We start from the raw sequence: 114,280 nt of genomic DNA on the forward strand, positions 1-114,280 counted from the left end.
GCAGCGCTTTCCTCATCCTGCTGCTCCTGCTGTGGATCACCACCCGCTTCAACCGCGACCGCTGAGACACGACGTGTTCACCGACGGGCAGTCCGGCATAGCGGGGCGCTCCGGGCATCCGCCGGCCGGGGCCCCGGGACCGGGCCGGTAGGGTCTGCACGCATGGGAGAGCAGGACATGCCTACCGGCCCGTCGAACCCTGGCAAGCGCCGCCTCGGTGTCATGGGCGGGACGTTCGATCCGATCCACCACGGACACCTCGTGGCGGCCAGTGAGGTCGCCGCGCAGTTCCGCCTGGACGAGGTCGTGTTCGTCCCGACCGGCCAGCCGTGGCAGAAGTCGCACCGCAGTGTCTCCCCGGCCGAGGACCGCTACCTGATGACGGTCATCGCGACCGCCGAGAACCCGCAGTTCTCGGTGAGCCGTATCGACATCGACCGCGGCGGCCCCACGTACACCGTGGACACCCTGCGCGACCTCCGGGCCCTCAACCCCGAGAGCGACCTGTTCTTCATCACCGGCGCCGACGCCCTGGGCCAGATCCTGACCTGGCGGGACAGCGAGGAACTGTTCTCCCTCTCGCACTTCATCGGCGTCACCCGGCCGGGACACAACCTCACGGACCCCGGTCTGCCCGAAGGCGGTGTCTCGCTCGTCGAGGTGCCCGCGCTCGCCATCTCCTCCACAGACTGCCGTGCGAGAGTCGCCAAGGGCGACCCCGTCTGGTATCTGGTGCCGGACGGAGTCGTGCGCTACATCGACAAGCGCGAGCTGTACCGCGGCGAGTGAGCCGAGAGGGGTACCGGTGAACGACCGATACGACGCGGGGTACGGGGGCGACCAGTACGAGCTCGTCGGCTACGACGAGTTCGGGCAGCCCGTCTACCGACAGGTCCCGGCACAGCAGGTGCCGCAGCAGTCCTACGACCCCTACGGTCAGCAGGGTCAGCAGGTTCCCCAGCAGGGTCAGCAGGTTCCCCAGCAGGGGCAGCAGTCCCAAGGGCAGCAGGGGTACGGCTACGACGCCTACGCCACGGGCGGCCAGCAGCAGACGCCTGCCTACGACCCGTACGACACCGGCCGTCAGCCGCCCACGCCCGCGTACGACCCGTACGACACCGGCCGGCAGGCTCCCGTCGGCTACGACCCCTACGGCACGGCGACGCAGGCCCCGTACGACCCCTACGGGCAGACCGCCACCAGCGGACAGCAGCCCCGGGTCGAACAGCCCCGCGCCGCCGAGCAGACCGCCTACATCCCGCAGCAGGGCGGTCCGGTCGAGACCGGGGCGGAGGCCGAGGCCGAAACCGGCGTCGACGCCGACGGACGCCCCGGTGCGGCGACGGCCGGGCGCGGCGCGTCCGCAGCCCCCGGACAGCCCCAACGGGACTACGGGACCGAGCAGTTCGCGTTCGTGGAGGAGCCCGACGGCGACTCCGAGGACGTCATCGACTGGCTGAACTTCACCGAGAACCGCACCGAGCGCCGCGAGGAGGCCAAGCGCCGCGCCCGCGGCCGACTCGTCGCCCTCGCCGTGGTCCTGGCGCTGGTCGCGGCAGGCGGAGTGGGCTACCTCTGGTACGCCGGGAAACTGCCCGGCCTGTCGTCGTCATCGGACTCCGGCACCGGCACCACGACCGCCACCGCGGCGCAGAAGCGTGACGTGGTCGTCGTCCACCTGCACAACACCACCGGCGGCGGCACCTCCACGGTGCTGCTCGTCGACAACACCACCACCAAGCAGGCCGCCACGGTCCTGCTGCCCAACTCCCTCGTCGTCACGGACGAGGACGGCACCACGACGACCCTCGCCAAGTCCGTCGACGACGACGGCTCGGCCGGTACGCGCGACGCGCTGGACACCGTCCTCGGCACCGACATCGAGGGCACCTGGCGGCTCGACACGCCCTACCTCCAGAACCTCGTCGACCTCGTCGGCAACATCGACGTCGACACCGACGCCACCGTGCCCGACCCGGCCGCCAAGAAGGGCGGGGCGCCCCTCGTCAACAAGGGCGAGAAGCAGACCCTCAGCGGCAAGGCGGCCGTCGCCTACGCCACCTACCGCGCCCCGGGCGAGGCCCAGAACGCCCAGCTGGAGCGGTTCGGCCAGGTCATGCAGGGAGTGCTGCGCAAGGTGTCGTCCGACGCGCAGGGCGCCACCGTCACCGTCCAGACCCTGGCGCAGATCCTCGATCCCTCGCTGACCGACAAGGACCTCGGCACCTTCCTGGCCAAGCTCGCGGACCTCGCCAAGGGCGGCGACTACAAGACCGCGCTGCTGCCCGTGCAGACCGACGGCACCCTCAACGCGGAGGCCAGCGCGAGCGTCGTCAAGGACGTCCTCGGTGGCGCCGCGAAGAGCCCCGACAAGGACGCGGCCATCAGCGTCTCCGTCCAGAACGCCAGCGGCACCAAGGCCAACACCGAGGACGCGCGCGTGGTGCTCCTGAACGGCGGTTTCACCTTCTCGGAGGCCGGCACCCCGTCGGACACGAAGGCCACCTCCCAGGTGCTCTACGCGGACGCAGCCGGCAAGGAGAACGCCACCGAGGTCGCCAAGACCCTGGGACTCGACGCCGACGCGGTGAAGAAGGGCACGGTCTCCGCGAACGCCGACGTCGCGGTCGTCCTGGGCGAGGACTACCAGCCCTCGGCAGCCGGGTCGGCCGACTGAGAGCGCGCGTGGGGCCGGACCGCAGCGGCCCCGCGCGGGTGATCCCTGCATCACGTGGGGTGCCGTCGGCGGACCGTGAGACCCTTGGGGACAAGTGTCCGCCGACGGAAAGCCACGTAGTGACCGCCACCGACCGCTCCATCGAGCTCATCCAGACCGCCGCCCAGGCGGCTGCCGACAAGCTCGCGCACGACATCATCGCGTACGACGTCAGCGACGTGCTGTCGATCACGGACGCCTTCCTGCTGGCCTCCGCGCCCAACGACCGCCAGGTCAAGTCGATCGTCGACGAGATCGAGGAGCGCCTCAACAAGGAGCTCGGCGCCAAGCCGGTACGCCGTGAGGGCGACCGCGACGCCCGCTGGATTCTGCTCGACTACGTCGACATCGGCGTCCACGTCCAGCACAGCGAGGAGCGCGTCTTCTACGCTCTGGAGCGGCTCTGGAAGGACTGCCCCGAGCTGGACCTGCCCGCCGACGCCAAGGCGACCCGCGGCAAGGCCCAGGAGCACGCCAAGCTGCAGGCCGCCGAGGCCGAGGAGGACGACACCGCCGGGTTCGGGGAGCTGCGGTGAGTGCTGCCGCGGAGACCGCCGCCGACCGCAAGCCGGGCCGTGGCCGCCGGATCATCCTGTGGCGGCACGGCCAGACCGCCTGGAACGTGGAGCGCCGCTTCCAGGGCACGACGGACGTGGAGCTGACGGAGACCGGCGTGGCCCAGGCCCGCCGCGCCGCCCGGCTGCTCGCCTCCCTCCAGCCCGACGCGATCGTCTCCTCGGACCTGTCGCGGGCCGCGAACACGGCCGCCGAGCTCGTCGCCCTCACCGGCCTCGAGGTCACCCACGACGAGGCGCTGCGTGAGACGTACGCGGGCCTCTGGCAGGGGCTGACGCACGACGAGATCATCGCCGGCCACGGCGACGAGTACGCCGCGTGGAAGCGCGGTGAGCCGGTCCGTCGGGGCGGCGGCGAACTGGAGTCGGAGGTCGCCGACCGTGCCGCTCCCGTGGTGCTGCGGCACGCCGAGAAGCTGCCCGAGGACGGCACGCTCGTCGTGGTCAGTCACGGCGGCACCATCCGCACCACCATCGGCCGACTCCTCGGCCTGGACGCCCACCACTGGGAGGCCCTCGGCGGTCTCTCTAACTGCTGCTGGTCCGTCCTCGGCGAGGGCGCGCGGGGCTGGCGCCTGCTCGAGCACAACGCCGGCACCCTGCCCGAGCCGGTGCTCGGCGACGACGACTGACCGCCGTGCGGCCGCCGGGACCCGGATTTCACTTTCCGGCAGGTCGCAGGCTAAAGTTCTTCTTGTTCGCCCGCCGAGCGGGAAGAACGCGAGGGGCTATAGCTCAGTTGGTAGAGCGCCTGCATGGCATGCAGGAGGTCAGGAGTTCAATTCTCCTTAGCTCCACGGATCACCTGGTCTGTCGGTCGACACTCTGTTGAGTTGTCAAAGATCGGTAGTGACCGGTTGAGATCTGTTCACGAAGATCCCGTCCCCTCAGGGGGCGGGATTTTTCGTTGCTCCGCTCCGCAGCATGGCCGCGCGGCGCTCCGTCTCCTCGTCGTTGGGCGTGTACACGACGATCCGGCACTCCGGCATTCCGTTGATCGACAGGGACATCGACGTCATCCGCAGCTCGCCCACCGCCTCGTGCCGGAAGACCTTCACACGGCGGCCGGGCTCCGCCACGTCACCCGATTCCCACAGCCGTGTGAACAGCGGGCTCGCCTGCGACAGCCGGCGTATGAAGTCCTCCCAGCCGGGTTCACCGGCGTGCAGCCCGTAGGACGCCCGCAGGGTCGCCACCATCACCGGCAGCTCCTTGTCCCGGAACAGCAGCGGGCAGTCCTGCTCCCGGACCGTGAACAGCCGCCACAGCGCGTTCCTCGGCCCCGGCGCACAGTCCTCCACCGGCGTGATGAACAGGTCGTGGTAGACGGCGTTGGTGGCCAGGATGTCGTAGCGCGAGTTGTAGACCACCGCCGGTCGGGGTGCCAGGGCGTCGATGATGCCCTGGATCTCCGGGCCCACGCTCTGCACCAGGGCTTCCGGCACGTACGCGTAGGGCACTTCCGCCAGGTGGTACAGATGCTCCCGCTCCGGCGGATCGAGCCGCAGGGTGCGCGCCACGGCGTCCAGGACCTGCGCGGAGGCGTTGATCGGCCGGCCCTGCTCCAACCAGGTGTACCAGGTCACGCCCACGCCCGAGAGCTGTGCGACCTCCTCGCGCCGCAGTCCCGGAGTGCGGCGCCGCAGCCCGGGTGGCATCCCGACGTCACCCGGTGTCACCCGGGCCCGCCGGCTGCGCAGGAACGCGGCCAGCTCGGGTCGGCGTCGATGCGACGACCCCGGCGCGGGCCTGGGCGCCGGGCCCCGCTTCGTCTCCGTGCCTGTTCGCGTCACCGTCGTCACGTCCACCGTCGTCACGTCCCCCATGGTCGCTCCCCCGTCCGTCCCCTGCCAGGTGCCGTCAGTACCAGCATCAGCGGGCTCTCGGCACCCGTACCGGATCCTCGTCACGCTCGACGGCATGACGACGACACCCCGGACGGGCCCGGTCCCCGCGCCCCTTCCACCCGCTTCAAGTCCTGTTGCCAGTAAAGACCCTGGCACTGACAATCGGCCTCGGCGGCTGCTGGCGGTCGTGCTCGCAGCCCAGTTCATGGCACTGCTCGACGTCTTCATCGTGAACGTCGCGGCCCCCACGATCGGTTCCGACCTGAACGCCTCCGGCGCGGACCTCCAGCTGGTCGTCGCCGGATACGCCATCACGTACTCGGTGCTGCTGATCACCGGCGCACGCCTCGGCGACCGGTTCGGGCACGGCCGGGTCCACCTCGTCGGGCTCGCTCTCTTCACGACCGCCTCGCTGGCCTGCGGGCTGGCTCAGGGCAGTACCGAACTGATCGTGTTCCGGCTGGTGCAGGGGGCCGGGTCGGCGGTGATGATCCCGCAGGTGCTCAGCCTGATCCAGCGCACGTTCACCGGCGAGGCCCGGGTGCGGGCGCTGGGCGTCTACGCGGCGGTCCTCGCCGTCGGCGCGGCGGCCGGGCAGGTGGTGGGCGGTGTCCTGGTCGCCGCCGATCTGCTGGGCACCGGTTGGCGTCCGGTGTTCCTCGTGAACGTGCCGGTGGGTCTGGTCCTGCTGGTCGCCGGCAGGCGCGTCCTGCCCCGGGGTGGGGGAGTGGGACGCGCGGCGGCGGGCGCGGGGGCGCGGGAAGGAGCGCGCGGAATGGACTGGCCCGGCCTCGTGCTTCTGGGCGCCGCCGTGTCACTGATCACGGTGCCGCTGGTGCTCGGACAGGAAGCGGACTGGCCGCTGTGGTCCTGGGTGTCGCTGGCCGTCGGCGTCCTCACGCTGGTGCTGTTCCGTGGCTACGAGGCCCGGCTCGCCCGGCGGGGCGGCGCCCCACTGATCGCGCCCAGTGTGCTGCGTCACCCCGGGATGGGTCTCGCCGTCCTGCGCGTGCTGGCCGTCATGGCGGTCAACGGGGGCTTCCTGTTCGTGCTGACCCTGCACGTCCAGGGCGGCCTCGGCTACAGCGCGCTGCGCGCCGGCCTCACCTTCGCGCCGACCGCGGTGGTCTTCGGGCTGGTCGGACTGACCTGGCGCAGGTGGCCCGCGTCCTGGCAACGGTCCCTGGCCCCGGCCGGGTTCACGCTCACCGCGCTGTCCGTGCTGGGGGTGGGGCTGGCCTTCCGGGGCGGTGACCACGGCGGTGCCTGGCTGTACGCGGCGTACGCCGGCGTGGGTGTCGGGCTCGCCCTCGCCTTCAGTCCGACGCTCACCGGGGCGCTGGCGGCGGTGCGGCCGGAGGACGCGGCGGACGCCAGCGGACTGCTCGCCACGGTCACCCAGCTCGGGCAGCTGATCGGTGTCGCGGCCTTCGGCACACTGTTCTTCGAGCGACTTGAGTCACTTGGGGCCCCAGAGGCGTATACCTCTTCGGAAGCGCTTCTCACATGCATGTTCGCGCTCGCTACGACGGCTGCCCTGGGTGCCGTGTCCGGACTGGTACTGAGGCGTCGCTGACCGTATTGGCCCGGGCGTGGCAGAATCAAACGGCCGGAAGGGAGCGCGGCCCGACGGGAGGGAGTAGCGATGCCTGCGAGCATCCTCGGAGAGGTCGGTGACCTCTCCGACGCGGTGGTGACACCGGACAAGGCCACCCGGCTCAGCTGCCCCTCCTGTGGTTCCGGTCATGTGGCCCAGGTTCTTGGTGACAACGGCGGGATTTCCTACGTGTGCACGGCCTGCGGCCACAGCTGGAGCTGATCGATGGGTGCACACAGGCGGAAGTGCGACTGGTGCGGCAGCGGCACCCCGATCGTCCGTGACATGGAACCGGTCAACCCCGACTACCAGTACTGGTGCGAGGAATGCGCGCGGGCGCTGATCATAAAAGGCGACCCGATCGAGACGTACCGTGAGCTGGAGGGGGAGCCGATCTACGGGCGGCTCCTGGAGGAGCACTGCACGCTCAAGCGGTTCTACTCGTTCGTCACCGCTTGACCCGCATACCGGTTGAAACCGGACAGGGTGGAAACGATTTGGTGGTCCACGGTTCGGGCCGGTAATGTTGGCGTCGCCGCCGGGGAAACCGGGCGACACGGTCGGTACGCGGCTTCGCCGCTTGGCCGCGAGGGGCTATAGCTCAGTTGGTAGAGCGCCTGCATGGCATGCAGGAGGTCAGGAGTTCAATTCTCCTTAGCTCCACAGCAGATCCCGCCGGATCGGATGCGATCCGGCGGGATCTTTTGCGTTCGGAGGGCGTTCCGGCATTCCCCTTCGGACATTCCGTCAGACCGACGCTTCGGGGCCGCCTCTTCCGAGGCGGCCCCTTGCCGTCTGTCGTCTGCCCGATGTCCTCTGTCGCCTGTTTGTCCGTCGTCCGTTGTAGGCCGGCGCTCAGCGGCCGAGGGCGCGGCGGCCGCGGCCCTGGGAGAGGACCGGGAGGTTACGGGCGGGCGCCTGCGCTCGCGTGTCCTCCTCGACGCGCAGGGCGAGGGCCGGGCAGCGGCGTACCGCGCGCAGCGCCTTCGCCTCCGCGTTCTGCGGCACCTTCGCCTGTGCCACCGTCGGGAAGCCGTCGGCGCCCAGCTGGAAGACCTCCGGGAGGATGTCGGCGCACAGGCCGTGCCCACGGCACAGCGTCCAGTCGACGAAGATCTTCTGACGGCTCGAGCCGCTGTCCTCCGGCGGGTTGCCGCTCGTGATGGCCGCCGGGGCCATGCCGGCCTCGAAGAGCGGCAGAACGCCCTCCACGGGGCGTCCGCACCCGTTGCCGAGGACATGCGCGGCCAGGTCGTCGGTGAACGCCTTGATGGTCGACTCCAGGAACATCGCGGAGCCGTCGGGGTGCGAGCACGCACCGCGCCGCTTGACGTTCTTGGCGACCTGCTTGAGCGCCTCCAGGGCGGCCGGGCCGCCGCCGTTGATGATGTCCTCCATGCCGCGCGCGGCGGCCGGCAGACCGAGATAGCAGGGACCGCACTGTCCCGCGCTCTCGTCGGCCAGCCACTGGGCCACGCGCAGCGACTCGCCCAGCGGGCAGGTGTCCTGGCTGATCGGCAGGATCGCTCCGGCGCCGAGCGCCCCGCCCACCGCGTCGAGGGAGTTGCGGGAGACGATCGCCTCGTTGACCGTCGCGGCGTCGATCCACTTGCCGTGGTAGCCGCCGGTCAGCACGCCCTGGGGCACCGGCGGGGCACCGGCGAGCTGAAGGACGTAGCGCAGCGGGACGCCCGTGGGCACCTCGATCACCATCGGACGGGCGACCGCGCCGGAGACCGTCAGCAGGACGGTGCCCGGCTCGTCGTACAGGCCGGTGTTGCCGTAGCGCTCCGGGCCGATGCGAGCGGCGATGGCCAGCTGGGCGAACGTCTCGGCGTTGGAGAGCAGGGTCGGCGCGCCGCCGACGCCGTTCTGCGAGGCGCTGACCTTGCGGCCGGGCGGGATCGGCGGACCGCCGTCGATGGAGCGGATCAGTGACGCGGCGGCGCCGGTGACCATGCGGATCGGGTTGCGTTGGACGAAGGCCTTCAGCGCCGATCTACGGCCGTTGCTGAGGCCGCGCTCGGCGAGCGCGGCCTCCATGGAGCGCTGGGTCGATTCGCGGGTGACCCCCACCACGAGCGTGCGGGCACCCAGCGCCTCCGCGACCAGCAGCGCGCCGTCCAGGATGAGGTGCGGGGCACGGTTGATGAGCACCGTGTCCTTGCGGCAGGCCGGTTCGTCCTCGCTGCCGTTGACGACGACGACCGGCCGTACGCCGCGCTTGATCGCCGCCTCGGCGACCGAGCGCAGCTTCCTGTGGAAGGGGAAGCCCGCGCCGCCGCGGCCCTTCAGGTTGATGTTCTCGGAGAGCTTTGCGAGTGCCTCTCCGCCCAGGGGTTCGAGCGGCCCGTGCACCTTCAGGTGCATGGGTAGGTCAAGTCTTTCGACAAGGTCGAAGCCCGACGTGAGCTGTGGAAGCCCGACCACGCGGACTTCTGGGACGTCGGGCAGGGCCTCGTTCACCTATAGCCTCCGGAAGGCGTGTTCCAAGGTTCGCCCGAACCCGGTGCGTCGAACGACGAGCCAGGTGATGGTTCATTGGCGGGACCGCTGTTGTACGTGTCGTTCTGGTTGTACGTCCCGAAAGGGGGGTTCGTCTCACCGGTGTCGTACACGTCACGTCCGCCGTACCCGGCGGTGCCCGAATTGTCGTAGACCGGGATGCTGAATCCCGTGTCCTGGAGCGGGTCGTAGGCCGACGGGGGCGCCTCGCCGACCGGCGGCGGGGACGGGACCGGCCAGCTGCCCGAGGTGCTGCCGCCGTTGTCGACCCGTGGGATGGCCTCGGTGGCCTGGATGTCGAACGGCAGGTTCATCCGCGCCGTCTGGTCGGCCGCGTAGGGCTGCTGCTGGCCGCGTTGCGGTGTGTTGACGGCGCGATAGGCGGCAGCGAAGCCGTTCGCGGGCTCCGGGGCGGCGGGCGCGGGCGTGTCGTACAGCGGCGACGACGGCGGGGACATCCGGGTGGAGCTCATCGTGTCGGTCAGCGGCGAGCGGCCCGAGCGGCCTTCGTAGCCGGGCAGTGCGGACGATCCGGTTTCCCCCACACGCGCGCGTGACGCGTCCAGGCCGTCCATGGCGGAGCGGTCCTGTGTGCCCAGGATCGCGGCGATCCGGTCGGCGACCTTGCGCTTGAACGGGCGCGGGGCGGAACGCAGGGCGAGGGCGGCCATGACGCCGGCCAGGCACAGCTCGTACGAGACCATGAAGAACGGCTTGGCCGCGCGCCCAGCGAACAGACCGTGGATCAGGGCCGCGCACAGCCCCGGGTAGGCCAGCATGTGCATGGCGCGCCAGCGGGCGGCCACCTCGGCGGGCGCGGCGAAGCGGTTGCGCAGCGCGCCGGTGATACCGACGAAGATCATGAGCAGGGCGGCCAGGGAGCCGAGGCCGATGAGTCCGGCACTGCCCTTGATGCCCAGGCTGAACGGGATCAGCGCCGCGATCAGGACCGTGTGCTGGAGCACCAGCTTGACGGAGATGTGCACGACGAGGAACGCGATGGAGCCCACGGCGGTCACCCGGTGGATGGCCTGCGCGACGATCCGCTGACGCGTGTTGAGGATGAGCCGGTCCTGGGCGACGAGACCCCAGATGACCGAGCAGGTGAGGCATACCAGTGACAGCACGCCCGCACCGAAGTTGAGGAACGCCTGGAACTGGTCGCCGCCGACCAGCACGACCACGGGTATGAGGACCAGGACGACAGCCGTCGCCACCCCGTAGGCCGACCGGCCGGGCTTGGGGAGCGAGCTGTTACTAGAACGAGGGTTCATGGGGGCAACTCCGAGCAGTTTCGGGAAAGCGGTCCCGCTGCCGAACTCTAAGTGGCTCCATACCGATGGGTACGAGGTTTGAGTTATTGCGCTGTTATCAAACGACAATGTGACTGTTGTGATGTCCCTTAGCTGCTGTTACGCGAAGTAACCCTTGACCTTGATTCAGTTCCGGCCTCGCCATTCTGGTCGCACCAACGTTGTCGCGACCATGCATACGTACGAACGGCGCGGCTTGCTCAAGGCCTGCGGTACCCTAACGCCATGTGTGCTGTACGCCTTCTGCTTAGTGGGCCGCGCTGATCAGTCCCGACCGCCGGTGAACGGACGGTTCGGAATCGGCGCGGCGTCCCCTCCTGTGCGAGGGGATTTTTCGTTTCCTGGACGACAACCCGCTGGCAGAGACGATCGATGGAGCTTTGAGGACCATGAGCGAGACGAACCCCGCTGCCGCCGCCGCACCGGCGGAGGCCGCGCCGCACCGCTACACGGCAGCCATGGCCGCCGAGATCGAGGCACGCTGGCAGGACTTCTGGGACGCCGAGGGTACGTACGCCGCGCCGAACCCGAAGGGCGACCTGGCCGGTGACCCCGAGCTGGTGGCCCGGCCCAAGAAGTTCATCATGGACATGTTCCCGTATCCCTCCGGTGCGGGCCTGCACGTCGGTCACCCACTGGGCTACATCGCGACCGACGTCTTCGCACGCTTCCAGCGCATGACCGGCCACAACGTCCTGCACACCCTGGGCTTCGACGCCTTCGGCCTGCCCGCCGAGCAGCACGCCGTGCAGACGGGCGAGCACCCTCGGATCACCACCGAAGCGGCGATCACCAACATGACGTCCCAGCTGCGCCGGCTGGGTCTGGGTCACGACAAGCGCCGGTCCTTCGCCACGATCGACCCGGACTACTACAAGTGGACCCAGTGGATCTTCCTGCAGATCTTCAACTCCTGGTACGACGGCGAGGCGGACAAGGCCCGCCCGATCGCCGAACTGGTCGCCCAGTTCGAGTCCGGTGAGCGCGGTGTACCGGGCCACACACGCGCGTGGAACGAGCTGACCGCCACCGAGCGTGCCGACGTCCTGAGCGAGTACCGCCTGGCCTACGCCTCCGACGCCCCGGTCAACTGGTGCCCCGGGCTGGGCACCGTGCTGGCCAACGAGGAGGTCACCGCCGACGGCCGTTCCGAGCGCGGCAACTTCCCCGTCTTCAAGGCCAAGCTGCGCCAGTGGAACATGCGCATCACCGCTTACGCGGACCGCCTGCTGGACGACCTGGACGCCCTGGACTGGCCCGAGGCCATCAAGCTGCAGCAGCGCAACTGGATCGGCCGCTCCGAGGGCGCCCGCGTCGACTTCCCCGTGGACGGCGAGCGCATCACGGTCTTCACCACGCGCCCGGACACCCTGTTCGGCGCGACCTACATGGTCCTGGCGCCCGAGCACCCGCTGGTCGACAAGTTCACCCCGGACGCCTGGCCCGAGGGCACGCACGACGTCTGGACCGGCGGCCACGCGAACCCGGCCGAGGCCGTCGCCGCGTACCGGGCGCAGGCCGCGTCGAAGTCCGACGTCGAGCGCCAGGCCGAGGCCAAGGACAAGACCGGCGTCTTCACCGGCGTGTACGCCACCAACCCGGTCAACGGCGAGCAGGTCCCCGTCTTCATCGCCGACTACGTGCTGATGGGCTACGGCACCGGCGCGATCATGGCCGTCCCGGCGGGCGACCAGCGCGACTTCGAGTTCGCGCGCGCCTTCGAGCTGCCGATCCACTGCATCGTCGAGCCGACCGACGGCCGGGGCACCGACACGTCGACCTGGGAGAACGCCTTCGGGTCGTACGACGCGAAGATCATCAACTCCTCGAACGACGACATCTCGCTGGACGGTCTGGGTGTCGTCGACGCCAAGGCCCGCATCACCGAGTGGCTGGCCCGCAAGGGCATCGGCGAGGGCACCGTCAACTTCCGCCTGCGCGACTGGCTGTTCAGCCGCCAGCGCTACTGGGGCGAGCCCTTCCCGATCGTCTACGACGAGGACGGCATCGCCCACTCGCTGCCCGAGTCGATGCTGCCCCTGGAACTGCCCGAGGTCGAGGACTACTCGCCCCGCACCTTCGAACCGGACGACGCGAACACCTCCCCGGAGACGCCGCTGTCGCGCAACGAGGACTGGGTGAACGTCACCCTGGACCTGGGCGACGGCAACGGTCCGCGCAGGTACCGCCGCGAGACCAACACCATGCCCAACTGGGCCGGTTCCTGCTGGTACGAGCTGCGCTACCTGGACCCGCACAACGGCGAGAAGCTGGTCGACCCGGAGATCGAGCAGTACTGGATGGGCCCCCGCGAGGGTCAGCCGCACGGCGGTGTCGACCTGTACGTCGGTGGCGCCGAGCACGCCGTGCTGCACCTGCTGTACGCGCGCTTCTGGTCCAAGGTCCTGTTCGACCTGGGACACGTCTCCTCCGCGGAGCCGTTCCACAAGCTGTTCAACCAGGGCATGATCCAGGCCTACGTCTACCGCGACAGCCGCGGCTTCCCGGTGCCGGCCGCCGAGGTGGAGGAGCGCGACGACGCGTACTTCTACCAGGGCGAGAAGGTCAGCCGCCTGCTGGGCAAGATGGGCAAGTCCCTGAAGAACGCGGTCACGCCGGACGAGATCTGCGTCGAGTACGGCGCGGACACCCTGCGCCTGTACGAGATGGCGATGGGCCCGCTGGACGTGTCGCGGCCGTGGGACACGCGCGCGGTGGTGGGCCAGTACCGCCTGCTGCAGCGGCTGTGGCGCAACGTCGTCGACGAGGCCACCGGCGAACTGAGCGTCGTCGAGGCCGAGCCCGACGAGGACACTCTGCGAGCCCTGCACAAGGCGATCGACGGCGTGCGCCAGGACCTGGAGGGCCTGCGCTTCAACACCGCCATCGCCAAGATCACCGAGCTGAACAACCACCTGACCAAGGCGGGCGGCGCGGTGCCGCGTTCCGTCGCCGAGGCGCTGGTGCTGCTGGTCGCCCCGCTGGCCCCGCACATCGCCGAGGAGCTGTGGCGCCGGCTGGGCCACACCGACTCGGTCGTCCACCGGGACCTGCCGGTCGCCGACCCGGCGTACGTCGTGGACGAGAGCGTGACCTGCGTCGTGCAGATCAAGGGCAAGGTCAAGGCGCGCCTGGAAGTGTCCCCGGCGATCTCCGACGAGGAGCTGGAGAAGGTGGCGCTGGCCGACGAGGGCGTCGTGAAGGCGCTGGGCGGGGCCGGTATCCGCAAGGTCATCGTGCGGGCGCCGAAGCTGGTGAACATCGTTCCGGCGTGAGGTCGTGCGCCTGACCGGGCTGTGCGCCTGACCGGGCTGTACGCACGGCCGGGCCGGGTGTCGCGGGCCGGTGGGTGCGCCTCCGGGTAGTCCCCTACGGGCAGGTTCGGGGTTCTTCTGGAACTCCGAGCCTGCCCGTCTCGTTTACCGTTTGAAGTGCGGCGTGCCCTGTGCGGCGCCGGATGTGTCGTGGCAGGCCGGAGGAGGAGCTCGTGGAAGCAGTGATCGCAGTAGTCGCCCTGCTCTTCGTGCTCTTTGTGGTGCTCGGCGCCTACGCCACGGTGAAGGTGATCGGAGCCGCCAAGCGGGGCGTCGACCGCACCATCGACCAGGCCCGGCGCACGGTCGAGGACCACACTCTGCGGGCCAAGTCCTTCGCGCAGGTCGGACCGGCCGGCGAGATCGCCCAGCTGAGGCTCAAGCTGCGCATGTCCATGCGGGCCACCCAGGACGCGCTGCACGCGGGCGTCACCGAGGACGAGTCCCTCAAGGAGTCCCTCGCCCTGTTCCACAGGCTCAGCGCGCACGGACACGAACTGGACAACGAGCTCAAGCGCCTGGAATCCGAACCGGACCGGGCGACGCTCGCCGCGCGGCTGCCCTCACTGCGGGAGCGCACCGAGCGCGTCGCGGGATCGGCGGACTCGCTGCGCTGGGCGGCCCGCGACCGGGCCCGCCGCTTCGCGGACGACGACCTCGACTCCCTCAGCGCCCAGATCGACGTCGAGGCCGGTGCTCTTCGCCACTGGACCACGTCAGACTCCTCCGCGCAGACGCCGCCGCCCCCGTGGCCCGAGGCTCCGGCCGCCGACAGCGCGGCGGAAGGACAGACCTGGCCGGAGACACCCGGCGCACGCACCGCGCAGGAGCCGACCCGGCCCGCCATCACCCCACCGGGACCGCGCCCCACCTACCCGTGGCAGAAGAAGCCGCGCCCCGAGAGCACCACCTGAGTACGGGGCCGGATTCCTGCCCTCCGGGGCCCGGTTCGTCAGGTGACGGGGTCCTGGATCAGGTGCCGTCAGGCGTGGTACCGGATTCGGTCAAGGGCGGTCCAGCTGCGAGGGGCCGGGCTGCCGCACGGGGGCTACGGCAGGTAACCTCCAGGTCATGTCCCGCCATGTCGCGATCGTCACGGATTCAACGGCCTACCTGCCGCAGCGGACGATGGAGCGTCACGGCATCACCTCGGTGCCCCTGACCGTCGTCCTCGGCGACCAGGCTCTCGAAGAGGGCAACGAGATCTCCACCCGTTCCCTCGCCCAGGCCTTGCAGAAGCGACGTTCCGTCACCACCTCGCGTCCCAGCCCCCAGCTCTTCGCCGAGACGTATCGCAGGATCGCCGATTCCGGTGCCACCGGAATCGTCTCACTGCACCTCTCCGCCGAACTGTCCGGCACCTACGACGCGGCGGTGGTCGCGGCGCGTGAGGCGCCGGTACCGGTACGGGTGGTGGACACCGGCATGGTCGCGATGGCGCTCGGCTTCTGCGCGCTCGCGGCGGCCGAGGTCGCCGAGGCGGGCGGCACGGTCGACGAGGCGGTCACCGCGGCGGAGAAACGGGCCGCCGGCACCTCCGCCTATTTCTACGTCGACACCCTGGAGTATCTGCGCCGTGGCGGCCGGATCGGCGCCGCCCAGGCCCTGTTGGGCTCCGCGCTCGCGGTGAAGCCGCTGCTGCAGCTGAGCGGGGGCCGCATCGACCTCCTGGAGAAGGTACGGACGGCGTCGAAGGCGATCGCCCGGCTGGAGGAGCTCGGGGCGGAGCGGGCGGGCAGCGGGTCGGTCGACATCGCCGTGCACCATCTCGCCGCTCCCGACCGGGCGTCCGCGCTCGCCGACCGTCTGCGGTCCCGAGTGCCCGGACTCGCCGACCTGCATGTGAGCGAGGTCGGCGCGGTGATCGGGGCGCACACCGGGCCGGGGCTGCTGGGCGTCGTGGTCTCGCCGCGCTGACGGATCGGCTCACTCGTGTGAGTGGTGGAGTTATCCACAACTGGGCGTTCATCCCCGGAAATTGAGCATGATCATCGCGGTGCGGCGAAGTGTCCGATCCTCGTCGCATGGCACTTCGATCACGTCCACGCAGCCCGAACGCGACCAGCGGCCCCGGCCGGAGCCCCGGCTCCGACGGCCGTTCCCACCGTCTCCGTCCCCCCGGCGGCGGCCGGACCGGACCCCGGCACGCCTCGGCGGAGGAGATCCGCCGCCGGGCGAAGGCGCTCTTCGCCGAACGGCCCCGGGAACAAGGAGAGATGGGGATGGGGCCGCCGGGCGGGGGCGGTGGAGATGATGGGGATGGTGGGGGTGCTGTCCCGGTTGGTGCGTCGGGTGCGTCGGGTGCGCTGGAGTCGGCGGGTGGGGCAGTGGCGGGGGCCGGGGTGCGGGTTGCCCCGGGTGTTCTGAAGAGGTCGAGTGCGCCGCAGGGAGGGGTGCCCGATGGTGAGGGCGCGCAGCCCGGCGATGCCGACACCGACATCAACAGCGACATCAACAGCGACAGCAACAGCGACATCAACAGCGACATCGACGGCGATGAGATGCGTAAGGGGCGTGCTCCTCGTGTCGTCGGGCCCTGGCAGGAGCGGGCGGGGCTTGCTCTGCGGGAGCGGATGCCGGTGTGGCTGCTGGCGCGCTGCGGACTGGAGCGCAGGAGTGTGCTCGCGCTCTCGGTGCTGCTCGTCGTCGCCGCCGCCTTCGCCGTGCAGCACTTCTGGGTCGGCCGGGCGCAGCCGGTGCGGGCACCGGAGGTGGTGCGAGCCGCCGCTCCCTACGAGGCGGGAGAGCCGAACTCGGCGGCTGGGCCCGCCCCTTCCGCAGGCCCCCCGGGTGTCGGCAGCACAGTCGGGGCCGAGATCGTGGTGGACGTCAGCGGCAAGGTGAGGAAGCCCGGCATCCACCGCCTTCCGGCCGGTTCGCGGGTGGTCGACGCACTGGGCGCGGCCGGTGGTGTGCGACCGGGCACCGACACCGACGGTCTCAACCGCGCGCGATTTCTCGTGGACGGGGAGCAGGTCGTCGTCGGCGCCCCCGCCCCGCAGACAGGATCCGCCGGGACGGGTGCGGGATCGGCGGTGGCCGGCTCCACCGGTGCCGGCACGGGTGCGGGGCCCCCGGCGCCCGTCTCCCTCAACACGGCCACCGCGGAGCAGTTCGACACGCTGCCGGGCGTCGGACCCGTGCTGGCGCAGCACATCATCGACTACCGGGCGCAGCACGGCGGATTCCGATCGGTGGACGAACTGCGCGAGGTCAACGGCATCGGCGAGCGACGCTTCGCCGACCTGCGGAATCTCGTGCGGCCATGAGGCGCCCAGACACCGAGGCCGTCGGTGCTCGGGCCGGACCCGGCTCCGCCGCCCGCCGCGCCGTGCACGCGGCCTCCGGGAAACGGCTGGGCGACGCCCATCCGCGTCAGGAAGGGCCCGCGGATCTACGGCTCGTACCACCCGCGCTGGCGGCCTGGGCGACGGCGGCGCTGACGTTGGACGCGTCTTTGGGGGTGGTGGGTGGCGTCGTGGCCGGCTGTCTCCTGGCCGCCGGTGCCCTTCTGATCGTGAGCCGGCGTGCGGCGGGGCGTGGTGCGGGTCCCACGGCAGGTCCCGTCGCGGGGCCTGTTGCCGGGAGGCGCGTGTGGCCTCGGGTCACCGTCGCCGCCTCGTTGCTCTGCGTGGGCGCGGCGGCGGCGTCGGCCGGGCTGCACGGGGCCGATCTGCGCCGGGGGCCGGTGCCGGAGTTGGCGCGGGAGTACGCAACCGTCACCGCCGAGGTCGAGATCACCTCGGACCCACGACTCACTCGGCCCCGGGTCAGAGGGGACCACGTGACCCCGGACTCCGTCCTGATCAACGCCGAGGTGCGCAGCGTCGAGAGGACGACGCGGACGGCCGTGGCGACACGGGCCCCGGTGCTGGTGGTGGTGGACGTCGGTTCGCGCTGGGGCGAGGGCGGGGCACGGGCGGCGCGCCCCGAGACCGGCGAGACGCCGGGCCGTTCGATGCCCGGCGGCGTGATGCCCGGCGGTCTGGCCCCTGGCGGTCCGGCCCCCGGTGGTCCGGCGTCTGGTGGTCCGGCGCCCGGCCTTCATGAGCCTGGGCGTCAAGGGTACGGCGGGGTTCCCGAAGAGGCTGCCGGTCGGCCTGGGGCCGGCGGTGTGCGGGGATCCGGGATGCGGTCCGGGGCATGGTCCGGGGCGAGGCCCGGGGTTTCGTGGCTGGGGCTGTTGCCGTCCACACGGGTGCGGGTCACCGGGCGGCTGGTGCCCGCGCTGGCCGGCGGGGACCGGTTCGCGGCCGTGCTGCGGGTGCGGGGCCGGGCGGTGCCGTCGGTCGTGGGGGAACCTTCGGGCGTGCAGCGGTTGGCCGGACGGCTGCGGGCGGGGCTGCGGGCGGCCACCGACGGGCTCCCGGCGGACGCGAGGGCACTGCTGCCGGGGCTGGTCGTCGGAGACACCTCGCGGATCACGCCCGAACTGGACGAGGCGTTCAAGGCGACGGATCTGGCCCACACCCTCGCCGTTTCCGGGAGCAACCTCACGGTCATCCTCGCGCTGCTCCTGGGCCCGCCCGGGCTGGCCCAGCACGTCGAGCGGCGCGGTCTGGCACCTCGACTCGGCGTCCCGCTCCGGGGCACCGCGCTGCTCGGCGGAGCGCTGACCCTCGGCTTCGTGGTGGTGTGCCGGCCCGACCCGAGCGTGCTGCGCGCCGCGGCCTGTGGAGCGATCGTGCTGCTCGCGCTGGCGACCGGCCGCCGTCGCTCCCTGATCCCCGCGCTGGCGACGGCGGTGCTGCTGCTGGTGCTGTACGACCCGTGGCTGGCCCGGAGTTACGGGTTCCTGCTGTCCGTTCTGGCCACCGGGGCCCTGTTGACGCTGGCGCCACGCTGGAGTGCCGCGCTGCGGCGGCGCCGGGTGCCCCCGAGGCTCGCTGAGGCGTTGGCGGCCGCGGGAGCCGCGCAGGCGCTGTGCGCACCGGTCGTGGCGGTGCTGTCGGCGCGGGTGAGTCTGGTGGCGGTCCCCTGCAATCTCCTGGTGGAGTTCGCGGTCGCCCCGGCGACGGTACTGGGCTTCGCGGTGCTGGCGGCGGCACCCGTGGCGATGCCGGTGGCCGAGGCGCTGGCGTGGTGCGCGAGGTGGCCGGCCGGGTGGATCGCGGGTGTGGCGCGGACCGGGGCGGCGCTGCCCGGCGGGGGAGTGGACTGGCCGGGGAGCTGGGGCGGGGCGTTGCTGCTCGCCCTGGTCACGGGCGGGGTGGTGCTGGTCGGGCGGCGGCTGTCGCGGCACCCGTGGCTGTGCGCGGTCTGCGGGGTGTTGCTGCTGCTCGTGATGGTGCGACCGCCGCCGCTGACCAGGGTGCTCACGGGCTGGCCGCCACCGGGCTGGCGGCTCGCGATGTGCGACGTGGGACAGGGTGACGCGACCGTCCTGGCGGCGGGCGCGGGCGCCGGCGTGGTGGTGGACACCGGGCCGGACCCGGCACTGGTCGACCGGTGTCTGAGCAAGCTCGGGATCACCCGGGTGCCGCTCGTCGTGCTGACCCACTTCCACGCGGACCACGTGGCCGGGCTGCCGGGGGTGCTGCGGGGCCGGGAGGTGGGGGCGATCGAGACGACGGGGTTCGAGGAGCCCGTGGACCAGGTGGAGTTCGTACGGAGGGAGGCGGAGGCGAGGGATGTGCCGGTGGTGCGGGCCGCGGCCGGGGAGCGGCGGCGGGTCGGTGCTCTCGACTGGGAGGTGCTCTGGCCGCCACCGCACCCGGCGCCGCGCCCGGACGGGCCGAACGACGCGAGCGTGACGTTGCTCGTGCGGGCGGCCGGGCTGCGGATGCTGCTGCTCGGCGACCTCGAACCCCCGGCCCAGCAGGCGTTGTTGCGATCGCCGGCGGCACCGCTGGTGCGTGGCGTGGACGTGCTCAAGGTGGCCCATCACGGCTCGGCCTACCAGGACCCCGAGCTCATACGCGCCGTGGCGCCACGGCTGGCGTTGATCTCGTGCGGCGCGGACAACCGGTACGGGCATCCCGCGCCCAGCACGGTCGCGGCGCTGCGCGCGGGAGGCGCGGCGGTGCTGCGGACGGACCGGGACGGGGCGCTGGCGGTCGCCCCCGGCAGGGACCTGGAGCTGCGGGTGGCGCGGGACTGAGAGGGCGGAGAGCCTCTCGGCCCGACGGCTGGGCCGACCGCCCGAGGCGCCCGCTTGGGGCCCTGCCCCGGGGGCGGGGTGACCGGTTGGGGCCCTGGCCGGGGGCGCGGGGGCACCGGTTGGGGCACCGTCCGGGATGACCGGTTGAGGCCTGCCAGGGCACCGTCTGGGCACTGCCTGCGCACTGTCCCCCTTTCTGGACACCGCCTGCGCACTGTTTCCTGAGGGTGTCGGAAAATGGTGCGGTGAGTGATGTGAGACATGTGCTGGTGCTGCCCGATCGCGATGCCGCGGAGGAGGTGGCGCAGGCGCTCGGGGACCGGTTCGGGGTGCGCGAGGAGCCGAGGGTCGTCCGGGACGCGTTGGCGGGGGAGGACGACGCGGAGGACGCGCAGTGGCTCGTCCTGCTGCGGGACGAGGAGGAACGCCTCGACGCGGCGGCGCTAGAAGAGTTCGCGGGGGAGTGGGAGGGCTGGCGGGAGGAGCCGTGACCGTGATCCGTCGGTGGGGGTCGGGTTGTCAGTGGCGCGTGGGATGCTTTCGGTGATGGCCAGGAAGACTGCGAATGACGATCCTCTCGCCCCGGTGACGCTTGCCGTGGGCCAGGAGGACCTCCTGCTCGACCGTGCCGTGCAGGAGGTGGTGGCCGCCGCCAGGGCCTCCGACGCCGACACGGACGTGCGCGACCTGACCCCGGACCAGGTGCAGCCCGGCACACTCGCCGAGCTGACCAGCCCCTCGCTCTTCGCGGAACGCAAGGTCGTGGTGGTACGCAACGCGCACGACCTGTCCGCCGACACGGTCAAGGACGTCAAGGCGTATCTGGGGTCGCCCGCCGAGGAGATCACGCTGGTGCTGCTGCACGCCGGCGGGGTCAAGGGCAAGGGGCTGCTGGACGCCGCGCGCAAGGCGGGGGCGCGGGAGGTGGCCTGCCCGAAGATGACCAAGCCGGCGGACCGGCTGGCCTTCGTGCGGCAGGAGTTCCGGGTCACCGGGCGGTCGGCGACGCCCGAGGCGTGCCAGTCGCTCGTCGACGCCATCGGCAGCGATCTGCGGGAGCTGGCCTCGGCCGTGTCCCAGCTGGTCGCCGATGTCGAGGGGACCATCGACGAGGCCGTCGTCGGGCGGTACTACACCGGGCGGGCCGAGGCGTCGAGCTTCACCGTCGCCGACCGGGCGGTGGAGGGGCGGGCCGCCGAGGCGCTGGAGGCGCTGCGCTGGTCGCTGGCGACCGGGGTCGCGCCGGTGCTGATCACCAGTGCGCTGGCCCAGGGAGTGCGGGCCATCGGCAAGTTGTCCTCGGCGCGGGGTGGCCGGCCGGCCGATCTCGCGCGGGAGCTGGGCATGCCGCCCTGGAAGATCGACCGGGTACGCCAGCAGATGAGGGGCTGGACGCCGGACGGAGTGGCCGCCGCGCTGCGGGCCGTCGCCGAGGCGGACGCGGGAGTGAAGGGCGGCGGTGACGACCCCGAGTACGCCCTCGAGAAGGCCGTCGTGGCGGTCGCGCGGGCGGCGCGGTCCGGGGGACGCGGGTAGCCGTACCTCCCGGGTGCCGCTGGGGTGATCCAGTAGCCGTCCCCTTGCAGGGGAGGAGAATCGGGGGTACAGCCGCACATCGCCCGCGCATGGGAAAGGTGGCGATCGACATGGCTGAACACCCGCACGCAGCACTCGTTCGCAAGGGATACGAGGCCTTCACCCGCGGAGACATGGATACCCTGCGCGGGATGATGACGGGGGACTGTACGCACCACGTGCCCGGTTCCCACATGCTCTCCGGGGACTTCAAGGGCCTCGACGCGGTCATGGACATGTACGGCAGGCTGTTCTCGGAGACGGGCGGATCGTTGCGCGTCGACCTGCGCACCGTCCTCGTCGACGGCCGTGGGCACGCCGTATCCCTGCACCGGATCACCGCCGACCGCAAAGGCAAGCACATGGACGACAACGGGGGCATCGTCTTCCGGATCGTCGGTGACAAGATCAGCGATCTCGACGAGTGCGTCGAGGACATCGACACGAGCAACGACTTCTGGTCCTGACGGCCCTGCCGGTGCCGTTTTCCCCATTGGACCCATCGGCCCCGTCGTGACCATCGGCCCCGTCGTGACCGTCGGCCCTCTGTCACCTCTGATGGTCCCGGCGGCCGGCCTCTGCGAAGGGAGCACCCCTGGGGGGCAGGGGCCGGGACCATGCCGAAGGCCCCCGCACCCGCCCTGGGGAAGGGCGGGCCGCGGGGGCCTTCGGTTCAAGCTTCAAGCTGTTGGATCGCGCCCGCGTGGCGAACGCAGGCCGTGCGCGATCCGTAGGGTGCCGGTCGGGGGCGGATGAGAGAGGGCCCGCCCGGGTCCTTCCGGCGATCAGATCTGAGGGATTCAGCCCTTGAGGGTCTCGACCTTGGAAGCAAGCGCCGACTTCTTGTTGGCGGCCTGGTTCTTGTGGATGACGCCCTTCGAGACGGCCTTGTCGAGCTGACGCGCGGCAGCGCGCTGGTACTCGGTGGCCTTCTCGACGTCACCCGCGGCAGCAGCCTCACGGGCCTTGCGGATCGCGGTCTTCAGGGAGGACTTGACGGCCTTGTTGCGCAGCCGAGCCTTCTCGTTGGTCTTGATCCGCTTGATCTGGGACTTGATGTTCGCCACGAATGAGCCTTTTCAGGTTCAGGCACGGGCCCGTACGGGTCCCGTACCGATGAGTTTCCGAGATGCCTCGAAGTTCCCCGAGAAGTGTTGTCCGGGAAGTTCTCCGAGGAGACGTGCCTCGTGCTGAGAGGGCAAGAGACACAGCTGCCCAGACTACCAGTGGCTCCCCGAGTGGCCCAAACCGGTCCCCGGTCGCCACCCGTGGGACCATGGAGCCTACGTATCGATCCGACCCGAGGCACAAGGCGCCTCAAGAGACAGGACCCTGCGTGCCCGCGACCCCTAACAATGTGCCCGAGCCGAGCCGTACCGACCCGGCTCTGATCCGCAATTTCTGCATCATCGCGCACATCGACCACGGCAAGTCCACGCTCGCCGACCGCATGCTCCAGCTGACCGGAGTCGTCGATCAGCGCCAGATGCGTGCTCAGTACCTCGACCGCATGGACATCGAGCGCGAGCGCGGCATCACGATCAAGTCCCAGGCGGTCCGACTGCCCTGGGCCCCGACCGAGGACCCGGGCAAGACCCACATCCTCAACATGATCGACACCCCCGGGCACGTGGACTTCACGTATGAGGTGTCCCGGTCGCTGGCCGCCTGTGAGGGGACCGTCCTCCTGGTCGACGCCGCCCAGGGCATCGAGGCCCAGACTCTCGCCAACCTCTACCTGGCGATGGAGAACGACCTCAAGATCATCCCCGTACTGAACAAGATCGACCTGCCGGCCGCCCAGCCCGAGAAGTTCTCCGAGGAGCTCGCCAACCTCATCGGCTGCGACCCCGCGGACGTGCTCAGGGTCTCCGCCAAGACCGGTCTGGGCGTCGAGGCACTGCTGGACCGGGTCGTCGCCGAGGTCCCCGCGCCGGTCGGCGTCCAGGACGCCCCCGCGCGCGCCATGATCTTCGACTCGGTGTACGACTCCTACCGCGGTGTCGTGACGTACGTGCGTGTCATCGACGGTCAGCTCAACAAGCGTGAGCGGATCCGCATGATGTCCACCGGCGCGACGCACGAGCTGCTGGAGATCGGCGTCTCGGCCCCCGAGATGAAGTCGGCCGACGGCCTGGGTGTCGGTGAGGTCGGATATCTGATCACCGGTGTGAAGGACGTCCGCCAGTCCAAGGTCGGTGACACGATCACCACCCTGCACAAGGGGGCCACCGAGGCGCTCGGCGGTTACAAGGACCCGAAGCCGATGGTCTTCTCGGGTCTGTACCCGCTGGACGGCTCCGACTACCCCGAGCTGCGCGACGCCCTCGACAAGCTCCAGCTCAACGATGCCGCGCTGGTGTACGAGCCGGAGACGTCCGCCGCCCTCGGCTTCGGTTTCCGCGTCGGCTTCCTGGGCCTGCTGCACCTCGACGTGATCCGCGAGCGGCTGGAGCGCGAGTTCGGGCTCGACCTGATCGCCACCGCGCCGAACGTGGTCTACCGCGTCGTCATGGAGGACGGGTCCGAGCACACCGTCACCAACCCGAGCGAGTTCCCCGAGGGGAAGATCGACGACGTCTACGAGCCCGTCGTACGCGCCACGATCCTCGCGCCCTCCGAGTTCATCGGCTCGATCATGGAGCTGTGCCAGACCCGGCGCGGCACCCTGCTCGGCATGGACTACCTCTCCGAGGACCGGGTCGAGATCCGCTATACGCTCCCGCTCGCGGAGATCGTCTTCGACTTCTTCGACCAGCTGAAGTCCAAGACGCGCGGCTACGCCTCGCTGGACTACGAGCCCACCGGCGAGCAGGCTTCCAGCCTGGTCAAGGTCGACATCCTGCTGCACGGCGACAAGGTGGACGCCTTCTCGGCGGTCACGCACAAGGACGCGGCGTACGCGTACGGCGTACGGCTCGTCGCCAAGCTGCGCGAGCTGATCCCGCGGCAGGCCTTCGAGGTGCCCATCCAGGCGGCCATCGGCTCCAGGGTCATCGCCCGCGAGACCATCCGCGCCATCCGCAAGGACGTCCTCGCCAAGTGCTACGGCGGTGACATCTCCCGTAAGCGGAAGCTGCTGGAGAAGCAGAAGGAAGGCAAGAAGCGGATGAAGATGGTGGGTTCCGTGGAGGTTCCGCAGGAGGCGTTCATCGCCGTCCTGAGCAGTGACGACAACCCGGGATCGGGCAAGGGCAAGAAATAGCCACGTATCCACGCAGGTTTTCAGGGCCCGTCGCGCGACAGCGCGGCGGGCCTTGTGGCTGTATTCAGGAGAAAGTGACTGCCCGGAGCCCCTTACGTGCTGGCCAGTCGCCCTCTACTCTGATCCCTGCTCGGTAGTTACTCGTGAGTTAAACAACAGCCGCCGTCAACAACCGCCGCTGTCAGCAACCGCCGCGTCGAACGACGCCGCAATGAGCCAGCCGCATCGTCGCGGGCCCGGAGGATGTCGTGAGCGACACACAGACACTGATCGAGAACCGTCCGCCGTCCGTCGCGGGCCTCTTCCTGGAGCGCGTGGCGGCCACGCCCGACGCCGAGGCGTACCGGTACCCGGTACCGGCGGCGTCCGGTGAGGGCCCCGACGACTGGAAGTCGCTGAACTGGGCGCAGGCCGCCGAACGCGTCTACGCGATCGCGGCCGGCCTGATCGAGCTGGGCGTGCGGGCCGAGGAGCGCGTCGCCCTCGCCGCCTCGACCCGGCTCGAGTGGATCCTCGCCGACCTCGGCATCATGTGCGCCGGGGCCGCGACGACCACCGTCTACCCGCAGACCAACGCCGACGAGTCCGCGTTCATCCTCGCGGACTCCGAGTCCAAGGTGCTGATCGCCGAGGACGCCGCCCAGCTCGCCAAGGCCGTCGAGAAGCGCGCCGAGCTGCCCGCCCTCACCCATGTGGTCGTGATCGACCCGGCCGGTGTGGAGACAGCCGACTGGATCCTCACCCTCGACGAGCTGGAGAAGCGCGGCGCCGCCCGGCTGGAGAAGGAAGCCGAGCTGATCAAGGAGCGGGTCGGCGCGATCACGAAGGACCAGCTCGCCACTCTGATCTACACCTCCGGCACCACCGGCCGGCCCAAGGGTGTCCGGCTGCCGCACGACAACTGGTCGTACATGGCGAAGGCGATCGCCGCGACCGGCCTGGTCGGCCCGGACGACGTGCAGTACCTGTGGCTGCCGCTCGCGCACGTCTTCGGCAAGGTCCTCACCTCGGGCCAGATCGAGGTCGGGCACGTCACCGCCGTCGACGGCCGCGTCGACAAGATCATCGAGAACCTGCCGATCGTCCAGCCGACGTACATGGCCGCCGTGCCGCGCATCTTCGAGAAGGTCTACAACGGGGTCGCCGCCAAGGCCCGTGCGGGCGGCGGGGCGAAGCTCAAGATCTTCCAGTGGGCCGCCGAGGTCTCCCGCGAGTACGCCAAGGCCGCCCAGGACAACTTCCGGCGCACCGGCACCGTCGCCGTCCCCTTCGGGCTCGGCGCCAAGCACAAGGTCGCCGACGCGCTCGTCTACTCCAAGATCCGCGAGGCCTTCGGCGGCAACCTGCGCGCGTGTGTCTCCGGGTCGGCGGCGCTCGCCCCGGAGATCGGCTACTTCTTCGCCGGCGCCGGCATCCACATCCTCGAGGGCTACGGCCTGACGGAGTCCTCCGCGGCCTCCTTCGTCAACCCCGGTGAGGCCTACCGCACCGGCACGGTCGGCAAGCCGCTGCCCGGCACGGAGGTGCGGATCGCCGACGACGGCGAGATCCTGCTGCGCGGCCCCGGCATCATGGAGGGCTACCACGGGCTCCCCGAGAAGACCGCCGAGGTCCTGGAGGCCGACGGCTGGTTCCACACCGGCGACATCGGCGAGCTGTCGCCCGACGGGTACCTGCGCATCACCGACCGCAAGAAGGACCTCATCAAGACGTCCGGCGGCAAGTACATCGCGCCCGCCGAGGTCGAGGGACAGTTCAAGGCGGTGTGCCCGTACGTCTCCAACATCCTCGTACACGGCGCCGACCGGAACTTCTGCACGGCGCTCATCGCCCTCGACGAGCCGTCGCTCCTCGACTGGGCGAAGGACAACGGGCTGGCCGGAAAGTCGTACGCGGACGTCGTCGCCTCGCCCGTCACCGTGGAGCTCATCGACGGCTACGTCAAGCAGCTCAACGAGGGACTCCAGCGCTGGCAGACCATCAAGAAGTTCCGGCTGCTGCCCCGGGACCTGGACGTCGAGCACGGCGAGATCACGCCGAGCCTGAAGCTGAAGCGGCCCGTCGTGGAGCGGGAGTACAAGCACCTCATCGACGAGATGTACGCCGGATCGCGCGAGGCGTAGCACGCCAGCGCGGGGGCGCGACGGCGCGGAGCACGGCGCGTCGGCGCGTGGCGGGGCGGAGTCCGAATGCTCGGATTCCGCCCCTCAACCGCGCTTCATCGAGCACATGCGGACAGCCGCGTAGCACGGTTCTCGCTCAGGACGGCCCACTTCGGTAACCCGGCGCTCATGGCCGGGACCCGTCTGTCACCCTGTGGGCATCCGACCGCCCGGGGAGCTGCGCATGGGGGCCATTCCGACGCAACGGGAGACCGCGTCCCGTGCCCAGGGCGCGCCCGCGCACCCGAGTACGCACTCGGTCGCGCTCCCGCACACCCGCGCGACCCTGAACGGCGGTCCCCTCGCGCCCGGTGCCGCCCGCCGGCTGGTGCGCGCCGCGCTGGCGGAGTGGGCCGGCCTCGGCCTGCTCGGCGCGAAGGGGGCCGGGGGCAGCGGGCAGACCGGCGAGACCGGGGAACCCGGAGAGCGCCTCGCGGAGGACACCACACTCGTCGTCAGCGAGCTGGTGACGAACGCCGTCGTGCACGCCGGCACCGACGTCGAGCTGGCGTGCCGGCTGGAGGAGGATCCCGAACACCCCGGGCATCCCGGTGGCTGTCGTGCGGTCGTCGTCGAGGTCTCCGACCACCACCCCTCCCGCGCCCCGCGCGACGGCACCGCCGAACCGTCGTACGGGACGGCGGAGTACGGCCGCGGCCTGCGCCTGGTCGCCGCGCTCGCCGACGCCTGGGGGGTGACGTACCGCAGGGGGACGAAGACGGTCTGGGCCCGGCTGCTGCCGACGGCCGCCGGATCCCACGACGCCGACCGGCCCGGCCGTGCCGACCCGTCGCATCCCGGCCCCGAGCAGGACGTCCCCGGCCACGCGGGACACCTGGGGTGCTTCGGTCACGCCGGCCTCACGGCCCACCCGGACCGCCCGGACCGCCCGCTCGACACCGGCCCGGGTCTCCTCGAAGCCCTGGCCCCGGTCCCTCAGGCGGTCGGGTCGCAGGACCGGGACTGGCTCAACCGCGGTGCCCTCTCCTTCCTCGCCGAGGCGTCCGATCTGCTCGCCGGGCAGCTCGACGAGGATCTGGTGGCCGCGCTGACCGGCCAGCTGCTCGTGCCGCGGCTCGCCGACTGGTGCGCGGTGTGGCTCGAGGACGAGGTGAGCGGGCGCGGTGAGTGGGCGGGCGGGCCCGGGCCACGGCTGGCCCGGGTCTGGCACGGCTGCGAGAACCGCGTCGAGGAGCTGCGCCGGGCCCTGGAGAAGGATCCGCCGTGTCCGCCCGACGGCGGCCCCCGCTCCGGGCCCGAGTCCTTCCCCTGGCCCGGCGCGGCGCTCGGCCCGCACGGCACGGCCCTCGCCTACCGGCTGATCGCCGGTGGCCGGCCGCTGGGCACCCTGGTCATCGGGCAGGCCGGGCTGCAGGCCTTCGCCGACGAGGTCACCGGGCTCGTCGAGGATCTCGGCCGCCGGGTGGCGCTCGCCATCGGAGCGGCCCGTCAGTACGCCCGCCAGGCCACCATCAGCGCCGTCCTGCAACGGGGGCTGCTGCCCGGCGCGGTCGCCGAGATCCCCGGGGTGCGCAGCGCCCTCGTCTACGAGCCGCGCGAGCAGGGCGGCCCGAGCGGCGACTTCTACGACCTGTTCCCGGCGGGCGACGGCCGCTGGTGCTTCGCGGTGGGCGACGTGCAGGGCAAGGGGCCCGAGGCGGCCGTCGTCATCGGCCTGGCCCGTCCCTGGCTGCGGCTGCTGGCCCGCGAGGGCTATGGCGTGGCCGACGTCCTGGACCGGCTCAACCAGCTCCTCCTCGACGACGCGACCGAGGCGGCCGACGCCGCCGCCCGCGCCTTCGTCGGCCCCGCCGGGCCGGGCGACGGCCCGCAGACCCGCTTCCTGTCGCTCCTCTACGGCGAGCTGGCCCCCTTCGAGGGCGGGGTCCGCTGCACCCTCGCCTCCGCCGGGCATCCGCTGCCGCTGCTGCTCGGGCCGGACGGCTCGGTCGCCACGGGCGGGCGACCGCAGACCCTGCTCGGGGTCATCGAGGACGTCACGTACACCAGCGACAGTCTGGAGCTGCGGCCCGGCGACAGCCTGCTGTGCGTCACCGACGGCGTCACGGAACGGCGGTCGGGCCTGCGGCAGTTCGACGACGAGGACGGTCTCGCCGCGGCGCTGGCGGGCTGCGCCGGACTCGACGCGGAGCTGATCGCGGAGCGCATCCGGCGGCTGGTCCACGAGTTCGGCGACCAGCCGCCGGAGGACGACCTGGCGCTGCTGGTACTCCAGGCGGAGTAACCGCCGCTCGTGCTCGTCCGTTGGGGCCGGGGCCGGGGCCGGGGCCGGGGCCGGGGCCGGGGCCGGGGCCGGGGCCGGGGCCGGGGCCAGGGCGGGCGGGGCCGGGGCCAGGGCGGGCGGGGCTGGGTGCGGGGGTGGCGGCGCCGGGCGTGACGGTGGTGGCGGGCGTGACGGTGGGCGTAGCGGGGCCAGGTGTGGCGAGCGGGGCCGGAGCGGGGCCGGGCGACCGTGGCGGGGAGGGGCGGGCCGGGGCGCGGCGTGGCGGGGCGCGGCGGCGATGGCGGCGGGGGCGGGTACGGCGGTGGCGGTAGGGCCGGAGCTGCGCGCGGTGGCGGTGGCGACGCGGCCGGCGATCGTGGCCGGGAGGTCGGGAGGTCGGGAGGCCGGGAGGCCGGGAGGCCGGGAGAGGGCTGGGTATGTCGGGTGGGGCGGGGGAGGCCGGGTGGTCGGGTCTGCGGATGTATCGTCCGGTTCGTGCCGAAGGCGACGAATGCCGTATCTGAAACGCCCACCCGTCGACGCGTCCTGATCGCCGGAGCGGGGCTCGGGCTGACCGTGACCGCCTGTACCCGTGACGCCGATCCGCCGGAGGACGCCCGCGGGCCCGGATTCCACGGGCTGCGCCAGGCCGGGGTGACGACCCCGCGCCAGGCCACCGCGCTGCTTCTGGCGTACGACCTCGACCCCGCCCTGCGCGGCGCGGCGGGCGCGCGGGCACTGAAGGCCGTGCTCGGGACGTGGACGCACGCCCTCGCCGAGACGCTGGAGTCGGACAGCTCGCGCGCCGCCCGCCTCACCGCGACCCTCGGCATCGGCCCCGCCCTCCCCGCGCGCCTCGGCCTGCGGGCCCCGGCCGCCCTGCGTGAGCTGCCCGCCTTCACCGGTGACCGGCTCGACCCCGACCGCTGCGGCGGCGACCTGCTCGTGCAGCTCCGCGCCGACACCGCGGACGCCACCGAGGCGATCGCCGCGACCCTGACCCGGCTGGCCGGGGAGACCCTGTACCCGCGCTGGCGGCAGGACGGCTTCCTGCCCCCGTCACCCGACGGCGGCACCACCCCGCGCAACCTGCTCGGCTTCCAGGACGGGCCCGCCAACCCGACCCCTGAGGAGTGCGAACGCTGGGTGTGGTCGGGCAACGCCACCTACCTCGTCGTACGACGAGTCCACCTGCGCGTGGAGGACTTCGCGCGGCTCGCCGTGCACCGCCAGGAGGAGATCATCGGCCGCAGCCGTTCGACCGGCGGCCCGCTGGACGGCGCTTCGTCGGCCGGGCGCCCCGAGGACGCCGCTCCGCCGCGCTCCCACGTGCGGGCCGTCAGCCCCCGCCTCGACGCGGGGGCCCGGATGCTGCGCCGCGGCTACTCCTACGCCGACGGCCCCACCGACCAGGGCCTGCTGTTCCTCGCGTTCCTGCGGGACCCCGCGCTGTTCGTACGGGTGCAGCGCCGGATGGCGGCTCAGGACGAGCTGAGCGGATTCACCGAGGCCCGGGGCTCGGCCGTGGCGTACATCCTGCCGGGCGCACGCGCGGGACGGCCGCTGGGCGCGGAGCTGCTGGGCTGACCGGTGGCTGCGGGTCGGGTCGGCGGGGCATCCGGGATGGGGTGGACGTACGGGACAATGGGCTGCATGCCTTCCGCACTTCCCGACGGTGAGCCGGTTCCCGACGACGGCGCGCTCCCCGCGCACGCGCTCGCCGGCGCCGCCGACCGCCCCCTCGGTTTTTATCTGCACGTCCCGTACTGCGCGACCCGCTGCGGCTACTGCGACTTCAACACCTACACCGCCACCGAGCTGCGCGGCACCGGCGGAGTGCTCGCCTCCCGTGACAACTACGCCGACACCCTGATCGACGAGGTCCGGCTGGCCCGCAAGGTTCTCGGCGACGACCCGCGCGAGGTCCGCACGGTCTTCGTCGGCGGCGGTACGCCGACCCTGCTGGCCGCCTCCGACCTGGTGCGGATGCTGGGCGCGATCCGTGACGAGTTCGGGCTGGCGTCGGACGCGGAGGTGACGACCGAGGCGAACCCGGAGTCCGTCGACCCCGCCTATCTGGCCACCCTCCGCGAGGGCGGCTTCAACCGGATCTCCTTCGGCATGCAGAGCGCCAGGCAGCACGTGCTGAAGGTGCTCGACCGCACGCACACCCCCGGCAGGCCCGAGCGCTGTGTGGCGGAGGCCCGGGCGGTGGGCTTCGACCACGTCAACCTGGACCTCATCTACGGCACGCCGGGCGAGTCGGACGACGACTGGCGGGCCTCGCTGGACGCCGCCCTGGGCGCCGGCCCCGACCACGTCTCGGCGTACGCCCTGATCGTCGAGGAGGGCACCCAGCTCGCCCGCCGGATCCGCCGCGGCGAGGTCCCGATGACCGACGACGACGTCCACGCCGACCGGTACCTGATCGCCGAGGAGACGCTCGCCGCGGCGGGCTACGAGTGGTACGAGGTGTCCAACTGGGCCACCTCCGAGGCGGCCCGCTGCCTGCACAACGAGCTGTACTGGCGCGGCGCCGACTGGTGGGGCGCGGGCCCGGGAGCGCACTCGCACGTGGGCGGCGTCCGCTGGTGGAACGTGAAGCACCCGGGCGCGTACGCGGCGGCGCTGGCGGCCGGACGGTCGCCGGGGGCCGGGCGGGAGCTGCTGCCGGCCGAGGACCGCCGGGTGGAGCGGATCCTGCTGGAGCTGCGGCTGCGGGAGGGCGTACCGCTGGACCTGCTGCGGCCGGAGGGGCTCGCGGCGTCACGACGGGCCCTGGCGGACGGACTGCTCGACAGCGGCCCCTACGACGAGGGGCGTGCCGTGCTCACCCTGCGCGGACGGCTACTGGCCGACGCGGTGGTGCGGGACCTGGTGGACTGACCCCGAAGGCCCGAAGGCCCGAGTTTGGAGGCCCGAGACCGAAGCCCCGAGCCTTAGCCCGGAGGCCGGAGAGTCGAGCCCGGAGGCCCGGAGGCCCGGAGGCCCGGAGGCCCGAGACCGAAGCCCCGAGGCACGAGGCCCGAGACCGAAGCCCCGAGGCTCGAGGCCCGAGCCCGGAGACCCGAGTCCCGAGCCGGCAGGCTCAAGCCCGAAGCGCAGAGCCCGAAGCGCAGAGCCCGAAGCGCAGAGCCCGAAGCGCAGAGCCCGAAGCGCAGAGCAGAGCCCGAAGCGCAGAGCCCCCCGCTTCAGGACACGGTCACGAAGTCGATCAGTTCCTCGACGCGGCCCAGCAGTTCCGGTTCGAGGTCCTTGTAGGAGCCCACCCGCTTCAGGATCGCCTGCCAGACCGCCCCGGTGTTGTCCGGCCAGCCCAGGGACCGGCACACGCCCGTCTTCCAGTCCTGGCCGTGCGGCACCCGGGGCCAGGCCTCGATGCCGACGGCCGACGGCTTCACGGCTTCCCAGATGTCGATGTACGGGTGGCCGACGACCAGGGCGTGCTCGCTCGTGACCGCCTGCGCGATGCGCCACTCCTTCGTGCCGGGGACGAGGTGGTCCACCAGGACGCCCAGCTTCGCGTCGGGTCCCGGCGCGAACTCGGCGACGATCGCCGGCAGGTCGTCCACGCCCTCCAGGTACTCCACGACCACGCCCTCGACGCGCAGATCGTCGCCCCACACCTTCTCGACCAGCTCGGCGTCGTGGCGGCCCTCGACGTAGATGCGGCCGGCGCGCGCCACACGCGCCCGTGCCCCGGGGACGGCGACCGAACCGGAGGCGGTACGGGTGGGACGTACGGGACCGCCGGACGCAGGCCGTACGAGGGTCACGACCCTGCCCTCCAGCAGGAAGCCGCGCGGCTCCAGCGGGAACACCCGGTGCTTGCCGAAGCGGTCCTCCAGGGTCACCGTGCCCGCCTCGCAGCGGATCACCGCCCCGCAGAACCCGGTGCCGGGCTCCTCCACCACCAGGCCGGCCTCCGCCGGGACCTCGGGGACCGGTTTCGGCCGCTTCCAGGGAGGGGTCAGGTCGGCGGAGTACTGGCGCATTCGGATGACGATAGGAGAAGCGCCGGGCCCAGGGACACACGATCAGCGCGACACGCCGAAACGGGCCGCCAGCGCGTCGCGTTGCGCCCGTACGAACGCCGCGTCCACCACCGCCCCGTGACCGGGCACGTACAGCGCGTCCTCGCCGCCGAGCTCGAGCAGGCGGTCGAGGGCGGCGGGCCAGTGGGACGGTACGGCGTCGGGGCCGGCCTGGGGCTCGCCCGACTCCTCGACCAGGTCGCCGCAGAACACCGTCTCGGGGCTGCCGGGGATCAGGACCGCCAGGTCATGGGCGGTGTGACCGGGGCCGATGTTCGCCAGCAGGACCTGCCGGCCACCGCCCAGGTCGAGGGTCCACTCGCCGGAGACGAGGTGCCGGGGCCGGACGAGGGTGTCCGCGGCCTCCGCCGCCGCCGTCTCGTCGAGGCCGTTGCGCACCGCGTCCGCCCGCAGCTCCTCCGCCGGCACGGTGTCCACCCCCACCGCCCCGAAGACCTCCGCGCCCGCGAACGCCGCAGCCCCGAACACATGGTCGAAGTGGGGGTGGGTGAGGGCGAGATGGGTCACACGGGAGCCGGTGAGTTCCTCGGCCCGCGTCCGCAGCCGCGCCCCCTCGGCCAGGCTCGACCCCGCGTCGATCATCAGTACCGTGCCCGCCCCGACGACCAGCCCCGCCGTGCAGTCCCAGCCCGGCAGCCGTACCCGTCCCACCCCGGCCGCGACCCGCTCCCACCCCAGCTCTTCCCAAGTCACCGTCATACCGCGACGCTAGCCCTACGACGCTGCGCCGGGGGCCGACCTTGCCCTGGGTGTACCCCACAGCCGTACACTGGGCCGGGGAACGCTGGCACTCGGATGTGAAGAGTGCCAGACGGGGCTCCCAGGGGACTGGGGACGACTGCTGGAGGTGTGTGCGCGATGCTGAGTGAACGCAGGCTCCAGGTCCTGCGCGCCATCGTCCAGGACTACGTCGGCACCGAGGAACCCGTGGGTTCGAAGGCGCTCACCGAGCGGCACAGCCTCGGCGTGTCCCCGGCGACGGTCCGCAACGACATGGCCGCCCTGGAGGACGAGGGGTACATCGCCCAGCCGCACACCAGTGCCGGGCGGATCCCCACGGACAAGGGCTACCGGCTGTTCGTCGACAAGCTGGCCGGCGTCAAGCCGATGACCGGTCCCGAGCGGCGGGCCATCCAGAACTTCCTCGACGGCGCCGTCGACCTCGACGACGTGGTGGCCCGGACCGTACGGCTGCTCGCGCAGCTCACCCGGCAGGTCGCCGTGGTGCAGTACCCGTCGCTGACCCGCTCGACCGTGCGGCACGTGGAGCTTCTCTCGCTCGCGCCCGCACGCCTGATGCTCGTGCTGATCACGGACACCGGGCGGGTCGAGCAGCGGATGGTGGACTGCCCGGCGCCCTTCGGGGAGGCCTCGCTGGCGGATCTACGCGCGCGGCTCAACAGCCGGGTCGCGGGCCGGCGGTTCGCGGACGTGCCGCATCTGGTGGAGGATCTGCCGGACGCGTTCGAGACCGAGGACCGCGGTACGGTCACGACGGTGCTCTCCACCCTGCTGGAGACGCTCGTCGAAGAGAACGAGGAGCGGCTGATGATCGGCGGAACCGCCAATCTCACCCGCTTCGGACATGACTTTCCCCTCACCATCCGTCCCGTCCTGGAGGCACTGGAGGAGCAGGTCGTGCTCCTCAAGCTCCTTGGCGAGGCGGGGGATTCGGGCATGACCGTACGCATCGGTCACGAGAACGCCTATGAGGGACTCAACTCCACTTCGGTGGTGTCGGTCGGCTACGGTTCGGGCGGCGAGGCAGTCGCCAAGCTGGGCGTGGTCGGACCGACCCGCATGGATTACCCGGGAACGATGGGAGCGGTACGAGCGGTGGCACGGTACGTCGGACAGATCCTGGCGGAGTCGTAGGTGGCCACGGACTACTACGCCGTTCTCGGCGTGCGCCGCGATGCGTCGCAGGAAGAGATCAAGAAGGCCTTCCGGCGGCTCGCGCGCGAGCTGCACCCGGACGTCAATCCGGACCCGAAGACCCAGGAGCGGTTCAAGGAGATCAACGCCGCCTACGAGGTGTTGTCGGATCCGCAGAAGAAGCAGGTCTACGACCTCGGCGGCGACCCGCTGTCGCAGTCGGGCGGCGGTGGCGCGGGCGGCTTCGGCGCCGGCGGCTTCGGGAACTTCTCGGACATCATGGACGCGTTCTTCGGAACGGCGTCGCAGCGCGGTCCGCGCTCGCGCACCCGCCGTGGCCAGGACGCGATGATCCGGCTGGAGATCGACCTCGAGGAGGCGGCCTTCGGCACGACCAAGGACCTCCAGGTCGACACGGCGATCGTCTGCACGACGTGCAGTGGCGAGGGCGCGGCCCCCGGCACCAGCGCCCAGACGTGTGACATGTGCCGCGGCCGCGGCGAGGTGTCGCAGGTGACGCGGTCCTTCCTCGGGCAGGTCATGACCTCGCGGCCGTGTCCGCAGTGCCAGGGCTTCGGCACCGTCGTGCCGACCCCGTGCCCGGAGTGCGCGGGCGACGGACGGGTGCGCTCGCGGCGCACGCTGACCGTGAAGATCCCGGCCGGTGTCGACAACGGCACCCGGATCCAGCTCGCGGGCGAGGGTGAGGTCGGCCCCGGCGGCGGCCCCGCCGGCGACCTGTACGTCGAGATCCACGAGTTGCCGCACGCGCAGTTCCAGCGGCGCGGCGACGACCTGCACTGCACGGTGACCCTGCCGATGACGGCGGCGGCGCTCGGCACCAAGGTGCCGCTGGAGACGCTGGACGGGCTGGAGGAGGTCGACATCCGGCCCGGTACCCAGTCCGGCCAGTCGATCCCGTTGCACGGCCGGGGTGTTACGCACCTGCGGGGCGGGGGGCGCGGTGACCTCATCGTGCATGTCGAGGTGCAGACGCCGAGCAAGCTCGACCCCGAGCAGGAGCGGGTGCTGCGGGAGCTGGCCAAGCTGCGTGGCGAGGAGCGGCCTACCGGGCAGTTCCAGCCCGGGCAGCAGGGGTTGTTCTCCCGGCTGAAGGACGCGTTCAACGGGCGGTGACGGTCGGTGTGCGGGGGCTTTCTCGCCCCCGCCGCCCCTTCCCTTTCCCGTCCCCGGGGGCTGCGCCCCCAGACCCCCGTATCGGCCCTGAAGGGGCCTCGTTCTCAATCGCCGGACGGGCTGGATCTGCCGGCACGTGACAGCACGTGTCAATGGGAAGGGTCGATTCGGACTTGTTCGGAGGACGTGACAACATGCCGTCATGTCCTCCGCACTGACCGATCTCTTCCCGTATCCGATCGTGCAGGCCCCCATGGCGGGCGGTGTCTCCCTCCCGCGGCTCGCGGCCGCCGTGTGCGAGGCCGGCGGGCTCGGATTCCTGGCCGCCGGGTACAAGACGGCCGACGGCGTGTACCAGGAGATCAAGCAGCTGCGGAGCCTCACCACCCGCCCCTTCGGCGTGAACCTCTTCATGCCGCAGCCGGAGTATGCGGAGACGGGCGCCGTCGAGGTCTACGCCCACCAGCTGGCCGGTGAGGCCGCCTGGTACGAGACCGAGCTGGGCGACCCGGAGAGCGGCCGCGACGACGGCTACGACGCCAAGCTCGCGGTGCTGCTGGACAACCCGGTGGCGGTGGTCTCGTTCCACTTCGGCATCCCGAGCGCCGAGGTGCTGGACTCCCTGCGGCGCGCGGGAACGTTCACCCTGGTCACGGCGACCACTGCCGCGGAGGCCCGTGCGGTGGAGCGGGCCGGCGCGGACGCGGTGATCGTGCAGGGTGTGGAGGCCGGCGGCCACCAGGGCACCCACAAGGACAACCCGGAGAACGACCGCTCCGGCATCGGGCTGCTCGCGCTGATCGCCCAGGTCCGCGAGTCCGTGAACCTGCCGATCGTGGCCGCGGGCGGGCTCATGCGCGGCAGCCAGATCGCCGCGGCCCTCGCGTCCGGTGCGAACGCGGCCCAGCTGGGGACCGCGTTCCTGGTCACGCCCGAGTCCGGTGCGCACGCCGTGCACAAGCAGGCGCTGACCAACCCCCTCTTCGTACGCACCGAGCTGACCCGTGCCTTCTCCGGCCGCCCGGCCCGCGGCCTGGTCAATCGTTTCCTGCGCGAGCACGGCCCGTACGCGCCCGCCGCCTACCCGGAGGTGCACCACCTCACCTCGCCGCTGCGCAAGGCGGCCGCCAAGGCGGGCGACGCGCAGGGCATGGCGCTGTGGGCGGGACAGGGGCACCGGCTGGCCCGCGAGCTGCCCGCCGGGCAACTGGTGGAGGTCCTGGTGTCCGAAATCGCCGAGGCGCGGACAGCGTTGTCGGAGTTCCAGGCCCGTGAGGGCGGTGCCTCGTGACGGCGCCCGTCTTCGTCGTCGACGAACTCCCGGCCTCCCGAACCGAGTTCGTACTGGACGGTCCCGAGGGCCGGCACGCCGTCTCCGTGAAGCGGCTGCGGACCGGCGAGGAGGTCGTCCTCACCGACGGCGCCGGGCGCTGGGCGCGGGGCGAGGTCGTCGCCGCCGAGGGCAAGGACCGGCTGGTGGTGAGCCTGGGGGAGGTGGTCGAGGAGCCTGCCGAGGCGCCCCGGATCACCGTCGTCCAGGCGCTGCCGAAGGGCGACCGGGGCGAGCTGGCCGTCGAGACGATGACCGAGACCGGCGTCGACGCGATCGTGCCGTGGGCGGCCGCGCGCTGCATCACCCAGTGGAAGGGCGAGCGTGGCGCGAAGGCGCTCGCCAAGTGGCGGGCCACCGCCCGCGAGGCCGGCAAGCAGTCCCGTCGGGTCCGCTTCCCCGAGATCGCCGACGCGTCGACGTCCCGGCAGGTGGCGGAACTCCTCGCCCGCGCCGACTTCGCCGCCGTCCTGCACGAGGACCGTGACTACGGCAGCGAGCCCCTGGCCACCGCCGCACTGCCCGGCACGGGCGAGATCGTGCTCGTCGTGGGCCCCGAAGGGGGCGTCTCGCCGGACGAGTTGACGCTCTTCGCGGAGGCGGGGGCGAAGGCGTACCGGCTCGGGCGGAGCGTCCTGCGCACCTCGACCGCCGGTACGGCGGCCGCGTCCCTGATCCTCGGCAGGACCGGTCGCTGGTCCTGACCCTGCCCGTCCTCCGGGAGGACATCGTGGAATTCGTCCAGGTAAGACTGCTGGTCACCGACTTCGCCGCCTGCTACCGCTTCTACGCCGACGTCCTCGGCCTCAAGCCGCAGTCGGGGGCGGAGCGGGGACCGTACGAGAAGTTCTCGCCCGCCACCGGTTCGACGGGGATAGCCATCCAGGACCGGAAGATGATGGCGGAGGTGCTGGGCGAGCTGGGCGACACGGCGAACGGTCACCGCTCCCTGGTGGCCCTGCGCGTGGACGACCTGGACGCCATGTGCGCGCGGATCACCGCCCGCGGCGCCGCCCTGATCCACGGTCCCGCCCCGATGGCCGACCGGATGCGCGTGGCCCACCTCAAGGACCCGGAGGGCAATCTGGTGGAACTTCAGGAGTGGCTGCTGCTGCGCGGCTGAGCGCGACGGCGGTGAACAGCTCCCAGCCGTCCAACTCGCCGTCCAGGGGCAGCAGTTCCCGCTTGACGGCCTCGTCGACGAAGGCGCGCACCACACCGGGTTCGTTGAGGTTGAGGTGATGGTGGCGGTCGCCCACCCCGCCGCGGTGTCCGTAGGCGACGCTGCCCACGTAACGCCCGTCGCCGTCCTGGAAGACCAGGTGGGTGCGCACCCCGTCCCGGTGGAGGGTGAGGACCTCCTGGCAGGGCTCCTGGCCCCCGTGCCGGTGGCCGACCGTCCACACATAGCTGGTCGTCTCGTCCACGACGAGGGTTCTCCGGCGGCGCTGATGGCTCATGCGTCCACGGTAGGGCCCGCGCGGAACGTGACCGCATACGGGCTACCGCACCGCCCGCCCGAGTGGCACGCTGCCGTCCATGGGGGCATTGAGGCGTATTTGGCTTCTCCCGTCGGTGGCCGTGGTGGCGGTGGGCGCCGTGGCGTGCGAGCCGGGCGGGCTGAGCAGCATGTCCGTGGCGTACACCACCGACGAGGCCGCGACGGCCGAGATCCAGCGCCGGGACGTGGACGTGCGCTGGCTGACCTGCACGGCTCGGTACGAGGACCAGGAGAAGGCGGGGACCGTCGCCTCCGTGGACTGCCAGGGGAAGACCGCCGACGGGCGGGACATCACGGTCGAGGGGCAGGTCGCGCGGGCGGTCGACGGGGCCTGTGTGCGCGGGGATCTCACCGCCGTCGTCGGGAAGAAGCAACTGTTCCGGGTGAGCGGTCTCGGCGACTGCAAGTCCGCGACGCCGTCGCCGGTCGCGCCGTCGGACTCCGACCGGCCCGGCGGGCGGCCGACGGTCACCGTGACCGTCACGGTCACCGAGACCGTGAGCGGGGACGGAGGCGGGGGCGGCGGCGGAAAGAAGTGATCGAAACCCCTGACCTGCGGTCCCGCCGGTGCATACAGTGATTCGGTGACACAGCCCGCGACGCCTGCCGCATACCTCCGATACCCCCATCTGCACGGCGAGTTGGTGGCCTTCGCCGCCGAGGACGACGTGTGGCTGGCCCCCCTCGACGGCGGCCGCGCCTGGCGGGTCAGCGCCGACAACGTGCCGGTCACCCTGCCGCGTATCTCACCCGACGGCACCACCGTGGCCTGGACCTCCACCCGCGACGGCGCCCCCGAGGTGCACATCGCCCCCGTCGACGGGGGCCCGTCGACCCGGCTGACGTACTGGGGGAGCTGGCAGACCCGGGTGCGGGGCTGGACCCCGGACGGCCGGGTCCTCGCCGTCAGCACCTACGACCAGGCGACCCTGCGCCGCAGCTGGGCGCGCGCCGTCCCGGTCGACGGCGGACCGGCGACGACCCTGCCGTACGGGCCGGTCGGCACGGTCGCGCACGGCCCGCACACCGTGGTGCTGTCCGCGCCGATGGGGCGCGAGGCCGCCCACTGGAAGCGCTACCGGGGCGGCACGGCGGGCAAGCTGTGGATCGACCGGGAGGGCGACGGGGGGTTCGTCCGGCTGCACGAGGAGCTGGACGGCAACATCGAACACCCCGTGTGGGCGGGGGAGCGCCTCGCGTTCCTGTCGGATCACGAAGGCACGGGGGCCCTGTACTCCTCCCTCGCCGACGGGTCCGACCTGCGGCGGCACACCCCCCTCGAAGGCTTCTACGCCCGGCACGCCGCCGGTGACGGCACCCGGGTCGTGTACATGTCCGCGGGCGAGCTGTGGCTGCTCGACGACCTCGACGGGGCCGAACCGCGCCGGCTCGACATCCGCCTCGGCGGGCAGCGCACCGACCGCCGCCCGTATCCCGTGGCCGCCTCCCGCTGGCTGGGCGGGGCAGCGCCCGACCACACCGCGCGGGGCAGCGCCGTGGAGGTGCGCGGTGCCGTCCACTGGGTGACCCACCGCAGCGGACCCGCCCGCGCGCTCGCCGCCGAACCGGGCGTCCGGGCCCGGCTGCCGCGCACCTTCCGCACGGAGGGCGAGGAGTGGGTCGTGTGGGTGACGGACGCCGAGGGCGAGGACGCGCTGGAGTTCGCCCCCGCCACCGGCACGGCCCCCGGCGCCACCCCGCGCCGGCTCGCCGCCGGACGGCTCGGGCGGGTCCTGGAGCTCGCCATGGCGCCCGACGGCAGCCGGGCCGCCGTCGCCGCGCACGACGGCCGGCTGCTGCTCGTCGAACGGGAGACCGGTGAGGTCCGCGAGGTCGACAGCAGTCCCGACGGCGAGGTGTCCGACCTGGTCTTCTCGCCCGACTCGGCCTGGCTCGCCTGGTCCCACCCCGGGCCGCGCCCGCTCAGCCAGCTCAAGCTCGCCAACGTCACCGACCTGTTGGTCACCGAGGCGACCCCGCTGCGTTTCCGGGACTACGCGCCCGCCTTCACCCTCGACGGCAAGCACCTCGCGTTCCTCTCCGCACGCGCCTTCGACCCGGTCTACGACGAGCACGTCTTCGACCTCTCCTTCGTGGCCGGGGCCCGCCCGCACCTGATCACCCTCGCGGCGACGACCCCGTCCCCCTTCGGCCCGCAGCGGCACGGCAGGCCCTTCGAGGCCCCCGACAAGGACGAGACACCCGACAGCGAGGGCACCCCGGCCACCCGTATCGACCTCGAAGGCCTCGCCGACCGGATAGTCCCCTTCCCGGTGGAGGCCGGCCGGTACTCCGGGCTCGCCGCGGCGAAGGACGGCGTGCTGTGGCTGCGGCACCCCGTGCGCGGTGTCCTCGGCGCCTCCCGCGCCACCCCGGACGACCCCGACCCGCACACCGAACTGGAGCGCTACGACCTCGCCCAGCAGCGCATCGAGCACCTCGCCGCCGACGCCGACGGCTTCGAGGTCAGCGGCGACGGCAAGCGGCTGCTGCTGTGGACCGACGGCAAGCTGAAGGTCGTCCCGAGCGACCGGCGCGCCTCCGGCGACGAGGACAGCGACAGCAACATCACCGTCGACCTCGGCCGGATCCGCCGCACCGTCGACCCGGCCGCCGAGTGGCGGCAGATGTTCGACGAGACCGGCCGGATCATGCGGGACAACTTCTGGCGCCCCGACCTGGGCGGCGTCGACTGGGAGGGCGTCCTGGACCGCTACCGGCCCGTGCTGGAACGGGTCGCCACCCACGACGACCTCGTCGACCTGCTGTGGGAGGTGCACGGCGAACTCGGCACCTCGCACGCCTACGTCATGCCGCGCGGCGGCCACGGCGGCGGCGCCCGGCAGGGCCTGCTGGGCGCCGACATCTCCCGGCACGAGGACGGAAGCTGGCGCATCGACCGGGTCCTTCCCTCGGAGACCTCCGACCCCGACGCGCGCTCCCCGCTCGCCGCACCCGGCGTCGCGGTGCGGGCCGGTGACGCCGTAGTCGCCGTCGGCGGGCAGCCGGTGGACCCGGTCGCCGGGCCCGGACCGCTGCTCGTCGGCACCGCGGGCAAGGTCGTCGAGCTGACGATCTCGCCGTCCGGCGGGGGCGAGCCGAGGCACGCCGTCGTCGTCCCCGTCGCGGACGAGGAGGCGCTGCGCTACCACGCGTGGGTCTCGGACCGGCGGGCGTACGTGCACGAGGCCTCCGGCGGGCGGCTGGGGTATCTGCACGTGCCCGACATGCAGGCGCCCGGGTGGGCCCAGATCCACCGTGACCTGCGGGTGGAGGTGGCGCGGGAGGGGCTGATCGTGGACGTCCGGGAGAACCGGGGCGGGCACACCTCGCAGCTGGTCGTCGAGAAGCTCGCCCGGCGCATCGTCGGCTGGGACCTGCCGCGCGGGATGCGGGCGTCCAGCTACCCGGAGGACGCGCCCCGGGGGCCCGTCGTCGCCGTCGCCAACGAGTTCTCCGGGTCCGACGGGGACATCGTCAACGCGGCGATCAAGGCGCTCGGGATCGGGCCCGTGGTGGGCACGCGCACGTGGGGCGGGACGATCGGGATCGACAGCCGGTACCGGTTGGTCGACGGGACGCTCGTCACGCAGCCCAAGTACGCGTTCTGGCTGGAGGGGTACGAGTGGGGCGTGGAGAACCACGGTGTCGATCCCGACGTCGAGGTGGTCACCCGGCCCCAGGACTACGCGGCGGAGCGGGACGTCCAACTGGACGAGGCGGTCTCGCTGGCGCTGGCCGCCCTCCAGGAGACCCCGGCGAAGACGCCTCCGCTGCTGCCCGGCTCCTAGCCCACCCGGCGTCGTGGTGACCGTCTCCGGGGGCTGCCGCCCCCGGACCCCCGCTGCGGCCTGAACGGCCTCGTCCGCAAGCTCCCCCGGAGGGGGGACCCCCAGACGGGCTGGAGCAACGCACCCCCCCGCTAGCATGCACCCGTACTGATCAACCGTCTGAGGAGGCACCCGCATGGCAGGGGAACCGCAGGACGACTGTCTGTTCTGCAAGATCGTCGCGGGGAACATCCCGGCGACGATCGTGCGGGAGACCGAGACGACCATCGCCTTCCGGGACATCAACCCGCAGGCGCCCACCCACGTCCTGGTGATCCCGAAGGCGCACTACCGGGACGCCGCCACGCTGGCCGCCGGCGCGCCGGAGCTCGCCGCCGACGTGCTGCGCGAGACGCAGGCGGTCGCGGACGGGGACAAGCTGGAGAGCTACCGCGTCGTCTTCAACACCGGGGCCGGCGCCGGCCAGACCGTCTGGCACGCCCACGCGCACGTCGTCGGCGGCCGAGGCCTGCACTGGCCTCCCGGATAGGCCGCCGTGTCCGTACGTGAACTGGTGGTCCTCGGCACCGCCAGCCAGGTCCCGACCCGGCATCGCAACCACAACGGCTACCTGCTGCGCTGGGACGGCGAGGGCGTCCTCTTCGACCCGGGCGAGGGCACCCAGCGGCAGATGCTGCGCGCCGGGGTCGCCGCGCACGACCTCAACCGGATCTGCGTCACGCACTTCCACGGCGACCACTCCCTCGGTCTCGCCGGTGTCATCCAGCGCATCAACCTGGACAAGGTCCCGCACCCGGTCACCGCGCACTACCCGCGCTCCGGGCAGCGCTTCTTCGACCGGCTGCGCTACTCCACCGCCTACCGCGAGACCGTCGGCATCACCGAGGCCCCGGTCGACGCGGACGGCGTACTCGCCAGCACCGCGTCCTACCGTCTCGAAGCCGCCAGGCTCTCCCACCCCGTCGAGTCCTACGGCTACCGGATCGTCGAGCCCGACGGCCGCCGCATGCTGCCCGAGCGGCTGGCCGCGCACGGCATCAAGGGGCCGGACGTCGGCCGGATCCAGCGGGAGGGCGCGATCGGCGGGGTGTCGCTGGACGAGGTCAGCGAGGTGCGGACCGGACAGCGGTTCGCGTTCATCATGGACACCCGGCTGTGCGAGGGCGTGCACGCCCTCGCCGACGGCGCCGACCTGCTCGTCATCGAGTCGACCTTCCTCGACGAGGACGAGCGACTCGCCGTCGACCACGGTCATCTGACCGCCGGTCAGGCCGCCCGGGTGGCCCGTGACGCCGGGGTGCGGCATCTCGTCCTCACCCACTTCAGCCAGCGCTACGCGGAGCCGGAGGAATTCGAGCGGCAGGCGCGGGCGGCCGGGTTCGAGGGCGAGCTGACCGTGGCGCACGACCTGCTGCGCGTGCCGGTTCCGAGACGGCGGCACTGCACCGTTCCGGGGGACGACCCCCGGACCCCCAGCGGAAAAGCAGGTCAGCAGGGGTGATCGGCGTAGCCCTCGCGAGGCGCAATCCGAGCGTGAGCAGCCGTACGATGCTTTGATGCCCCTCCCCAAAGCTGAACTGCACCTGCACATCGAAGGAACCCTGGAGCCCGAGCTGGCTTTCGAGCTGGCCGCCCGCAACGGGGTCGCACTGCCGTACGCCGACACGGACGCGCTCCGCAAGGCGTATCAGTTCGAGGACCTCCAGTCGTTCCTGAACCTGTACTACGAGCTCATGGCGGTCCTGCGCACCGAGCGCGACTTCGAGGACCTCGCGAACGCCTACCTCGCGCGGGCCGCCGCGCAGGGCGTGCGGCACGCGGAGATCTTCTTCGACCCGCAGGCCCACCTCGCCCGCGGGGTGAACATGGGCACGGTCGTGGACGGGCTGTGGCGCGCGCTGGGCGACAGCGAGGCCGGGCACGGCATCTCGACGCGTCTGATCCTGTGCTTCCTGCGCGACGAGTCCGCCGAGTCGGCGCTCGAGACGCTGGAGGCGGCGCGGCCCTACCTCGACCGGATCACCGGTGTGGGCCTGGACTCCGCCGAGGTCGGGCATCCGCCGGTGAAGTTCCGCGAGGTGTACGAGGCGGCGGCCGCTCTCGGACTGCGGCGCGTCGCGCACGCCGGTGAGGAGGGGCCGCCGGAGTACATCACCGAGGCCCTGGACGTGCTCGGCGTGGAACGCGTCGACCACGGGCTCCGGTGCATGGAGGACCCGGCCCTCGTCGAGCGGCTGGTGCGGGAGCGGATCCCGCTGACGCTGTGCCCGCTGTCCAACGTGCGGCTGCGCACCGTCGACGTCCTCGCCGACCACCCGCTGCCCGCCATGCTCGACGCAGGGCTGCTGTGCACGGTCAACTCCGACGACCCGGCCTACTTCGGCGGGTACGCCGGCGACAACTTCGACGCCGTGGGCACCGCCCTGGGCCTGGGCGAGGAGCGGCTGCGCGAGCTGGCCCGCAACTCCTTCGTCGCCTCCTTCCTGGAGGACGACGAGGAGCGGCGGGCGCGGTATCTCGCGGAGGTCGACGCCTACACGTTCTAGCCGCTCTGCCGGGCGGCCTCAGTCACCGGACCCCGGCGCGGCACCCGCCGGCCGGGGTCCGGCCGTGCCGTACGCGTCCCGTAGGGGTACCGCCGAGCCCTCCATCGCGATCTCCACCACCTGCGGCTCCGGGGTACCGCCCCGCCGCCGGACCGAGCCCGCGACCCGCGGACCGCCGCCCGTGCGCAGGGCGACGGCGGTCATCGGCACCGCGACGACGAGCAGCCCGGCCCCCAGCAGCAGACCCATCACCGGGAATCCGGCCCATGCCGACAGCACGCTCCCGGTCAGCGGCCCCGCCGCCGTTCCCAGCGAGCCCGCCGACCCGACGAGCACGGCCCAGCGGCCGCGCGGGTCGAGCGAGGCGGCCAGTCCGATCAGGTACGACAGCACGATCGGGTAGAGCGTGTTCCAGGCGATCTCGCCGGCCGCGAAGCTCACCGGCCCGGTCGCGGAGGCGCTGGCCACGACACAGCCGGCGATCAGGACGGTCCCGGCGCCGATGGGTACCGCCCGTCCGAGCCGCGCCCCGAGCGCCCCCGCGCCCAGCACACCCGTGAGCCCGGCTCCCAGCGCCACCGCGAAGACGACGCCGACGCCGGCCTCGGTGAGGTGCGCCTGGGTCAGGCCGATGCGTCCGCTGACGCCCCAGAGCGAGTTCTGGACCAGCGACCAGCAGGGCATGGCGGCGGCCAGGACGAGTCCGGCCCGCAGCCGGGGCAGCCGCGGCCGGTCCTCGCGGCGGGTCGGGACGGGGGCCGTCCGGCCGGGCAGACGGCCCGTCAGCGGCCAGACGGCGAGCGCGGTGAGGGCGATCGCGGCCAGCGGCTGACCGTGCCCGGCGCCCAGGTGCGGCACCGTCAGATAGACGGCACCCGCGAGCGCGGAGACCCCGAGCAGGCCCGCCGTGGAGACGCGGTGCGGGTCGGGATGGGCGGCGATCCGGGTGGCGGCGACCGTGGTGACCGTGCCGGAGCCGAAGCCGCCGAGGACCGCGCCGGCGATGACGGCGGTCACTCCGCCGGCGAGGGCGGCACCGCCGTAGCCGAGCACGGCGAGGGTCAGTCCGATCCGGGCGAGGGTCCGCGCCCCGATCCGCTCCACGCGGGAGGCGAGCAGGAACCCGGCGGCGGCCGAGCCGAGCAGCAGCGCACTGCCGACGGCTCCGGCCTCGGTGGCGGACAGCGGCAGCCCGGTGTCCAGTCGGCCGACCACGGTCGGCAGCAGATAGGGGGCGAGGTACCCGGCCGTGAACAGGGCGACGACGGGCCAGGGCAGGGTGGTGCGTGGGGCGAACACGGGCGTTCCAGGGCATGCGAAAGGGACGGCTCGGAAGAGGGGAGGGGCGCCGACCGTCGACGGACAGGAACGCGCGGGCAATTTGTATCAAGCACGCGGTGCGAGAAAAAGCGTGGGGTGGGTGATCTGGATCACTTCGCGTTTGGGGTGGGGGAGGAGGGGTAAACGCAGTCCTCTTCCCTGCCCGTCCGCGGGGTCCAGACCCGCTTCAACGGGGCGTGCGCTAGCGCCAGTCGGGGGCGCCGCTCGCGCCCGGCGCCGTCGCCTCGATCTTCGCCCTGATCTCCCGCATCACCGCGACGATCCGCTCCTCGTGCTCCGGCGTCAGCCGGGCCACCGGCACCGAGCAGCTGACCGCGTCCTGCGCGGGAGTGTCGTAGCGCAGCGCGAAACCGAACCCGGCGATGCCGAGGACGCCCTCCTCGCGGTCCACGGAGTACCCGCGCGCCCGCACCCCGGCGAGATCGTCGAGCAGTGCCCGACGGCTCGTGCGGGAGTGCGGGGTGAACGCCTCGTACGGCCCCTCGGGCAGCTCGTCGTCCGGCCGTTGCGCCAGCAGCGCCTTGCCGAGCGCGCCGACGTGCGCAGGGAGCCGCCGCCCGACCCGGCTGATCGTGCGCAGGTACTCGTGCGACTCGCGCGTCGCCAGGTACGCCACGCCCCGGCCGTCCAGCCGGCCCAGGTGGATCGTCTCGCCCAGCGCCTCGGAGGCCTCGTCCAGGTAGGGCCGCACCAGCCGCACGCGCGGGTCGGAGTCGAGATAGCTGGTGCCGGTCAGCAGGGCGTGGATGCCGATGCCGTAGAGGGAGCCGGTCACGTCCGTGCGTACCCAGCCCCGGCCGATCAGCGTCTGGAGCAGCGCGTACATCGAGCTGCGCGGCACCCCGAGCTCGTCCGCCAGTTCCTGGAGCCGCGCCGGCCGGTCGCCGCGCGCCGCGAGCAGTTCCAGCAGCTCGACCGTGCGCGCCGCGGACTTCACCTCGCGGACGCCGCCTGTCTCCGACATGTCCCGATCGTAAGGGTGGGCGGGTCGGGGGGTGCGCGCCCATTGACGGTCGACGTTCGCGTATCTAACCTCCATCTCCATACGTAGATGACGTTTACATAGGGAGATGATCGAGGGTGAGCCTCGACAGCGATCTCGACAGGGAAACGGTCCGACGCCTGCGGGACGGCATGGCGCGGGGGGTGCTGTCGTTCCCGCTCACGAGCTTCCACGACGACGGCTCCCTCGACCCCGACGGCTTCCGCACGCACATTGCGGACCGGATCGCGACCGCGCCCGGCGCCGTCTTCCCCGCCTGCGGCACCGGCGAGTTCTTCTCCCTCGACGAGGACGAGTACCGCCAGGTGGTCACGATCGCCGTCGAGGAGGCGGGCGGCCACCTCCCCGTCGTCGCCGGCGTCGGCTACGGCTGGGCCCAGGCCGCCCGGTTCGCGCGCATCGCGCAGGAGGCCGGCGCCGACGCCCTCCTCGTCCTGCCGCACTACCTCGTCGCCGCCCCGCAGGACGGCCTCGTCGCCCAGCTGGAGCGGCTCGCCGCCCGCACCCGGCTGCCCCTCATCGCCTACCAGCGCGGCCAGGTCGCCTTCACCGCCGCCTCGCTGCGGCGCGTCGCCGCCATCCCGGGCGTCATCGGCCTCAAGGACGGCCACAGCGACCTCGACCGCCTCCAGCGGCTCACCCTCGCCGCCCCCGACGGCTTCCTCTTCTTCAACGGCGCCGCCACCGCCGAGATCCAGGCCCGCGCCTACGCCACCGTCGGCGTCCCCGCCTACTCCTCCGCCGTCCACGCCTTCGCCCCGGAGATCGCCGACGCCTTCTTCACCGCGCTGCGCGTCGGCGACGACAAATCGGTGGACCGGCTGCTGCGCGACTTCTACGTACCGCTCGTCGAACTCCGCGACCGGGTACCGGGCTACGCCGTGTCCCTGGTGAAGGCGGCCGCCCGGCTGCGAGGCCACCCCGTCGGACCCGTCCGCGCCCCGCTCACCGACCCCTCGCCCACCGACCTCGCCGACCTCCGGGCCCTCCTGAACACCGGCCTCGACCTCGTAGGAGCCGCGCTGTGAACCTCACGATCACCGACATCCGCCTCACCCCGATCCTGGTCGCCGACCCGCCGCTGCTCAACACCCAGGGCGTGCACCAGCCGTACACGCCCCGGCTGATCGTGGAGGTCGAGACGGCGGACGGGGTCACGGGCGTCGGCGAGACGTACGGCGACACCAAGTACCTCGAACTGGCCCGCCCGTTCGCCGAGAAGCTGCGCGGCCGCCCGGTGAGCGACCTGAACGGCCTGTTCACCATCGCCGACGAGGTCGCCGTCGACAGCTCCCGGGTCTCCGGGCAGGTGGACGTCGGCGGGCTGCGCGGCGTCCAGACCGCCGACAAGCTGCGGCTGTCCGTCGTCTCCGCCTTCGAGGTCGCCTGCCTCGACGCCCTCGGCAAGGCGCTCGGCCTGCCCGTGCACACCCTGCTCGGCGGCAAGGTGCGCGACGCGGTCGAATACAGCGCCTACCTCTTCTACAAGTGGGCCGACCACCCCGAGGGCGTCCCCGCGGAGAAGGACGACTGGGGCGCCGCCGTCGACCCGGCCGGGGTGGTCGAGCAGGCCCGGCGCTTCAAGGAGCGCTACGGCTTCACCTCCTTCAAGCTCAAGGGCGGCGTCTTCCCGCCGGACGAGGAGATCGCCGCCGTACGGGCGCTGGCCGAGGCGTTCCCCGGCCACCCGCTGCGGCTCGACCCCAACGGCGCCTGGTCCGTGGCGACCTCCCTGAAGGTGGCCGACGAGATCGGCGGCATCCTCGAATACCTGGAGGACCCGGCGCTCGGCACCCCGGCCATGGCCGAGGTGGCCGCGAAGACCGACGTGCCGCTCGCCACCAACATGTGCGTGACGACGTTCGCCGAGATCAAGGAGGCGTTCACCCGCGACGCCGTCCAGGTCGTCCTCTCCGACCACCACTACTGGGGCGGACTGCGCAACACCCGGCAACTCGCGGAGATCTGCCGGACGTTCGGCGTCGGTATCTCCATGCACTCCAACACCCACCTGGGCATCTCGCTGGCCGCCATGACCCACGTGGCGTCCACCGTGCCGAACCTCCACCACGCCTGCGACTCCCACTACCCCTGGCAGTCGGAGGACGTCCTCACCGAACGCCTCACCTTCGACGACGGCAAGGTCGCCGTGTCGGACGCGCCCGGCCTCGGCGTCGCACTCGACCGGGACAAGCTCCGGTTCCTGCACCGGCGCTGGCTCGACGACGACGGCGCCCTGCGCGAGCGCGACGACGCGGCGGCCATGCGCCTGGCCGACCCCGACTGGGTCACCCCGGCCGTCCCCCGCTGGTGACCCGGCGCCGGTGACCACACGCCGGTGGACCGCACGCCGGTGACCCCGGGGCGTGCGGGCGCGGGGCGCGTGGGGGTGGCCGGTGCGGGCGACTGCTGCCGCGGGGCGTGTGACAGACGGCCTGTTGTCGGTGGCGTGGTGCACACTGGCCAGATCGGCACCACGTCAGGGAGCGCACCGTGACCGCGTCCAACGCGTCCACCGGAGAGGGACACCACCACCCGAGCGGCCGGACCGGCCAGAACGGACACACCGGACCGGCCGGCCCGGCAGGCGGCTGCCCGGCCGCCGGGGCGGACCCCCTGGCCGCCCGGCGAGCCCCCGACGACCCGCCGTGGGACGTCTACCTCACCGGGCCGGTCTTCCTCGACATCATCTTCACCGGGCTCGACTCCGCCCCGGTGCGCGGGACCGAGTCCTGGGCGCGCGGCATGGGCTCGAGCCCCGGCGGTGTCGCCAACATGGCCACCGCCCTCGCCCGGCTCGGCCTGCGCACCTCCCTCGCGGCCGCTTTCGGCGACGACCACTACGGCGAGTACTGCTGGGACGCCCTGGAGCGGGGCGAGGGCATCGACCTCAGCACCTCGCGCACGGTCCCCGGCTGGCACTCCTCCGTCACCGTCTCCATGGCGTACGAGGGGGAGCGCACGATGGTCTCGCACGGCCACGAGCCGCCCCCGCAGGCACCCGAGCCCGCCTGTCCGCCGCCCGCCCGTGCGGCCGTCGTCTCCCTCACCCCCGGCCGACGCGCCCCCTGGATCCAACAGGCCGCCGCCCGCGGCACCCGCATCTTCGCCGACGTCGGCTGGGACGACACCGGTGCCTGGGACCTGGCCGGCCTCACCGACCTGGCGCACTGCGAGGCCTTCCTGCCGAACGCGGAGGAGGCCATGCGCTACACCGGCGCCACCTGCCCCCGCGCCGCCGCGCACGCCCTCACCGCGCACGTACCGCTCGCGGTCGTCACGCTCGGCGCCGAGGGCGCCTACGCCGTGGACCGGCGCACCGGCGAGTCCGCCGAGGTCCCGGCCATTGCCGTCGAGGCCCTCGACCCGACCGGCGCCGGGGACGTCTTCGTGGCCGGCTTCGTCACCGGCACGCTCGCCGACTGGCCGCTCGCCGACCGCCTGGCCTTCGCGGGTCTCACCGCGGCCCTCTCCGTGCAGGAGTTCGGCGGCTCGCTCTCCGCCCCCGGCTGGTCCGAGATCGCGGCCTGGTGGCGCAGGGTCCAGTCGGTCGAGAGCCAGGACCCCGAGGCGCTGCGGCGGTACGCGTTCCTGGACCGCCTGCTGCCGGCGCTGCTCCCGGAGACGGACGAGGCCGCACCGTGGCCCCTGCGGCGAGCGGTGCCGACGATCGGTTTCGGCCGCTCGGCCTAGGCGCGGGAGTGGCCGCCGGACCCCTCGCCGGACCCGGAAAAGCCCTACGGCGTTGTCAGTCCCCTGGCGTACCCTTGAAATCGCCAGGCCGCCCTTGTGGCAGGCGAGACGTATCCGGGAGGACGTAGAGGCCCTCGGGCCGGTCTATGACTGAGACACCCACAGCTCAGACGCCCGCGCAGGGCAAGGCGAGAGCACAGTTCACCGTTCCCGCCCAGCACCCCATGGTGGCCGTGCTGGGATCCGGAGACTCGCTGCTGCGCGCGATAGAGACGGCCTTCCCGGCGGCCGACATCCACGTCCGGGGCAATGTGATCAGCGCGGTCGGCGACTCACGGGAAGTCGCTCTCGTCCAGCGCCTGTTCGACGAGATGATGCTGGTGCTCCGCACCGGGCAGCCGATGACGGAGGACGCAGTGGAACGCTCGATCGCCATGCTGCGGGCGAGTGAGAACGGGACGAGTGACGGCCAGGAGACCCCGGCCGAGGTTCTGACACAGAACATCCTGTCCTCGCGCGGTCGCACCATCAGACCCAAGACCCTCAACCAGAAGCGGTACGTCGACGCGATCGACAAGCACACGATCGTCTTCGGCATCGGCCCGGCCGGTACCGGCAAGACCTACCTGGCCATGGCCAAGGCCGTCCAGGCCCTCCAGTCCAAGCAGGTCAACCGCATCATCCTGACCCGTCCCGCGGTCGAGGCGGGGGAGCGGCTCGGCTTCCTGCCGGGCACGCTGTACGAGAAGATCGACCCCTATCTGCGCCCGCTGTACGACGCGCTGCACGACATGCTGGACCCGGACTCGATCCCGAAGCTGATGGCGGCGGGCACGATCGAGGTCGCGCCGCTGGCGTACATGAGGGGCCGTACCCTGAACGACGCCTTCATCATCCTGGACGAGGCCCAGAACACGAGCCCCGAGCAGATGAAGATGTTCCTCACCCGGCTCGGCTTCGACTCGAAGATCGTGATCACGGGTGACGTGACGCAGGTCGACCTGCCGAACGGCACGAAGTCGGGTCTGCGGCAGGTCCAGGACATCCTGGAGGGGCTCGACGACGTCCACTTCTCCCGCCTGTCGTCCCAGGACGTCGTCCGGCACAAGCTCGTCGGCCGTATCGTCGACGCGTACGAGCAGTACGACAGCGAGAACGGTACGGAGAACGGCACCCACAAGGGCGGCCGTAACAAGCGGAAGTAGACAAGCAGCACCATGTCGATCGACGTCAACAACGAGTCCGGAACCGAGGTCGACGAGCAGGCGATCCTCGACATCGCCCGCTACGCGCTCGCCCGGATGCGCATCCACCCGCTCTCCGAGCTCTCGGTGATCGTCGTGGACACCGATGCCATGGAGCAACTGCACATCCAGTGGATGGACCTGCCGGGGCCGACGGACGTCATGTCCTTCCCGATGGACGAGCTGCGTCCGCCGTCGAAGGACGACGACGAGCCCCCGCAGGGCCTTCTCGGCGACATCGTGCTGTGCCCCGAGGTCGCCGCCCGGCAGGGCACCGAGGCGCCCACGCAGCACTCCATGGACGAGGAGCTCCAACTGCTCACCGTCCACGGGGTGCTGCACCTGCTGGGGTACGACCACGAGGAGCCCGACGAGAAGGCCGAGATGTTCGGACTCCAGGCCGCCATCGTCGACGGCTGGCGTGCGGAGAAGGGCCTGACCGGCCCGTCCCCGGCCCCGACCGTCTCATGAGCCCCACCCTCGTCGCCGGCGCGATCGCCCTGGTCGTCGTCGCCTGGCTCGCCGCCTGCGCGGAGGCGGGCCTCGCGCGCGTCTCCAGCTTCCGCGCCGAGGAGGCCGTCCGTTCCGGCCGGCGGGGCAGTGCCAAGCTCGCGCAGATCGCCGCCGACCCCACCCGCTATCTGAACGTGGCGCTGCTGGTCCGCGTCGCCTGCGAGATGGCGGCCGCCGCGCTGGTCACCTACGCCTGCCTCCAGGAGATCGACGGCACGACCGGGGCCCTGTTCGCGGCGATCGGCGTGATGGTCCTCGTCTCGTACGTCGCCGTCGGCGTCTCCCCGCGCACCATCGGCCGCCAGCACCCGCTGAACACCGCGACGGCGGCCGCGTACGTGCTGCTCCCGCTGGCGCGGATCATGGGCCCGATCCCGTCGCTCCTGATCCTCATCGGCAACGCGCTGACCCCAGGCAAGGGCTTCCGCCGGGGCCCCTTCGCCTCCGAGGCGGAGCTGCGCGCGCTGGTCGACCTCGCCGAGAAGGAGTCCCTGATCGAGGACGACGAGCGCCGCATGGTGCACTCCGTCTTCGAACTCGGCGACACCCTCGTACGCGAGGTCATGGTCCCGAGGACCGACCTCGTCGTCATCGAGCGGTACAAGACCATCCGCCAGGCGCTGACCCTCGCCCTGCGCTCCGGGTTCTCCCGCATACCGGTGACCGGGGAGAACGAGGACGACATCGTCGGCATCGTGTATCTGAAGGACCTGGTCCGCAAGACGCACATCAACCGGGACGCCGAGGGCGAGCTGGTGTCGACGGCGATGCGGCCCGCCGCCTTCGTCCCCGACACCAAGAACGCCGGTGACCTGCTGCGGGAGATGCAGCAGGACCGCAACCACGTCGCCGTCGTCATCGACGAGTACGGCGGCACGGCCGGCATCGTCACCATCGAGGACATCCTCGAGGAGATCGTCGGCGAGATCACCGACGAGTACGACCGTGAACTCCCGCCGGTGGAGGAACTCGGCGACGACCGTCACCGGGTCACCGCCCGACTCGACATCACCGACCTCGGCGAGCTGTACGGCCTCGAGGAGTACGACGACGAGGACGTGGAGACCGTCGGCGGGCTGCTCGCCAAGGCGCTGGGCCGGGTGCCCATCGCCGGGGCGTCGAGCGTGGTCGACCTGCCGGACGGGCGCGCGCTGCGGCTGACCGCGGAGGCCGCGGCCGGCCGCCGGAACAAGATCGTCACGGTGCTGGTGGAGCCGCTGGACGCGGCGGACCGGCCGGAGGACGAGAAGAAGGCCGAATGACGGGGTCGCGGTACCGAGCGACGGAGCGACCCGAGCGATCGAGCCACCCGAGCGACCGGGCGACGGAGTCAGGGAGTCGGGGAGCCGGGGAGCCAGTGAGTCAGGGAGTGACGGAGTGACACCTCAGGAACTGCGCGCCTTGTGCCTCTCCTTCAACGCGGCCGTGGAGGACTTCCCCTTCCGGCCGGAGACCTCGGTCTTCAAGGTCGGCGGCAAGCTGTTCGCCCTGACGACCCTGGACGCGCGGCCCCTGACGGTGAACCTCAAGTGCGACCCGGACGACGCGGTGCGTCTGCGCGGGGAGCACGAGGGGCTGATCGTCCCCGGGTGGCACATGAACAAGCGGCACTGGAACACGGTGACGGTCGACAAAGGGCTCCCGGACCGGCTGGTCCGGGAGCTCGTCGAGGACTCCTACGACCTGGTGGTCGCGGGTCTGCCGCGGGCCGAGCGGCTGCGGCTCGACCGGCCCTGACGCGGTGAGCGGATCGGTTCTTCGTATGCTCGGGGCATGACCGACAGCAACGCGCTCGACCCCGAGGACCGCAAGATCGTCACCCTGGCCCGTTCCGCGCGGGCCCGCAACGGTGTGCCCGAGGGGGCCGCCGTACGGGACGAGACCGGACGTACCTATGTCGCGGGGACGGTGGAGCTGCCGTCGCTGCGGTTGAGCGCGCTCCGGACGGCGGTGGCGATGGCGGTGGCCTCGGGGGCGGAGTCGCTGGAGGCGGCGGCGGTGGTGACCGCGTCGGAGACGGTCGCCGAGGACGATCTGGCTGCCGTGCGCGATCTCGGCGGGGCGGGGACTCCGGTGCTGGTGGCCGCACCGGACGGGACCGTCCGGAGCACCGTCTCCGCGGGCTGACGGCCGGCCCGAGACGCTCCCACGGCGCGTCGCCGGAGGTAGGCCGGATTTCAACCTTGCCGTTCGCGTATCGCTCGCGCATCAATGGAACCGCAAGTTCCGACGGACCGTCAGATGTGGACGTCAGATCCGCACGTCAGATCTGGTGCCACATCTCCACCTGGGCAGGGTGTCCGCACCCATCCCTCCCGGGCGGTGGTCCGTAGGCATCTCCCGTCCATCCACCCCCCACATGGATTCCCGTAGTCGGGAAGGGAGCGGATCCCATGAGAGGCAAGCGAATCGGATCAGGTGCGGCAATGCTGGTCGGGGCCCTCGCGGTCACCGGACTGGCCCTCGCGCCCTCGGCTGTCGCCGTCACCCCGCTGACGGCGACCGTCACCGCCAACTGCGGTCTCTTCGGAGGCGGCGCAGCCACCCTCACGGCCACCCAGACGGGTACGGCCGCCACCCTCAAACTGTCGTCCACCGCCATCACCGCGCCGATCCCGATCGGTGCGAACAGCATCAGTTCCACGCTCACGATGGCGAACTCGACCGGTGCCGCCAGGGTCTTCTCCGGCGCCGTGAACCCCGCCATGGCCACCGGCGACCCGATCACGGTCGGTCCGCTCAACGGGACCGTGGCCTCCGGCGACAGCCTGAACTTCTACGGCGGCTCCCTGAAGATGGTCGTCTTCGGGATCACCGTCACCTGTACGGCGAACGCGTCGCAGGCGCCGGGTCCGTTCGTGTTCAGCTGATAGCGGTTGGAAACTGAGCCGACAGGCCGTCAGTTTTCCGGCTGCGCCAGAGAACTGACGGCCCATCAGTTCACCGCGTGATGTCCATTGACTTCTCACGCGATCCGCACCTCAATGCCCCCTGTCGGCGCAGAAGAGCCGCTGCGCCCGCACCCTGGAGGAGGGGGCAACATGGGTTCACCCCGAAGTTCCGGAAGCACCCGAGGTTCCCGAAGACGGCGCTGGGCGTCGCTGCTCGGGGCGACCGCGCTCGCGGTCACCGCCGGCGGGGCGCTGGCGGCCCCGGCCGTCGCCGCGTCCAACGTCGACTTCGACACGCACTGCATCCCGCCGGCCATCGCGGGCCTCCCGCCGATCGACGGCACCACCACCGCGAAGATCACGGCGGACAACACCAGTCCGCAGGTCGGCGACACCGTCACCGTCACGTACACGGTGGTCACGCCCGCCGCGAGCAACCCCACCGACCTGGCCCTGCCGGCCGACATCATGACGCCGACGGGGAAGGTCACCCTCGGTGGCGCGCAGACCGGCAGCGTCACGGTCACGGGGCCGAAGCAGAACCCCCCGGTGCCCGGCAAGGGTGCCTTCCCGTCGTTCTCCATGACCGGCACCTTCACGGTCACCACGCCCGGCGCGATCAGCCTCTCGCCCGGTGACTACAACATCCACACCAGCTACATCCTGGAGCTGGACACCCCCTGCACGGTGACCAACCCGCCCGCCCCGGTGTCGGAGACCGTCACCGCCGCCGACAACCCGCCGGCCAACACCCGTGCGATCTCGCTGGGTTCGGCCTCCGGCAGTCCGGGCGCGGCCGTCGCCGTCACCGGCAGCGGCTTCACCGCGGGCGCGACCGTCACGCTGGCCGGGCGCTCCGCGTCCGCCCAGACCGCGGACACGGCGACCGTGACCGCGAACGCGCAGGGCGGCATCTCCGGCTCGCTCGTCGTCAGCGACCTCACCACGACCGGTGTCGTGGCGTACGAGGGCGGCGCGTGGAGCTCGGACCTCGGTGCCGGGCCGGTTGCTTACGTCGTCATCGACGACCAGCCCGTACCGGAGGGCAGCCAGAAGGTGACCACCACGGTCCGGGCGGGCACGCTGTCCATGACCCAGGCCGGGGACGCCGTCCAGCTGTCCGCGGTCGACTTCGGTCAGGGCGGGGCCTCGACCGGCGCGCTCCAGACCGTGACCGTCAAGGACTTCCGCGGCGGACCCGCGGGCTGGTCCCTGACCGGCAAGGTCACCGACTTCAGCGGCCCCGGCGCCAAGATCGACGCCGGCAAGCTGAGCTGGACGCCCGCGTGCACCACCAAGGCGGGCAGCCCGAGCACCTGTCAGGCCGGTTCGGCGGGCACGATCGGCACCTCGGGGGCGACCCTGGCGTCCACACCCGACGGCACGGCCACCGGCGGCGAGTTCACCAGCGGCGCCCAACTGTCCCTCGACGTACCGTCGTTCACGCCTCCGGGCAGCTACGCCGGCGTCCTGACCCTCACACTCACCTGAGCCGTACGCACCACGTCCACCGGTGGCCGGGCGCCCGCCCCACAGGTCCGCACCCGCCCGACCACCCAGCCGTCGAAACCCGTTCGTCGAAACCCGTTCGTCGAAGTCCGTTCGCCGGGGCCCGCCCGCCGGGGCGCGTCCGCTGGGGGGTCCGCACCCATGCGCAAGCCGTACGTCCTCCTCCTGCCGCTGCTGTTGTTCCTGACGCTCGCGACCCCCGCCCGCGCCGCCGACAACGGCAGCTGGTCGGTCTACCCCGTCTCCTCGGCCGTCGCCGCGCGGCCCTACTTCTATGTCTCCGCCGATCCCGGCCAGACGATCGAGGACAAGGTCGTCCTCGCCAACAAGACGGCCGGGCCCCTCACCTTCCGGCTGTACGCGGCCGACGCCTACAACACCGCGCGCGACGGCGGGTTCGCCGTGAAGTCGCTCGGCGAGAAGATGCGCGGCGTGGGCGCCTGGGCCGAGCTGCCGAAGGACCGGGTCACCGTGCCCGGCCGTGCGACGGTCACCGTGCCGTTCACCGTCCGGGTGCCCGAGGGGGCCGAGCCCGGCGACCATCCGGGGGCGATCGTCGCCCTCGACGAACGGGTCGAGCAGGGCGAAGGCGGGGTGGCGCTGGGCGTCCAGCGGGCCGTCGGCGCCCGCGTCTACCTCCAGGTCGGCGGGCCCACGCTGCCCGCGCTCGCCGTCGAGAACGTCACGGTCGACCACGACCAGCCACTGGTCCCCGGCCTCGGCGACAGCACGGCGACGATCTCCTACACCCTGCACAACACCGGCAACGTCACCCTCGCGCCGAAGGTGGAGCTGAAGGCGAGCGGCCTGTTCGGCCGCACCCTCCTGACCCGTGACCTGACGAAGCTGCCCTCCCAGCTCCTGCCGGACCAGCGCGTCCGCCTCACCGAGCGCTGGACCGACGCGCCCCAGCTCGACTGGACCGACGTCAGGCTGACGGCGACCGCCAGGAACACCGAGGAGTCCGCGACGACATCCTTCGTGGCGGTCCCGTGGCTGGTGGTGGCCTTGCTGACGGCGGGGATCGCGGCAGGGGTGTGGCTGCTGATCCGGCGCCGGCGAACGCGCCCCCGAGGGACGCGTGGCGCTGTCGTCAGGCGGCTCCGCCGCGGGGCGCGACCAGCCACGGCGGACCCGCGGACAAAGATCGGCCAGACCAGCGGAGCTTAGAGCGCGTCGGGCCCGCGCTCACCCGTCCGCACCCGCACGACCGTCTCCACCGGCAGCGCCCACACCTTGCCGTCACCGATCTTCCCGGTATGCGCGGCGCGCACGATCGCGTCGATCACGGCCTCGGACTCCGCGTCGTCGACGACGACCTCGATGCGCACCTTGGGCACGAGGTCGACCTGGTACTCGGCGCCCCGGTACACCTCGGTGTGGCCGCGCTGCCGGCCGTAGCCGCTGGCCTCGGTCACGGTCAGGCCGTGCACGCCGAGCTCCTGGAGAGCCGTCTTGACCTCGTCGAGGCGGTACGGCTTGACGATCGCGGTGATGAGCTTCATTCCTGTGGCTTGACCTTCTGGGCGGAGAGGACGGAGTGCGAGCCGACCGGGGCGCCGTGGCCCAGGACGCCGTGATCGTATGCCGTCTCGGCGTGCACCGTAAGGTCCAGGCCGGTGTGCTCGTGGTCCTCGTGCGCGCGCAGGCCGATCGTCTTGTCGAGCACCTTGGCGATGCCGTACGTGACGGTGAAGGCGTACGCCCCCACGACGGCCACGGCGACCAGCTGCTTGCCGAGCTGGCCGAGCCCGCCGCCGTAGAGGAGGCCCTCGGCGCCGCCGGTCATGGTGTCCACCGCGAAGACGCCGATGAGGAGCGTGCCGATGATCCCGCCGACCAGGTGGACTCCCACGACGTCGAGCGAGTCGTCGTAGTTCAGCCGGAACTTCCAGCCCACGGCGTAGGAGCAGACGACACCGGCCGCGAGGCCGACGACCAGGGCGCCGAGCAGGGAGACCGAGCCGCAGGAGGGCGTGATGGCCACCAGGCCCGCGACCGCGCCGGACGCCGCGCCCAGCGTCGTCGGGTGGCCGTCGCGCCGCTGCTCGACGAAGAGCCAGCCGAGCAGACCGGTGCAGCCGGCGGTGAGGGTGTTGAGGAAGACGGCCGCCGCCAGACCGTTCGCGCCCAGCGCGGAGCCCGCGTTGAAACCGAACCAGCCGAACCAGAGCAGACCCGCGCCCAGCATCACCATGGGGAGGTTGTGCGGACGCATGGCGTCCTTCTTGAAGCCCAGGCGCGGGCCCAGGACCAGGCACAACGCCAGGCCCGAGGCACCCGAGGTGATCTCGACGGGGAGACCGCCGGCGAAGTCGAGGGCGCCGAGCCGGCCGAGGATCCAGCCACCGGGGCCCCACACCCAGTGCGCCACGGGAACGTATACGAGGAGCGCCCAGACCGGCACGAAGACCAGCCACGCGCCGAATTTCGTCCGGTCCGCGATCGCGCCGCTGATCAGGGCGGCCGTGATGATCGCGAAGGTGAGCTGGAAGGTGGCGAACAGGAGGGTGGGGACCGTGCCCTGCACGCTGTCCGGGCCGAGGCCCGCCATCCCGGCGTGTTCGAGGCCGCCGATCAGCCCGCCCCCGACGTCGTCGCCGAACGCGAGCGAGTAGCCGGCCGTCAGCCACACCACCGTGACCAGTGCGATCGACACGAAGCTCATCATGAGCATGTTGAGGACGCTCTTCGTGCGGACCATGCCTCCGTAGAAGAGGGCGAGACCCGGGGTCATCAGCAGGACGAGGGCGGTGGCGGCGAGCAGCCAGGCGGTGTCGCCGGTGTTCGCGTGGGCGGCGGCCAGAGTCACGGGAGTCTCCAACGATGCGGGGGCTCGTCAGAGATTTACCGCTTCCGGTTTCCGGTCGCGTACAGGTGTGTTTCCGTGACGTTTCGTTGCGTGGAGGTTTCCGGGAGCTCACGGGGGAGGGCACTGCCGCTCGTGTGTGCGGCGGGGCTTCGTGGATCAGGGAGAATGGGGGCCATGAGCGTTCGTAACCAGTCATCCGAGCAGTCGGCCGAGGCCATCCACCGCGCCGGCTTCGCCTGCTTCGTGGGCCGTCCCAACGCGGGCAAGTCCACCCTCACGAACGCTCTGGTCGGGAAGAAGGTGGCGATCACCTCGAACCGTCCCCAGACCACCCGGCACACGGTGCGGGGGATCGTGCACCGCCCGGACGCCCAGCTGATCCTGGTCGACACACCGGGCCTGCACAAGCCGCGCACCCTGCTCGGCGAGCGGCTCAACGACGTCGTGCGCGCCACCTGGGCCGAGGTCGACGTCATCGGCTTCTGCCTGCCGGCCAACGAGAAGCTGGGCCCCGGCGACCGCTTCATCGCCAAGGAGCTGGCCGGGATCAAGCGGACCCCGAAGGTCGCGGTCGTGACGAAGACCGACCTCGTGGACTCCAAGACGCTCGCCGAGCAGCTCATCGCCATCGACCAGCTCGGCAAGGAGCTGGGGTTCGAGTGGGCGGAGATCGTGCCGGTCTCGGCGGTCGGCGACCAGCAGGTCGGCCTGCTGGCGGACCTGCTCGCCCCGATGCTCCCGGAGAGCCCGCCGCTCTACCCCGAGGGCGACCTCACGGACGAGCCGGAGCAGGTGATGGTCGCCGAGCTGATCCGCGAGGCGGCGCTGGAGGGCGTCCGGGACGAGCTCCCGCACTCCATCGCGGTGGTCGTCGAGGAGATGCTCCCGCGCGAGGACCGTCCGGCGGAGAAGCCGCTGCTCGACATCCACGCGAACATCTACATCGAGCGCACCAGCCAGAAGGGCATCATCATCGGCCCCAAGGGCAAGCGCCTGAAGGACGTCGGCATCAAGTCCCGCAAGCAGATCGAAGCCCTGCTGGGCACGCCGGTCTTCCTGGACCTGCACGTGAAGGTCGCGAAGGACTGGCAGCGCGACCCGAAGCAGCTGCGCAAGCTGGGGTTCTGAGGCCGTCAGGGGCGTTCAGACGGCCTGGGGGGACATGTCCTGCAACCCCACCACCCGGAGCAACTGGAGCCGTTGGTAGGCCTCCGTGCCCGGGCGGGCCGTGTGGATGACCAGGAGTTGGTGGTGCTCGTGGCTGAGGAGGACCTCGCAGTCCAGTTCCAGCAGGCCGACCAGCGGATGCAGGAAGCGTTTCGTCGCCTTGTGGCGCAGGGACACCTCGTGTTCGTCCCAGAGGCGGGCGAACTCCTCGCTCGACGCCCGGAGTTCGGCGACCAGCGCGGCCGGTTCGGGGTCGTCGGGGCGGGCGGCGGTCACCGCGCGCAGGTTGGCCACCTGGGCGCGGGCGTGGTCCGGCCGGTCCTCCGCCGGGAACAGGCTGCGGGCCTGCGGATCCAGGAAGTAGAGACGGAGCAGGTTGCGCTCGCGCCGGGGGCGTGACATCACATCGCGGGTCAGCGCCCTGCCCATCGCGTTCTGGGCCAGGACCTCGCCGCAGTCGGTCACCACCTGCGCCGGTGTGTCGTGCAGGCGGTCCAGGATCAGCATCAGGCCGGGCGGGACATGCGCCGACGCCGTCTCGCGGCGCGGGGGCTCCTCGCCGACCAGGTGGAACAGGTGGTCGCGCTCGTCGGCGGTCAGCCGCAGCGCGCGGGCCAGCGCCGTCAGCATCTGGCGGGACGGGCGCGGGCCGCGGCACTGCTCCAGGCGCGTGTAGTAGTCGACCGACATGCCCGCCAGCTGGGCCACCTCCTCGCGGCGCAGTCCGGGCGTACGGCGGCGGGCCCCCGGCGTCAGACCGGCGTCCGAGGGGGCCAGACGGGCCCGGCCGCGACGCAGGAAGTCGGCGAGTTCGTTTCGGTTCACCCCTCCAGGCTGCGGCAGGCCGCCCGTCTTATCCAGGGACTGCCGATCCCCTGATCGACGGGTCTCTCCCGGTCGTCCCGGCTCCGTCCCAGGCTGGTGGCACCGACCAAGAGGAGTGGATGACGATGTTGACACTGGTGACGGGTACTACGGGACAGGTCGGCCGGCGCTTCGTGCCGAGGCTGCTGGCGCAGGCCGCGGCGGGGGAGAAGGTGCGGGTCCTGGTGCGGGACGCGGCACGGGGGGAGCGGTTCGCGGAGCTGGGCGCCGAGGTCGTGCTCGGGGATCTGCGGGACGCGGAGGTGCTCGGCAAGGCGGTGGCCGGGGTGGACGCGGTCGTGAACGTCGCGGCGTCCTTCCGCGGGGTGCCGGACGAGGAGGCGTGGGCCGTCAACCGGGACGCGGCGGTGGAGCTGGGCCGTGCCGCGCTGGCCTCGGGTGTGCGGCGCTTCGTGCAGGTCAGCACGGGACTGGTGTACGGCCTGGGGCGGGGCCGCCCGCTGGTCGAGGACGACGAGGTCCGGCCCGGCGGCGGGGCGATGTGGGGCGCCTACCCCGAGGCGAAGGGGGTGGCCGAGCGGGAGCTGTTCGCGCTGGACGGCCTGGACGTGCGCGTCGGCCGCCTCGCCTTCGTCTACGGCGAGGGCGATCCGCACCTCGCCCAGTCGCTGATGTGGGCCGGCGACTGGGCGGCCGCCCAGCGGCTGCACATGGTCCATCACGCGGACGTCGCCCAGGGACTGCTGCGTCTCCTGCACGCGCCGGGAGCCGGCGGGCGGGCCTACAACATCGCCGACGACGCCCCCGTCACGGCGGTCGAACTGCACCAGCTCAACGGGGTCGAGGTGCCCGCCGAGCTCTACGAGCGCACCGACCCCGACCCGTTCTTCCAGCTGACCTCCACCGAACGCATCCGCCGCGAACTCGGCTTCCGCCCGCTGTACCCCAGCGTCTACGCGGCCCGGGACGCCGGAGCCCTCTGACGGCCGGTCCGGCCCGACGGTCAGTGGCCCCGACGGCAGTGGCCCCGACGGTCAATGGCCCCGACGGTCAGTCCACCCCCCTGATCCGGCCCACCAGCACCGCCCCCGCCAGCCCGACCGCCGCCGCCACCAGGTACAGCACCCGGTAGCCGCCCAGGTAGGTGACGATCGGCGCGGCGAGGGCGGGGGCCGCGACCTGGGGCAGGGCGTTGGCCACGTTGATGACGCCCAGGTCCTTGCCCCGGTCCCCGGCCTTCGGCAGCACGTCCGTCATCAGCGCGAAGTCGACCGACGTGAACACGCCGAAGCCGATGCCCAGCACCGCCGCCGCGACGATCGCGCCCGGCCAGGTCTGCCAGAGCGCCAGTCCCGCCGTCGCCACCGCCATCAGCACGCCCGACCAGATCACGAACGGCTTGCGCCGGCCGACCCGGTCCGACCAGGCGCCCCCGACGACCACCGTGGCGAGCAGCGTCAGCCCGTTCACCGCGGTCAGGATCAGCACGCCCTGCTCGGGGTCGGAGTGGTGCAGACGGTCGCGCAGGTAGTAGAGGAGGTACAGCAGCACCAGCGCGTTGCTCAGGTTCATCAGGAAGCGGGTCAGCCACGCCCAGCCCAGGTCGGGGTAGGTGCGCGGGCTCAGCCAGAACCCGGCCGCGAAGCCCCGCCAGGACCACGGAGGCCGGTCCTCCACGGCCAGCCGCAGATCCTCGTACCGGAGCACGTACGGCAGCACGCCCAGCGTCGTGAACACCGCGCACGCCACGTATCCCGCTCCGACGCCCCCGACGACCGTCGCGAGCCCGGTGCCGCCGACCACGCCGAGGATCTGCGCGGCGCCCAGCCAGCCGCCCACCGAGCCGCGTTGGAGCCGGGGGACCCGGTCGGGGACGGCGGCCGTCACCGCCGCGAAGGCCGCGTTCAGCGTCAGCTGGACCAGGCACCAGCCGGCCGCCATGGTCCAGACGCCGTCCGCTCCCGCGAGCAGCAGGAGCGAGAGGGCGCCGCCCGCCGTTCCCGCCACGATCCACGGCGTACGGCGGCCCCGGCGGGAGGTCGTACGGTCCGACAGCGCGCCGAAGAGGGGGTTCGCGGCCAGGGACGCCACCGCGCCCACGCCCGTCACCCAGGCCAGCATGGTCTCCTTCGACATGCCCGAGCCGGGCGCGAAGTCCTCGGCCTGGGAGGCCAGCAGGATCTGGAGGGGGCCGTACCAGCCCACCCAGATCGCTCCGTTGGCGAGGGACAGGGCCGAGGTCCAGCCCCGGCCGACCCGCTCGACGGGCTCGGCCAGCGCGGCCACCGGGGCCCTGTCCGCCGTCGTCATCTCTGCGCCCGCAGGACGTCCCGCAGCCAGGCGTACGACGCCTTCGGGGTCCGGGCCCGGGTCTCGAAGTCCACGTGGACCAGGCCGAAGCGGCGCTCGTACCCCTCCGCCCACTCGAAGTTGTCCAGCAGCGACCACACGAAGTAGCCGCGCACGTCGACGCCCGCCTCCACGGCCCGGTGCAGGGCGCGGAGATGACCGTCCAGGTAGGCGATGCGCTCCTGGTCGTCGACGCCGTCGTAGCTGCATCCGTTCTCCGTGATGACGACCGGGGGGAGCCGGTCGCCGTAACGGTCGCGGAAGGTGGTCAGGAGTTCCGTCAGGCCCTCCGGGACGACCGGCCAGCCGAAGTCGGTCACCGGCACGCCCTCTATCTGCTGGACGGAGAAGGGCAGTTCGGCCGGCATGCGGATGCCGCCGAACTCGATCTCCGTGCCCTGCGGGGCGCCCACCCTCGTCGGGGCGTAGTAGTTGATCCCGTACCAGTCGAGCGGCTCCGAGATCACCTTGAGGTCGGCCTGGACGTCCCCCGGCATCAACTCGCCGAGCCCTTCCGGGTATTCGCCGAGCAGGATCGGCTCCGCGAACAGCCTGTTCAGCAGGACGTCGTAGAAGGCCGCGGCCTCCACGTCGGCGGGTTCCTCGGAGGCCGGCCAGGTCGGGCCGTGCGAGTTCGCGATGCCGATGTCCGTGGCGCCGGCCGCACGCAGCGCCTGGACGGCGAGGCCGTGTCCCAGCAACTGGTGGTGGGCGGCCGGGAGCGCGTCGAACAGCAGCTGTTTGCCGGGCGCGTGGGTGCCGAGGGCGTGCCCCAGCAGGGTGTGCTCGGCGGGCTCGTTGACGGTGATCCACTTCGTCACGCGGTCACCGAGACGTCCGGCCACCACCGACGCGTACTCGGCGAAGCGGGCCGCCGTGTCCCGTTCCAGCCAGTCGAGCCGGACCGGCAGGTCCCAGTGGAAGAGGGTGGGGACCGGGCGGACACCGGCCGCGCACAGCTCGTCGACGAGCCGGTCGTAGAAGTCGAGACCGCCGGGCGAGTTCACCCTCGGCCACGAGATCGAGAAGCGGTAGGCGTCCACGCCCAGGCCCGACAGGAGCGCCACGTCCTCGGGGTAGCGGTGGTAGTGGTCGCAGGCCACCGCCGCCGTGGAGCCGTCCTTCACCCGTCCCGGCGCGGCGGTGAAGGTGTCCCAGACCGAAGGTTCGCGCTGGTCCGCCGCGCCCTCGATCTGATGCGCGGAGGTGGACACGCCCCACAGGAAGTCTGCCGGGAAGCGGGGCATCGGGTTCGCCGCGTCGCGCGGATCGTTCGCCATGGGCGGGATCATCCTTACCGCTGGGTAAGGAAGTCAACGTCCCGGCGCGAACTGCCAGTTATGCCCCCGCCGCAAGCCTCCCGCAGGCGCCCCGCAACCACCCCGCGCGCCCCCTCAGGCCCCTTCCTTCAGCACCCGTGAGATCAGCTCGCGCTGCTCCTCCGTGAGCCGGGGATCGGCCGCGTACACCGTCCTGCCGTCCACGGTGATCTCGTAGCTGAAGCCGTCCGGTACGCCGACCGAAGGCCCGCCCCGGCCGGCGGCGACCGCCCGCTCGGCCAGGGCGTGCCACTCGGGGGCGTCGGGCCGTCCCGAGGTGTCCACCTCGGCACGGCGCTCGATGCCCGCGAACCCGCCCGTGCGACTCACCTGAATACGCATGGGTCCCTGTCTATTACGGACTCAGAGAATCCGCACCCCCACCTGCTCCCACGCCTTCTCCACGGCCTGGAGCTCCTCCCCGCCGCTGCCGAAGCGCTCGCGCGCGGCCCGTACCGTCAGCTTGGCGAAGTCGGTGAAGAAGGCCCGCTCGGAGAGCTCGCCGCCGGTCAGCACGTCGTACCAGATCTGTCCCGCCTTCTCCCAGGCGTAGCCGCCGAGGGCCGTGGCGGCCAGGTAGAACGCGTGGTTGGGGATGCCGGAGTTGATGTGCACGCCGCCGTTGTCGCGGCCGGTGCGGACGTACTCGTCCATCGTCGCGGGCTGCGGGTCCTTGCCGAGGACGTCGTCGTCGTACGCGGTGCCCGGCGCCTTCATGGAGCGCAGGGCGGTCCCGGTGACCTCCGGGGCGAGCAGGCCCGCGCCGATCAGCCAGTCGGCCTCGGCGGCGGTCTGGCCGAGCGAGTACTGCTTGATGAGCGAGCCGAAGACGTCGGACATCGACTCGTTGAGGGCGCCCGGCTGGCCGTTGTAGGTCAGGTTCGCCGTGTACTGCGTGACGCCGTGGGTGAGCTCGTGTCCGATGACGTCGATGGAGTTGGTGAAGTCGACGAAGATCTCGCCGTCGCCGTCGCCGAACACCATCTGATCGCCGTTCCAGAAGGCGTTGTTGTAGCCCTCGTCGTAGTGCACGGTGGCGTCGAGGGCCAGGCCGTCGCCGTCGATCGAGTGGCGCTGGTAGGCCTTCAGATACAGGTCGAAGGTGGCGCCGAGTCCGGAGTAGGCGCGGTTGACGGTGGCGTCCCGGCCGGGGTCCTGGCCCTCGGCGCGGACCTTGGTGCCGGGCAGCGAGGTGCCGTGCCCGGCGTCGTAGATCGTGCGCAGCGGCTGGTCCGACGGTGCCTTCGCCGCCGGGGCGGCCAGCAGGCCGTACTCGGTGTTCACCTGGCGCAGGGCGCGCAGCTCGCTGTCGCGCAGGATGGTGCGCCGGGCGGGACCGGAGAGAGCGGGGTTGTCGCTGCGCGCCAGCCGGTCGAGGACGTGCGGCGGTACGACGGTGCAGAAGACGGGCTCGAAGCCCCCGTGAGTCGTCATGCCCGGCACCTTTGCACTGCGTTACGCGGCTGTCACCACCGGCAACCATGATTGGTGAAATACGGTGACAAAGGGGTGTGATCTGCGGCGCCGGGTGGTATGGCGGAGGGGTGACGAGTGGCGTGGCGCACGTTCTGCACCTTTTCCTATGGTTCGCCCCGCCGGTCCCGCATACTGGAACGAACCCGCGCGACGGAAGCGGCTCCGCTAGGCTGCGGAGCACTATGCGTTTCGGGCTGCTTCTCCTTAGCTGCCGCGGCGAGGGCCTGTAGTCGAGGCCGACCCCCTCCCCGCGGTGCTTGGTGTTGCGCGTCGGCCGTCCTTCCGTCCGGACACTCTCCGGTCCTCCTGAGGAGCCACCGCATCATGGCGAACCGCCAGCAGCCCAGCCACATGCCGATCCACAAGTACGGACAGTACGACCAGGTCGACATCCCCGACCGCACGTGGCCCGACAACCGGATCACCGTCGCCCCCCGCTGGCTCTCCACCGACCTGCGTGACGGCAACCAGGCCCTGATCGACCCCATGTCGCCCGAGCGCAAGCGCCGGATGTTCGACCAGCTGGTCAAGATGGGCTACAAGGAGATCGAGGTCGGCTTCCCCGCCTCCGGCCAGACCGACTTCGACTTCGTGCGCTCGATCGTCGAGGAAGAGGGCGCGATCCCGGACGACGTCACCATCTCCGTACTGACCCAGGCCCGCGAGGACCTGATCGAGCGGACCGTGGAGTCCCTGAAGGGCGCCAAGCGGGCGACCGTCCACCTGTACAACGCCACGGCCCCCGTGTTCCGCCGGGTCGTCTTCCGCGGCTCCAAGGACGACATCAAGCAGATCGCCGTCGACGGCACCCGTCTGGTCGTCGAGTACGCGGAGAAGCTGCTGGGCCCCGAGACGGAGTTCGGCTACCAGTACAGCCCCGAGATCTTCACCGACACCGAGCTGGACTTCGCCCTGGAGGTCTGCGAGGCGGTCATGGACGTCTGGCAGCCCGGTCCGGGCCGCGAGATCATCCTGAACCTGCCGGCCACCGTCGAGCGCTCCACGCCGTCGACCCACGCCGACCGCTTCGAGTGGATGAGCCGCAACCTCTCCCGCCGTGAGCACGTCTGCGTCTCCGTCCACCCGCACAACGACCGCGGCACCGCCGTCGCCGCCGCCGAGCTGGCGCTGATGGCCGGCGCCGACCGCGTCGAGGGCTGTCTGTTCGGGCAGGGCGAGCGCACCGGCAACGTCGACCTGGTCACCCTGGGCATGAACCTGTTCTCCCAGGGCGTCGACCCGCAGATCGACTTCTCCGACATCGACGAGATCCGTCGTACGTGGGAGTACTGCAACCAGATGGAGGTCCACCCGCGCCACCCGTACGTGGGCGACCTGGTCTACACGTCCTTCTCCGGCTCCCACCAGGACGCCATCAAGAAGGGCTTCGACGCGATGGAGGCCGACGCGGCCGCCAAGGGCGTCACCGTCGACGACATCGAGTGGGCGGTCCCGTACCTGCCGATCGACCCGAAGGACGTCGGCCGCTCCTACGAGGCCGTCATCCGCGTCAACTCGCAGTCCGGCAAGGGCGGTATCGCGTACGTCCTGAAGAACGACCACAAGCTGGACCTGCCGCGCCGCATGCAGATCGAGTTCTCCAGGCTCATCCAGGCGAAGACGGACGCCGAGGGCGGCGAGGTCACCGGCGGTGCCATCTGGTCGGTCTTCCAGGACGAGTACCTGCCGAACCCGGAGAACCCCTGGGGCCGCATCCAGGTCCGCGCGGGCCAGTCCACGACCGACACCGACGGCGTCGACACCCTGACCGTCGAGGCCACGGTCGACGGCGAGGACACCGTCCTGACCGGCACCGGCAACGGTCCGATCTCGGCCTTCTTCAACGCCCTGGAGTCCGTCGGCATCGACGTACGCCTGCTGGACTACCAGGAGCACACGATGAGCGAGGGCGCCTCCGCGCAGGCCGCCTCCTACATCGAATGCGCGATCGACGACAAGATCCTGTGGGGGATCGGCATCGACGCGAACACGACGCGTGCGTCGCTGAAGGCGGTCGTCTCCGCCGTCAACCGCGCGACCCGCTGACCGGCCTGACCGGGACTTTCGGGGCCCTGACCGCTGTATACGGCGGTCGGGGCCCCGTCGTTTATCGGCCATCCCGCTGTGGAGGTCACGGGAAGGTCTCGTCCTGGGTGCTGACTACACCTCATGGATGTGGCTAACATCACGGAGGCGTGCGGCGATGTTGCCGCGGGGTTACGGAGGTGCGACGTGCTGCCAGAACGGGGACGTGACGGCCGTGTCACCGGGCTTGCCCGCATCCTGGGGACCCGCACCGCCTGGACGCCCGCGGGCGACGGTGAGTTCTTCTGCCCGGGCTGCGGAGGCGACCGCAACTACCAGCGGTTGACCGGCCACCGCCGCTTCACCCTGCTCGGCATGCCGGTCGTGCCGCGCGGCGAGACCGGCCCGGTCGTCGAGTGCGCGGCCTGCCGCCGCCACTTCGGCACCGACGTCCTCGACCACCCCACCACCATCCGCTTCTCGGCGATGCTCCGCGACGCCGTCCACACCGTCGCCCTCGCGGTGCTGTCCGCGGGCGGCACCTGTTCCCGCACGTCCCTGGAGACGGCGGCGGCCGCCGTGCGCGCGGCCGGCTTCACCGACTGCACGGAGGAACAGCTCGCCGCCCTCGTCGCCGCCGTCGCCTCCGACACCGGCCAGAACTACGGCGAACCGTACGGCCCGGGCCTCGCCATAGAGCTCCACGAGGCCCTCGACCCGCTCGCCCCGCACCTCGCCGCGGTCGGCCGCGAATCGATCCTGCTCCAGGGCGCCCGTATCGCCCTCGCGGACGGTCCGTACACCCCGGCCGAGCGAGAGGTCCTCACGACGGTGGGCGCGGCCCTGACGATCTGCGCGGAGGACGTGACCCGCCTCCTGGTCGCGGCCCGGACGCCGTCCTGATACTCCCCGGGGAGTAGTCCCCCCGCCCGGCCACCCCCGGCAGTACGCCCGAACTCGCCCTCGCGCGCGACGTTCCGTCCCCCGCGTGCCGGAAGTCTGGAGAGCGCAACCAGACAGCCGTGCCGAAGGGAGGCCCGATTCATGGGGGCCGGAGATTTCATGCGGGCCGGGAAGAAGGCGAAGGGCCGGCGCAGTGCCATCCCCTGGGTGGTGCTCGCGCTGTGGGTGGGTGTGCTCGCGCTCGCCTCGCCGTTCGCCGCCAAGCTCGCCGACGTACAGCACGACCGGGTCACCGACTACCTGCCGGCGAGCGCCGACTCGACCAGGGTCGCGAGGCTCCAGGAGCAGTTGCCCGGCGGTGAGAGCACCGAACTGGTGCTGGTCTACCACCGCGAGGGCGGGCTGACCGCCGCCGACCGGGCCACGGCGGGGGAGCAGGTCGCCCGGGTCGCCGGGGACCACGCGCTGACCGGGGACCCGCGAGGCGTCCCGTCCGCCGACGGCGCCACGCTCATGTACCCGGTCGCCACCAACGAGCCCGGCACCGACGAGAAGAAGCGGGACGCCTTCGTCGAGGACGTCCGTGAAGTCGCCCACAGCGAGGGCGGGTTGACCGTCGAGGTGGGCGGGACGGGGGCGCTGGCCACCGACGCGGGCAAGGTCTACGAGTCGCTCGGCGGGCCGCTGCTCTACACCACCGTCGGGGTCGTCGCCGTCCTGCTGATCCTCATCTACCGCAGCCCGGTGCTGTGGCTGGTGCCGCTCGCCGTGGCCGGGATCGCCGACTACCTGTCCATGGGCGTCGCCTACGGCCTCAACCAGGCCTTCGGCACCACGGTGTCGGGGCAGAGCTCGGGCATCATGACCATCCTCGTCTTCGGCGCCGGGACGGACTACGCGCTGTTGCTCGTCTCCCGCTACCGGGAGGAACTGCGGCGCGTGGAGCGCCCGTACGACGCCATGCGGGCCGCGCTGCGCGGCTGCGGGCCCGCCGTGCTGGCCTCCTCCGGGACCGTCGCCGCCGGACTGCTGTGCCTGCTCGCCGCCGACCTCAACTCCAACCGGGGCATGGGACCGCTGGGCACGGTCGGCGTGCTGTGCGCGCTCGTCACGATGCTGACGCTGCTGCCCGCGCTCCTCGTCCTGCTGGGCCGCCGGGTGTTCTGGCCGTTGGTGCCCGCCTTCGGCAGCACGCCCAAGGTCCGCCGGTCGCTGTTCGCCGCGATGGGCACCTCGGCCGGGCGGCGCCCGCGGACCGTCCTGGCGGCCGGCGCCGTCCTGCTCGGCGCCCTCGCGCTGGGCGCGCTGAACCTGCCCGGCGCGGTCAAGCAGCAGGACTCCTTCGTCGACCGGCCCGAGTCGGTCGTCGCCATGGAGACCCTGGCCGAGGCCTTCCCGGAACAGTCCGCCCAGCCCATCGACGTGATGACGCCGACCGGCCGGGCCGGGGCCACCCTCGCCGCGATCCGGGACACGGACGGCGTCGCCGACGTACGCCAGGGCCGTACCGGAGAAGGCTGGACCGAGATCACGGTGACCGCCGCCGCACCGCCGCAGTCCACGGCGGAGACGGCGACCATCGAGGCACTGCGGGACCGGCTGACCGGCTCCTGGGTCGGCGGGCCGAGCGCCCAGCAGATCGACCTGGTGGACACCAACGCCCGCGACCGGCTGATCGTCGTGCCGCTCGTCCTCGTCTCCGTCCTGCTGATCCTGATCGCGCTGCTGCGGTCGCTCGTCGCTCCGCTGATGCTGGTCGCCGCCGTGGTCGCGGTCTGGGGTGCGGCGCTCGGTCTGGGCGGCCTGGTCTTCGGGCCGGTGTTCGGCTTCGAGGGCACGGATCCGGGGCTGGGGCTGCTGTCCTTCGTGTTCCTGGTCGCCCTCGGCGTCGACTACGGCATCTTCCTCATGCACCGGATGCGGGAGGAGTCGACGCGCGGCGCCGATCCCGTCGCCGCGGCGCTGACCGCGCTGCGCACGACCGGCGGGGTCATCGCCTCCGCGGGACTCGTCCTCGCCGCGACCTTCGCCGTGCTGACGAACATGGGGCTCGTCCAACTCGTCGAGCTGGGCTTCGTGATCGCGGTGGGGGTGCTGCTGGACACGTTCCTCGTCCGCACCTATCTCGTGACCAGCGCGAGCGTGGCGCTGGGACGCAGGGTGTGGTGGCCGGGGCGGCTGTCGCGGGCGCCGCAGACGGAGCCGCGGCGGCCCGAGCAGCCGGGCCGGCCGGAGCGGCAGACGGAGCCGGTGTGAGCCGCTCGCGGACCGGCGGGGCGCCCCTCCTCTCGCGGAGGGGCGTTCCCGCGCTCTCCCGGCGGGGCGCCCCCGTGCCGCAGGATGAGCCCGTGCAGAAGACCACGACGACGGTGCGGCCCCGCCGGGGCGAGCGCATCATGGCGGCGATCAACCGCGACCCCCGCACCGCCCCGCACGGCGCCCGCAACGACGTGCTGCTGGCCGTCGCGACGACCGCGCTCGGCACGGCCCTCGCCCTGTTCGTCGGCGACGGGCCCCGGCCCGACGCGCTCGGCTGGACGCTGCTGCTGACCGCGAACGTGCCCCTCGCGTGGCGGCGCCGTCGGCCGCTGCTGGTCCTGCTCGCGGTGGTGGCCTGCGTCGCCCCGTACCACGCCCTCGACAACGACCACGCCGCGCCCGTCGCCACGAGCATGGTGGCGCTGTACACGGTCGCGGCGACCGGCACGGTGCGCCGGACCCTGATCACCGGGGGTGCCGTCCTCGGCCCGGCACTGATCATCAACGCCCTCTCCGACCCGGCCGAAGCGCTGGAGCTCCTGCGGATCTCCGGCTGGATCATCGCCTGTCTGTTCTGCGGCATCGACGTCCGCTACTACCGCCGGTACGTCGCCGCCATCGTCGAGCGCGCCGAGCGCGCCGAACGCACCCGGGAGGAGGAGGCCCGCCGCCGCGTCGCCGAGGAACGCCTGCGCATCGCCCGCGACCTGCACGACCTGCTCGCGCACACCATCACCCTGATCGGTGTGCAGACCTCCGTCGCCGCGCACGTCCTGGCCGCCGACCCGGACCGCCTGGACCGCGCGGCCGTCGCCAAGGCCCTCGACGACATCGCCGGGACCTGTCGCAGCGCGCGCGGCGAACTCCGTACGACGCTGGAGGTGTTGCGCGACCTCGGCACACCGGACGCCCGGGGTTCGCTCCCGGGCCTGCACGGCCTGTCCGACCTCGCGGAGACGGCCCGTGCGGCCGGTGCGCGGGTCGAACTGACGGTACGGTCCGGGGAGGTGCCGCCCGCGGTCGGCGCGGCCGCCTACCGGATCGTCCAGGAGGCACTGACGAACGCGGTGCGGCACGGCGGCCGGGACGGCGGACCCGACGACCTGACGGCGGGGGTCGGGGTCCGGGTCCGGGTGTACGAGGAGCAGGACGCCCTGCGGCTCAGGGTCACCGACGACGGCGCGGGCGTGGACACGGGGGGAGACGGCGGCATGGGGAGAGGCGGCGGTGCGGGTGGCGGCGGCCGGGTGACGGTCGGCGGCGGAGCGCCCGGTTTCGGGATCGTCGGGATGCGGGAGCGGGCGCGCAGCGTCGGCGGCTCGCTGGAGGCCGGACCGCGCGACGACGGGAAGGGCTTCGAAGTGAGCGCCGTACTGCCGCACGGGAAGGACCGATGAAGCCGCTCAGAGTGCTGCTCGCCGACGACCAGACCCTCGTACGGGAGGCGTTCGCGATGCTCGTGGAGTCGGCGCCGGACATGCGGGTGGTCGGACAGGCCGGTACCGGCCGGGAGGCGGTGGCGCTGGCCCGCGGACAACGCCCCGACCTGGTGGTGATGGACATCCGGATGCCCGACCTCGACGGCATCGAGGCGACCCGGCTGATCGCCGCCGACGAGGAGCTGGCCGGGGTACGCGTCCTGGTCCTGACCACGTACGACACCGACGAGAACATCGTCGAGGCGCTGCGTGCGGGGGCGGCCGGCTTCCTGGTGAAGGACACCCGGCCCGCCGACCTCCTCGATGCCATCCGCACGGTCGCCGCGGGCGAGGCGCTGCTGTCGCCGGGGCCCACCGCCCGGTTGATCGCCCAGTTCCTGCGCGGCCCGTCCGGACCGCCCACGGCGGGCGGCCCGGAGTGTCTCTCCGAACGGGAGTGCGAGGTGCTGGCCCTGGTCGCCCGCGGCCTGACCAATGCCGGGGTCGCCGAGGAGCTGGGTCTCAGCCCGCTCACCGCGAAGACCCACGTCAGCCGGATCATGGGCAAGCTGGGCGCCCGGGACCGGGCCCAACTGGTCATCGTGGCCTACGAGTCGGGGCTGGTGACACCGGGGCCGAGCGCGCCCTGACCGACGTCGCGGCTAGGGCAGCGTGCGCTGGTACGTCCCGTCCTGGTCGGAGTCGTAGACCAGCTTGCCGGAGCCGTCGTAGCCCTTGATGTGCGGGGCCAGCGTGACCTGCTGGTCCAACAGACCGGCGGCGGCGAACCAGCCGTGGTCCAGGGCCGCGGTCACGGGGTCGCCGTCGCCGTAGGACACGGTCACCTTGGCCACCGACGCCTCGACGGTGCCGATCATTCCCCACCGGAACGGCAGCTTCCACCTGCCCTTGTCCATGAACGACTGCTGGTACAGCTGCTCGCCGTTGCTGTCCACCGAGACCGGGCCCGTGCCCGGCACCCCGGTGTCGATCGAGCCGACGCTGATGCCCGAGGCCACACCGTCCTTGAGGGAGCAGACCACCCAGCTGCCCGCGGACCGCTCCTTCACCGCGGTGACGTAGATGCCGTCGCCGGGCGCGTTGGAGTCTCCGGTGCTCTTGATCGCCAGGATGATCCGGTAGTCCTCGGCCTTGCCGAGATCGCCGGCGCCGCCGGCCGACCCGCCCTCGGCGGTCAGGCACTCCTCCAGCCCGTCCGCCGCCTGCGCGAAGGTGATCCCGTCGAGCAGCTGGCCGTCCGTGGCCGGCTGCGCGGGTCCGCCGGCCGTGCCCGCCGAGGTGGCGGACGGGCTTCCGCCGGTGCTCCCACCCGTGCTCCCGGCCGGGCTGTGCGGGGCGCTGACCGACGGCTTCGGCGCCGCCGTGTCCGCGCCCCGCTCCCCGTTCCCCCCGGCCACGGCGTACGCCCCCACGGGCACCGCGGCCAGTGTCATCAGCGCCGCCCCGGTCATCGCCACGCGCCGCCGCCGCTCGGCCAGTCCACGCCGCCGGATCGCCGGATACGGCGCCGACGAGGGCCGGATGGTGTACGCGTCCTCGGCAAGCAGCTCACGCATCCGCTCCTCGAACCCGAAGTCCTCCTGGTCCACCTGCTCTCCCGCCCCGTTCACCTGCTGCCTCCCTGAACCCGACCCGGAACCGGAACATGACGGTGGCCCTGACCCCGAGGGCCCTGGCCCTGACCCTGCTCCCGGCCGCCGGACACCGTGCGGTCGGCGGCCAGCCCCGGATACATGCGCAGCTTCGCGAGCCCCTTCGACGCCTGGCTCTTGACCGTGCCGGGCGAGCAGCCGAGCACGTCGGCCACCTCCGCCTCGGACAGGTCCTCCCAATACCTCAGGACCACCACCGCCCGCTGCTTCGGCGGCAGTTGGGCCAGCCCGGCCAACAGGGAGCCACGCTCATCCACCCGCCCCGCGCCCTCGTCGCGCCCCGCCCGCTCCGGCGGCGCCGCGGTCAGCGCCTCGGTGACCCGCCGCTTGCGGAACCGGTCACTGTTGCAACTGACCAGCATCCGCCGCACGTACGCCTCCGGGTTGTCGCTGCGCGAGATCCGCCGCCACGACCGGTACGCCTTGGCCAGCGCGGTCTGCGTCAGGTCCTCCGCGTGGTGAACGTCCCCCGTGAGCAGATACGCGGTCCGTACGAGCCGGGACCACCGGGCTCTGACGAACTCCTGGAACCGGTCTTCTTGTTCGGCCTGCATCAAGCACCCTCCTCGCCCTCCAGACCACCGGTTGCGCCGAATCGGTTGCCCGTCCCCCGTGACCGCGTTCGAATGGGGAGATGAGAAACGACGCGTGGGTCTGGCGTGAGGGCGACCCCGGGGTGCTCCTGCTGCCGTCCGGCCGCCTGATCCGCGGCCGCGGCCTGCGCCGCCCGCTCGACCGTACGGCCCCGACCCCCGCGTACGGCGTCTACCTCCTCGGCGCGCGGCCCCCGCGGCCGCCCTGGGAGTCCCGCTGGCTCCGCTGGCCCGACTTCCGCCTCCCGAGCGACCGCGCGCAGGCCCACGCGACCCTCGCCGAGGCGTGGCGCCGCGCGGCCGGCGAACGCGTGGAGATCGCCTGCGCCGGCGGCCGCGGCCGCACCGGAACGGCCCTGGCCTGTGTGGCGGTCCTGGACGGCGTACCGGCGGCCGAGGCGGTGGACTACGTCCGCCGCCACTACGACCGACGCGCGGTGGAGACGCCCTGGCAGCGCAGGTATGTGCGGGGGTTCGGGGAGTTCACCGGGTGAGCGTCACAGGTCGAGCGTCACCGTGTCGGCGTCGCGGGGTGGGTTTCACAGGGTGAGTGTCATGAGGAGACGGTCCTCGCCCGGGCCGAAGTAGTCCGCGCGGGGTCCGTCGGGATCCGGGACGAAGCCCAGGGAGCGGTACAGCGCGATGGCCGAGTCGTTGCGCGGCTCCACGGAGAGCCGGACGGAATGGGCGCCCTTCGTCCGTAGCAGGCCGAGCAGTTTCGTCATGAGTTGCCGACCGAAACCCTTTCCGCGCAGCCCGGGGCTGATCGCGAGGCTGAGAACCCAGCTCTGCGCGTCGTTCGGCGAGGTCGCGAGCACGTAGCCGTGGAGATCCGTGCCGTCGTCCACGACGTACACGAAGTCGGCGCAGGCGGCGAGGAGCTGGCGCAGGACGAAGTAGGGGTAGGGGCCGTGCGGGAACGCGTCGGCATCGAGGCGCACGATATGGGGTAGATCCGCCTCGGTGACCGCTCTGATCCGTAAGGGTCTCTCTCCGGACATCTGGCTCATTATCGAACCGGTGCCCGACGGAAAACGATCTCCGGGAAGAGGAGTCATACCGTCCCCTTGTGAATGTCGACAAATCGAATTGCAGCCAGTGCGATTTGCGTACCTGATCTCCATCATTGCTCTGTGCACCCACTCCTTCAAGACCCATGCGTCCTGCTACGCTGAATCATGACCTCGGTACCGCCCGCCGCTGACCAAAAGCTGAATGATGATGTGCTCTGGGACGACTTCGATCCCGGCGTGTACATCAGCCACAATTACCTCGAGATGCAGGCCGTGGACGAGGAGATCCTCTCCCATGTGCGCGATCACTTCAGTGATCACTTCCGAGGTCGTGGGCGGGTGGCTTCCGGTATCGACGTCGGCGCCGGACCCAATCTCTATCCGGCCCTCGCCATGCTTCCCTGGTGTGACCGGATCACGCTGCTGGAGCGGTCCGCCCGGAATCTGGACTATCTCCGGAGGCAGTGCCCCGACTACGCTCCCCACTGGGATCAGTTCTGGAACGTCCTGTGCAAGGACGAGGCATATGCCACGCTCAGCATGACGCCCAGGGTCCGGTTCAAGGAGGCCGTCCAGCAACCGGAGTCGGGCAGTCTCTTCGATCTCTGCGCCGATACGCGCCGTTGGGACCTCGGCACGATGTTCTTCGTCGCCGAGTCCATCACCACCTCGCTCGCCGAATTCCGGCGAGGAGTGGGGTGTTTCATGAACGCCCTGAATTCCGGGGCACCTTTCGCCGCCGCCTTCATGGAGCATTCCGAAGGATATCGCGTCGGTTCTCACAAGTTTCCCGCCCGCGATATCGACGAATCCGAAGTTCGGGCGGTTCTCAGCGGTTACGCGGACCATGTGGAGATTCACCGCACGGCCAATCCCAAGCAGCTTGTACGGGACGGCTACACGGGTATGATCCTGGCCTGCGGGCAACGTAAAGAGCGACGCGACGAATAAGATGTCGGAGTTCTTTTACATGGTGACGGGCCTGTGCGAGGGGAATGGGCATGCAGATCAAGCCGAGACAGAACCTGCTCGAAGTGTGGCAGGCCATCGCCCGCCATTCTTTCGACAACGGAGAATGGCAGTGGGGTGAATGGGGCGGCCGCAGCAGCGTCGCCGACGCGGAGCGGCTGCTCTGCCTTCTGTACCCCGCCACCGAAATCGAACCGTTCCGCCTGGACGACCCCGACACCACCCAGCTGGACGTGGAGAGGGCCCTCAGGAACGCGGGTGACTCCAGCGAGATTCCCATGAACCTCCTGGAGATCCTCGACGACTTCATGGAGAACCACCGCGGCGAGGAGAGTCCGACCTTCGCCGGCGGCTACTACTTCGCCCCGGAGAACCCGGAGCACGAACTCTCCAAGGAGCAGGAGGAAGTGGGAGTCGTCGACTCCTACTCCATGTCGATCACGCTCTGCCTGGCCACCCTCGGCTTCCTCAAGGTGTACCGGGGCAAGACCCAGCGGGCCAGCACCCTCGCCCGCATCGACAAGCTGAAAGAGGCGACCAGCGCCCGCCTGACCGCGGCCATGGTGAGCCTGCTGCGCTCCTTCACCGTGAACGTCGTCGACATCGCCTCCGACCAGGGGCAGGCGCTCGCCCGGCTGCTCGGCCGGGGCCGGCTGTCCGACCGCCAGGTCCTGCAACGCTTCCAGGACCGGTTCAAGTCGCTGCGCGCCCTCATCAGCGAGAGCGTCACCCTCGGCCTGGACACCGATGTCGCCGACCAACTCCGCAACGAGAACCGGCTGTTCGAGTGCGGCTGGGCCTGGAGCCTGGTGAAGGACGCACCCGAGGTCGAGGTCGAGGCGCAGACCGCCCAGGACATCGGCAAGCAGCCCCAGGGCGTCGCCCACGCCGTGCCGTACCTGTACTTCACCGTCGTCGCCCTCGACGGCATCCCCGACCTGTCCTCCGAGCGCACCCTCGTCCTCGGCCTGCTCACCGCCGAACAGCAGAAGCTGGCCGACGCGCTGCGGCTGCGCTGGGAGATCACCCAGCAGTACTGGTCGGGCATCGCCCGCTTCGACGCCGCCACCTGGCCGCTGGAGGAGATCCCCTGGCGCACCACGCTCCAGCAGCTGGAGTCCGAGTACTTCTCCCTGTCGGTGGCCTCGATCCTCGTCCACGACCTGCTGCGCCGCCGTGCCACCGACGACGACCTCACCCGCACCGTCGCCGTCATGGAACGCCTCGCCGAACGCGGCCGCATCACGAGCCGCACGGCCCGTGAGGACCCGGCGATCGGTCTGCACAACCCCGGAGTCACCCTCCCGCTGCTGGGCAGTGAGGAGATCGGTCCGGCCATGAAGTGGACGATGGGCGACTTCTCCGCGCAACTGCTCAAGCGGACCGTCCAACTGTGCGCGCTGTCCCGGAACATCGGCTCGCAGGACCGTCTGCTCGCACTCGCCGAGAGCATCCTCGACCACCTCTGGGCCCGTCGCGTCAGCGACGGCGAGGGGGTCGGCCTGTGGGACAACGTGCACGCCGTGTACCCCGAATCACCGGTCCGCACAGGACCGTTGTCCTGGAGCATCACCGAGCGCGTCACCGAGTGCATGGTCGCCGCGCACGCCCTCTACACACAGGATCCGATCCGAAGCTCCGAGATGACCGCCCTCGCCCAGGCGGCGCTCAGCGAGGCGGCCCACCTGTTCGGCAAGGAGCAGCTGGAGCAGCCCGCTCCCGCCCCGAAGAGTCCCCAGGGAGAAGAGATCAAGGGCATCGAGGCCGACCTGCGTCGCGCCCGTCAGCTCGTCGACAAACAGCCCGGCACCGCCCACGCGCTCGCCCTCGGCGTCCTCGCCCGGCTCTACGCCCTGGCCCGCGCCCGGGGCGCAGACGCCCGGGGGGTGTGAAGGTGCTCGTCTTCGCCGCCTCCGACAAGGGAGGCACCGGCCGCTCCGTCACCAGCGCCAACCTCGCGTATCACCGCGCGCTGGACGGGGACGACGTCTGCTACCTGGACTTCGACTTCGGCTCGCCCACCGCCGCCGCCGTGTTCGACCTGCCCGACGTCCTCTCCGAGGCCGAGGGGCGCGGCCTGCACTCGTATCTGAAGGGCAAGACGGGCGAGCCGCTGCGGGTCGACGTCTGGGCGCGCACCGAACACCCCGTGCTGCGCGGCAGGCCCGGCGGCTCCGGGCGGCTGGTACTGCTGCCCGGCGACCGCACGGCCGGTGAATTCGTCACCGACGAGGAGAACCTGCACCGCTGTGTGGACCTCGTCCTGCGGCTGAAACGCGAATTCGACCTCATCATCATCGACCTGAGCGCCGGACGCAGTTATGCGATGGACCTGGCACTCGCCGCGACCTCGCCCCGAGGCGGGCTCGGCCGCCTCAAGAACCGCTGGCTCGTCTATCACCGGTGGACCCGCCAGCACGTCATGGCGGCGGCCGAACTCGTATTCGGGAAACAGGGGATAGTGCAAGCCGGTACGGCCATCGGGCACGACCCCGACGTGCTGGGCGGCGCCATCAGGTTCGTCCGTGCCGCGGTGCCCGATCTCGAGTCGCCGTTGTGGTCCCAGGTGTCGCCCGCGCAGTACGCGTGGATGCGGCAGTGCGACAAGGAACTCGAGGAACTCGCGGCCGGCCGAGGCATCGGCAGAACCCGGGTGCTGGCGTCCATTCCGCTGGAACCCGTCCTCCAGTGGCAGGAACGCCTCATCACCGACGAGGACGTGCACGACCGCCGGATCGCCAACAACGAGACCTGGCAAGCCATCGGGGATCTCGCGCAGCGGCTGACCGACGACAAGTTCTGGGGGCAGTTGTGAACGGGCCGGGCACCGTTTTCCGGGAGAGCAGCGCCGACCCGCGCACCGAATCCGTGCCCTTCTCCCATCTCTCCCTGGAATTGGGCCACTTGTACATGGAGGACTTCGCCGAGGGGGCCGTCCGGCTGCGTCGGCACTTCGCCGGCGTACGGCCCTGGGTGGAGGCCGCCCGGGCCGGTCTCGGCCCGCTGCCGCCGGGCCGCAAGCCCCGGATCAGCACCTGCTTCCTGATCGACGACTACTTCTCCCGGCTGGCGACCCCCGCCGAGCTGATCCCGCCCCTGCTGGCGGCGGCGGCCGAGACCGGGCTGACCATCGACTACCTGGCCCGCGAGTCGGGCTGCGCCGGCCCCGCCCTCGGCCCCGGCGGCTCCGACCACCGCGACCGGGCCCGACCGGCCGAGTCCGTCCTGCACCGGCTGGTGGAGTCCCCGCCGCCCGGCAGCAACGGTTTCCGTCCGCCCGTCGGCCGCACCGGCTGGCTCACCAACGGCCGCCGCGCCCCCTCCCAGCGGACCTCGGCAGCCCTGGACTCCACCGGCGTCTGGCAGCCGCCGAGCGAGACCGAGGCCCGCGGCCACTCCGTGTTCCTGGACGTGGAACTGTGGAACGGGCCCGAGGACGCGCGTACCTGGTCCTGCGCCTTCCTGGCCTCCGTCTGGCAGCTGGTCCGGCTCGGGCTGCTGCGGGACAACGGCGCGGCCGTGCTGACCCCCACCCGCTGGCAGGGCGCGGAGTTCCCGGCCGAGTGGGACGCGCTGCCGCCCGTCCTCCAGCTCAACCCCGCCGCGACGCCCTTCACCGCCTACGTCACGTGCAGCGTCCTGCCGACCCGGTTCCTGCCCGTCGAGCACGCCGTACGCGTCATCCTCGACCAGGTCCACGTGGAGGCCGAGGCGCTCGCACAGGTCGCCGCGCGGTCCGCCGGCGAGGGCTTCTCGGTGCCCGCGGGGGTCGTGGACCGCACGTCCTACGTGTTCCCGCCGGGGCTGTGACATGGGCGGCCTGGGCACGACCTCCGGTCCCGTCCTCATCTGCGGTGAGGTGCGGACCTGTCTGCTGCCCACCCGCAGGGCGGTGGACGAGCGGACGGCCGTGCGGCTGCTGCGGCTGCGCGCCGACGAACCCGTCCGGACCTCGCGGCGCCCCAACCGGCACGCCCTGTCCCCGGACGTCCTCACCGGCGTCGACTGCCGGCTGCCCACCGCCACCGGGGTCAAGGTCCGCGCGGTCGGCACCGTGGCCGCGCACGCGGGGCTCGTCGAGGGCCGCGTCCTGCAGTCGACGGCGTACTTCTCCGCCCCAGCCACCGGGCCCGAGCGGCGCCGGCCCTGGGGGTACTACCTGGTCCGGCCCGGTTCGCTGGTCCCGGTCGGCAGTCTGCCCGAGAAGTCCGTCACCGAGGGCTTCCTGACCGGACATCAGCAGGACCGGCTGGACGTCGGTTCGATCGCCGAGAGTCTGCTGGCGAGGATCTCCCGCCGGCACGACCTCCTGGACCACGACGCTCCGCTCACCACCACCGACACCAGCCTGCGCTGGACCGCCTCACCGGCCGGCGACGGCGAGCCGGCGTCGGCGCTCTTCACCGAACTCGGCTCAGGCCTGCGGATCGTCGAGCTGCGGCTGCCGCGAGGGACCACACCGGTGGCCGCGGCCACGCTGTGCGAGGACCTGGCCCTGCACGACTGGCTGCTGACGACCGTCGGCGACAAGCTCGACGGCCTGCCGCCCGGCTCCGAGAACCAGGCGGCCGCGATGAAGGTGCTGCGTCCGCTCGTCGACCATCTGGTGCACCTGTGGATGCCCCAGGCGCGCCTGGACCGGGCCCTGAGCCCGCCCTGGGAGGAGCTGGAGCGGCACCCGGGGTTCACCAGACAGTGGAACACCATGGCACAGCGCATCCGGGACCAGCTGGCACTGCAGAACCTCGTCCGGGGTGAGGTACCGGCCCTGTCCTGACGGCAACACGACATCTGTTCGCGCAGCATCCCGACGGGGGAGACACAGAGATGCATGCACCGACGAACCCGAACTTCCGGGGCGACCGGATCCGGGACGCCGAGGGCGCCCGGCATGTGACGCAGAAGATCCTGATCACGGTGGTGACGGGCGGCGGCGTCTACCTGCTCACCAATGTCGTCGGACCGTCCGAGGAGGACGGCCCGTGGCAGCTCGTGCTGTCCGTGCTGTGCGGCGGCATCGTGCTGATCGTGCAGTTCCTGGCGTCCTTCGTCAGCCAGCTGGGCGATCTCCGGGAGTCGGTCGACAAGCGGTTCGCCGACATAGGCGAGGCGACGAAGCTCTTCACCGAGGTGGAGAAGCTGCGCGGCGACGGGGTGCCCCGGCTCGCCGAGCACGCCACCAAGGTGGTGTCCATGGGGCCCGACATCCTGCACGAGTTCGCGCATTCGGAGATCGACCGTCTCGCCGCGCAGATGGAGGACTTCACCAACCTCAGCGCCGAGTGTGCGGGCGAGAACCACGACTGGCTCCTGACCCTCACCAAGTGCGCCAGGACGAGCATCGACGCCATCAGCACCACCGTCGTCGACGACGGGTTCTGGAACACCGAGCCGGCCGGACGCTATCTGACCGCCCAGCGCGAGGCGATCCTCGAACGGCACATCTCGGTCCGGCGCCTGTTCATCGTGAAGCGGCCCGAGGAACTGGCCGCCCTGGAACCGATCTGCGCGGAGCAGCGGGAGATGGGCATCCAGGTCCGGGTGGTGGCCCTGGAGGAACTCCCGCTGTTCCTGCGCCGCGGCAAGATGATCGACTGCATCCTCTTCGACGGGGTGCTGTCGTACGAGATCCACGCGGACCAGCTCAGCGTGAACACCTCGACGACGGTGAACGCCCGGGCCGACGAGGTCCAGCCCCTGATCCGCCGGTTCGACCAGCTGTGGGAGGCCGCCGCCCCGGGCACTTCCCCGAACGGCGTTCCCGACAGCGTCCGGCTGAGGCCCGACGGGTCCTAGGTCGTGTCCGCAAAGTCCCGCCTGGCTCGCGACGCCCGGCACGCGCGCTCGCCGCGTTGTCGGGATCGCCGCGTTGTCGGGATCGCCCACGTACACCCGGTACGAGGGCGACCCTCCGCCTTGCGATCACACGCACCGGACGCCGCGAGCCCAGCCCTCCGGGCAGCCGGCGCTACTTTGCGGACACGACCTAGCCCAGCGTCTCCGCCAGCAGCCTCGCCGTCTCCACGATCAGTTCGTTGTCGTAGGCCGCGTCCCGGGCCGGCTTGGTGAGCTGGACCGCCAGGACGACGGGGGCGCCGTCCGGGGTCCAGGCGATGCCCGCGTCGTTGTTGGCGCCGTACCAGCCGCCGCCGGTCTTGTCGGCGACCGTCCAGGTCACCGGGAGTCCGGTGCGGAAGCGGTTGGCGCTGGTGACGGTGCCGAGCATCCAGTCGGTCAGGCGCCGGCGGTCGGCCGGGGCCAGCGCGTCGCCGAGGACGAGCCGGGCGTAGGTGCGGCCGATCGCGTACGGACTGGTGGTGTCCGTGATCCGGTCCGGTTCGGCCGAGTTGAGCTCCGGCTCCCAGCGGTCGAGGCGGGTCACGCGGTCGCCCACGGAACGGGCGAAGCGGGTGAGCGCGGCGGGGCCGCCGATCTCGCGCAGGAGCAGGTTGCCGGCCGTGTTGTCGCTGCGCTGGATGGCCGCGGCGGACAACTCGGCGATCGTCATGCCGTCGGCCACATGGTCCCGGGTGACGGGGGAGTTCTCCACCACGTCCGTCGTCGTCCAGAAGACGCGGCGGTCCAGTGTTCCCTCGGGCAGGTCCCGCAGGACGGCCGCGACCGCGAGGGTCTTGAACAGGGAGCAGACCGGGAAGCGTTCGTCGGCGCGGTAGCGGACCGAGCGTCCGGTGCGCACGTTGTACGCGAACACGCCGAGACGGGCGCCGTGCCCGGCTTCGAGGTCGCGCAGGCGGTCGGTGACGGGGTCCGTGGCGGCCCCGGCGGGGCCCGCCGTGAGCAGGACGGCCGTGGTGGCCGCGCCGGCCGTCAGCAGGGTGCGGCGGGAGGGCCTGGGGGAAAGGTGCGAGCTTAAGATCGTTCTCTCCGTCCGTCGAGGATCATGGTCTCCTCTGTCACGGACGTCTCCGCGCTCCCGCCGGTTGCGCCGCCGGTTGCGCCGTCCCTGGTCGGGGGCGCACCGTCCGAGGGATCACGGCGGGCGGGCACACCGCTCCTCCGGCGTAGGCGAGAATGGGCGCATGAGCCTGTTCCGCGACGACGGCATCGTGCCCCCCACCCGAGAGCCGGGTGCGGCGGACCGCGGCATGCCGCACCCCCGGCAGGCCGCCCCCGGCGGTGCCCGATGAGTCTCTTCCGGGACGACGGCATCGTCCTGCGGACCCAGAAACTCGGCGAGGCCGACCGCATCATCACGCTGCTCACGCGCGGGCACGGGCGGGTGCGGGCCGTGGCGCGGGGAGTGCGGCGGACGAAGTCCAAGTTCGGCGCCCGCCTCGAACCCTTCTCCCACGTCGACGTGCAGTTCTTCGCGCGGGGCAGCAGCGAACTGGTCGGACGCGGGCTGCCGCTGTGCACACAGAGCGAGATCATCGCTCCCTACGGTGGCGGGATCGTGACCGACTACGCCCGCTACACCGCCGGGACGGCCATGCTGGAGACCGCCGAGCGGTTCACCGACCACGAGGGCGAGCCGGCCGTCCAGCAGTACCTGCTGCTCGTCGGGGCGCTGCGCACCCTGGCCCGCGGGGAGCACGCCCCGCACCTCGTCCTCGACGCGTTCCTGCTGCGGTCGCTGGCCGTCAACGGATACGCGCCGAGCTTCGGCGACTGCGCCAAGTGCGGAATGCCGGGACCCAACCGGTTCTTCTCCGTCGCGGCCGGCGGCTCCGTCTGCGTCGACTGCCGGGTGGCCGGCAGCGTCGTTCCCTCGCCACAGACCCTGGTCCTGCTGGGCGCGCTGCTCACGGGAGACTGGGAGACGGCGGACGCGTGCGAGGCGAGGCACGTCCGGGAGGGCAGCGGGCTGGTGTCCGCCTATCTGCACTGGCACCTGGAGCGCGGGCTGCGCTCGCTCAGGTACGTGGAGAAATAAGCACGCAGAGAAACCAGTACAGAAACAAGCAAGCGAAAGTCAGAGGAGACGAGAGGCACATGGTGGTACGCGGGTTCCTGGGGCGGCAGCGTCGTGAGTACAGGACGCCGGAGCCGCACCCGTCCGGCGCGCGCCCGCCGAAGCTTCCGGGCGAGCTGATCCCCGAGCATGTGGCGATCGTCATGGACGGCAACGGCCGCTGGGCCAAGGAGCGCGGGCTGCCGCGCACCGAGGGGCACAAGGTCGGCGCCGAGCAGGTCCTCGACGTGCTGCAGGGCGCGGTCGAGATGGGTGTGCGCAACATCTCGCTGTACGCCTTCTCCACCGAGAACTGGAAGCGCTCGCCCGACGAGGTCCGCTTCCTGATGAACTTCAACCGCGACTTCATCCGCAAGACCCGCGACCAGCTCGACGAGCTCGGCATCCGGGTGCGCTGGGTGGGCCGGATGCCCAAGCTGTGGAAGTCGGTCGCCAAGGAGCTCCAGGTCGCCCAGGAGCAGACCAAGGACAACGACCGTCTCACCCTGTACTTCTGCATGAACTACGGCGGCCGGGCGGAGATCGCGGACGCGGCGCAGGCGCTCGCCGAGGATGTGAAGGCGGGCCGGCTCGACCCGTCGAAGGTCAACGAGAAGACCCTCGCGAAGTACCTGTACTACCCGGACATGCCGGACGTCGACCTGTTCCTGCGGCCGAGCGGCGAGCAGCGCACCTCCAACTACCTGCTCTGGCAGAGCGCGTACGCGGAGCTGGTCTTCCAGGACGTCCTGTGGCCCGACTTCGACCGCCGTGACCTGTGGCGGGCGTGCGTCGAGTTCGCGTCCCGGGACCGTCGTTTCGGCGGCGCGATCACGAATGAGGAACTCTTGGCCATGGAGGGGAAGACTCCGGGCCAGGAGGCCACCTCGTAGCCTCCGTGCGTTCACCCGGCCCGTCGACGCTGCTTCGGCCGAGGCTGAGCATTTCAGCCCGTCCGGCGATCGAGGACGAGGCCCGTTCTGGGCCGAAGGGGGGTCTGGGGGCGCAGCCCCCAGGGGCCGGTCACCCCGTCCGACCCGCACCGTACGACCGCTCAGCCGCCGGAGGCGCCCGCGCAGTCCGAGCAGGTACCGAAGATCTCCACGGTGTGGGCCACGTTGACGTAGCCGTGTTCCGCGGCGATCGCCTCGGCCCACTTCTCCACCGCCGGGCCCTCGACCTCCACGGCCTTGCCGCAGACGCGGCAGACGAGGTGGTGGTGGTGCTCGCCGGTGGAGCACCGGCGGTACACCGACTCGCCGTCCGAGGTGCGCAGGACGTCGACCTCGCCCGCGTCGGCGAGGGACTGGAGGGTGCGGTAGACCGTGGTCAGGCCCACCGAGTCGCCCTTGTGCTTGAGCATGTCGTGCAGATCCTGGGCGCTGCGGAACTCGTCGACCTCGTCGAGCGCCGCCGCGACAGCGGCACGCTGCCGGGTGGAACGGCCCTTCACGGGCGGTCCAGCGGTTGTCACCGTTGCCTCCTCACGTCTGCGGCTTGCCGGGCCATTGTGCCAGCACCGGCTGTGCGCGGTCAGACGCCGACCTCGTCCCCCGCCGCCCGGGTGGCCGGAATCGCGCACTCCGCCGGATCCCCGGCGGGTTGGGCCGCCGCCAGCGCGCGGGCGCGGCGGCGGGCCAGGGGTGCGGCCAGCACGCTCAGCGCGATGAACGCGGCGATGGTCAGCAGCACGATCGTCGCACCGGGCGGGACGTCCTGGTAGTACGAGGTGACCGTGCCGCCGATGGTCACCGTCACGCCGATCGCCACCGCGATCGCGAAGGTGGCGGCGAAGCTGCGGCTGAGCTGCTGGGCCGCGGCCACCGGGACCACCATCAGGGCCGACACCAGCAGCAGGCCCACCACCCGCATCGCCACCGTCACGGTGACCGCCGCCGTGATCGCCGTCAGCAGGTTCAGCGCGCGGACCGGCAGGCCGGTGACCCGGGCGAACTCCTCGTCCTGGCTGACCGCGAAGAGCTGGCGGCGCAGGCCCAGGGTGACGACGACCACGAAGGCCGCGAGCAGGCAGATCGCCGTGACGTCCGACTCGGAGACGGTGGACAGCGATCCGAACAGGTACGACGTCAGGTTGGCGTTCGAGCCGCCCGGCGCGAGGTTGATGAACATCACGCCGCCGGCCATACCGCCGTAGAAGAGCATGGCGAGGGCGATGTCGCCGCGGGTCCTGCCGTACCAGCGGATCAGTTCCATGGTCACCGCGCCCAGGACCGAGATGGCGGTGGCCATCCACACCGGGGACCAGGACAGCAGGAAGCCCAGGCCGACGCCGGTCATCGCGACATGGCCGATGCCGTCGCCCATGAGGGCCTGGCGGCGCTGGACGAGGTAGATGCCGACGGCGGGGGCCGTGATGCCGACCAGGACGGCGGCCAGCAGCGCCCGCTGCATGAAGGCGTAGTTCAGGAAGTCCATCAGCTCAGCAGTCCCGTGCGGATCGGTTCGGCGCCCGCGGGTGCGTGCGGGTGTACGTGGTCGTGGCCGGGCAGCGCGTGCTGGCCGAGGGCGCGCGGGGGCGGGCCGTCGTGCTGGACGCAGCCGTCGCGCAGGACGACCGCCCGGTCGATCAGGGGCTCCAGGGGGCCCAGTTCGTGCAGGACGAGCAGGACGGACGTACCGGCCGCGACCTGGTCCTTCAGGGTCCGCGCCAGGACCTCCTGGCTGGCCAGGTCGACGCCCGCCATCGGCTCGTCCATGATCAGCAGCTCGGGTTCGCAGGCCAGTGCGCGGGCGATCAGCACGCGCTGGTGCTGGCCGCCGGAGAGGGCGTCGACGTTGTCCCTGGCCCGGTCGGCCATGCCCACGAGGTCCAGGGCGTACCGTACGGCCTCGCGGTCGGCCTTGCGGAAGACGCCGAAGCGGGTGCGGGAGAGCCGGCCCGAGGAGACGATCTCCGTCACGGTGGCCGGGACCCCGCCGGCGGCCGTCGTGCGCTGCGGTACGTATCCGATCCGCGCCCAGTCCCGGAACCGGCGCTGCGGGATGCCGAACAGCTCGACCTCCCCGGCGCTGACCGGGACCTGGCCGATCACGCTGCGTACGGCGGTCGACTTGCCCGAGCCGTTCGCGCCGAGCAGGGCGACGACCTCACCGCGCCGCACCGTGAGGTCGATGCCCCGCAGGACCGGGCGCGAGCCCAGCTCGGCGCGGACCCCGCGCAGCGAGATGACGGACTCGGCCTTCGCGCCGGTGACGCTCGCGTCCATGACGCCCTCCGTAGAGATCACTGGAGATTCACTTCGTTCCCAGGGCTGTCTCGAGCGCCTTGAGGTTCGCCTTCTGGACCGAGAAGTAGTCCGTGCCCCGGGACTTCTTCGTGATGCCCTCGATCGGGTCGAGGACGTCGGTCTTGAGGTTCGCGTCGGAGGCGATGGTCTTCGCGGTCTTGTCGCTGACGAGCGTCTCGTAGAACACGGTCGTGACGCCGTCGGCCTTCGCCATCTTCTCAAGCTCCTTCACGCGGGCGGCGCTGGGCTCCGACTCGGGGTCGAGGCCGTTGATGGCCTCCTCGGTCAGGCCGTAGCGCTCGGCGAGGTAACCGAAGGCGGCGTGCGTGGTGACGAAGACCTTGGTCCTGGTGTTCGCCAGCCCGTCCTCGAACTGTGTGTTCAGGGCGTCGAGCTTCTTCACGAGGGTCGCGGTGTTGGTCCGGTAGTCGGCCGCGTGGTCCGGGTCGGCCTTCTCGAAGGCCTTGCCGACGCCCTCGGCGACCTGGGAGTAGCGCACCGGGTCGAGCCAGATGTGCGGGTCGAGGCCGGACAGCTCCTCGTTCTCGTGGTCGTCGTGCTCGGCCGCGTGGCCGCCGACCTCGTTGCCGTGCTTCTCCAGCGTGGTGAGGGAGGCGGCGTCGATCTTGGTCTTGATCTCGGACTGGGCCACCGCGTCGTCGACGGAGGGCTGGAGGTTCTTGAGGTAGAGCACCGCGTCGGACTCCTGGAGCGCGGCGGTCTGCTTGGCGCTGATCTCCAGGTCGTGCGGCTCCTGGCCGGGCTCGGTGAGGCTGGTGACGTTCACATGGTCCCCGCCTATCTGCTCGGCGAGGAAGGCCATCGGGTAGAACGACGCGACGACGTCGAACTTGTCCGTGTTGGCCGCGGCCGCGCTGTCGGAGGAGCAGGCGGAGAGGGTGCCGAGGCCGAGGGCCGTGACCGCCGCGACCGCGGTGGTGGATATGAGTCGTCGTCGTACGTTCATGACAGTCATTTTCAACAAATATGGAAACCGTTGTCAACAAGGCCTGGTAACGGCTGGGTAAGGGTCTGGGTAGGGATCCGATTTGGTCGAGGGGGAGTCCCCGCCGGTACCCTGAAGTCTTCTCTGGAAGCGCATCTCGCTTCGCCGCCCGTCGTCGTTATGAAGAGAGCACCGTGGCCGCCGACAAGATCGACACCATCGTCAGCCTGAGCAAGCGCCGTGGCTTCGTATTCCCGTGCAGTGAGATCTACGGCGGCCAGAAGGCCGCCTGGGACTACGGACCGCTGGGTGTCGAGCTCAAGGAGAACCTGAAGCGCCAGTGGTGGCGCTACATGGTGACGTCGCGCGAGGACGTGGTCGGTATCGACTCGTCCGTCATCCTGGCCCCCGAGGTCTGGGTGGCCTCCGGCCACGTCGCCACTTTCTCCGACCCGCTGACCGAGTGCACCTCCTGCCACAAGCGGTTCCGCGCGGACCACCTGGAAGAGGCGTACGAGGCCAAGCACAACCGTCTGCCGGAGAACGGCCTGGCGGACGTGAACTGCCCCAACTGCGGCAACAAGGGCCAGTTCACCGAGCCCAAGCAGTTCTCGGGTCTGCTCTCCACCCACCTCGGCCCCACGCAGGACACCGGCTCCATCGCCTACCTGCGCCCCGAGACCGCCCAGGGCATCTTCACCAACTTCGCCCAGGTGCAGACCACTTCGCGCCGCAAGCCGCCGTTCGGCATCGCGCAGATGGGCAAGTCCTTCCGCAACGAGATCACGCCCGGCAACTTCATCTTCCGCACCCGCGAGTTCGAGCAGATGGAGATGGAGTTCTTCGTCAAGCCGGGCGAGGACGAGACGTGGCAGGAGTACTGGATGGAGCAGCGCTGGAACTGGTACACCGGCCTGGGCATGCGCGAGGAGAACATGCGGTGGTACGACCACCCGAAGGAGAAGCTCTCCCACTACTCCAAGCGCACCGCTGACATCGAGTACCGCTTCCAGTTCGGCGGCAACGAGTGGGGCGAGCTGGAGGGTGTCGCCAACCGCACCGACTACGACCTCTCCGCCCACGCCAAGGCCTCCGGCCAGGACCTCTCCTACTTCGACCAGGAGGCCCAGGAGCGCTGGACCCCCTACGTCATCGAGCCCGCGGCCGGTGTCGGCCGCGCGATGCTGGCCTTCCTCCTCGACGCCTACATCGAGGACGAGGCGCCCAACGCCAAGGGCAAGCTGGAGAAGCGGACCGTTCTCCGCCTCGACCACCGCCTGGCCCCGGTGAAGGTCGCGGTCCTGCCGCTGTCCCGCAACCCGGAGCTGTCGCCCAAGGCCAAGGGCCTCGCCGCCGCGCTGCGCCAGAACTGGAACATCGAGTTCGACGACGCCGGCGCCATCGGCCGCCGCTACCGCCGCCAGGACGAGATCGGCACGCCGTACTGCGTGACCGTCGACTTCGACACCCTCGACGACAACGCGGTCACCGTCCGCGAGCGTGACTCGATGAAGCAGGAGCGGGTGTCCCTCGACCAGATCGAGAGCTACCTCGCCGGCCGTCTGATCGGCTGCTGATCTCGCGTCTCCTCGTCCGTACTCACGAGTGCCGGGTCCCTTTCGGGGGCCCGGCACTCGTCGTTCCCGTGCTCCCGGCTCTCGTGCTCCCGCCGCCGGTGGCCGCGCAGCAGCACGTTGGCGTCCGTCTCCGCGCTCCGGTCGTGCGCGGCGCGGGCGCTCTCCCGGCGAGCCGCCAGGTCGTCGCACTCGGCGCAGTCCGGCTCCGGTACGGGCGGGCGGGGTGTGCCGATGCCGACCATGAACGGCGCGTCGGTCCGGGCACGCCGGTTCGCCGCCCGCACGCCCGCGCTCAGCCGCTCCTCGGCGGTCGCCGGCCGCAGCGCCGCCGGGTCGGCCTGCCACTCCCGGCCGCCGCCGACCGGCCGCAGCATCGCGTAGGGACCGGACCGGTCCTGGTACTCGCCGACCTTGTCCGTCGCGGGGTCGTAGAGCAGAGCGCCCGGCTCGTGCTGCGTGTCGTGCATGTCTTTCGCTCCTTTCACCCAACTTGCATACCAAATGCGACAGTTGGGCTACTCTGGGTAGTGGGGGTTGTCGTCAGGATGGCCCGCGATCGGGGTCGGCGCGCCGCTGACGTGGGGCCCGGCGTCGTCGGGCAGCGCATATTCCACAAATTCCGGAGGGGTGAGATGCCGTCGAGGCGGGTGGTCACGGGACGCAGCCAGGAACCACGGCGACGCTTCGCGGAGGAGTTGCGTCTCCTGCGGACCGAGAAGGGGGACAGCCTGCGGCAGCTGGAGGTGGTGCTGGGCTGGAACGCGTCGACGTTCGGGAAGATGGAGGGCGGCCAGAGCCTTGGCAGCCCGGAGATCGTGGAGGCGCTCGACCAGCACTACGGGACGACCCCGATGCTGCTCACGCTGTGGGAGCTGGCGGTCGCGGATCCTTCGCAGTTCAAGGAGCAGTATCGGCGGTACATGTTGTTGGAGGCTGAGGCGATCGGGCTGTGGCACTACGGGGTGAGCAGGCCTCCCGGGATGCTGCATACGACTGGCTATGCGCGGGAAGCGCTCGCGGCGGGCGGGCTCAAGGGTGAGGAACTGGAGCAACAGGTCGAGGCTCGCATTGGGCGGCGGAAGGTGCTGGAGGGGGTCGATGCGCCCCCGTTCCGGATGATCCTCTCCGAGGCGGTGCTGCGTAATTCGCTGCGCAATCCCCAAGAGTGGCGGGAGCAGTTGGAGTGCCTGTCGGAGGCCGCTGAGCGCCCGAACGTCACCCTTCATGTGCTGCCGTTCGGCACCGGGCTGCACTCGTTGGACAGCACCGACATGATGTTCCTGCGCCTGGTGGATGGCCGAACGGTGGCCTATACCGAAAACGATGTGCGAGGTGAACTGGTCGAGGAAACGAGCAGGGTTGAGCGTCTGCACCGCACTTATGATGCGGTACGTGACCTGGCGCTGAGCCCTGCCGAGTCGCGGACGTTCATCTTGCGTATGTTGGAGGAAGTGCCGTGCGAGCCATCGACTTGAGCAACGTGACGTGGCGCAAGAGCAGTTACAGCAACTCGGACGGCGGCCAATGCCTTGAGGTCTCCGACGACCTCCTCAACGCCGCCGTCTGGCGCAAGAGCAGCTACAGCAACTCGGAAGGCGGCGCCTGCCTCGAAGTCGCCGACGAGGTAACCTCCCTCGTCCCCGTCCGGGACAGTAAGGACCCCGGACGGGGTGTGCTGGCGTTCGGGCCGGACGCCTGGGGCCACTTCGTCCGCGCCTACAGGTCCAGGTCCACGTAGAGCGCCGCGTGGTCGGAGGCCGCCGTGCCCTTCGAAGTCACCGTGTCGAAGGACTTGATGTCCTTCGCGAAGATGCCGCGGGTCTCCAGCCCGACGTGCTGGACCTCCGGCCACAGCTCGGGGGAGAGCAGCAGATAGTCGAGCTTGTCCCGCTCGCTCTTGCACTCCCCGTGCGTGCCGGGCAGTCCGCGATAGGCGCGGTGACTCATCACGTCCCGCAGGCCGGTGTCCCGTAGGACCGTGGCCGGGTCGCTGTCCGGGTCGTCGTTGAGGTCCCCGGCGACGATGACGTGCGGGGTGCGCTCCAGTGCGGCCCGGTAGATCTCGGCGACCCGCTTCGCCTGCGCCAGGCGCAGGTCGGGGTTGTCCTGGAACTTGCTCTTCAGGTGGTTGCCGAGGACCACCAGGGGCGTGCCGTTGAGCTGGATCTCGAACTCGGGGCAGTCGCGGCTGAAGAGGCGCAGGTCGGGACGTTCGGGGCCGGTGTCGAAGAGATGGGTTCGCACGGACGTGATGGGGTGCCGGGTGAGGATCCCGATGTCGATGCCCCGGGGATCGTTGCCGTCGATCAGCAGGGCGTAGGGGTACGGCCGTCGGCCGAGCGCCCCGGCCAGCACCTGCGTGTTGAAGCGTTCCAGGGTGAGGCGGTCCTCGACCTCGACGGTGAGCAGGATGTCGGCGTCGACCTCCGAGACCACGCGGCCGGTGTTGCGCACCACGTTCATCTCGAAGTCGTCCTGTCCCAGTTCGGCCCAACCGGCCCACGCGGCACGGCCCTTGGCGGTGACCACGATGCGGGGGTTCCTTCCCGGCTCGGGCGGCTTGAACAGTCCGGAGTCCTTGCCCGGACGTGACTGGTTCACGTAGATCGGCGGCGGGTTCTTCGGATCGATCTCGTACGCCCGGTGCTTCTCGATCAGGCCGGCGATCTTCGTCTTGTCGTCGTCCGTGTACACGGGCAGGTCCAGGAGAGTGACCAGCGTGGCGAAGTCGTCGAGGATCTCCTCGCGCTTCGCCGGGTCCTCGACGCGGAAGGCCGTGGGCCGGCGGAAGAGGTTCTCCATGTTGAAGGTGGCGATGCGGATGCTCATGGCAGCCTCCATGGCGGCGCGAAGGGCCGCTCGGCCGGCGGCAGGCGCCGCCGAGGTGACCGCGCACCGACATCTCCCATTGTCCTCGGACCTCCCGTCCCGTCGACCGGACAGATGCCGGAGGGCAGACGACAGATGGCAGGCAACAGACAGTCAGATGACAGCTGACAGATGTTGAAATCTGTCAGCTGTCATGCGATGCTGATGTGCATGACGATGCGAACCCGTTCCCTCGGTACCACCGGTCCCCAGGTCTCCGCCCTCGGCCTCGGCTGCATGGGCATGTCCGCGCTGTACGGCGACGCGGACCGGACCGAGGGGATCGCGACGATCCACGCCGCCCTCGAGGCCGGCGTGACGCTGCTGGACACCGGCGACTTCTACGGCATGGGCCACAACGAGCTGCTGATCGGCGAAGCCCTGCGCACCGCTCCCGCCGCCCGCCGCGAACAGGCGCAGATCAGCGTGAAGTTCGGCGCCCTGCGCGACCCCGACGGCGGCTGGAGCGGCTACGACGGTCGTCCGGGAGCCGTGAAGAACTTCGCCGCCTACTCCCTCCAGCGCCTGGGCGTCGACCACATCGACGTCTACCGCATCGCCCGGCTCGACCCCGACGTACCGATCGAGGAGACGGTCGGCGCGATCGCCGAGCTCGTCGAGAAGGGGTACGTCCGGCACATCGGCCTCAGCGAGGTCGGCGCCGAGACCATCCGCAAGGCCGCCGCCACCGCGCCGATCGCCGACCTCCAGATCGAGTACGCGCTGATCTCGCGAGGCATCGAGAAGTCGATCCTGCCGGTCACCCGGGAGCTGGGGATCTCCATCACGGCGTACGGCGTGCTGTCGCGCGGGCTGATCTCCGGGCACTTCACCCCCGACCGCAAGCTCGCCGCGAACGACTTCCGGGCCTACTCGCCGCGCTTCCAGGGCGACAACCTCCAGCACAACCTGAACCTGGTGGAGGCCCTGCGGAAGATCGCCGAGCAGAAGGGCGTGTCCGTCGCGCAGATCGCGATCGCCTGGGTGCTGGCCCAGGGCGAGGACATCGTGCCGCTGGTCGGCGCCCGGACCAGGGAGCGGCTGGCGGAGTCGCTGGGCGCGCTGGACGTCGTCCTGGAGGCCGCCGACCTCGCCGCGATCGAGGACGCCGTCCCGGCCGACGCGGCCGCCGGTGAGCGCTACTCGGCCGCCGCGATGGCCCACCTCGACAGCGAGCGCTGACCCGCCCTCCGGGTACGGTCTGAGCATGTCACCGACCACCGAGACCCTGACCGCCGAGCGCATCCTCGAGGCGACCGAGGAGGTGCTGCGCCGCCACGGACCGGCCAAGGCCACCGTGGTCGACGTGGCGCGCGCGCTCGGCGTCAGTCACGGCAGCGTCTACCGGCACTTCCGGACGAAGGCGGCGCTGCGCGAGGCGGTCACGAAACGGTGGCTGGACCGGATGTCCGAGACCCTCTCCACCATCACCGCCGACGGGACGCGCGCCCCGCAGACCCGGCTGCGCGACTGGCTCGCGGCGCTCTTCGAAGCCAAGCGGCGCAAGGCGGGCGACGACCCCGAGCTGTTCGCCACCTACATGGTGCTGGCCGGGGAGAGCGGCGAGGCGGTCGGCGAACACCTCGCCGACCTGACCGGCCAGCTCACCCGGATCATCGAGGCGGGAGTGGCGGCGGGCGACTTCGCCGTCCCCGACCCGAGGACCACCGCCCGCGCCGTCTTCCACGCCACCGGGCGCTTCCACGACCCCGGCTACCACCGGCTGTGGGAGCGATCGGGGGCCCAGGAGGACTTCACGGCGGTGGTGGACCTGCTGCTGCGCGGGCTGCGGGGGAATCTCTGATGGCCCCGACGATCCGCCGGGCCGTGATCCCCGCCGCCGGGCTGGGCTCGCGGCTGCTGCCCCTCACCAAGGCGATCCCGAAGGAGATGCTCCCGGTCGGCGACAAGCCGGTGATCGAGCACACCGTGCGCGAGCTGGTGGACTCGGGCATCACCGACATCACCATCGTCGTCTCCGGCGGCAAGAGCCTGATCCAGGACCACTTCCGCCCCAACCCGGCCCTCGTCGAGCAGCTTCGCGCCGACGGCAAGACGGCCTACGCGGACGCGGTCGAGGAGGTGGCCGAGCTGGCCCGCAGGGGCCACATCACCTACCTCGACCAGCGCGGCCCGTACGGCAACGGCACCCCGGTGCTGAACGCCGCCCGCTCCTTCGGGGACGAGCCGGTCCTGGTCCTGTGGCCCGACGACGTCTTCGTCGCCGAGACCCCCCGCGCCCAGCAGCTGATCCGCGCCTACGAGCAGACCGGCTGCCCGGTGCTGGCCCTGCTGCCGATGGACCCCGCCGACTCCCAGCGCTACGGCGTCCCCGTCGTCAAGGAAGACCTCGGCGACGGCACCCTGCGCATCACCGGCCTCGTCGAGAAACCCGACCCGGCGCGGGCACCGTCGTCGTACGCGGCCATCGGCGGTTACGTCGTCACCCCCGGCATCATCGACGAACTGCGTGAGCAGACCCGCCGCTGGTACGAGCACCGGACCGGCGAGATCTACCTGACCGACGCCATCAACGCCTACGCCCGCGGCCGCGCGGTGTACGGCCAGGTCATCCAGGGCCGCTGGTACGACACCGGCAACCCGGCCGACTACCTCGTCGCCCAGCTGGCCCACGCCCTGGCCCACCCCGAGTACGGGCCGGTGCTGCGGGGCCTGGTCAGCGACCTCGACGCCCGCGGTGACCGGGCCGCTTCCCTCGCACCGACCGAAGAACGCTCAGGTCGGTTCCCGCTCGCGTAGGCGCGGCGGGTTCACCGCGGGGTCACCCAGCCCGGCGCCCAGGTCCCGGCGGCGTCGTGGCCGGCCGTGGTGGCGTCCAGGTGGGCGCGCAGGGTGGCCAGCGCCGGGTGGGGGTTGTCCCGGTGCCAGAGGAGCGAGTGCGGATAGACGGGCGTCGGATCGGTCACCGGGATGAGACGCAGGCCGTGTCCCGCGGGCCAGACGAGGCGGGTCTGTCCGCCCATGAAGGTGGCCAGGGCCGGGGTGTCGGCGATGGTGTCGAGAAGGGCGTCCGAGCCGAAGTTGGGGCCGGTCGCCTCGATGGTGAGGCCGAACTCGGCGACGAGGTCGTCGTAGTAGGCGGTCCACTCGGTCCCGGGGGCGAGGCCGGGCATCCAGATCCGGTGCCCGGCGAGCTGGGCCAGGGGCACCGAGCGGGCGCCCGCCAGCGCGTGGGCGGAGCCGGTGAGGAGCTGGAGCGGCTCGTCGAGCACCCGGACGGACTCGATGTCCTCGGGCAGCGGCCGGCCGGGCGCGGCGACGGCACGGAAGGACGCGTCGATCGCACCGGACCGAATGGCGGCGACGGCCTTCTCGATGTCGAACAGCATCACCACGTCGAGGTCGATCTCGGGGTGTGCGCGGTGGAAGCCGCGCATCAGGCCCGTCGCCGCGCCGCGTGAGGCGATCACGTCGACGCGCAGCGGACGGTGGCCGGTGCGCACGGACGCGACCGCGCGCTCGGTGACGCGCAGCAGCTCGCGCGCGTGGGGCAGGAACGCCTGCCCGTCGATGGTGAGTTCGGCGCCGCGCGGGGTGCGGGTGAACAGCCGCACCCCGAGGGTGCGCTCCAGCGCGGCGATGCGCTTGGAGACGGCCTGCTGGGTGACCGCCAGCTCGGCGGCGGCCTCCTGGAACTGCCCCGCGTCGGCGGCGGCGACGAAGGTCCGGACGGTGTCGAGATCCATGGCGACACCCTAGGGATACAACCGATGGTTGTGGTGAGGCGGTCCCACGGTTGTTTGATCCCCGAATGCGATGCTCGCTTTGATGCCTCGGGACGCGGATCGGTTGTGCGGATGCGGGGCGAGGGGCGGCGGACATGAGGAGCGGGCACCGGTTGGGACGGCCGGCCGGACATCGGCTGGGGCGACGGTTCGGCTGGCTCTGGGGAGCCTACGGAACCAGCGCGCTCGGCACCTGGCTCGCCTTCGGCGCCTTCCCGCTGATCGCCGTCCAGGTGCTGCACGCCGGACCGGCCGAGGTCGCCGCGCTCGCCTCCGTGGGGGCCGCGGTGGGCGCGGTCGTGGCGGTTCCGCTCGGCCCGTGGGTGGAGTTTCGCCGTAAGCGGCCGGTGCTGATCGCGACGGACCTGGTGCGGTGCGCGGCGCTGCTGACGATCCCCGCCGCGTTCGCGTTCGGCGTCCTCACCTTCCCGCAGCTCCTGCTGGTCTCGGTCGTCGTCGCGGCGGCCGACATCACCTTCCGTGCCGCCTCCGGCGCCTTCCTGAAGACACTGCTGCCGGCCGAGGACCTGCTCGTGGCCAACGCCCGGTTCGAGTCCACCACCTGGACGACCACGATCGTCGGCCCGCCGCTGGGCGGCTTGGCGATCGGGCTCCTCGGTCCGGTGGCGACGGTGGTGGCCGACGCGGTCAGCTACCTGCTCTCGGCCCTCGGCCTGCGCGCGATGGGCGGCCACGAGCCGCCGGCCGAGCGTCGGGAGGCCGTGCGGATGCGGGCCGGAGACCTGCTCGACGGCTGGCGGTACATCCTCGCCGACGCGGCGCTGCGTCCCCTGTTCTTCAACACCGCCCTGTTCAACGGCCTGGTGATGGCCACCCAGCCGCTGCTGGCCGTCCTGATGCTCGGCCGGCTCGGCTTCGCGCCGTGGCAGTACGGTCTCGCCTTCGCCGCACCCGCGATCGGCGGGCTGCTCGGCTCGCGGCTGGCCCGACCGCTCGTCACCCGGTTCGGGCAGCACCGGATCCTGGTCGGGTCGGGGATGCTGCGCGCGATCTGGCCCGTCGGCCTGGCGTTCCTCGGTCCGGGCACCGGCGGACTGCTGCTGGTGATGGGGGTCGAGCTCGGGCTCATCTTCTGCTGCGGGGTCTTCAACCCCGTGTACGCCACCTACCGCCTGGCGCGCACCGCGACCGACCGGGTCACCCGCACCCTGTCCGCCTGGGCGGTGACGACCAAGGCGTCGACCGCGCTCCTGACCGCCGTCTGGGGCGTGCTGGGCGGCCTGCTCGGCCCGCGTACGGCCATCGGCCTGGCCGGCGTGCTCCTGCTGGCCACCCCGCTGCTGCTGCCCCGCCGCGCGGCAGCGCATCTCTCCGAGCCGGGGCCCGAGCCGGGGCTGGAGCCGAAGCCGGGGCCGGGGCGGACCCGGCGCCGAACCGCTCCCGACGGGCCCCGGTGAGACCCGCCCCAAGGTCAGCTCCCCGCCGTGCACCGCCAGAAGTCCCGCATCAGGGGCGTGGGTGTCGGGTTCTCCATCGCCACCTGGGTGAGGAGGACCGTGACGGTGCCCGTCCGCGGGACGATGTGGGCCGTCGTGCCCGTGCCGCCGACCCAGCCGTAGCGGCCGGGGACGTTCCAGGGGTCGACGGGGGAGACATCGACCCCGCCGCCGTATCCCCAGCCCTGGCCCTCCAGGAACAGGGAGCCCAACTCCCGTTGCTGAGCCGTCAGATGATTGGTCGTCATGCGGCTCACCGAGGTCGGGGAGAGAAGGGTACGGCCGTCGGCCTCGCCGCCGCCCAGGAGCAGACGGGCGAACGCCAGCCAGTCGTCGGCCGTGGACGCCAGCCCGCCGCCGCCCGACGGGAAGGCCGGAACGCGGCTCCACCCGCCGTCCGGGGCGTCCGCCACCTCCAGCGCGCCCGTGCCGTCGGAACGGTAGGCGGTGGTGAAACGGTCCCGCTTCTCCTTCGGGACCTCGAACGCCGTGTCCCTCATGCCGAGCGGCTCGAAGATCCGTTCCGCGAGGAACTCGGGCAGTGTGCGGCCGGACACCCGCGCGATCAGGATGCCCTGGAGGTCGGAGGCGGTGCCGTACAGCCAGGCCTCGCCCGGCTGGTACACCATGGGCACGCGGGCCAGGTCCGCCAGCCAGGTGTCCGGGTCCGGGTAGGCCTGCGGGGCCCGGCCGTCCTTCTGCACGCCGAACAGGGCCTGCACCGCCGGGTGCGAGAAGTCGGACGGGAAGCCCCAGCCCGGCCGGGAGCTCAGCAGGTCCTCGACCGTGACCGGGCGGACCGCCGGCACCACGTCGTCGACGGGAGCGGACGGCGTGCGGACCACCACCGGGTCCGCCAGCTCGGGCAGCCACTCGGCCACCGGCGAGTCCAGGGCAAGGCGCCCCTCCTCCACCAGCATCAGCAGCGCCGCCGCCGTGACCGGCTTGGTGATCGAGGCGATCCGGAAGAGGGACTCCCGGTCCATCGGGGCGGTGCCCTCGATGTCCCGCGAACCGGCGGTCACCACCTCCACCGAGCCGCCGCGGGCCACGAGGCCCACCGCTCCGGGTACGGTGCCGTCGTCGACGTACCGTCGCAGGGTCTCGTGCAGAGCGCTCATGGGCCGGCCTCCGGGTGCGATTGCCACTGGTCGTCCCTCTGACCCCCGGGACGACCGAAAGTCATCGCGGCTCGCGGCCCTCCGAGGGATCCACCGTCGCCTGATGCGCCTCGGCGAGATGTTCCTCGGCCTTCAGCCAGGGCAGGAACTGCGCCCCCTTGCGCCAGCCGCAGGTGTCACATCTGATCGTGCGCTGCACTCCGGCGCGCCGCACTCTGACGACATGCTCCCGCCCGTGCTGGTCCCAGCGGCTCACCTTGCTCGTGTTGATCTCCAGCACCACGCCTCCCTGAATCTCGGCCAGCAAGGAGTGTGCAGCAAGAACAACATCAACAGGGGTTTCGTCCGGTCGAGTTCGCCGAACCGTTCCCCGGCCCCGACCGGGCGGCCGGGGTCACCCCACCTTGCGCGGCAGCCGCAGGCTCAGCAGCCCCGTCACGACGACCCCGCCCAACTGCACGACCAGCGTGGTGACCAGGGCGTCCCGCATGCCCATCCCCGGTACCAGGGACAGGAACAGGGTGCCGAGAGTGGCCACACCCAGCGCCAGCGAGGCCTGTTGGGTGGTCACCATCACCCCGCTGCCGACGCCCGCGCGGGCCGCAGGCACCTCGGACATCACGATCCGCATGACGACGGGCAGTTGGAGCGCCTGCCCCGCACCGGCGACCGCCGCGCCCGGCAGCAGCCCGACGAAGCCGACGTCCGGCCAGTCGGCGCGCACCGCCAGCAGGATGAGAACGACACCCACGCCCTGGACCACCGAGCCCGCCGCGACCACCCGGGCCCCGAACCGCGCCACCAGCCGTGGCCCGGCCAGCGAGACGAGGAGGAAGGCCACGGCCATCGGCGCGAGCGCCAGACCGGCCGGCACCGGGCCCAGCCCTGCTCCGCTCTGGAGCGCCACGGCGATGACGAACATGAACCCGCTGAAGCCGATCGCGAACGGCACCATGATCGTCAGCCCGCGCCGCAGCGTGGTGAGCGCGAACAGGCTCGGCGGCACCAGCGGGGTGCGGCCCTGCCGGTCGGCCCGCCGCTCCACCGCGAGGAACGCGCCCGTCACCAGCGGGAACGCGGCCAGCGACAGCCACGTCCACAGCGGCCAGCCCGCCGCCCGGCCCTCGGTGAGCGGGGCGAGCAGCGTCAGCAGGGCGGCGGCGAGGAGCACGGTACCGGGTCCGTCCGCGGGCTCGGGGTGCTGCGAGCGCGTCTCCGGGACGGTACGGACGGCGAGGACGAGCCCGACGACCACCACGGGGACGTTCACGAGGAACACGGACCGCCAGCCGCTGCCGGCGAGGTCCGCGGCGACCAGCACGCCGCCCAGGATCTGGCCCGCGACCATGGCCAGCCCGGCGGTCGCGCCGTACAGGCTCATCGCCTTGGCACGTCGCGGCCCCTCGGTGGACGACTGGATGGTGGCCAGCACCTGCGGGACCATCGCGGCGGCGGACGCGCCCTGGGCGACCCGGGCCGCGACCAGCGACCACGCGTCGGGCGCGAGTCCGCAGGCCAGCGAGGTCAGGCCGAAGGCGGCCATGCCGGCCAGGAAGAGCCGACGGCGGCCGAACAGGTCACCGAGCCGGCCGCCCAGCACGAGCAGGACGGCGTACGCGAGCCCGTACCCGGCGACGACGAGTTCGAGGACGGACTCGCTCGCGGCGAGATCCCGGCCCATGGTGGGCAGGGCGACGTTGACGATGAAGAAGTCGATCAGGGGCAGTGCCGCGCCGAGCAGCACGGTGAACAGCCCGAGCGAGCCGAGCGCGCGGGGCGCCGCGACCGTCCGTGCGGCGGCTGGGGTGGCGATGGTTTCAGTCACGCTCCCGAGCCTGCGCCGCCGCTCAGCCGGGTACCAGATGCTTCTTATCCTGGTAGAAGGAGTACCTGGCAACAGGGTCCGGGCGGCCGCACGCTGGAGGCATGACGACGATGGCCCAGGAAACACGCGCGCGCGAGGCCCAGGCGATCCGCCAGGCGCAGGGGACTCGTGAGGCCCAGGAGGCCCAGGAGGTCCGTGCGGCGGAGGCGGCCCGCGAGGTCCAGAAGGCCCGCGAGTCGCGCGGGGCCGGCGGCTCGGAGATCCGGCGCCACGAGCTGGCCGCCTTCCTGCGCAACCGCCGCGAGCGGATCACGCCCGAGCAGGTGGGCCTCCCGCGCGGAGCGCGCCGCCGGACCCCGGGGCTGCGCCGCGAGGAGGTCGCCCACCTCTCGGCCGTGGGCGTCACCTGGTACACCTGGCTCGAACAGTCCCGGGACATCCAGGTCTCGGTCCAGGTCCTCGACGCCCTCGCCCGCACCCTGCTGCTCGACCCGAGCGAACGGGCGCACCTCTTCCAGCTGGCCGCCGCGACCGACCCGACGCCCGCCTCGTCGTGCGCCGGGGTCACCGACGCCGTACGCGAGGTGCTCGACCAGCTCGACCCGCTGCCGGCCTGCGTCCAGAACAGCCGCTACGACATCCTGGCCTACAACCGCACCTACGCCCGTCTGCTCTGCGACCTCGACGCGATCCCGCCCGAGGACCGCAACTGCATGGTCCTGGTCCACACCCACCCGCAGTGGCGCGAGTCGATCGTCCACCTCGACGAGACCATGCGCCTGATGGCCGCGAAGCTCCGCGCCTCCATGGCCGGCCATCTCACCGAGCCCGCCTGGAAGATGCTGGTCAAGCGACTTCAGTCGGAGTCACCGGAGTTCCGCGAGAACTGGGAGCGCTACGAGGTCATCGCGACCCGCAGCAAGACCAAGCAGTTCCGCAACCCGCACGTCGGCCTCCTCGATCTCACCCACACCGACCTCTGGCTGAGCCCGGAACTCGGGGCGCGGCTGGTGACGTACGCACCGGCGGACGAGGTGACGCGGGAGCGGCTGGAGAAGCTGTACGCGCTCGCGCGGGTGTCTTCCGCCGAGGCCGCGGAGGCCGGGGGAACCGCGCAGATCACCGAGGCCGCCGGGGCCGCGGAGGCCCCGGAGCGCGGGGTCAGGCGCTGAGGCTCGCGGCCTCCCGGACCTCCGGCGACTCCAGCCGTCGCGCGGTCCTTTCGGCCGTCCGCCGGGCCCAGGATCCGGTGGTCACGGCGCCCAGGACCAGGACGACGGCACCGCAGCCGGTGAGGATCCACCAGCCGGGGACGGCGGCGGAGACGAAGGTGTCGCGGTACGCCGAGGTGCTCACGCCCGCCGCGAGGACCGCGCCGATCACCGCGACGCCCAGCGTCTGGCCCAGCTGGCGGCTGGTGGAGGCGACCGCCGCCGCGACGCCCGCCTGACCGCGCGGCATGCCGGACACCGCCGTGTTCGTGATCGGCGCGTTCACGAACCCGAAGCCCACGCCGAACAGCACGTACCCGAGGAACAGCGTCACGTCCGACGTCTCCGCCTCGAAGACGGCGAACAGCAGCCCGCTCGTCGTGATCGCGGCGCCCGAGATCAGCAGGGGCAGCCGCGGTCCCCGGCTGCCGACCAGCCGTCCGGACAGCGGGGCGCACAGGAACATCGGCACGGCCATGGGCAACATCCACAGCCCGGCGTGCAGGGCGTCGAGACCCCGTACGTTCTGCAGGTACAGCGTGGACAGGAACAGGAACCCGCCCAGCGTGGCGAACGCGGCGACCGCGACCACGGTCGCCCCGCTGAACGGGACCGACCGGAAGAAGCGCAGGTCGACGAGGGGTTCGTCGCGCCGGGACTCGTACCGGAGCAGGCCGATCAGCGCGGCCAGCGCCACCGCGGCGAAGGGGAGACTGGTCGAGGCGCCCGCCTCCGGCGCCTCGATGATCGCGTAGGTGAGGGGGCCGAACAGGGCGATGACCAGCAGCTGGCCGACCGGGTCGGGGCGGCGGGCCTTCGGCGCGCGGGACTCGGGGACGTACCGCAGGGTCGCCAGCAGGGCGACCAGGCCGATCGGCAGGTTGAGCCAGAAGATCGACCGCCAGCCGACGGACTCCACCAGGAGACCGCCCAGCAGCGGACCCGCGGCCATCGAGATGCCCACGACCGCGCCCCACACCCCGATGGCGCGAGCCCGCCCGCGGGGGTCGGTGAACGTGTTGGTGATGATCGACATGGCGACCGGGTTCAGCATGGAGCCGCCGACCGCCTGCACCATCCGGGCCGCGACCAGCAGTTCCAGGTTCGGGGCGAGCGAGCACAGCAGCGAGCCGATCGTGAACACGACCAGGCCGGCCATGAAGACCTTCTTGCGGCCGATCCGGTCGGCGGTCGATCCCGCCAGCATCAGCAGCACGGCCAGCACGAGCGTGTACGCGTCGATCGTCCACTGGAGGCCGGCGGTGGAGGCGTGCAGATCGCTCTGCATCGCGGGCAGGGCGACATTGAGAACGGTGACGTCGAGACTCACGATCAGCAGGCTCATGCAGCAGATCGCGAGCACCAGCAGACGTCGGCGAGGGCTGAGCTCGGGCATGCGGTTCATCGTACGCCGATATCGATAGTGCGCCTAACTAATGGTCGCTACATGAGCTTCCTCTGGTCATACGGGCGATCACGGAGGTGATCACGGGTGCAGGTGGGGGTGCGGGGGTGCGGGTGGAGGCGAGCGCACGGGTACGGGGCGGTGGGAGGGGCGCGGGAAACCCGCGGCCGGGCACACCGTCCGATGCGTGACAATGGGTGGATGCCCACGACCGCGCCCACGCAGAACGCGACCCCGAACACCGCCCTCCGGATCGGCCCGCACGCCGTCACCCCACCGGTCGTCCTGGCCCCCATGGCCGGGATCACCAACGCTCCCTTCCGGACCCTGTGCCGGGAGTTCAGCGGGGGCAAGGGTCTGTTCGTGAGCGAGATGATCACGACACGGGCACTGGTCGAGCGCAACGAGAAGACCATGCAGCTGATCCACTTCGACGCGACCGAGAAGCCGCGCTCGATCCAGCTGTACGGCGTCGACCCGGCCACCGTCGGCAAGGCCGTCCGCATGATCGCGGAAGAGGGCCTCGCCGACCACATCGACCTGAACTTCGGCTGCCCGGTCCCCAAGGTGACCCGCAAGGGCGGCGGCTCCGCGCTTCCCTTCAAGCGCCCTCTGCTGCGGGCGATCCTGCGCGAGGCGGTGAGCGGGGCCGGCGACCTGCCGGTGACGATGAAGATGCGCAAGGGCATCGACGACGACCACATCACCTACCTCGACGCGGGCCGGATCGCCGTCGAGGAGGGCGTCACCGCGATCGCGCTGCACGGACGCACCGCCGCCCAGCACTACGGCGGCACCGCCGACTGGGAGGCGATCGCCCGCCTCAAGGAACACGTCCCGGAGATCCCCGTCCTCGGCAACGGCGACATCTGGTCGGCCGAGGACGCGCTGCGCATGGTGCGCGAGACCGGCTGCGACGGCGTGGTCGTCGGACGCGGCTGCCTCGGCCGGCCCTGGCTGTTCGCCGACCTCGTGGCCGCCTTCGAGGGCCGGACCGAGGACATCGCCCGGCCCTCGCTCCGCGAGGTCGCCGACATCATGGTCCGGCACGCCACCCTGCTCGGCGAGTGGATCGGCGACGAGCCGCGCGGCGTCATCGACTTCCGCAAGCATGTCGCCTGGTACCTCAAGGGCTTCGCGGTCGGCTCCGAGATGCGCAAGCGGCTGGCCATCACCTCGTCGCTCGCCGAACTCCGGGCCGGTCTCGACGAGCTGGACCTCGACCAGCCCTGGCCCACCGGCGCCGACGGCCCCCGGGGCCGCACCTCCGGCAACAACAGGGTCGTGCTGCCGGACGGCTGGCTGAAGGACCCGTACGACTGCGCGGGCATCAGCGAGGACGCGGAACTGGACACCTCCGGCGGCTGACGTCCCCTGAGCCGTCCGGGTGCCGGCGCTCAGTTCTTCGACGGGTGCGGGGTCGAGCCGTACGCCGTCAGGAACCTGTCGCGGAACGAGCTCATCTTCCACACCGGAGCGTCGTGGGCCGGCTTCAGGCCGTCCGTCCAGTTCCAGGCGGCGATCTTGTCGAGGACCTTCGGGTCCTTGGCGACGATCGAGACGGGCACGTCCCGGCTGGCGTTGTTGCCGCTGACCCGGCTGATGGGCTGGTGGTCGCCGAGGAACACCAGGACGGTGTCGTCGGTGCCGTAGCGCTCCAGCCACTGGGTGAGGGCGGTCACCGAGTACTGGACGGACTTGCCGTACTCCTTCTTGGACTTGCCGGAGTCGGCGATGACGTCGGACGCCTTCTCACCGTCCGCCTGGATGCCTTCGAAGACCGAGCCGTCGCCGAGTTCGTCCCAGCCGACCATCTTCGGGATCGGCGCCCAGGGCTGGTGGCTCGAGGTCAGGATGATCTCCGACATCAGCGGCTTGTCGCGGTCGGTGCGGCCGTGCTCCAGCCGCTGGAAGGCCTCCAGGGCGTACTGGTCGGGCATGGTCGACCAGCTGAACTTCGGCCCCTGGTAGCCCATCTGGAAGGCGTTGTAGACCTTGTCCAGGCCGTAGAACTTCTGCTCCGGCCAGCCCTTCTGCACGCCCGGCATGATGCCGACCGTGTCCCAGGCGCCGGTCTTCTGGAACACCTTGGTCAGGGACAGGTGGTCGCTGGCCATGACCGTGCGGTACCGCTGCTGGTTGTCGACCCACAGGCCGGACAAGGTGGTGGAGTGGCCGAGCCAGCTGCTGCCGCCGTACGTCGCCGAGGTCAGCCAGCCGCTCTTCGCGCTGAAGCCGGCCTTCGTCAGGGCCGCGGTGCTGGTGTCCAGCGTCTCGTTGACGCCCGGCGCCATGCCCGGATCCTCGATGGCGCTGCGGCCGTAGCTCTCGATGAAGGTGAAGATGACGTCCTTGCCGCGCAGGTCCGGCACGAGCTGGTCGGCCGGGGTGGCCCCGAACGTGTCGTAGCGGGCCTCCTTGCCGAACGCGGCCTCGTCCCGGAGGGTGTCCCGGACCGCCCTGGCCTCGTTGGCGAGCGCGTTCGCGGTGCGGTAGGAGGAGACCGGCACCCCGGCGTTCTGGATACCGAGGACGGAGCAGGTGACCCATACGGTGGCGGCGATCAGCGTGGCCCGAGTCGCCAGCCGGGTGTCGCGCATCATCAGGTTGCTGATGCGCACCGTCGCCAAGGCCATGGTGACGAACAGCAGGGCGATGAGCAGGACGAGGCCGATCGCGGCGCCGACGGCAGTCGCCCGGCCCATCGAGTCCGCGACGTAGGACTGGGCGTCGTCCAGCAGGCCCCAGTCCAGGACGAGGTTGAAGTCGCGGCCCAGGTAGTCCACGAAGCCCATGTCGAGCATGTTGAGCACCGTCAGCGCGCCGAGCAGCACGCCGCACACCGCCGCGAAGATCACCCGCGGCCGACGCGGCAGGGCCAGCAGCACGGCCGCACCCATGATCGCCTCCCCGGGCAGCCGGGTGAACCGGTTCAGCTGGAGCGCGACGAGCCTGTTCGGCAGCAGCAGCGCCCCGAGCACCAGCGCCAGGGACAGGACGGTCGTCGTCCACCACACCACCCGGGCCGCCCGAGGACGCCGGCTCCGCCAGTCACGCCAGTACCGGATACGGGCGTGGAGACCCCGGGGCGCGCGCTCGCTCTCGGCAGCCCGAGCCCCCGCGTCCTCCTCCATGGAAGCGACGCGATCGACACCGCCGACCTCACCGACGTCACCGACCTCACCGACCTCGTCGATATCGCCGACGCTGCCGACGGGCTCGGAACGGGACTCGGACTCGAGCCCGGGTTGGGGTTCGGAACGTGAACCGGACTCGGACTCGGCATCGACGCCGTCGACGGGTTCCACGGCGTCCTCGGAGTCGTCCTCGGGGTCCTGCGGTGTGGGCAGCTGGGATGAGCGAGTGGTGACAGGCACCCGAGGGTCCTTCCGTACGAAGCCCGGCGGTTCGGGGGATCCGGCATGGGGCCGGATCCGCCACAGTTTCGTACGGCCTGCCTTCGGCTCGCGTTCAGCCGCCCTCGGCCAGCGCTCGGCAAACACCGCGCAAACGGCGCGCCAAGCAGCCGGTCACGCGCCCCCGACCGCCGTGAGCAGCGCCAATGGGGCCGCTGCCGAACGGGACTCCCGTACACACGCGTGCGGGTACGGTACCGGCTCCGCGTGGGTGTCCCGCCCGTAGCCCGCGAGAACCTCGGGGAGGCGGTGCCCGGTCGCGGTCGCCGCGTCGACCAGCGCATGGGCGACCGTACGGGCCTCGTCATGCAGGCCGTAGCGGGCGAGGCCCAGCGTGATCAGCGCGTTGTCGTGCGGCCAGACCGAACCGCGGTGGTAGGACAGCGGGTGGTACGCCGGCTGCCCGGACGCCAGGGTGCGTACGCCCCAGCCGGAGAAGAAGTCCGGTTCGAGCAGCCGCCGGCCCACCAGCTCCCCGTACTCCTTGTCCAGCAGGCCCGACCAGAGCAGATGTCCGGCGTCCGAGGCGAGCGCGTCGACCTGGCGGCCCTCGCCGTCCAGGGCGATCGCCGGGAAGGAACGCTCCCGCATCCAGAAGTCCCGCTGGAACCGGTCCCGCAGGTCGGCGGCCGCCTGTTCCAGCAGGGCCGCGTACTTCTCGTCCTCCCACACCGTGCGCGCCACCCATGCCGTGCGGCGCAGCGCGTCGTACGCGTAGCCCTGGGCCCCCGCCGCCATCACCGCTCCGGTCGCGCGGGTGCCGTCCGCGGAGCAGATGGCGCCGGGGGAGTCCTTCCAGTTCTGGTTGGCCAGACCGCCCTGGTCGGCCCGGTACACCAGGTAGCCGCGCGAGGTGAGCCCGCCGTGGTCCAGCATCCAGCCGATCGCCGCGCGGGCGTGCGGCTCCAGCTTGCGGGCCAGCGTCATGTCACGGGTCTGCTCGACATACGCGCCCAGGAGGACGAGGAACAGCGGGGTCGCGTCCACCGAGCCGTAGTAGCGGCCGTACGGGACCTGCTCGAAGTGGGCGAGTTCGCCGTGCCGCACCTCGTGCACGATCTTGCCGGGCTGGGACACCGTCCGCGGACCGGTCTCGGTGGCCTGCGCCGCGGCGAGCGCGAGCAGCGTGGCGGCGGCCGGGCGGGGCCGGTAGGGGAGGGAGAACAGCGAGGTGAGCAGGGCGTCACGGCCCAGCAGGGTCAGGAACCAGGGGGCGCCCGCCGCCGGGACACGCAGCTCCTCGCCGTCCGGCCCGGTCGCCTGGACCTGGAGCGAGGCCAGGTCCGCGAGACCGCGCGCGCAGGCCGCGGCCAGCTCGGGCCAGCCGGTCGGGAAGGCCACGCCCTCTACGAACTCGCCTTCCTGCGCGAGGAGTTGTCCGGTGACCGAGGCCGGTGAGCGGGGCACCCGCAGGGTCCGCTTCTCGCCGTGCGGCCGGGCCATCACCCGCAGGGTCAGCTCGGCGGAGCCGTGCGGTTCGAGCTCCAGCTTCCACACCAGCCGGCGGGCGCCGGTGCCGGTCTCCTCGATGCCGTCGGGCACGGGCTCCGCGGTCACCGTCGTACAGGACTTCCACTCGCCGCGCCGGTAGGTGAACTCCACGCCGTCGTCGAGGATCTGGCGGCGGCGGACGACGCCGGTCTTCGCGTACGTACGGTGGTCGGAGCGCAGTTCGAACTGGTCGGTGAAGTCGGCGTCGGCGGTGACCGCGAGGCGGACCGTCGTCGGCACCGGGCGGTTGCTGACGACCCGCAGCGACTCCACGAACGAGCTGTCACCGACGGCCTGTTCACGGAACAGCGTGCAGGACGGCGGCTCGTTGCGGCCGCCGCGCGGGACGAGCACGCACCGCGTGGTGTCCCCGTCCGCGACCGGCGAGAGCACCTCCGGCACGGCGCCGTCGACCGTCAGCTGCCAGCGGCTGAGGTGCCGGGCGTCGCGGACGAACAACCCCTCGGGGGATCCCGCGGCCACCCCGGAGCCCCCTACGCCGCTGATGTCCCCGCGGTCGCCCACGGCGGCGAACGTCCCGCCGTACACGAGCAGATGATGTCGGTCCGTCATCCCCGGTCCCCTCCCTTGAGAGCCGTGATACCCGGGCCGGCCGGGATTCCCGGGCCGGCCATGACACCCGTGCCTGACGTGGTGTCGTCGTGCAGCAGGTCGAGCGTGAGCGCGGCGGTCCAGCTGAAGCCGGTCGCCCCGCAGGCCTCGCCGGTGTACGGGTCGACGTACTCCGCGAAGCCGGAGGTGTCCGCGATGTCCAGCACGGCCCGGCGCAGCGCGTCCGCGCCGGTCTCGTCGCCGTGCAGCCTGAGGCCCCGTTCGAGCAGCCAGCTCGTGTTGAACCAGGCCGGGCCGCGCCAGTAGCGGTGCGGGTCGAAGGCCTCGCCGAGGAGGTCGTAGCTGGGCGCGAGGCGGGTGGTGGTGCCCAGGCCGAAGTGCGGGCCGCGCAGGGTGCGGACGAGCGCGGCGGCCACCTCGCGCGGCAGGCCGGGCAGGAGAAGGGGGACGAGGCCGGAGACGCCCCGCTCCGGGACGAGGGCGCCGGTGAGCGGGCGTCGGCCCGGGTCGGGATCCCCGCCGCGCAGATCCCGGCAGAAGAACATGCCCTCCGCCGGGTCCCACAGCCGCTCGACGAGCGCCGCCGTGAGCCGCTCGGCGCGCGCGTGCCGGGCCGTGCCGGTCGCGCCCAGCTCGTACGCGATGTGCGCGAGGGCGTGCTCGGAGGCGATCAGCAGCGCGTTGAAGGCGGGATCCTCGACGGCGAACTCCGCACCCCCGGCCCCCTGGCCCCCCACACCGGACGCGCCCTCGAACCCGCCGCCCTGCTCCCGCCCGCCCTTCTTCCGCCCGCCCTGCTCCCACCCGTCCCGCGGCCTGCCGTCTTCGTCCCGCCCGCCCTGCGGCCTGCCGTCCTTGGTCCCGCGGTTCTGATCGCGGTCGTTCTCGTCCCTGCCGTCGCGATGTCCGCCGTCCCGCGCTCGGCCGTCGAGGTGTCCGCCGTCCCGCGCCCGGCCGTCGCCGTACGCGCTGTCGCGCACTCCGCCGTCGCGGTATCCGGCGTCCCGGTACTCCGTGGCCAGCCGCACGTACCGCCCGTAGTCCAGGTCCGTCGGACGGTCCTCGGGCGCCCCGTGGTCGAGGTCGGCGCGCCGGAAGGAGCGGGCCGGGGCCGGGGCGACCCGGGCGAGCGGCGCGTCCCAGCTCGGCGCGTTGTCCATGCCCTGCTCCCACGGATGGACGACGGACACCAGCCCGCCCCCGCCCAGGTCGCGCCGGTGCAGCAGGTAGCGGTGCCAGGCGGCCAGCCGGGGGTACACCCGGGTGAGGAAGCCGCGGGCGCGTGAGAGTCCCGGGTCGGCGCAGTGCACCAGCCAGGCCGCGAGCGCGTGCACCGGTGGCTGCACGATGCCGGAGGTCTGTACGGTGCGCGGGGCGCCCGCAGCGCGCCCCGCGGTCGAGGAGCGCCAGAAGTCCGGGCTCGGGAAGTACGCGTCGAGCGGCACGGAGGGGTTGAACACGATGTGCGGGATGCGGCCGTCGCCCCACTGGGCGTCCAGCAGCGTCTCCAGCTCCGTCTGCGCCCGGCGCGGCGAGACGTGCCGCAGGCCGATGGCGATGAAGGCCGAGTCCCAGGACCACTGGTGCGGGTACAGGCCGGGTGAGGGAACCGTCGACGTACCCGTCCAGTTGCCCGCCAGGACGCTCGCCGCCCTGCGGCGCAGAGCCGCGAGGTGCGGAGTCCCGGGTGCCGGGGCCCCGAGGTGCGGCGGACCGGGCGGACCCGCCGGATCGTATGCAACGGCGTACTCCGCCGGGCGGGCGATGAGCTGGGCGGTGCGATCCACTCGGGGCTCCCCGAAGACGACAAGGCCGACCGGTTCAGCGGTGGCTACCATAGGGTTACGTCTATTTAACACGCAAAACTCAATATGTAATGCAGGCTTGAGAAACACAAGGGGGTGCGCATGACGGGACGAGGCCAGGCCAGCTCCGGAGATCTGCTCGAAATGGTGCGCAGGGGACGGGCGACGACACGTGGTGCCCTCCAGCAGGCCACCGGCCTCTCCCGCGCCACCGTCGGCCAGCGCCTGGACCGCCTCTTCCGCGCCGGCTGGCTGCGCGAGGGGGCCGGCGGCCCGGTCGACTCCCCGCTGGGCGGCCGTCCCTCGATCACCCTGGAGTTCGACGACGCCCACGCCGTCGTGCTGGCGGCCGACCTGGACACGCGGCACGCGCGGGCGGCCGTGCTGACGCTGACCGGGGAGATCCTGGCCGAGCACGGCGGCACGCTGGTCATCGAGGACGGGCCGGACGCGGTGCTCGGCGAGCTGGGCGGCTGGTTCGCCGGGCTGCTGGAGAAGGCGGGCCACCGGCCGGACGAGGTGTGCGGCATCGGGCTCGCCGTGCCCGGCCCGGTCGACAGCGAGACCGGCCGGGTCGTCCAGCCGCCGATCATGCCCGGCTGGGACGGCTACGACATAAGGGGCCGGCTGTCCCGCGCCTTCACCGAGCGGACGGCGGGAGGGAACGCGGGCGGATACGGCGGCGCGGTGACGGTCCCCGTCCTCGTCGACAACGACGCGAACCTCATGGCGTACGGCGAACAGCGCACCGGATACGCCGACTGCTCGGCGTTCGTGCTGGTCAAGGTGTCGACAGGCATAGGCGCGGGGGTCGTGGTCGGTGGCTCGATCTTCCGGGGCGTCGACGGCGGGGCCGGCGACATCGGGCACATCCGGGTGGGTGCGGAGGCGCTCTGCCGCTGTGGTTCCTACGGCTGTCTCGCGGCGGTCGCCAGCGGTGGCGCCGTGGCGCGGCGGCTGGCGGAGTCGGGTGTCCCGGCGTCCTCGGGATCGGATGTGCGCGACCTGCTCGCGGCCGGCCATCCGGAGGCGGCCGCCCTGGCCCGTGAGGCCGGGCGGCGGGTCGGGGACGTGCTGGCGACCGTCGTGACGCTGCTCAACCCCGGGGTTCTGATGATCGCCGGAGATCTGGCCGGAACCGCCTTCCTGACCGGCGTGCGCGAATTGCTCTACCAGCGCGCGCTGCCCCGCTCGACGGCCCGTCTGGACGTGGTGACCTCGCGGCTGGGGGAGCGGGCCGGCCTGGTGGGAGCGGGTGCGCTGGTCGTGGAACACCTGTACGCGCCGGAACGGGTCGAGGAGCGGTTGCTGGCGCT

The 114,280-nt window shown here is 71.8% G+C and carries 100 protein-coding genes, 2 tRNA genes and 2 pseudogenes (2 of these 104 only partly in view); 70 read left to right on the top strand and 34 right to left on the bottom strand.

The window, feature by feature from the left end; all coding sequences use genetic code 11:
* From ACFVYS_RS15125 to ACFVYS_RS15150, 6 genes are all read left to right on the top strand, one after another.
* Positions 1–65, top strand: partial view of a hypothetical protein gene (locus ACFVYS_RS15125; protein WP_107450361.1) — the 3' end only. Its footprint begins 100 nt before the window's first position; 65 of the gene's 165 nt are visible here — the last part of the coding sequence; the start codon falls outside the window, past its left edge; it ends in the stop codon at positions 63–65.
* A 97-nt stretch (positions 66–162) separates the two neighbouring features.
* The gene (gene nadD / locus ACFVYS_RS15130) at positions 163–789 is read left to right on the top strand and encodes a nicotinate-nucleotide adenylyltransferase (protein ID WP_054244897.1); all 627 of its coding nucleotides are present in this window, start codon (positions 163–165) and stop codon (positions 787–789) included.
* Between the two features lie 16 nt (positions 790–805).
* Entirely contained in the window at positions 806–2,677 is a 1,872-nt protein-coding gene (locus ACFVYS_RS15135; protein ID WP_389502196.1) for an LCP family protein, read from the top strand.
* Between the two features lie 119 nt (positions 2,678–2,796).
* Positions 2,797–3,252: a ribosome silencing factor gene (gene rsfS, locus ACFVYS_RS15140; protein WP_389502198.1), complete on the top strand. Its 456-nt coding sequence runs from the start codon at positions 2,797–2,799 to the stop codon at positions 3,250–3,252.
* Complete coding sequence (locus ACFVYS_RS15145; RefSeq protein ID WP_389502200.1) at positions 3,249–3,923, top strand: histidine phosphatase family protein; 675 nt, start codon at positions 3,249–3,251, stop codon at positions 3,921–3,923. The genes rsfS and ACFVYS_RS15145 overlap by 4 nt, the downstream gene beginning before the upstream one ends.
* 92 nt (positions 3,924–4,015) lie before the next feature.
* A tRNA-Ala gene (locus ACFVYS_RS15150) sits at positions 4,016–4,088 on the top strand.
* Positions 4,089–4,178: 90 nt separating this feature from the next.
* Here ACFVYS_RS15150 and ACFVYS_RS15155 read toward each other — a convergent pair.
* Positions 4,179–5,117 (bottom strand): helix-turn-helix transcriptional regulator, encoded by a 939-nt coding sequence (locus ACFVYS_RS15155; protein ID WP_389502202.1) that lies wholly within the window; start codon positions 5,115–5,117, stop codon positions 4,179–4,181.
* A gap of 208 nt (positions 5,118–5,325) precedes the next feature.
* Here ACFVYS_RS15155 and ACFVYS_RS15160 point away from each other — a divergent pair, with 208 nt between their 5' ends.
* From ACFVYS_RS15160 to ACFVYS_RS15175, 4 genes are all read left to right on the top strand, one after another.
* A complete protein-coding gene (locus ACFVYS_RS15160) occupies positions 5,326–6,714 on the top strand; it encodes an MFS transporter (protein ID WP_389502204.1) in 1,389 nt (462 codons plus the stop codon).
* Positions 6,715–6,783: 69 nt separating this feature from the next.
* Complete coding sequence (locus ACFVYS_RS15165; protein WP_389502206.1) at positions 6,784–6,957, top strand: hypothetical protein; 174 nt, start codon at positions 6,784–6,786, stop codon at positions 6,955–6,957.
* Positions 6,958–6,960: 3 nt separating this feature from the next.
* Positions 6,961–7,194, top strand: coding sequence for a hypothetical protein (locus tag ACFVYS_RS15170; RefSeq protein ID WP_003976229.1), 234 nt, complete (start codon positions 6,961–6,963; stop codon positions 7,192–7,194).
* Between the two features lie 131 nt (positions 7,195–7,325).
* Positions 7,326–7,398 (top strand) — tRNA-Ala (locus ACFVYS_RS15175).
* 192 nt (positions 7,399–7,590) lie between these two features.
* Here the strand turns inward: ACFVYS_RS15175 and ACFVYS_RS15180 are convergent.
* Positions 7,591–9,201: an NADH-ubiquinone oxidoreductase-F iron-sulfur binding region domain-containing protein gene (locus ACFVYS_RS15180; protein WP_389502208.1), complete on the bottom strand. Its 1,611-nt coding sequence runs from the start codon at positions 9,199–9,201 to the stop codon at positions 7,591–7,593.
* Entirely contained in the window at positions 9,198–10,514 is a 1,317-nt protein-coding gene (locus tag ACFVYS_RS15185; protein ID WP_389502210.1) for a ferric reductase-like transmembrane domain-containing protein, read from the bottom strand. Before ACFVYS_RS15185 ends, ACFVYS_RS15180 begins: the two co-directional genes overlap by 4 nt.
* Positions 10,515–10,942: 428 nt before the next feature.
* Between ACFVYS_RS15185 and leuS the strand changes: the two genes are divergently transcribed.
* The 8 genes from leuS (at position 10,943) to ACFVYS_RS15225 (ending at position 22,009) form a co-directional block, all read left to right on the top strand.
* Positions 10,943–13,828 (top strand): leucine--tRNA ligase, encoded by a 2,886-nt coding sequence (gene leuS, locus ACFVYS_RS15190; RefSeq protein ID WP_389502212.1) that lies wholly within the window; start codon positions 10,943–10,945, stop codon positions 13,826–13,828.
* 212 nt (positions 13,829–14,040) lie between these two features.
* A complete protein-coding gene (locus ACFVYS_RS15195) occupies positions 14,041–14,781 on the top strand; it encodes a hypothetical protein (protein WP_389502214.1) in 741 nt (246 codons plus the stop codon).
* A gap of 157 nt (positions 14,782–14,938) precedes the next feature.
* Positions 14,939–15,784, top strand: a complete 846-nt coding sequence (locus ACFVYS_RS15200) for a DegV family protein (RefSeq protein ID WP_389502216.1) — start codon at positions 14,939–14,941, stop codon at positions 15,782–15,784.
* Between the two features lie 476 nt (positions 15,785–16,260).
* The gene (locus ACFVYS_RS15205) at positions 16,261–17,136 is read left to right on the top strand and encodes a helix-hairpin-helix domain-containing protein (RefSeq protein ID WP_389502218.1); all 876 of its coding nucleotides are present in this window, start codon (positions 16,261–16,263) and stop codon (positions 17,134–17,136) included.
* A 323-nt stretch (positions 17,137–17,459) separates the two neighbouring features.
* On the top strand, positions 17,460–19,967 hold the full coding sequence (locus ACFVYS_RS15210; protein ID WP_389502425.1) for a ComEC/Rec2 family competence protein: 2,508 nt from the start codon (positions 17,460–17,462) through the stop codon (positions 19,965–19,967).
* Positions 19,968–20,212: 245 nt separating this feature from the next.
* The gene (locus ACFVYS_RS15215) at positions 20,213–20,458 is read left to right on the top strand and encodes a hypothetical protein (RefSeq protein ID WP_389502220.1); all 246 of its coding nucleotides are present in this window, start codon (positions 20,213–20,215) and stop codon (positions 20,456–20,458) included.
* 55 nt (positions 20,459–20,513) lie between these two features.
* Positions 20,514–21,503, top strand: a complete 990-nt coding sequence (gene holA, locus ACFVYS_RS15220; protein WP_389502222.1) for a DNA polymerase III subunit delta — start codon at positions 20,514–20,516, stop codon at positions 21,501–21,503.
* A 110-nt stretch (positions 21,504–21,613) separates the two neighbouring features.
* The gene (locus tag ACFVYS_RS15225; RefSeq protein ID WP_389502224.1) at positions 21,614–22,009 is read left to right on the top strand and encodes a nuclear transport factor 2 family protein; all 396 of its coding nucleotides are present in this window, start codon (positions 21,614–21,616) and stop codon (positions 22,007–22,009) included.
* Positions 22,010–22,342: 333 nt separating this feature from the next.
* Here the strand turns inward: ACFVYS_RS15225 and rpsT are convergent, their stop codons facing one another.
* Positions 22,343–22,609 carry a 30S ribosomal protein S20 gene (gene rpsT / locus ACFVYS_RS15230; RefSeq protein WP_020127768.1) on the bottom strand — a complete coding sequence of 89 codons (267 nt, stop codon included), beginning with the start codon at positions 22,607–22,609 and terminating at the stop codon, positions 22,343–22,345.
* 269 nt (positions 22,610–22,878) lie between these two features.
* Between rpsT and lepA the strand changes: the two genes are divergently transcribed.
* From lepA to hemW, 5 genes are all read left to right on the top strand, one after another.
* Positions 22,879–24,747, top strand: coding sequence for a translation elongation factor 4 (gene lepA, locus ACFVYS_RS15235; protein ID WP_389502226.1), 1,869 nt, complete (start codon positions 22,879–22,881; stop codon positions 24,745–24,747).
* A 248-nt stretch (positions 24,748–24,995) separates the two neighbouring features.
* Positions 24,996–26,870: an AMP-dependent synthetase/ligase gene (locus tag ACFVYS_RS15240; protein ID WP_389502228.1), complete on the top strand. Its 1,875-nt coding sequence runs from the start codon at positions 24,996–24,998 to the stop codon at positions 26,868–26,870.
* A 223-nt stretch (positions 26,871–27,093) separates the two neighbouring features.
* On the top strand, positions 27,094–29,154 hold the full coding sequence (locus ACFVYS_RS15245; RefSeq protein WP_389502230.1) for a SpoIIE family protein phosphatase: 2,061 nt from the start codon (positions 27,094–27,096) through the stop codon (positions 29,152–29,154).
* 474 nt (positions 29,155–29,628) lie between these two features.
* The gene (locus ACFVYS_RS15250; RefSeq protein ID WP_389502232.1) at positions 29,629–30,720 is read left to right on the top strand and encodes a Dyp-type peroxidase; all 1,092 of its coding nucleotides are present in this window, start codon (positions 29,629–29,631) and stop codon (positions 30,718–30,720) included.
* A gap of 66 nt (positions 30,721–30,786) precedes the next feature.
* A complete protein-coding gene (hemW, locus tag ACFVYS_RS15255) occupies positions 30,787–32,019 on the top strand; it encodes a radical SAM family heme chaperone HemW (protein ID WP_389502234.1) in 1,233 nt (410 codons plus the stop codon).
* A gap of 305 nt (positions 32,020–32,324) precedes the next feature.
* Here the strand turns inward: hemW and ACFVYS_RS15260 are convergent, their stop codons facing one another.
* Positions 32,325–33,128 carry a DUF3097 domain-containing protein gene (locus tag ACFVYS_RS15260; protein ID WP_389502236.1) on the bottom strand — a complete coding sequence of 268 codons (804 nt, stop codon included), beginning with the start codon at positions 33,126–33,128 and terminating at the stop codon, positions 32,325–32,327.
* Positions 33,129–33,170: 42 nt separating this feature from the next.
* Entirely contained in the window at positions 33,171–33,887 is a 717-nt protein-coding gene (locus tag ACFVYS_RS15265) for an MBL fold metallo-hydrolase (RefSeq protein ID WP_389502238.1), read from the bottom strand.
* Between the two features lie 159 nt (positions 33,888–34,046).
* Here ACFVYS_RS15265 and hrcA point away from each other — a divergent pair, with 159 nt between their 5' ends.
* The 5 genes from hrcA (at position 34,047) to ACFVYS_RS15290 (ending at position 38,653) form a co-directional block, all read left to right on the top strand.
* On the top strand, positions 34,047–35,063 hold the full coding sequence (gene hrcA, locus ACFVYS_RS15270) for a heat-inducible transcriptional repressor HrcA (protein ID WP_020127761.1): 1,017 nt from the start codon (positions 34,047–34,049) through the stop codon (positions 35,061–35,063).
* Entirely contained in the window at positions 35,064–36,200 is a 1,137-nt protein-coding gene (dnaJ, locus tag ACFVYS_RS15275) for a molecular chaperone DnaJ (RefSeq protein WP_020127760.1), read from the top strand.
* A 202-nt stretch (positions 36,201–36,402) separates the two neighbouring features.
* Positions 36,403–37,491 carry a nitronate monooxygenase gene (locus ACFVYS_RS15280; RefSeq protein ID WP_389502240.1) on the top strand — a complete coding sequence of 363 codons (1,089 nt, stop codon included), beginning with the start codon at positions 36,403–36,405 and terminating at the stop codon, positions 37,489–37,491.
* Entirely contained in the window at positions 37,488–38,234 is a 747-nt protein-coding gene (locus ACFVYS_RS15285; protein ID WP_389502241.1) for a 16S rRNA (uracil(1498)-N(3))-methyltransferase, read from the top strand. Before ACFVYS_RS15280 ends, ACFVYS_RS15285 begins: the two co-directional genes overlap by 4 nt.
* Before the next feature lie 26 nt (positions 38,235–38,260).
* Entirely contained in the window at positions 38,261–38,653 is a 393-nt protein-coding gene (locus ACFVYS_RS15290; protein ID WP_389502242.1) for a VOC family protein, read from the top strand.
* On the opposite strand, the gene ACFVYS_RS15295 is transcribed toward ACFVYS_RS15290, so the two are convergent.
* Entirely contained in the window at positions 38,595–38,990 is a 396-nt protein-coding gene (locus tag ACFVYS_RS15295) for a hypothetical protein (RefSeq protein ID WP_389502244.1), read from the bottom strand. The two genes, ACFVYS_RS15290 and ACFVYS_RS15295, sit on opposite strands and share 59 nt — an antisense overlap.
* Positions 38,991–39,069: 79 nt before the next feature.
* Between ACFVYS_RS15295 and ACFVYS_RS15300 the strand changes: the two genes are divergently transcribed.
* The 5 genes and pseudogenes from ACFVYS_RS15300 to ACFVYS_RS15320 all read left to right on the top strand — a co-directional run bounded on the left by ACFVYS_RS15300 (position 39,070) and on the right by ACFVYS_RS15320 (position 45,368).
* On the top strand, positions 39,070–39,570 hold the full coding sequence (locus ACFVYS_RS15300) for a hypothetical protein (RefSeq protein ID WP_389502245.1): 501 nt from the start codon (positions 39,070–39,072) through the stop codon (positions 39,568–39,570).
* Between the two features lie 45 nt (positions 39,571–39,615).
* Positions 39,616–42,822, top strand: a complete 3,207-nt coding sequence (locus ACFVYS_RS15305) for a S41 family peptidase (protein WP_389502246.1) — start codon at positions 39,616–39,618, stop codon at positions 42,820–42,822.
* A gap of 175 nt (positions 42,823–42,997) precedes the next feature.
* Complete coding sequence (locus tag ACFVYS_RS15310; RefSeq protein ID WP_389502248.1) at positions 42,998–43,351, top strand: histidine triad nucleotide-binding protein; 354 nt, start codon at positions 42,998–43,000, stop codon at positions 43,349–43,351.
* A 6-nt stretch (positions 43,352–43,357) separates the two neighbouring features.
* A pseudogene (locus ACFVYS_RS15315) lies at positions 43,358–44,260 on the top strand (ribonuclease Z); the annotation flags it as partial.
* A gap of 118 nt (positions 44,261–44,378) precedes the next feature.
* Entirely contained in the window at positions 44,379–45,368 is a 990-nt protein-coding gene (locus ACFVYS_RS15320) for an adenosine deaminase (protein ID WP_389502249.1), read from the top strand.
* Positions 45,369–45,386: 18 nt separating this feature from the next.
* On the opposite strand, the gene ACFVYS_RS15325 is transcribed toward ACFVYS_RS15320, so the two are convergent.
* Positions 45,387–46,667, bottom strand: a complete 1,281-nt coding sequence (locus tag ACFVYS_RS15325; protein ID WP_389502251.1) for an MFS transporter — start codon at positions 46,665–46,667, stop codon at positions 45,387–45,389.
* Positions 46,668–46,890: 223 nt separating this feature from the next.
* Entirely contained in the window at positions 46,891–47,673 is a 783-nt protein-coding gene (locus ACFVYS_RS15330) for an IclR family transcriptional regulator (protein ID WP_389502252.1), read from the bottom strand.
* Between the two features lie 170 nt (positions 47,674–47,843).
* On the opposite strand from ACFVYS_RS15330, the gene ACFVYS_RS15335 reads away from it, so the two are divergent.
* From ACFVYS_RS15335 to ACFVYS_RS15385, 11 genes are all read left to right on the top strand, one after another.
* Complete coding sequence (locus ACFVYS_RS15335; protein ID WP_389502427.1) at positions 47,844–48,740, top strand: 5-dehydro-4-deoxyglucarate dehydratase; 897 nt, start codon at positions 47,844–47,846, stop codon at positions 48,738–48,740.
* The gene (locus tag ACFVYS_RS15340) at positions 48,737–50,026 is read left to right on the top strand and encodes a glucarate dehydratase family protein (protein ID WP_389502254.1); all 1,290 of its coding nucleotides are present in this window, start codon (positions 48,737–48,739) and stop codon (positions 50,024–50,026) included. The genes ACFVYS_RS15335 and ACFVYS_RS15340 overlap by 4 nt, the downstream gene beginning before the upstream one ends.
* A gap of 179 nt (positions 50,027–50,205) precedes the next feature.
* A complete protein-coding gene (locus ACFVYS_RS15345; protein ID WP_389502256.1) occupies positions 50,206–51,405 on the top strand; it encodes a carbohydrate kinase family protein in 1,200 nt (399 codons plus the stop codon).
* A gap of 146 nt (positions 51,406–51,551) precedes the next feature.
* Positions 51,552–52,610 (top strand): PhoH family protein, encoded by a 1,059-nt coding sequence (locus tag ACFVYS_RS15350; protein ID WP_389502258.1) that lies wholly within the window; start codon positions 51,552–51,554, stop codon positions 52,608–52,610.
* Positions 52,611–52,622: 12 nt separating this feature from the next.
* The gene (gene ybeY / locus ACFVYS_RS15355; RefSeq protein ID WP_020127737.1) at positions 52,623–53,120 is read left to right on the top strand and encodes an rRNA maturation RNase YbeY; all 498 of its coding nucleotides are present in this window, start codon (positions 52,623–52,625) and stop codon (positions 53,118–53,120) included.
* Entirely contained in the window at positions 53,117–54,424 is a 1,308-nt protein-coding gene (locus ACFVYS_RS15360; protein WP_389502260.1) for a hemolysin family protein, read from the top strand. Before ybeY ends, ACFVYS_RS15360 begins: the two co-directional genes overlap by 4 nt.
* 115 nt (positions 54,425–54,539) lie before the next feature.
* On the top strand, positions 54,540–54,899 hold the full coding sequence (locus tag ACFVYS_RS15365) for an MmcQ/YjbR family DNA-binding protein (RefSeq protein ID WP_389502262.1): 360 nt from the start codon (positions 54,540–54,542) through the stop codon (positions 54,897–54,899).
* Between the two features lie 36 nt (positions 54,900–54,935).
* Complete coding sequence (locus ACFVYS_RS15370) at positions 54,936–55,289, top strand: cytidine deaminase (RefSeq protein WP_389502264.1); 354 nt, start codon at positions 54,936–54,938, stop codon at positions 55,287–55,289.
* 266 nt (positions 55,290–55,555) lie between these two features.
* Complete coding sequence (locus tag ACFVYS_RS15375; protein WP_389502266.1) at positions 55,556–56,032, top strand: hypothetical protein; 477 nt, start codon at positions 55,556–55,558, stop codon at positions 56,030–56,032.
* Positions 56,033–56,203: 171 nt separating this feature from the next.
* On the top strand, positions 56,204–57,544 hold the full coding sequence (locus ACFVYS_RS15380) for a beta-xylosidase (RefSeq protein ID WP_389502268.1): 1,341 nt from the start codon (positions 56,204–56,206) through the stop codon (positions 57,542–57,544).
* Between the two features lie 159 nt (positions 57,545–57,703).
* The gene (locus ACFVYS_RS15385) at positions 57,704–58,732 is read left to right on the top strand and encodes a WxL protein peptidoglycan domain-containing protein (protein ID WP_389502270.1); all 1,029 of its coding nucleotides are present in this window, start codon (positions 57,704–57,706) and stop codon (positions 58,730–58,732) included.
* Here ACFVYS_RS15385 and ACFVYS_RS15390 read toward each other — a convergent pair.
* Complete coding sequence (locus ACFVYS_RS15390; protein WP_142264251.1) at positions 58,729–59,067, bottom strand: P-II family nitrogen regulator; 339 nt, start codon at positions 59,065–59,067, stop codon at positions 58,729–58,731. The genes ACFVYS_RS15385 and ACFVYS_RS15390 overlap by 4 nt on opposite strands.
* Positions 59,064–60,374, bottom strand: a complete 1,311-nt coding sequence (locus tag ACFVYS_RS15395; RefSeq protein WP_389502272.1) for an ammonium transporter — start codon at positions 60,372–60,374, stop codon at positions 59,064–59,066. Before ACFVYS_RS15395 ends, ACFVYS_RS15390 begins: the two co-directional genes overlap by 4 nt.
* A 174-nt stretch (positions 60,375–60,548) precedes the next feature.
* Between ACFVYS_RS15395 and era the strand changes: the two genes are divergently transcribed.
* The gene (era, locus tag ACFVYS_RS15400) at positions 60,549–61,502 is read left to right on the top strand and encodes a GTPase Era (protein WP_389502274.1); all 954 of its coding nucleotides are present in this window, start codon (positions 60,549–60,551) and stop codon (positions 61,500–61,502) included.
* Between the two features lie 15 nt (positions 61,503–61,517).
* On the opposite strand, the gene ACFVYS_RS15405 is transcribed toward era, so the two are convergent.
* Complete coding sequence (locus ACFVYS_RS15405) at positions 61,518–62,366, bottom strand: helix-turn-helix transcriptional regulator (RefSeq protein ID WP_389502276.1); 849 nt, start codon at positions 62,364–62,366, stop codon at positions 61,518–61,520.
* 125 nt (positions 62,367–62,491) lie between these two features.
* Here ACFVYS_RS15405 and ACFVYS_RS15410 point away from each other — a divergent pair, with 125 nt between their 5' ends.
* Positions 62,492–63,349 (top strand): NAD-dependent epimerase/dehydratase family protein, encoded by an 858-nt coding sequence (locus ACFVYS_RS15410; protein WP_389502429.1) that lies wholly within the window; start codon positions 62,492–62,494, stop codon positions 63,347–63,349.
* A gap of 67 nt (positions 63,350–63,416) precedes the next feature.
* Here the strand turns inward: ACFVYS_RS15410 and ACFVYS_RS15415 are convergent, their stop codons facing one another.
* The 4 genes from ACFVYS_RS15415 to ACFVYS_RS15430 all read right to left on the bottom strand — a co-directional run bounded on the left by ACFVYS_RS15415 (position 63,417) and on the right by ACFVYS_RS15430 (position 67,468).
* Positions 63,417–64,676, bottom strand: a complete 1,260-nt coding sequence (locus tag ACFVYS_RS15415) for an MFS transporter (RefSeq protein ID WP_389502278.1) — start codon at positions 64,674–64,676, stop codon at positions 63,417–63,419.
* Positions 64,673–65,995, bottom strand: a complete 1,323-nt coding sequence (locus ACFVYS_RS15420; RefSeq protein WP_389502280.1) for a GH1 family beta-glucosidase — start codon at positions 65,993–65,995, stop codon at positions 64,673–64,675. The genes ACFVYS_RS15415 and ACFVYS_RS15420 overlap by 4 nt, the downstream gene beginning before the upstream one ends.
* A gap of 114 nt (positions 65,996–66,109) precedes the next feature.
* Entirely contained in the window at positions 66,110–66,376 is a 267-nt protein-coding gene (locus ACFVYS_RS15425) for a protealysin inhibitor emfourin (protein WP_389502282.1), read from the bottom strand.
* Positions 66,377–66,397: 21 nt separating this feature from the next.
* Positions 66,398–67,468 carry a M4 family metallopeptidase gene (locus tag ACFVYS_RS15430; RefSeq protein WP_389502284.1) on the bottom strand — a complete coding sequence of 357 codons (1,071 nt, stop codon included), beginning with the start codon at positions 67,466–67,468 and terminating at the stop codon, positions 66,398–66,400.
* A gap of 366 nt (positions 67,469–67,834) precedes the next feature.
* Here ACFVYS_RS15430 and leuA point away from each other — a divergent pair, with 366 nt between their 5' ends.
* The 5 genes from leuA to ACFVYS_RS15455 all read left to right on the top strand — a co-directional run bounded on the left by leuA (position 67,835) and on the right by ACFVYS_RS15455 (position 74,765).
* Positions 67,835–69,556 carry a 2-isopropylmalate synthase gene (leuA, locus tag ACFVYS_RS15435; RefSeq protein WP_389502286.1) on the top strand — a complete coding sequence of 574 codons (1,722 nt, stop codon included), beginning with the start codon at positions 67,835–67,837 and terminating at the stop codon, positions 69,554–69,556.
* A gap of 186 nt (positions 69,557–69,742) precedes the next feature.
* Positions 69,743–70,438: a TerB family tellurite resistance protein gene (locus ACFVYS_RS15440; protein ID WP_389502288.1), complete on the top strand. Its 696-nt coding sequence runs from the start codon at positions 69,743–69,745 to the stop codon at positions 70,436–70,438.
* A gap of 141 nt (positions 70,439–70,579) precedes the next feature.
* Positions 70,580–72,694, top strand: coding sequence for an MMPL family transporter (locus tag ACFVYS_RS15445; protein ID WP_389502290.1), 2,115 nt, complete (start codon positions 70,580–70,582; stop codon positions 72,692–72,694).
* Positions 72,695–72,786: 92 nt separating this feature from the next.
* A complete protein-coding gene (locus ACFVYS_RS15450; RefSeq protein ID WP_389502292.1) occupies positions 72,787–74,094 on the top strand; it encodes a sensor histidine kinase in 1,308 nt (435 codons plus the stop codon).
* A complete protein-coding gene (locus ACFVYS_RS15455) occupies positions 74,091–74,765 on the top strand; it encodes a response regulator (protein WP_389502294.1) in 675 nt (224 codons plus the stop codon). The genes ACFVYS_RS15450 and ACFVYS_RS15455 overlap by 4 nt, the downstream gene beginning before the upstream one ends.
* A gap of 12 nt (positions 74,766–74,777) precedes the next feature.
* On the opposite strand, the gene ACFVYS_RS15460 is transcribed toward ACFVYS_RS15455, so the two are convergent.
* Positions 74,778–75,746 carry a hypothetical protein gene (locus ACFVYS_RS15460; protein ID WP_389502296.1) on the bottom strand — a complete coding sequence of 323 codons (969 nt, stop codon included), beginning with the start codon at positions 75,744–75,746 and terminating at the stop codon, positions 74,778–74,780.
* Positions 75,743–76,342: a SigE family RNA polymerase sigma factor gene (locus ACFVYS_RS15465; protein WP_389502297.1), complete on the bottom strand. Its 600-nt coding sequence runs from the start codon at positions 76,340–76,342 to the stop codon at positions 75,743–75,745. The genes ACFVYS_RS15460 and ACFVYS_RS15465 overlap by 4 nt, the downstream gene beginning before the upstream one ends.
* Positions 76,343–76,422: 80 nt before the next feature.
* On the opposite strand from ACFVYS_RS15465, the gene ACFVYS_RS15470 reads away from it, so the two are divergent.
* A complete protein-coding gene (locus ACFVYS_RS15470) occupies positions 76,423–76,875 on the top strand; it encodes a protein phosphatase (RefSeq protein WP_389502299.1) in 453 nt (150 codons plus the stop codon).
* A 45-nt stretch (positions 76,876–76,920) separates the two neighbouring features.
* On the opposite strand, the gene ACFVYS_RS15475 is transcribed toward ACFVYS_RS15470, so the two are convergent.
* On the bottom strand, positions 76,921–77,382 hold the full coding sequence (locus tag ACFVYS_RS15475; protein WP_389502301.1) for a GNAT family N-acetyltransferase: 462 nt from the start codon (positions 77,380–77,382) through the stop codon (positions 76,921–76,923).
* 177 nt (positions 77,383–77,559) lie between these two features.
* On the opposite strand from ACFVYS_RS15475, the gene ACFVYS_RS15480 reads away from it, so the two are divergent.
* The 6 genes from ACFVYS_RS15480 to ACFVYS_RS15505 are packed head-to-tail and all read left to right on the top strand — an operon-like array spanning position 77,560 to position 84,159.
* Positions 77,560–78,345, top strand: coding sequence for an SCO2525 family SAM-dependent methyltransferase (locus ACFVYS_RS15480; protein ID WP_389502303.1), 786 nt, complete (start codon positions 77,560–77,562; stop codon positions 78,343–78,345).
* Positions 78,346–78,395: 50 nt separating this feature from the next.
* Positions 78,396–80,255, top strand: a complete 1,860-nt coding sequence (locus ACFVYS_RS15485; RefSeq protein ID WP_389502304.1) for an SCO2524 family protein — start codon at positions 78,396–78,398, stop codon at positions 80,253–80,255.
* Between the two features lie 2 nt (positions 80,256–80,257).
* Complete coding sequence (locus ACFVYS_RS15490) at positions 80,258–81,178, top strand: SCO2523 family variant P-loop protein (protein WP_389502306.1); 921 nt, start codon at positions 80,258–80,260, stop codon at positions 81,176–81,178.
* Entirely contained in the window at positions 81,175–82,173 is a 999-nt protein-coding gene (locus ACFVYS_RS15495; protein WP_389502308.1) for an SCO2522 family protein, read from the top strand. Before ACFVYS_RS15490 ends, ACFVYS_RS15495 begins: the two co-directional genes overlap by 4 nt.
* 1 nt (position 82,174) lies before the next feature.
* The gene (locus tag ACFVYS_RS15500; protein ID WP_389502310.1) at positions 82,175–83,140 is read left to right on the top strand and encodes an SCO2521 family protein; all 966 of its coding nucleotides are present in this window, start codon (positions 82,175–82,177) and stop codon (positions 83,138–83,140) included.
* A 50-nt stretch (positions 83,141–83,190) separates the two neighbouring features.
* Positions 83,191–84,159, top strand: coding sequence for a hypothetical protein (locus ACFVYS_RS15505; RefSeq protein WP_389502312.1), 969 nt, complete (start codon positions 83,191–83,193; stop codon positions 84,157–84,159).
* Between the two features lie 190 nt (positions 84,160–84,349).
* On the opposite strand, the gene bla is transcribed toward ACFVYS_RS15505, so the two are convergent.
* A complete protein-coding gene (gene bla / locus ACFVYS_RS15510) occupies positions 84,350–85,240 on the bottom strand; it encodes a class A beta-lactamase (RefSeq protein ID WP_389502431.1) in 891 nt (296 codons plus the stop codon).
* A 267-nt stretch (positions 85,241–85,507) separates the two neighbouring features.
* On the opposite strand from bla, the gene recO reads away from it, so the two are divergent.
* Together recO and ACFVYS_RS15520 are read left to right on the top strand one after the other, a co-directional pair.
* Complete coding sequence (gene recO / locus ACFVYS_RS15515; RefSeq protein ID WP_062649449.1) at positions 85,508–86,257, top strand: DNA repair protein RecO; 750 nt, start codon at positions 85,508–85,510, stop codon at positions 86,255–86,257.
* 59 nt (positions 86,258–86,316) lie between these two features.
* Positions 86,317–87,168, top strand: a complete 852-nt coding sequence (locus tag ACFVYS_RS15520; protein ID WP_389502314.1) for an isoprenyl transferase — start codon at positions 86,317–86,319, stop codon at positions 87,166–87,168.
* 161 nt (positions 87,169–87,329) lie between these two features.
* On the opposite strand, the gene ACFVYS_RS15525 is transcribed toward ACFVYS_RS15520, so the two are convergent.
* Genes ACFVYS_RS15525 through ACFVYS_RS15540 form a run of 4 tightly spaced genes read right to left on the bottom strand, consistent with a single transcriptional unit; the run spans position 87,330 to position 90,490 of the window.
* Positions 87,330–87,749 (bottom strand): Fur family transcriptional regulator, encoded by a 420-nt coding sequence (locus tag ACFVYS_RS15525; protein WP_028806487.1) that lies wholly within the window; start codon positions 87,747–87,749, stop codon positions 87,330–87,332.
* Between the two features lie 59 nt (positions 87,750–87,808).
* Entirely contained in the window at positions 87,809–88,711 is a 903-nt protein-coding gene (locus ACFVYS_RS15530; protein ID WP_054244836.1) for a metal ABC transporter permease, read from the bottom strand.
* A complete protein-coding gene (locus ACFVYS_RS15535) occupies positions 88,711–89,502 on the bottom strand; it encodes a metal ABC transporter ATP-binding protein (RefSeq protein WP_389502317.1) in 792 nt (263 codons plus the stop codon). The genes ACFVYS_RS15530 and ACFVYS_RS15535 overlap by 1 nt, the downstream gene beginning before the upstream one ends.
* Before the next feature lie 28 nt (positions 89,503–89,530).
* On the bottom strand, positions 89,531–90,490 hold the full coding sequence (locus ACFVYS_RS15540; protein ID WP_389502319.1) for a metal ABC transporter substrate-binding protein: 960 nt from the start codon (positions 90,488–90,490) through the stop codon (positions 89,531–89,533).
* Positions 90,491–90,663: 173 nt separating this feature from the next.
* Between ACFVYS_RS15540 and ACFVYS_RS15545 the strand changes: the two genes are divergently transcribed.
* A complete protein-coding gene (locus ACFVYS_RS15545; RefSeq protein WP_384114642.1) occupies positions 90,664–92,046 on the top strand; it encodes a glycine--tRNA ligase in 1,383 nt (460 codons plus the stop codon).
* 80 nt (positions 92,047–92,126) lie between these two features.
* Here the strand turns inward: ACFVYS_RS15545 and ACFVYS_RS15550 are convergent.
* A pseudogene (locus tag ACFVYS_RS15550) lies at positions 92,127–92,513 on the bottom strand (hypothetical protein); the annotation flags it as partial.
* A 165-nt stretch (positions 92,514–92,678) separates the two neighbouring features.
* On the opposite strand from ACFVYS_RS15550, the gene ACFVYS_RS15555 reads away from it, so the two are divergent.
* The gene (locus tag ACFVYS_RS15555) at positions 92,679–93,521 is read left to right on the top strand and encodes a helix-turn-helix domain-containing protein (RefSeq protein ID WP_389502321.1); all 843 of its coding nucleotides are present in this window, start codon (positions 92,679–92,681) and stop codon (positions 93,519–93,521) included.
* On the top strand, positions 93,503–93,784 hold the full coding sequence (locus tag ACFVYS_RS15560; RefSeq protein ID WP_389502323.1) for a DUF397 domain-containing protein: 282 nt from the start codon (positions 93,503–93,505) through the stop codon (positions 93,782–93,784). The genes ACFVYS_RS15555 and ACFVYS_RS15560 overlap by 19 nt, the downstream gene beginning before the upstream one ends.
* Here ACFVYS_RS15560 and ACFVYS_RS15565 read toward each other — a convergent pair.
* Positions 93,763–94,875, bottom strand: coding sequence for an endonuclease/exonuclease/phosphatase family protein (locus ACFVYS_RS15565; RefSeq protein WP_389502324.1), 1,113 nt, complete (start codon positions 94,873–94,875; stop codon positions 93,763–93,765). The two genes, ACFVYS_RS15560 and ACFVYS_RS15565, sit on opposite strands and share 22 nt — an antisense overlap.
* Positions 94,876–95,085: 210 nt before the next feature.
* Here ACFVYS_RS15565 and ACFVYS_RS15570 point away from each other — a divergent pair, with 210 nt between their 5' ends.
* Genes ACFVYS_RS15570 through ACFVYS_RS15580 form a run of 3 tightly spaced genes read left to right on the top strand, consistent with a single transcriptional unit; the run spans position 95,086 to position 97,674 of the window.
* On the top strand, positions 95,086–96,096 hold the full coding sequence (locus ACFVYS_RS15570) for an aldo/keto reductase (RefSeq protein WP_389502326.1): 1,011 nt from the start codon (positions 95,086–95,088) through the stop codon (positions 96,094–96,096).
* Positions 96,097–96,121: 25 nt separating this feature from the next.
* Entirely contained in the window at positions 96,122–96,718 is a 597-nt protein-coding gene (locus ACFVYS_RS15575) for a TetR family transcriptional regulator (protein ID WP_389502327.1), read from the top strand.
* On the top strand, positions 96,718–97,674 hold the full coding sequence (locus tag ACFVYS_RS15580; protein ID WP_389502329.1) for a UTP--glucose-1-phosphate uridylyltransferase: 957 nt from the start codon (positions 96,718–96,720) through the stop codon (positions 97,672–97,674). Before ACFVYS_RS15575 ends, ACFVYS_RS15580 begins: the two co-directional genes overlap by 1 nt.
* An 11-nt stretch (positions 97,675–97,685) precedes the next feature.
* Here the strand turns inward: ACFVYS_RS15580 and ACFVYS_RS15585 are convergent, their stop codons facing one another.
* Entirely contained in the window at positions 97,686–98,621 is a 936-nt protein-coding gene (locus tag ACFVYS_RS15585) for a LysR family transcriptional regulator (RefSeq protein WP_389502331.1), read from the bottom strand.
* A gap of 134 nt (positions 98,622–98,755) precedes the next feature.
* Here ACFVYS_RS15585 and ACFVYS_RS15590 point away from each other — a divergent pair, with 134 nt between their 5' ends.
* Positions 98,756–100,078 carry an MFS transporter gene (locus ACFVYS_RS15590; protein WP_389502333.1) on the top strand — a complete coding sequence of 441 codons (1,323 nt, stop codon included), beginning with the start codon at positions 98,756–98,758 and terminating at the stop codon, positions 100,076–100,078.
* A gap of 14 nt (positions 100,079–100,092) precedes the next feature.
* On the opposite strand, the gene ACFVYS_RS15595 is transcribed toward ACFVYS_RS15590, so the two are convergent.
* The 3 genes from ACFVYS_RS15595 to ACFVYS_RS15605 all read right to left on the bottom strand — a co-directional run bounded on the left by ACFVYS_RS15595 (position 100,093) and on the right by ACFVYS_RS15605 (position 103,063).
* Positions 100,093–101,238, bottom strand: a complete 1,146-nt coding sequence (locus ACFVYS_RS15595) for a serine hydrolase domain-containing protein (RefSeq protein ID WP_389502335.1) — start codon at positions 101,236–101,238, stop codon at positions 100,093–100,095.
* 61 nt (positions 101,239–101,299) lie between these two features.
* On the bottom strand, positions 101,300–101,518 hold the full coding sequence (locus ACFVYS_RS15600) for a hypothetical protein (protein ID WP_020132980.1): 219 nt from the start codon (positions 101,516–101,518) through the stop codon (positions 101,300–101,302).
* Positions 101,519–101,632: 114 nt separating this feature from the next.
* Positions 101,633–103,063, bottom strand: a complete 1,431-nt coding sequence (locus ACFVYS_RS15605; RefSeq protein ID WP_389502337.1) for an MFS transporter — start codon at positions 103,061–103,063, stop codon at positions 101,633–101,635.
* Positions 103,064–103,164: 101 nt separating this feature from the next.
* Between ACFVYS_RS15605 and ACFVYS_RS15610 the strand changes: the two genes are divergently transcribed.
* Positions 103,165–104,235, top strand: a complete 1,071-nt coding sequence (locus ACFVYS_RS15610) for a helix-turn-helix domain-containing protein (RefSeq protein ID WP_389502339.1) — start codon at positions 103,165–103,167, stop codon at positions 104,233–104,235.
* On the opposite strand, the gene ACFVYS_RS15615 is transcribed toward ACFVYS_RS15610, so the two are convergent.
* A complete protein-coding gene (locus ACFVYS_RS15615) occupies positions 104,225–105,670 on the bottom strand; it encodes an MFS transporter (protein ID WP_389502341.1) in 1,446 nt (481 codons plus the stop codon). The two genes, ACFVYS_RS15610 and ACFVYS_RS15615, sit on opposite strands and share 11 nt — an antisense overlap.
* Before the next feature lie 210 nt (positions 105,671–105,880).
* Here ACFVYS_RS15615 and dusB point away from each other — a divergent pair, with 210 nt between their 5' ends.
* A complete protein-coding gene (gene dusB, locus ACFVYS_RS15620; protein WP_389502343.1) occupies positions 105,881–107,047 on the top strand; it encodes a tRNA dihydrouridine synthase DusB in 1,167 nt (388 codons plus the stop codon).
* Between the two features lie 29 nt (positions 107,048–107,076).
* Here the strand turns inward: dusB and ACFVYS_RS15625 are convergent, their stop codons facing one another.
* The 3 genes from ACFVYS_RS15625 to ACFVYS_RS15635 all read right to left on the bottom strand — a co-directional run bounded on the left by ACFVYS_RS15625 (position 107,077) and on the right by ACFVYS_RS15635 (position 112,946).
* Positions 107,077–108,813, bottom strand: coding sequence for a CDP-alcohol phosphatidyltransferase (locus ACFVYS_RS15625; protein ID WP_389502433.1), 1,737 nt, complete (start codon positions 108,811–108,813; stop codon positions 107,077–107,079).
* Positions 108,814–109,209: 396 nt separating this feature from the next.
* Positions 109,210–111,159 carry a glycogen debranching N-terminal domain-containing protein gene (locus ACFVYS_RS15630; protein WP_389502345.1) on the bottom strand — a complete coding sequence of 650 codons (1,950 nt, stop codon included), beginning with the start codon at positions 111,157–111,159 and terminating at the stop codon, positions 109,210–109,212.
* Positions 111,156–112,946: a hypothetical protein gene (locus ACFVYS_RS15635; RefSeq protein WP_389502347.1), complete on the bottom strand. Its 1,791-nt coding sequence runs from the start codon at positions 112,944–112,946 to the stop codon at positions 111,156–111,158. The genes ACFVYS_RS15630 and ACFVYS_RS15635 overlap by 4 nt, the downstream gene beginning before the upstream one ends.
* A gap of 120 nt (positions 112,947–113,066) precedes the next feature.
* On the opposite strand from ACFVYS_RS15635, the gene ACFVYS_RS15640 reads away from it, so the two are divergent.
* On the top strand, positions 113,067–114,280 hold the 5' portion of the coding sequence (locus ACFVYS_RS15640; protein ID WP_389502349.1) for an ROK family protein. 10 nt of this gene lie beyond the right edge of the window; 1,214 of the gene's 1,224 nt are visible here — the first part of the coding sequence; its start codon is at positions 113,067–113,069; the stop codon falls past the right edge of the window.

This window comes from Streptomyces sp. NPDC058295 (assembly GCF_042880655.1).
Classification (GTDB): Bacteria; Actinomycetota; Actinomycetes; order Streptomycetales; family Streptomycetaceae; genus Streptomyces; species Streptomyces coriariae.

What these genes read in the sequence shown, in the direction of transcription:
- ACFVYS_RS15520 (WP_389502314.1), top strand. Translation starts at nt 86,317, where the DNA reads ATGGTGGTACGCGGGTTCCTGGGGCGGCAGCGTCGTGAGTACAGGACG.
- ACFVYS_RS15535 (WP_389502317.1), bottom strand. Translation starts at nt 89,502, where the DNA reads ATGGACGCGAGCGTCACCGGCGCGAAGGCCGAGTCCGTCATCTCGCTG.
- ACFVYS_RS15415 (WP_389502278.1), bottom strand. Translation starts at nt 64,676, where the DNA reads ATGACGACGGCGGACAGGGCCCCGGTGGCCGCGCTGGCCGAGCCCGTC.
- ACFVYS_RS15505 (WP_389502312.1), top strand. Translation starts at nt 83,191, where the DNA reads ATGCATGCACCGACGAACCCGAACTTCCGGGGCGACCGGATCCGGGAC.
- era (WP_389502274.1), top strand. Translation starts at nt 60,549, where the DNA reads ATGAGCGTTCGTAACCAGTCATCCGAGCAGTCGGCCGAGGCCATCCAC.
- ACFVYS_RS15155 (WP_389502202.1), bottom strand. Translation starts at nt 5,117, where the DNA reads ATGGGGGACGTGACGACGGTGGACGTGACGACGGTGACGCGAACAGGC.
- ACFVYS_RS15625 (WP_389502433.1), bottom strand. Translation starts at nt 108,813, where the DNA reads ATGGAGGAGGACGCGGGGGCTCGGGCTGCCGAGAGCGAGCGCGCGCCC.
- ACFVYS_RS15580 (WP_389502329.1), top strand. Translation starts at nt 96,718, where the DNA reads ATGGCCCCGACGATCCGCCGGGCCGTGATCCCCGCCGCCGGGCTGGGC.
- ACFVYS_RS15200 (WP_389502216.1), top strand. Translation starts at nt 14,939, where the DNA reads ATGTCCCGCCATGTCGCGATCGTCACGGATTCAACGGCCTACCTGCCG.
- ACFVYS_RS15165 (WP_389502206.1), top strand. Translation starts at nt 6,784, where the DNA reads ATGCCTGCGAGCATCCTCGGAGAGGTCGGTGACCTCTCCGACGCGGTG.
- ACFVYS_RS15330 (WP_389502252.1), bottom strand. Translation starts at nt 47,673, where the DNA reads ATGTCGGAGACAGGCGGCGTCCGCGAGGTGAAGTCCGCGGCGCGCACG.
- ACFVYS_RS15310 (WP_389502248.1), top strand. Translation starts at nt 42,998, where the DNA reads ATGGCAGGGGAACCGCAGGACGACTGTCTGTTCTGCAAGATCGTCGCG.
- ACFVYS_RS15485 (WP_389502304.1), top strand. Translation starts at nt 78,396, where the DNA reads ATGCAGATCAAGCCGAGACAGAACCTGCTCGAAGTGTGGCAGGCCATC.
- ACFVYS_RS15360 (WP_389502260.1), top strand. Translation starts at nt 53,117, where the DNA reads ATGAGCCCCACCCTCGTCGCCGGCGCGATCGCCCTGGTCGTCGTCGCC.
- ACFVYS_RS15575 (WP_389502327.1), top strand. Translation starts at nt 96,122, where the DNA reads ATGTCACCGACCACCGAGACCCTGACCGCCGAGCGCATCCTCGAGGCG.
- ACFVYS_RS15335 (WP_389502427.1), top strand. Translation starts at nt 47,844, where the DNA reads ATGGCGCGGGGGGTGCTGTCGTTCCCGCTCACGAGCTTCCACGACGAC.
- ACFVYS_RS15540 (WP_389502319.1), bottom strand. Translation starts at nt 90,490, where the DNA reads ATGAACGTACGACGACGACTCATATCCACCACCGCGGTCGCGGCGGTC.
- ACFVYS_RS15595 (WP_389502335.1), bottom strand. Translation starts at nt 101,238, where the DNA reads ATGAGCGCTCTGCACGAGACCCTGCGACGGTACGTCGACGACGGCACC.
- hrcA (WP_020127761.1), top strand. Translation starts at nt 34,047, where the DNA reads ATGCTGAGTGAACGCAGGCTCCAGGTCCTGCGCGCCATCGTCCAGGAC.
- recO (WP_062649449.1), top strand. Translation starts at nt 85,508, where the DNA reads ATGAGTCTCTTCCGGGACGACGGCATCGTCCTGCGGACCCAGAAACTC.
- ACFVYS_RS15295 (WP_389502244.1), bottom strand. Translation starts at nt 38,990, where the DNA reads ATGAGCCATCAGCGCCGCCGGAGAACCCTCGTCGTGGACGAGACGACC.
- leuA (WP_389502286.1), top strand. Translation starts at nt 67,835, where the DNA reads ATGGCGAACCGCCAGCAGCCCAGCCACATGCCGATCCACAAGTACGGA.
- ACFVYS_RS15455 (WP_389502294.1), top strand. Translation starts at nt 74,091, where the DNA reads ATGAAGCCGCTCAGAGTGCTGCTCGCCGACGACCAGACCCTCGTACGG.
- ACFVYS_RS15430 (WP_389502284.1), bottom strand. Translation starts at nt 67,468, where the DNA reads ATGACGACTCACGGGGGCTTCGAGCCCGTCTTCTGCACCGTCGTACCG.
- ACFVYS_RS15480 (WP_389502303.1), top strand. Translation starts at nt 77,560, where the DNA reads ATGACCTCGGTACCGCCCGCCGCTGACCAAAAGCTGAATGATGATGTG.
- ACFVYS_RS15375 (WP_389502266.1), top strand. Translation starts at nt 55,556, where the DNA reads ATGAGAGGCAAGCGAATCGGATCAGGTGCGGCAATGCTGGTCGGGGCC.
- ACFVYS_RS15530 (WP_054244836.1), bottom strand. Translation starts at nt 88,711, where the DNA reads ATGGACTTCCTGAACTACGCCTTCATGCAGCGGGCGCTGCTGGCCGCC.
- ACFVYS_RS15570 (WP_389502326.1), top strand. Translation starts at nt 95,086, where the DNA reads ATGACGATGCGAACCCGTTCCCTCGGTACCACCGGTCCCCAGGTCTCC.
- ACFVYS_RS15225 (WP_389502224.1), top strand. Translation starts at nt 21,614, where the DNA reads ATGGCTGAACACCCGCACGCAGCACTCGTTCGCAAGGGATACGAGGCC.
- ACFVYS_RS15425 (WP_389502282.1), bottom strand. Translation starts at nt 66,376, where the DNA reads ATGCGTATTCAGGTGAGTCGCACGGGCGGGTTCGCGGGCATCGAGCGC.
- ACFVYS_RS15280 (WP_389502240.1), top strand. Translation starts at nt 36,403, where the DNA reads ATGTCCTCCGCACTGACCGATCTCTTCCCGTATCCGATCGTGCAGGCC.
- ACFVYS_RS15170 (WP_003976229.1), top strand. Translation starts at nt 6,961, where the DNA reads ATGGGTGCACACAGGCGGAAGTGCGACTGGTGCGGCAGCGGCACCCCG.
- ACFVYS_RS15320 (WP_389502249.1), top strand. Translation starts at nt 44,379, where the DNA reads ATGCCCCTCCCCAAAGCTGAACTGCACCTGCACATCGAAGGAACCCTG.
- ybeY (WP_020127737.1), top strand. Translation starts at nt 52,623, where the DNA reads ATGTCGATCGACGTCAACAACGAGTCCGGAACCGAGGTCGACGAGCAG.
- holA (WP_389502222.1), top strand. Translation starts at nt 20,514, where the DNA reads ATGGCCAGGAAGACTGCGAATGACGATCCTCTCGCCCCGGTGACGCTT.
- dusB (WP_389502343.1), top strand. Translation starts at nt 105,881, where the DNA reads ATGCCCACGACCGCGCCCACGCAGAACGCGACCCCGAACACCGCCCTC.
- ACFVYS_RS15555 (WP_389502321.1), top strand. Translation starts at nt 92,679, where the DNA reads ATGCCGTCGAGGCGGGTGGTCACGGGACGCAGCCAGGAACCACGGCGA.
- ACFVYS_RS15585 (WP_389502331.1), bottom strand. Translation starts at nt 98,621, where the DNA reads ATGGATCTCGACACCGTCCGGACCTTCGTCGCCGCCGCCGACGCGGGG.
- ACFVYS_RS15385 (WP_389502270.1), top strand. Translation starts at nt 57,704, where the DNA reads ATGCGCAAGCCGTACGTCCTCCTCCTGCCGCTGCTGTTGTTCCTGACG.
- nadD (WP_054244897.1), top strand. Translation starts at nt 163, where the DNA reads ATGGGAGAGCAGGACATGCCTACCGGCCCGTCGAACCCTGGCAAGCGC.
- ACFVYS_RS15370 (WP_389502264.1), top strand. Translation starts at nt 54,936, where the DNA reads ATGACCGACAGCAACGCGCTCGACCCCGAGGACCGCAAGATCGTCACC.
- ACFVYS_RS15380 (WP_389502268.1), top strand. Translation starts at nt 56,204, where the DNA reads ATGGGTTCACCCCGAAGTTCCGGAAGCACCCGAGGTTCCCGAAGACGG.
- ACFVYS_RS15630 (WP_389502345.1), bottom strand. Translation starts at nt 111,159, where the DNA reads ATGACGGACCGACATCATCTGCTCGTGTACGGCGGGACGTTCGCCGCC.
- ACFVYS_RS15470 (WP_389502299.1), top strand. Translation starts at nt 76,423, where the DNA reads ATGAGAAACGACGCGTGGGTCTGGCGTGAGGGCGACCCCGGGGTGCTC.
- ACFVYS_RS15245 (WP_389502230.1), top strand. Translation starts at nt 27,094, where the DNA reads ATGGGGGCCATTCCGACGCAACGGGAGACCGCGTCCCGTGCCCAGGGC.
- ACFVYS_RS15350 (WP_389502258.1), top strand. Translation starts at nt 51,552, where the DNA reads ATGACTGAGACACCCACAGCTCAGACGCCCGCGCAGGGCAAGGCGAGA.
- leuS (WP_389502212.1), top strand. Translation starts at nt 10,943, where the DNA reads ATGAGCGAGACGAACCCCGCTGCCGCCGCCGCACCGGCGGAGGCCGCG.
- ACFVYS_RS15610 (WP_389502339.1), top strand. Translation starts at nt 103,165, where the DNA reads ATGACGACGATGGCCCAGGAAACACGCGCGCGCGAGGCCCAGGCGATC.
- ACFVYS_RS15410 (WP_389502429.1), top strand. Translation starts at nt 62,492, where the DNA reads ATGTTGACACTGGTGACGGGTACTACGGGACAGGTCGGCCGGCGCTTC.
- ACFVYS_RS15185 (WP_389502210.1), bottom strand. Translation starts at nt 10,514, where the DNA reads ATGAACCCTCGTTCTAGTAACAGCTCGCTCCCCAAGCCCGGCCGGTCG.
- ACFVYS_RS15500 (WP_389502310.1), top strand. Translation starts at nt 82,175, where the DNA reads ATGGGCGGCCTGGGCACGACCTCCGGTCCCGTCCTCATCTGCGGTGAG.
- ACFVYS_RS15445 (WP_389502290.1), top strand. Translation starts at nt 70,580, where the DNA reads ATGGGGGCCGGAGATTTCATGCGGGCCGGGAAGAAGGCGAAGGGCCGG.
- ACFVYS_RS15565 (WP_389502324.1), bottom strand. Translation starts at nt 94,875, where the DNA reads ATGAGCATCCGCATCGCCACCTTCAACATGGAGAACCTCTTCCGCCGG.
- ACFVYS_RS15475 (WP_389502301.1), bottom strand. Translation starts at nt 77,382, where the DNA reads ATGTCCGGAGAGAGACCCTTACGGATCAGAGCGGTCACCGAGGCGGAT.
- ACFVYS_RS15300 (WP_389502245.1), top strand. Translation starts at nt 39,070, where the DNA reads ATGGGGGCATTGAGGCGTATTTGGCTTCTCCCGTCGGTGGCCGTGGTG.
- ACFVYS_RS15260 (WP_389502236.1), bottom strand. Translation starts at nt 33,128, where the DNA reads ATGCGCCAGTACTCCGCCGACCTGACCCCTCCCTGGAAGCGGCCGAAA.
- ACFVYS_RS15590 (WP_389502333.1), top strand. Translation starts at nt 98,756, where the DNA reads ATGAGGAGCGGGCACCGGTTGGGACGGCCGGCCGGACATCGGCTGGGG.
- ACFVYS_RS15465 (WP_389502297.1), bottom strand. Translation starts at nt 76,342, where the DNA reads ATGCAGGCCGAACAAGAAGACCGGTTCCAGGAGTTCGTCAGAGCCCGG.
- ACFVYS_RS15420 (WP_389502280.1), bottom strand. Translation starts at nt 65,995, where the DNA reads ATGGCGAACGATCCGCGCGACGCGGCGAACCCGATGCCCCGCTTCCCG.
- ACFVYS_RS15390 (WP_142264251.1), bottom strand. Translation starts at nt 59,067, where the DNA reads ATGAAGCTCATCACCGCGATCGTCAAGCCGTACCGCCTCGACGAGGTC.
- ACFVYS_RS15615 (WP_389502341.1), bottom strand. Translation starts at nt 105,670, where the DNA reads ATGCCCGAGCTCAGCCCTCGCCGACGTCTGCTGGTGCTCGCGATCTGC.
- hemW (WP_389502234.1), top strand. Translation starts at nt 30,787, where the DNA reads ATGCCTTCCGCACTTCCCGACGGTGAGCCGGTTCCCGACGACGGCGCG.
- ACFVYS_RS15265 (WP_389502238.1), bottom strand. Translation starts at nt 33,887, where the DNA reads ATGACGGTGACTTGGGAAGAGCTGGGGTGGGAGCGGGTCGCGGCCGGG.